86 protein-coding genes, 3 tRNA genes and 3 pseudogenes (1 of these 92 only partly in view) are annotated in these 96919 nt (G+C 47.1%); 49 read left to right on the top strand and 43 right to left on the bottom strand.

Annotation, left to right across the window (positions count from 1 at the left end; genetic code table 11):
* From ABF86_RS06475 to ABF86_RS06465, 3 genes are all read right to left on the bottom strand, one after another.
* Nucleotides 1-234, bottom strand: a 234-nt coding sequence (locus tag ABF86_RS06475) for a transposase (RefSeq protein ID WP_160803495.1), incomplete at its 3' end; no start/stop codon positions are given.
* A gap of 107 nt (nucleotides 235-341) precedes the next feature.
* Nucleotides 342-692 carry a YraN family protein gene (locus ABF86_RS06470; RefSeq protein ID WP_074685142.1) on the bottom strand — a complete coding sequence of 117 codons (351 nt, stop codon included), beginning with the start codon at nucleotides 690-692 and terminating at the stop codon, nucleotides 342-344.
* Between the two features lie 104 nt (nucleotides 693-796).
* A complete protein-coding gene (locus ABF86_RS06465) occupies nucleotides 797-2587 on the bottom strand; it encodes an ABC transporter ATP-binding protein (RefSeq protein ID WP_011634709.1) in 1791 nt (596 codons plus the stop codon).
* 143 nt (nucleotides 2588-2730) lie between these two features.
* Here ABF86_RS06465 and rsmI point away from each other — a divergent pair, with 143 nt between their 5' ends.
* From rsmI to ABF86_RS06440, 5 genes are all read left to right on the top strand, one after another.
* Complete coding sequence (rsmI, locus tag ABF86_RS06460) at nucleotides 2731-3627, top strand: 16S rRNA (cytidine(1402)-2'-O)-methyltransferase (RefSeq protein WP_074685140.1); 897 nt, start codon at nucleotides 2731-2733, stop codon at nucleotides 3625-3627.
* Nucleotides 3628-3724: 97 nt separating this feature from the next.
* A complete protein-coding gene (gene pyrC, locus ABF86_RS06455) occupies nucleotides 3725-4762 on the top strand; it encodes a dihydroorotase (protein ID WP_074685138.1) in 1038 nt (345 codons plus the stop codon).
* Nucleotides 4763-4923: 161 nt separating this feature from the next.
* On the top strand, nucleotides 4924-5382 hold the full coding sequence (locus tag ABF86_RS06450; protein ID WP_204987572.1) for a cytochrome c: 459 nt from the start codon (nucleotides 4924-4926) through the stop codon (nucleotides 5380-5382).
* Nucleotides 5383-5392: 10 nt separating this feature from the next.
* Nucleotides 5393-6118: a hypothetical protein gene (locus tag ABF86_RS06445; RefSeq protein WP_011634705.1), complete on the top strand. Its 726-nt coding sequence runs from the start codon at nucleotides 5393-5395 to the stop codon at nucleotides 6116-6118.
* Nucleotides 6115-7683 carry an FAD-binding oxidoreductase gene (locus tag ABF86_RS06440; RefSeq protein ID WP_011634704.1) on the top strand — a complete coding sequence of 523 codons (1569 nt, stop codon included), beginning with the start codon at nucleotides 6115-6117 and terminating at the stop codon, nucleotides 7681-7683. Before ABF86_RS06445 ends, ABF86_RS06440 begins: the two co-directional genes overlap by 4 nt.
* 348 nt (nucleotides 7684-8031) lie before the next feature.
* Here the strand turns inward: ABF86_RS06440 and mnmH are convergent, their stop codons facing one another.
* Together mnmH and selD are read right to left on the bottom strand one after the other, a co-directional pair.
* A complete protein-coding gene (gene mnmH / locus ABF86_RS06435) occupies nucleotides 8032-9198 on the bottom strand; it encodes a tRNA 2-selenouridine(34) synthase MnmH (protein ID WP_074685136.1) in 1167 nt (388 codons plus the stop codon).
* The gene (selD, locus tag ABF86_RS06430) at nucleotides 9191-10240 is read right to left on the bottom strand and encodes a selenide, water dikinase SelD (protein WP_011634702.1); all 1050 of its coding nucleotides are present in this window, start codon (nucleotides 10238-10240) and stop codon (nucleotides 9191-9193) included. The genes mnmH and selD overlap by 8 nt, the downstream gene beginning before the upstream one ends.
* Nucleotides 10241-10470: 230 nt before the next feature.
* Here selD and ABF86_RS06425 point away from each other — a divergent pair, with 230 nt between their 5' ends.
* The 3 genes from ABF86_RS06425 (at nucleotide 10471) to ABF86_RS06415 (ending at nucleotide 13215) form a co-directional block, all read left to right on the top strand.
* Nucleotides 10471-12417 carry an ATP-binding cassette domain-containing protein gene (locus ABF86_RS06425; protein ID WP_074685134.1) on the top strand — a complete coding sequence of 649 codons (1947 nt, stop codon included), beginning with the start codon at nucleotides 10471-10473 and terminating at the stop codon, nucleotides 12415-12417.
* A 154-nt stretch (nucleotides 12418-12571) separates the two neighbouring features.
* The gene (locus ABF86_RS06420) at nucleotides 12572-12856 is read left to right on the top strand and encodes a cytochrome c (protein WP_049753159.1); all 285 of its coding nucleotides are present in this window, start codon (nucleotides 12572-12574) and stop codon (nucleotides 12854-12856) included.
* 32 nt (nucleotides 12857-12888) lie between these two features.
* Nucleotides 12889-13215, top strand: coding sequence for a cytochrome c (locus ABF86_RS06415; RefSeq protein WP_011634699.1), 327 nt, complete (start codon nucleotides 12889-12891; stop codon nucleotides 13213-13215).
* Between the two features lie 73 nt (nucleotides 13216-13288).
* On the opposite strand, the gene ABF86_RS06410 is transcribed toward ABF86_RS06415, so the two are convergent.
* Together ABF86_RS06410 and ABF86_RS13085 are read right to left on the bottom strand one after the other, a co-directional pair.
* On the bottom strand, nucleotides 13289-13726 hold the full coding sequence (locus ABF86_RS06410; RefSeq protein ID WP_011634698.1) for a DUF1841 family protein: 438 nt from the start codon (nucleotides 13724-13726) through the stop codon (nucleotides 13289-13291).
* A 281-nt stretch (nucleotides 13727-14007) separates the two neighbouring features.
* Nucleotides 14008-14274: pseudogene (locus tag ABF86_RS13085) on the bottom strand (transposase); the annotation flags it as partial.
* Between the two features lie 435 nt (nucleotides 14275-14709).
* Between ABF86_RS13085 and rimP the strand changes: the two are divergent.
* From rimP to ABF86_RS06335, 15 genes are all read left to right on the top strand, one after another.
* Nucleotides 14710-15141 carry a ribosome maturation factor RimP gene (rimP, locus tag ABF86_RS06400; RefSeq protein ID WP_041353794.1) on the top strand — a complete coding sequence of 144 codons (432 nt, stop codon included), beginning with the start codon at nucleotides 14710-14712 and terminating at the stop codon, nucleotides 15139-15141.
* A gap of 52 nt (nucleotides 15142-15193) precedes the next feature.
* Nucleotides 15194-16666, top strand: a complete 1473-nt coding sequence (nusA, locus tag ABF86_RS06395) for a transcription termination factor NusA (protein WP_011634696.1) — start codon at nucleotides 15194-15196, stop codon at nucleotides 16664-16666.
* A gap of 118 nt (nucleotides 16667-16784) precedes the next feature.
* Entirely contained in the window at nucleotides 16785-19451 is a 2667-nt protein-coding gene (gene infB, locus ABF86_RS06390) for a translation initiation factor IF-2 (RefSeq protein WP_074685130.1), read from the top strand.
* Between the two features lie 52 nt (nucleotides 19452-19503).
* On the top strand, nucleotides 19504-19857 hold the full coding sequence (gene rbfA / locus ABF86_RS06385) for a 30S ribosome-binding factor RbfA (protein WP_011634694.1): 354 nt from the start codon (nucleotides 19504-19506) through the stop codon (nucleotides 19855-19857).
* A gap of 84 nt (nucleotides 19858-19941) precedes the next feature.
* Entirely contained in the window at nucleotides 19942-20931 is a 990-nt protein-coding gene (gene truB / locus ABF86_RS06380; protein ID WP_074685128.1) for a tRNA pseudouridine(55) synthase TruB, read from the top strand.
* Between the two features lie 110 nt (nucleotides 20932-21041).
* Entirely contained in the window at nucleotides 21042-21656 is a 615-nt protein-coding gene (ccmA, locus tag ABF86_RS12475; RefSeq protein ID WP_011634692.1) for a cytochrome c biogenesis heme-transporting ATPase CcmA, read from the top strand.
* Nucleotides 21657-21662: 6 nt separating this feature from the next.
* Entirely contained in the window at nucleotides 21663-22322 is a 660-nt protein-coding gene (gene ccmB, locus ABF86_RS12470) for a heme exporter protein CcmB (protein ID WP_074710107.1), read from the top strand.
* Between the two features lie 102 nt (nucleotides 22323-22424).
* Nucleotides 22425-23168 carry a heme ABC transporter permease CcmC gene (ccmC, locus tag ABF86_RS06370; RefSeq protein WP_011634690.1) on the top strand — a complete coding sequence of 248 codons (744 nt, stop codon included), beginning with the start codon at nucleotides 22425-22427 and terminating at the stop codon, nucleotides 23166-23168.
* Nucleotides 23132-23341: a heme exporter protein CcmD gene (gene ccmD / locus ABF86_RS12805; RefSeq protein WP_340626515.1), complete on the top strand. Its 210-nt coding sequence runs from the start codon at nucleotides 23132-23134 to the stop codon at nucleotides 23339-23341. The genes ccmC and ccmD overlap by 37 nt, the downstream gene beginning before the upstream one ends.
* Before the next feature lie 2 nt (nucleotides 23342-23343).
* Nucleotides 23344-23793, top strand: a complete 450-nt coding sequence (gene ccmE / locus ABF86_RS06360) for a cytochrome c maturation protein CcmE (RefSeq protein ID WP_074685126.1) — start codon at nucleotides 23344-23346, stop codon at nucleotides 23791-23793.
* A 40-nt stretch (nucleotides 23794-23833) separates the two neighbouring features.
* Nucleotides 23834-25879 carry a heme lyase CcmF/NrfE family subunit gene (locus tag ABF86_RS06355; protein WP_074685124.1) on the top strand — a complete coding sequence of 682 codons (2046 nt, stop codon included), beginning with the start codon at nucleotides 23834-23836 and terminating at the stop codon, nucleotides 25877-25879.
* A complete protein-coding gene (locus ABF86_RS06350) occupies nucleotides 25876-26400 on the top strand; it encodes a DsbE family thiol:disulfide interchange protein (RefSeq protein ID WP_011634686.1) in 525 nt (174 codons plus the stop codon). The genes ABF86_RS06355 and ABF86_RS06350 overlap by 4 nt, the downstream gene beginning before the upstream one ends.
* Nucleotides 26401-26407: 7 nt before the next feature.
* Complete coding sequence (locus ABF86_RS06345; RefSeq protein ID WP_074685122.1) at nucleotides 26408-26923, top strand: cytochrome c-type biogenesis protein; 516 nt, start codon at nucleotides 26408-26410, stop codon at nucleotides 26921-26923.
* Nucleotides 26920-28263 (top strand): c-type cytochrome biogenesis protein CcmI, encoded by a 1344-nt coding sequence (gene ccmI / locus ABF86_RS06340; RefSeq protein ID WP_074685120.1) that lies wholly within the window; start codon nucleotides 26920-26922, stop codon nucleotides 28261-28263. Before ABF86_RS06345 ends, ccmI begins: the two co-directional genes overlap by 4 nt.
* 32 nt (nucleotides 28264-28295) lie before the next feature.
* Entirely contained in the window at nucleotides 28296-28751 is a 456-nt protein-coding gene (locus ABF86_RS06335) for a peroxiredoxin (protein WP_074685118.1), read from the top strand.
* Nucleotides 28752-28802: 51 nt separating this feature from the next.
* Here ABF86_RS06335 and ABF86_RS06330 read toward each other — a convergent pair whose 3' ends face one another.
* Nucleotides 28803-29786, bottom strand: a complete 984-nt coding sequence (locus ABF86_RS06330; RefSeq protein ID WP_074685152.1) for a malate dehydrogenase — start codon at nucleotides 29784-29786, stop codon at nucleotides 28803-28805.
* A 231-nt stretch (nucleotides 29787-30017) separates the two neighbouring features.
* Here ABF86_RS06330 and ABF86_RS06325 point away from each other — a divergent pair, with 231 nt between their 5' ends.
* Entirely contained in the window at nucleotides 30018-31436 is a 1419-nt protein-coding gene (locus ABF86_RS06325) for a dihydrolipoyl dehydrogenase (protein ID WP_011634681.1), read from the top strand.
* 99 nt (nucleotides 31437-31535) lie between these two features.
* Here the strand turns inward: ABF86_RS06325 and ABF86_RS06320 are convergent.
* A tRNA-Met gene (locus ABF86_RS06320) sits at nucleotides 31536-31611 on the bottom strand.
* A 340-nt stretch (nucleotides 31612-31951) separates the two neighbouring features.
* On the opposite strand from ABF86_RS06320, the gene ABF86_RS06315 reads away from it, so the two are divergent.
* Nucleotides 31952-32770, top strand: a complete 819-nt coding sequence (locus ABF86_RS06315) for an RNA methyltransferase (RefSeq protein ID WP_074685150.1) — start codon at nucleotides 31952-31954, stop codon at nucleotides 32768-32770.
* 90 nt (nucleotides 32771-32860) lie between these two features.
* Here the strand turns inward: ABF86_RS06315 and lplT are convergent, their stop codons facing one another.
* The gene (lplT, locus tag ABF86_RS06310; RefSeq protein WP_074685116.1) at nucleotides 32861-34126 is read right to left on the bottom strand and encodes a lysophospholipid transporter LplT; all 1266 of its coding nucleotides are present in this window, start codon (nucleotides 34124-34126) and stop codon (nucleotides 32861-32863) included.
* A 595-nt stretch (nucleotides 34127-34721) separates the two neighbouring features.
* Between lplT and ABF86_RS06305 the strand changes: the two genes are divergently transcribed.
* Both ABF86_RS06305 and ABF86_RS06300 read left to right on the top strand, forming a co-directional pair.
* Nucleotides 34722-34964, top strand: a complete 243-nt coding sequence (locus ABF86_RS06305; RefSeq protein WP_074685114.1) for a hypothetical protein — start codon at nucleotides 34722-34724, stop codon at nucleotides 34962-34964.
* A gap of 29 nt (nucleotides 34965-34993) precedes the next feature.
* Nucleotides 34994-35791: a carbonic anhydrase family protein gene (locus ABF86_RS06300; RefSeq protein ID WP_074685112.1), complete on the top strand. Its 798-nt coding sequence runs from the start codon at nucleotides 34994-34996 to the stop codon at nucleotides 35789-35791.
* Between the two features lie 213 nt (nucleotides 35792-36004).
* Here the strand turns inward: ABF86_RS06300 and ABF86_RS06295 are convergent, their stop codons facing one another.
* Together ABF86_RS06295 and ABF86_RS13080 are read right to left on the bottom strand one after the other, a co-directional pair.
* On the bottom strand, nucleotides 36005-36628 hold the full coding sequence (locus ABF86_RS06295; RefSeq protein WP_074685110.1) for an alpha/beta family hydrolase: 624 nt from the start codon (nucleotides 36626-36628) through the stop codon (nucleotides 36005-36007).
* 320 nt (nucleotides 36629-36948) lie between these two features.
* Entirely contained in the window at nucleotides 36949-37083 is a 135-nt protein-coding gene (locus ABF86_RS13080; RefSeq protein WP_256201570.1) for a hypothetical protein, read from the bottom strand.
* Nucleotides 37084-37473: 390 nt separating this feature from the next.
* Here ABF86_RS13080 and ABF86_RS06285 point away from each other — a divergent pair, with 390 nt between their 5' ends.
* From ABF86_RS06285 to ABF86_RS06255, 7 genes are all read left to right on the top strand, one after another.
* The gene (locus ABF86_RS06285; RefSeq protein ID WP_204987571.1) at nucleotides 37474-38178 is read left to right on the top strand and encodes a hypothetical protein; all 705 of its coding nucleotides are present in this window, start codon (nucleotides 37474-37476) and stop codon (nucleotides 38176-38178) included.
* Between the two features lie 34 nt (nucleotides 38179-38212).
* The gene (locus tag ABF86_RS06280) at nucleotides 38213-38908 is read left to right on the top strand and encodes a hypothetical protein (protein ID WP_074685108.1); all 696 of its coding nucleotides are present in this window, start codon (nucleotides 38213-38215) and stop codon (nucleotides 38906-38908) included.
* Between the two features lie 6 nt (nucleotides 38909-38914).
* Complete coding sequence (locus ABF86_RS06275) at nucleotides 38915-40276, top strand: hypothetical protein (protein ID WP_074685106.1); 1362 nt, start codon at nucleotides 38915-38917, stop codon at nucleotides 40274-40276.
* Nucleotides 40273-42417: a hypothetical protein gene (locus tag ABF86_RS06270; RefSeq protein WP_074455269.1), complete on the top strand. Its 2145-nt coding sequence runs from the start codon at nucleotides 40273-40275 to the stop codon at nucleotides 42415-42417. Before ABF86_RS06275 ends, ABF86_RS06270 begins: the two co-directional genes overlap by 4 nt.
* A 5-nt stretch (nucleotides 42418-42422) precedes the next feature.
* Nucleotides 42423-43544, top strand: coding sequence for an aminotransferase class I/II-fold pyridoxal phosphate-dependent enzyme (locus ABF86_RS06265; RefSeq protein ID WP_074685104.1), 1122 nt, complete (start codon nucleotides 42423-42425; stop codon nucleotides 43542-43544).
* Nucleotides 43545-43567: 23 nt separating this feature from the next.
* A complete protein-coding gene (locus ABF86_RS06260; RefSeq protein WP_083341449.1) occupies nucleotides 43568-45739 on the top strand; it encodes an N-acetylmuramoyl-L-alanine amidase in 2172 nt (723 codons plus the stop codon).
* Nucleotides 45740-45822: 83 nt separating this feature from the next.
* Nucleotides 45823-46587: an amidohydrolase family protein gene (locus tag ABF86_RS06255; RefSeq protein WP_074685102.1), complete on the top strand. Its 765-nt coding sequence runs from the start codon at nucleotides 45823-45825 to the stop codon at nucleotides 46585-46587.
* A 29-nt stretch (nucleotides 46588-46616) separates the two neighbouring features.
* Here the strand turns inward: ABF86_RS06255 and ABF86_RS06250 are convergent, their stop codons facing one another.
* From ABF86_RS06250 to ABF86_RS06240, 3 genes are all read right to left on the bottom strand, one after another.
* A complete protein-coding gene (locus ABF86_RS06250; protein ID WP_083341448.1) occupies nucleotides 46617-47993 on the bottom strand; it encodes a sigma 54-interacting transcriptional regulator in 1377 nt (458 codons plus the stop codon).
* 335 nt (nucleotides 47994-48328) lie between these two features.
* A complete protein-coding gene (gene dinB, locus ABF86_RS06245; protein ID WP_160803494.1) occupies nucleotides 48329-49486 on the bottom strand; it encodes a DNA polymerase IV in 1158 nt (385 codons plus the stop codon).
* A gap of 430 nt (nucleotides 49487-49916) precedes the next feature.
* Nucleotides 49917-50001: transfer RNA gene (locus ABF86_RS06240), tRNA-Leu, on the bottom strand.
* 98 nt (nucleotides 50002-50099) lie between these two features.
* Between ABF86_RS06240 and rnr the strand changes: the two genes are divergently transcribed.
* Both rnr and rlmB read left to right on the top strand, forming a co-directional pair.
* Nucleotides 50100-52304: a ribonuclease R gene (rnr, locus tag ABF86_RS06235; RefSeq protein WP_074684759.1), complete on the top strand. Its 2205-nt coding sequence runs from the start codon at nucleotides 50100-50102 to the stop codon at nucleotides 52302-52304.
* A 27-nt stretch (nucleotides 52305-52331) separates the two neighbouring features.
* Nucleotides 52332-53114, top strand: coding sequence for a 23S rRNA (guanosine(2251)-2'-O)-methyltransferase RlmB (rlmB, locus tag ABF86_RS06230; RefSeq protein ID WP_011634667.1), 783 nt, complete (start codon nucleotides 52332-52334; stop codon nucleotides 53112-53114).
* A gap of 69 nt (nucleotides 53115-53183) precedes the next feature.
* Here rlmB and ABF86_RS06225 read toward each other — a convergent pair whose 3' ends face one another.
* The 12 genes from ABF86_RS06225 to ABF86_RS06170 all read right to left on the bottom strand — a co-directional run bounded on the left by ABF86_RS06225 (nucleotide 53184) and on the right by ABF86_RS06170 (nucleotide 65026).
* Complete coding sequence (locus ABF86_RS06225) at nucleotides 53184-53609, bottom strand: biopolymer transporter ExbD (protein WP_074455276.1); 426 nt, start codon at nucleotides 53607-53609, stop codon at nucleotides 53184-53186.
* Complete coding sequence (locus ABF86_RS06220; protein ID WP_074455277.1) at nucleotides 53609-54406, bottom strand: MotA/TolQ/ExbB proton channel family protein; 798 nt, start codon at nucleotides 54404-54406, stop codon at nucleotides 53609-53611. The genes ABF86_RS06225 and ABF86_RS06220 overlap by 1 nt, the downstream gene beginning before the upstream one ends.
* A 3-nt stretch (nucleotides 54407-54409) precedes the next feature.
* A complete protein-coding gene (locus tag ABF86_RS06215) occupies nucleotides 54410-55138 on the bottom strand; it encodes an energy transducer TonB (protein WP_074455278.1) in 729 nt (242 codons plus the stop codon).
* A 223-nt stretch (nucleotides 55139-55361) separates the two neighbouring features.
* The gene (gene rng / locus ABF86_RS06210) at nucleotides 55362-56813 is read right to left on the bottom strand and encodes a ribonuclease G (protein ID WP_074455279.1); all 1452 of its coding nucleotides are present in this window, start codon (nucleotides 56811-56813) and stop codon (nucleotides 55362-55364) included.
* 32 nt (nucleotides 56814-56845) lie between these two features.
* On the bottom strand, nucleotides 56846-57469 hold the full coding sequence (locus ABF86_RS06205; protein ID WP_074684760.1) for a nucleoside triphosphate pyrophosphatase: 624 nt from the start codon (nucleotides 57467-57469) through the stop codon (nucleotides 56846-56848).
* A gap of 81 nt (nucleotides 57470-57550) precedes the next feature.
* Nucleotides 57551-58018, bottom strand: a complete 468-nt coding sequence (gene rlmH / locus ABF86_RS06200; protein WP_074455281.1) for a 23S rRNA (pseudouridine(1915)-N(3))-methyltransferase RlmH — start codon at nucleotides 58016-58018, stop codon at nucleotides 57551-57553.
* 91 nt (nucleotides 58019-58109) lie between these two features.
* The gene (gene rsfS, locus ABF86_RS06195) at nucleotides 58110-58475 is read right to left on the bottom strand and encodes a ribosome silencing factor (RefSeq protein WP_074455282.1); all 366 of its coding nucleotides are present in this window, start codon (nucleotides 58473-58475) and stop codon (nucleotides 58110-58112) included.
* Nucleotides 58472-59167 (bottom strand): nicotinate-nucleotide adenylyltransferase, encoded by a 696-nt coding sequence (gene nadD, locus ABF86_RS06190; RefSeq protein WP_011634659.1) that lies wholly within the window; start codon nucleotides 59165-59167, stop codon nucleotides 58472-58474. Before nadD ends, rsfS begins: the two co-directional genes overlap by 4 nt.
* 53 nt (nucleotides 59168-59220) lie before the next feature.
* Entirely contained in the window at nucleotides 59221-60597 is a 1377-nt protein-coding gene (aceF, locus tag ABF86_RS06185) for a dihydrolipoyllysine-residue acetyltransferase (protein WP_074684761.1), read from the bottom strand.
* Between the two features lie 42 nt (nucleotides 60598-60639).
* Nucleotides 60640-63300 carry a pyruvate dehydrogenase (acetyl-transferring), homodimeric type gene (gene aceE / locus ABF86_RS06180; protein WP_074455284.1) on the bottom strand — a complete coding sequence of 887 codons (2661 nt, stop codon included), beginning with the start codon at nucleotides 63298-63300 and terminating at the stop codon, nucleotides 60640-60642.
* Nucleotides 63301-63341: 41 nt separating this feature from the next.
* Nucleotides 63342-64229: a bifunctional methylenetetrahydrofolate dehydrogenase/methenyltetrahydrofolate cyclohydrolase FolD gene (folD, locus tag ABF86_RS06175; RefSeq protein ID WP_011634656.1), complete on the bottom strand. Its 888-nt coding sequence runs from the start codon at nucleotides 64227-64229 to the stop codon at nucleotides 63342-63344.
* A gap of 137 nt (nucleotides 64230-64366) precedes the next feature.
* Nucleotides 64367-65026, bottom strand: coding sequence for a hypothetical protein (locus tag ABF86_RS06170; RefSeq protein ID WP_074455286.1), 660 nt, complete (start codon nucleotides 65024-65026; stop codon nucleotides 64367-64369).
* Between the two features lie 248 nt (nucleotides 65027-65274).
* Here ABF86_RS06170 and argS point away from each other — a divergent pair, with 248 nt between their 5' ends.
* The 3 genes from argS to ABF86_RS06155 all read left to right on the top strand — a co-directional run bounded on the left by argS (nucleotide 65275) and on the right by ABF86_RS06155 (nucleotide 68493).
* A complete protein-coding gene (gene argS / locus ABF86_RS06165; protein ID WP_074684762.1) occupies nucleotides 65275-67035 on the top strand; it encodes an arginine--tRNA ligase in 1761 nt (586 codons plus the stop codon).
* A gap of 23 nt (nucleotides 67036-67058) precedes the next feature.
* Nucleotides 67059-67724, top strand: a complete 666-nt coding sequence (locus ABF86_RS06160) for an SPOR domain-containing protein (protein WP_011634653.1) — start codon at nucleotides 67059-67061, stop codon at nucleotides 67722-67724.
* Between the two features lie 115 nt (nucleotides 67725-67839).
* Nucleotides 67840-68493 carry a thiol:disulfide interchange protein DsbA/DsbL gene (locus ABF86_RS06155; RefSeq protein ID WP_074455288.1) on the top strand — a complete coding sequence of 218 codons (654 nt, stop codon included), beginning with the start codon at nucleotides 67840-67842 and terminating at the stop codon, nucleotides 68491-68493.
* A gap of 9 nt (nucleotides 68494-68502) precedes the next feature.
* Here ABF86_RS06155 and ABF86_RS06150 read toward each other — a convergent pair whose 3' ends face one another.
* Nucleotides 68503-69186: a hypothetical protein gene (locus ABF86_RS06150; RefSeq protein ID WP_011634651.1), complete on the bottom strand. Its 684-nt coding sequence runs from the start codon at nucleotides 69184-69186 to the stop codon at nucleotides 68503-68505.
* A gap of 18 nt (nucleotides 69187-69204) precedes the next feature.
* Complete coding sequence (locus ABF86_RS06145) at nucleotides 69205-71373, bottom strand: bifunctional (p)ppGpp synthetase/guanosine-3',5'-bis(diphosphate) 3'-pyrophosphohydrolase (RefSeq protein WP_011634650.1); 2169 nt, start codon at nucleotides 71371-71373, stop codon at nucleotides 69205-69207.
* Nucleotides 71374-71728: 355 nt separating this feature from the next.
* Between ABF86_RS06145 and ABF86_RS06140 the strand changes: the two are divergent.
* Together ABF86_RS06140 and ABF86_RS06135 are read left to right on the top strand one after the other, a co-directional pair.
* Nucleotides 71729-72429, top strand: a pseudogene (locus ABF86_RS06140) (IS5 family transposase).
* Nucleotides 72430-72678: 249 nt separating this feature from the next.
* Nucleotides 72679-72765: transfer RNA gene (locus ABF86_RS06135), tRNA-Leu, on the top strand.
* A gap of 278 nt (nucleotides 72766-73043) precedes the next feature.
* Here the strand turns inward: ABF86_RS06135 and ABF86_RS06130 are convergent.
* Nucleotides 73044-73420, bottom strand: a pseudogene (locus ABF86_RS06130) (transposase); the annotation flags it as partial.
* A 541-nt stretch (nucleotides 73421-73961) separates the two neighbouring features.
* Between ABF86_RS06130 and ABF86_RS06125 the strand changes: the two are divergent.
* Both ABF86_RS06125 and trbK read left to right on the top strand, forming a co-directional pair.
* Entirely contained in the window at nucleotides 73962-74399 is a 438-nt protein-coding gene (locus ABF86_RS06125; RefSeq protein ID WP_011634646.1) for an Hsp20/alpha crystallin family protein, read from the top strand.
* Between the two features lie 382 nt (nucleotides 74400-74781).
* The gene (gene trbK / locus ABF86_RS06120) at nucleotides 74782-74973 is read left to right on the top strand and encodes an entry exclusion lipoprotein TrbK (protein ID WP_041353518.1); all 192 of its coding nucleotides are present in this window, start codon (nucleotides 74782-74784) and stop codon (nucleotides 74971-74973) included.
* Between the two features lie 104 nt (nucleotides 74974-75077).
* On the opposite strand, the gene gatB is transcribed toward trbK, so the two are convergent.
* From gatB to gatC, 3 genes are all read right to left on the bottom strand, one after another.
* Entirely contained in the window at nucleotides 75078-76514 is a 1437-nt protein-coding gene (gene gatB, locus ABF86_RS06115; protein ID WP_074455289.1) for an Asp-tRNA(Asn)/Glu-tRNA(Gln) amidotransferase subunit GatB, read from the bottom strand.
* Between the two features lie 64 nt (nucleotides 76515-76578).
* Nucleotides 76579-78039, bottom strand: a complete 1461-nt coding sequence (gatA, locus tag ABF86_RS06110; protein WP_011634644.1) for an Asp-tRNA(Asn)/Glu-tRNA(Gln) amidotransferase subunit GatA — start codon at nucleotides 78037-78039, stop codon at nucleotides 76579-76581.
* A gap of 64 nt (nucleotides 78040-78103) precedes the next feature.
* Entirely contained in the window at nucleotides 78104-78391 is a 288-nt protein-coding gene (gatC, locus tag ABF86_RS06105; RefSeq protein ID WP_011634643.1) for an Asp-tRNA(Asn)/Glu-tRNA(Gln) amidotransferase subunit GatC, read from the bottom strand.
* Nucleotides 78392-78553: 162 nt separating this feature from the next.
* Here gatC and ABF86_RS06100 point away from each other — a divergent pair, with 162 nt between their 5' ends.
* From ABF86_RS06100 to ABF86_RS06075, 6 genes are all read left to right on the top strand, one after another.
* Nucleotides 78554-79615: a rod shape-determining protein gene (locus ABF86_RS06100; protein WP_011634642.1), complete on the top strand. Its 1062-nt coding sequence runs from the start codon at nucleotides 78554-78556 to the stop codon at nucleotides 79613-79615.
* 362 nt (nucleotides 79616-79977) lie between these two features.
* On the top strand, nucleotides 79978-80868 hold the full coding sequence (mreC, locus tag ABF86_RS06095) for a rod shape-determining protein MreC (protein WP_074684763.1): 891 nt from the start codon (nucleotides 79978-79980) through the stop codon (nucleotides 80866-80868).
* Nucleotides 80840-81391 (top strand): rod shape-determining protein MreD, encoded by a 552-nt coding sequence (gene mreD / locus ABF86_RS06090; RefSeq protein WP_083331285.1) that lies wholly within the window; start codon nucleotides 80840-80842, stop codon nucleotides 81389-81391. The genes mreC and mreD overlap by 29 nt, the downstream gene beginning before the upstream one ends.
* On the top strand, nucleotides 81388-83265 hold the full coding sequence (mrdA, locus tag ABF86_RS06085) for a penicillin-binding protein 2 (RefSeq protein WP_074684764.1): 1878 nt from the start codon (nucleotides 81388-81390) through the stop codon (nucleotides 83263-83265). Before mreD ends, mrdA begins: the two co-directional genes overlap by 4 nt.
* Before the next feature lie 22 nt (nucleotides 83266-83287).
* The gene (gene rodA / locus ABF86_RS06080) at nucleotides 83288-84397 is read left to right on the top strand and encodes a rod shape-determining protein RodA (RefSeq protein WP_011634638.1); all 1110 of its coding nucleotides are present in this window, start codon (nucleotides 83288-83290) and stop codon (nucleotides 84395-84397) included.
* 4 nt (nucleotides 84398-84401) lie between these two features.
* Nucleotides 84402-85355, top strand: coding sequence for a septal ring lytic transglycosylase RlpA family protein (locus ABF86_RS06075; RefSeq protein ID WP_074455295.1), 954 nt, complete (start codon nucleotides 84402-84404; stop codon nucleotides 85353-85355).
* Nucleotides 85356-85457: 102 nt separating this feature from the next.
* Here ABF86_RS06075 and ABF86_RS06070 read toward each other — a convergent pair whose 3' ends face one another.
* The 10 genes from ABF86_RS06070 to tkt all read right to left on the bottom strand — a co-directional run.
* Nucleotides 85458-86048 carry a hypothetical protein gene (locus tag ABF86_RS06070; protein WP_074455296.1) on the bottom strand — a complete coding sequence of 197 codons (591 nt, stop codon included), beginning with the start codon at nucleotides 86046-86048 and terminating at the stop codon, nucleotides 85458-85460.
* A complete protein-coding gene (locus tag ABF86_RS06065) occupies nucleotides 86045-86695 on the bottom strand; it encodes an SCO family protein (protein WP_074455297.1) in 651 nt (216 codons plus the stop codon). The genes ABF86_RS06070 and ABF86_RS06065 overlap by 4 nt, the downstream gene beginning before the upstream one ends.
* A 40-nt stretch (nucleotides 86696-86735) precedes the next feature.
* Nucleotides 86736-87347, bottom strand: coding sequence for a cytochrome c (locus ABF86_RS06060; protein ID WP_011634634.1), 612 nt, complete (start codon nucleotides 87345-87347; stop codon nucleotides 86736-86738).
* A gap of 64 nt (nucleotides 87348-87411) precedes the next feature.
* The gene (locus ABF86_RS06055) at nucleotides 87412-88020 is read right to left on the bottom strand and encodes a cbb3-type cytochrome c oxidase subunit II (protein WP_011634633.1); all 609 of its coding nucleotides are present in this window, start codon (nucleotides 88018-88020) and stop codon (nucleotides 87412-87414) included.
* On the bottom strand, nucleotides 88010-89668 hold the full coding sequence (locus tag ABF86_RS06050) for a cbb3-type cytochrome c oxidase subunit I (RefSeq protein WP_011634632.1): 1659 nt from the start codon (nucleotides 89666-89668) through the stop codon (nucleotides 88010-88012). Before ABF86_RS06050 ends, ABF86_RS06055 begins: the two co-directional genes overlap by 11 nt.
* A gap of 657 nt (nucleotides 89669-90325) precedes the next feature.
* Nucleotides 90326-91390, bottom strand: a complete 1065-nt coding sequence (gene fba / locus ABF86_RS06045) for a class II fructose-bisphosphate aldolase (RefSeq protein WP_011634631.1) — start codon at nucleotides 91388-91390, stop codon at nucleotides 90326-90328.
* Between the two features lie 107 nt (nucleotides 91391-91497).
* Nucleotides 91498-92988: a pyruvate kinase gene (pyk, locus tag ABF86_RS06040; protein ID WP_074455298.1), complete on the bottom strand. Its 1491-nt coding sequence runs from the start codon at nucleotides 92986-92988 to the stop codon at nucleotides 91498-91500.
* A 34-nt stretch (nucleotides 92989-93022) separates the two neighbouring features.
* A complete protein-coding gene (locus ABF86_RS06035; protein ID WP_074684765.1) occupies nucleotides 93023-94201 on the bottom strand; it encodes a phosphoglycerate kinase in 1179 nt (392 codons plus the stop codon).
* A gap of 318 nt (nucleotides 94202-94519) precedes the next feature.
* A complete protein-coding gene (gene gap, locus ABF86_RS06030; protein ID WP_011634628.1) occupies nucleotides 94520-95527 on the bottom strand; it encodes a type I glyceraldehyde-3-phosphate dehydrogenase in 1008 nt (335 codons plus the stop codon).
* 63 nt (nucleotides 95528-95590) lie between these two features.
* Nucleotides 95591-96919, bottom strand: partial view of a transketolase gene (tkt, locus tag ABF86_RS06025; protein WP_011634627.1) — the 3' portion only. 690 nt of this gene lie beyond the right edge of the window; only the last 1329 of its 2019 coding nucleotides appear in the window; its start codon lies beyond the right edge, outside the window; the stop codon is at nucleotides 95591-95593.

The raw sequence follows: 96919 nt of genomic DNA, 5'->3' as shown, positions 1-96919 counted from the left end.
TTGCTTGTTTTCTAGTTTAAGCCGCCGGATTTCTTCCTGCTCCGGTGTCAGTTTCCCATTACCGCGGAATGCCTGACCATTAGTATCCGCCTGGCTCTCCCTGATCCATCGCCCAAGCATGTTAGCCCTGATTTCCAGGCTTCTGGCAGCTTCTGCTATCGTTAATCCCTGATCCAGTACCAAGCTGATTGCATCCAGCTTGAATTCCTTTGTATAGTGTTTCCTAGGCTCCATTTCATCCTCCAATTAAGACTATTTTCTCTTAACTGGAGTGTCCGGGTCTATTAGACCATATCAACTACCTATGTTTAATGGCGCTGCATTGATTAGGCGGCCCGTCATCAGCCTTCGTCAAATGCATTTTGTATCCATTCAATTTCCCGGTTTCCGGAAATCAGAATCGCATCAAAACGGCAGGGAAAATCTTCATCACACTTTGCCAGATAATGCCGAGCGGCGCGTGTCAGCTTGAGCTGCTTGGCAGGCGTGATGCTGGCAGCTGCACCACCAAAGAGTTGATTAACGCGCATTCTGACCTCAACAAATACTACCGTGTCGCCATCCTGCATGATGAGATCAATTTCACCAAACCGGCAGCGATAATTTTTTTCCAGCAGAGTTAGTTGTTGTTGTTGGAGAAAAATGGCGGCCTGTTGTTCGGCATCACTGCCTTTGTTTTCAGTGGATGACATAGGAGTACCTGTAACTTATTGGGGAATTATTCCGGGTTGCTTCAGTACGCTACACTTGCGGCTAAAGGTCCATTGGCATTTGCAAAGGCAATTTTTACTGATTTTTAGAAATTCCCTTTTATCTTTTCACCGGTTTGTACCCGCCACAGGTTGGCATACAGGCCATTATGTGTCAGGAGTGCTTCGTGCGTACCTGTTTCCACTACTTCCCCCTTGTCCAGCACATAAATGCAATGGGCGTTACGGATAGTGGAGAGGCGGTGAGCAATAACAATAGTAGTGCGGCCGATGGTAATTCGTTCCAGTGAGCGCTGAATGGCGGCTTCTGTTTCATTATCTACTGCTGAAGTAGCTTCATCGAGTACCAGCACTGGCGGATCCTTGAGCACGGCGCGTGCAATGGAGATGCGTTGCCGCTGGCCGCCGGAGAGTTTTTGTCCCCGTTCTCCCACGATGGTCTGATAATCATCCGGTAGTTCTATGATGAAATCATGTGCCTCGGCTGCCTTGGCGGCAGCGATCACGTCTTCCATGCTGGCGCCAAAAGAACCATAGGCGATGTTTTCATACACCGTGCCGTGGAACAGGTAAACATCCTGGCTGACCAGGCCGATTGATTTGCGCAGATCGTGCAGGCGTAAATCCCGGATGTTATGACCATCCAGCAGGATACGGCCTTGTTGTGGTTCATAGAAACGCAGCAGCAGCTTGACAATCGTGCTTTTGCCACTGCCGGTAGCGCCGATCAGTGCAATAGTCTCGCCAGCGGGGATAGTCAGAGAAAGATGATTTAACGTGGAAATACGCCGCTCATAATGGAAGCTGATGTCATCAAAAACAATTTTCCCGCCAATCTGTGCAGTAGTCAGGGTTTGCGGCCCATCAGTAATGGTGGGTTGAGCCTGGAGCAAATCCAGCACACGGTGGGTAGAAGCCATTGCCCGCTGGAACAAATCAAGTGTTTCTCCCAGGCGGGTGAGCGGCCACAGCAGGCGCTGGGTCATGAATACCAGAATACTGTATGCGCCAACATTGAGGTCTCCACCGGCAGCCATTAATCCCGCCGCCACTAGAATGGCACTGAAGCCCAGTGCAATCACCATACGGATGATTGGTACAAAAGCGGCGCTGAGGGCAATTGCATGCTGGTTTTTTTCCTGATAGACATGACTTTCACGCTCGATCCGGCGCAATTCGTGCTGCTCCGCCGTATAGCTTTTGATGGTGGCAATGCCGCTAAGATTATTGGACAGATAGCTGTTCAAAATGCTGACCTGCTCGCGGATAGCCATATAGCGCGGAGCAATCCGCTTCTGGAACAAATAAGAACCGGCCACGACGAACGGCATTGGTAATAACGCCATCCACGCCACACCAGGAGTCAGATAAATAAACATGCCGCCTACCGTAATCACAGTAGTTAGCAGCTGGATGAGATCATTTGCTCCGACATCCAGAAACCGCTCCAGCTGGTTGATGTCATCGTTCAGAATCGCCATCATTCCCCCGGTACTGCGTTCCTCAAAATAAGCCAGCTCCAGTTTCTGGATATGACTGTAGGCATCCAGACGCAAGGTATGCTGGATATCCTGTGCCAGATTGCGCCAACACAGCTTGAGCAGGTACTCCCAGATGGATTCAAATCCCCAGACGATCAACGTGAGGATGGCCAGTATCCACAGCTGGGCGGAGACATCCGGAAATCCCAGATGGGCGAAAATGGAAGTTTGCTGATTGACGACAATATCCACTGCCATACCGATCAGCACGGGTGGCGCCAGATCAAACAGCTTATTGAGAATCGAATAAAGCGTGGCGAGCCAGATGCGGCCACGAAACAGATGGCCATAGCGCAGCAGACGAACCAGCGGGGCGGTTGTGTGATCAGGTGTCATATAAAATATCAGATTGGCTTGGATTTAAGCTGGTTAAACAGGCTGGAAGCTGGCTGACTGTAAATGGAAAAAGCAGAGGAACTGCCGTATAGTGCGATTACGCCCGTAGAAAATCATAGGAACAGACGTTTTATAACCAGAATATGCCAACTGCAGCAGGAGTATCTAAAGGAACATTATATGTGGTTGGCACACCCATCGGGAACTTGCGTGATATTTCCCTGCGTGCGCTGGAGGTACTATCTGCTGTCGATTGCATCGCAGCCGAGCATGTCCAGAGCGCACAAAAACTGCTGGCAGCGCATACTGTACACATCGCTGTGCACAACAACACTACACATACTCGAATCACGCCGTTGCATCAGCATAACGAAGGTAACGCAGCGCAAAAAATCATTGAGCTGTTGATATCTGGTCAATCCGTCGCTCTGATTTCTGATGCAGGCACCCCGGCTATCTCTGATCCAGGTGCTTTGCTGGTGCAACAGGTGCGTGCGCGAAATTTTCCGGTAGTGCCGATTCCCGGTGCCAATGCGGCGCTGTGCGCCTTGTCTGCTTCCGGGTTGATTGCCCCACACTTCTTCTTTTATGGATTTTTACCAGCCAAAAGTGGGGAGCGTCAGCGCAAATTGGCGTCTCTCAAGACGTTGTACGCTTGCATTCCGGTTTTTTATGAAGCGCCACACCGCGTACTCGAATGTGTTGCAGATATGGTTGCCGTATTCGGCCCAACCCGTGAAATCACATTTGCCCGTGAACTTACCAAGATTTTCGAGACGATTCACACCTGCATGCTGGGCGAGGCCCTGGATTGGCTACGAGCAGATGAAAATCGGCTGCGAGGTGAATTCGTTTTGCTGCTAGCGCCGGAGGAAGAGCCAGATCAGGAAGATATCAGCCTGCAAGCCGTGCATACACTGGCCATTCTGCAAAGAGATCTGCCTCTGAAACAGGCCGTGCAACTGGCTGCAGAAATTACCGGAGAGAGCAGGAAAAAACTGTATACCCGGGCGCTGCTGGAACAAAAGACAGGGATGTGACAAATCCAGCCAGATTTGGAAATTTTTACTGCTGTGGAGTTCTAGAGGAGAATTTGTGTTTGTTTATTGATTTGTGAGGAAAACCGGATTGAACGATATGACAAACAAGCTGACGTTTACCCGCCCGGATGACTGGCATTTGCATCTGCGTGATGGCAAGGCTATGCAGTCAGTCCTACCTGATACTGCTCGGCGTTTTGCGCGCGCCATGATCATGCCGAATCTCAAACTGCCCGTGGTAACGACTGAACAGGCGGCTGCCTATCATGCCCGTATCTTGTCTGCCTTGCCACAGGAATTGGTAGGCCAGTTCGAGCCGCTAATGACACTATACCTGACCGATACCACTACACCTGAAGAAATTAGTCGAGCAAAGGCGAGCGGGATTGTACAGGCAGTTAAGCTGTATCCGGCCGGGGCGACCACACATTCCGATGCTGGTGTTACTGATATTGACCGCTGTAAGGCCACACTGGCGATGATGGAGAAGCTTGATATGCCTTTGCTTGTGCATGGAGAAGTGGTTGATCCTGCAGTGGATATTTTTGATCGTGAAAAAATTTTTATAGATCGGGTGCTGATCCCACTTTTACAGCGTTTCCCAGGGTTGAGGGTGGTATTTGAACATATCACCACTCGAGAGGCGGTTGAGTTTGTGCAGTCGATTTCCAACCGGATTGCTGCCACGATTACCGCGCATCATCTAATGCTGAACCGCAACGCTTTATTTACAGGTGGTTTACAACCACATCATTACTGCCTGCCGGTGCTAAAGCGGGAAATTCATCGCCAGGCGCTGGTAGCAGCAGCAACCAGCGGTCATTCTCGTTTCTTTCTCGGTACTGACAGTGCGCCACACCCACTAAAAGATAAGGAATCAGCCTGTGGTTGTGCGGGTATTTACAGCGCCCACGCAGCGATTGAATTTTATGCTGAAATATTTGAGCAGGCTGGAAGGCTTGATCGGCTAGAGGCATTCGCCAGTTTCTACGGCCCTGATTTTTATGGCTTGCCGCGCAACACGGATCAAATTTCATTAAGCAAAGAAAGCTGGCAAATACCTGGAGAGGTCGAGTTTGGTGGAGACAGGTTAGTGCCACTTAGGGCAGGAGAACAGGTCTGCTGGAGGTTATGATGGAGAGTGGATTTATTTTGATTCATCAGATAAGTGCGAATATACTGTATGGATGATTATTGTGATTGGTTCCTGAATCAAGCAACCTGAACAATCCGCTCTGCTGCTGTTTTAATGCGCATTTGATCGCCTATTGAACCTACCTTTTTGGAAAAGAGCAGGTGATTTTGTTTCTGCAACTAGACGATTTGCCAGATTATATGCAGGAACTATATTTTTCCTGCGGATTACTTTTTCCGTCAGCAATAAACGGAGGTGTTGAAATGTTCTTTCTAAAAGATGATCTGGTTGTAAAACGAATTTTTACGATCAGCATGACGCTGTCTATGGCCTTGTTTATCTTGCCAGCTTACGCTGCTGAAGAGGCTGTAGAGAGAGATCTCGGAAATAGTGGTCAGTGGTCAAGCGGTGAAAACGTTTATGCCAAGGTGTGTGGTTATTGTCATGACACCGGGATTGGCCCTTCTATCAAAGGCCGGCAATTACCGCCCGAGTATATTACCCATGTCGTGCGGCACGGGTTTCGAGCTATGCCTGCTTTTCCTGAGCCGTATATTAGCAACGAAGATTTGAAATCCCTCGGGCAATATATTCAACAAACCACTCCTGAAAAAAAGTGAGGGTAATTCCATGGATATCCAGCGTCGCCTACTACTCAAGGGTATCGTTCTGAGCGGTGTTTCAGGTTGTCTTGGATGGGCAAATCCAAGCGTTGCTCTGGCCGCCGCTACTAACCGCGCCCAATCTGCCAAGTTTTTCAACCCGGAAACGACTCTACTGCTGGTAAACGGGGAGACAGAACATTCAGCTTTTCTGCAGGGTGCCTGGATTGCTGGTGGTGCCAATATGGAAGTACATGACATCAACATAGAACGGGATTTTCTGCTGCTGTTGCAGCGCCGCATTAAGGAAATGTCGACAGAAGGGTGTGTTATCACTGGTTTGGTGGATGATGCCAGTGGCACACTTATTATTGATCTGGCTCGTTCCACAGGCGCTTGTATGCGCTGGCTGGGACAGCATACGGTGGAGCCAGAACAATCCCGCCATCTGTTGTACAGCAGCAGGGTTGCTGGTGATCAAGGTGGATTGTTCGGGCATCAGCTTGCTTTACGTGGCTTCAGCTGTATCCATGGAAGCCATCGAAAGAGAGAAGAACAAGTATTAGAACCCATTTTGTACACACGTGAAGGGGTTCGGGAAGATGCTCAGTGGAGCACAGATCTTGGATTTGCGCTGACTGGTGATGATCTGGTTGATTTTTCGGAGGCTCCACAGATTAACAGCGGGTCGGTAGCGCCGCTGAATGGACACTTCGTTTCCTTTGCCTTTAAGATTCAAGGAGTTTCAATATGAATGAGCAAAACCATGATGTGTTGCCTCGTGGTGTTTCCCAGCAGGAATTTCAGAAAGCTATTGAAGCATTCCAAAAATTGTTGGGTGATAAAAATGTATTGACCAGACCAGAACAGCTCATTGCCTACACAAAAATCATGATGCCGGTAGATGATGCCGAGCATGCGCCATCAGCTACTTTGGTCGCAACGACTGTGAAACAAGTTCAAGAGGTTGTCAAAATCTGCAACACATACAAGATCCCAATCTGGACCATTTCTACTGGTCGCAATTTCGGTTATGGCTCTGCTGCACCACACCATCGTGGCCAGGTGATACTTGATCTCAAAAAAATGAATAAAATCATTCATGTTGATCCAGAACTATGCACTGCGCTGGTCGAGCCTGGGGTGACCTATGGGCAGTTATATGACTACCTTCAGGAAAATAATTTGCCTCTGATGTTGTCATTTTCCGCACCATCGGCGATTGCCGGGCCAGTTGGCAATACCATGGATCGTGGTGTCGGCTATACGCCGTACGGTGAGCATTTTATGATGCAGTGTGGTATGGAATTGGTATTAGCTAACGGTGAAGTACTGAGAACTGGTATGGGGGGTGTCAAGGGGGATAACAGCTGGCAGGTATTCAAGTGGGGCTACGGCCCGACTCTGGATGGCATGTTTACCCAAGCCAATTATGGCATTTGTACCAAGATGGGCTTCTGGCTGATGCCTAGGCCCCCAGTAATCAAGCCATTCGAGATCAGGTACGAACATGAATCCGATATTGCTGATATTGTTGAACTACTGCGTCCATTGCGGATTACCCAGGTCATTCCAAACTCGGTGGTAATTGCTAATGTTTTGTGGGAGGCGGGAAGTGCCAACGTACGTCGCTCCGAATACATGACCGGGCGTGGAGCGACACCGGATTCAGTACTCAAGCAGATTCAGCATGATAAAAATCTGGGTGCCTGGAACGTTTATGCCGCATTGTACGGCACTCAGGAACAGGTTGACGTTAACTGGAAGATCGTCACCGAAACAATTAAAAAATCAGGTAAGGGCACGATCATTACTCAGGAGGAAGCAGGCGATACTCAGCCGTTCAAGTATCGTGCCGAGCTGATGTCCGGTGTGCCTAATCTGCAGGAATTCGGATTGTACAACTGGCGTGGAGGTGGCGGCTCCATGTGGTTTGCACCGGTTAGCCAGGCCCGTGGCAATGAATGTGACAAACAGAAGACGCTGGCCAAAAAAATCCTCAACAAACACGGTTTGGATTACGTGGGTGAATTCATTGTCGGTTGGCGCGATATGCATCATGTCATCGATGTGCTGTACGATCGCACCAGTAGGGAAGAAACCGAATCTGCTTATCGGTGTTTTCATGAACTGATCAATGAATTCGAAAAAGAGGGATATGCCGTCTACCGCGTCAATACTGCCTTTATGGAGCGTGTCGCACAAAGCTATGGTCCAGTAAAGCGTCGGGTCGAACACGCAATTAAACGAGCGCTCGATCCAAATAATATCTTGGCGCCGGGTAAATCTGGAATCGATCTCGATACTTTCGAAGAATGATGATTGCTGCCGCGCGGATTGCAATCTACGAAACAGGTGAAGCTGTTTTTTTGATCAGAGTGAACAGTAGTCGTATGAAAGAGATACGCAGGTTGTTTCTATTGTATATGCAGGCGGTAAGTATTGAGAAGGATATGGATTACGTAAGGTTTCTTACAGGTATTTGATTCCACATCATGTCAAGATAAAATTGGAGTATGACCAAGGCCACATTTTCGTTTATTTGTCTGGTTCTATCGATATTTTCCTACTGTTATCTGCGAGTATTCTGAACGATTTTGTGGCACTTTCTTCCGCCATGCTGGTAATCATCCATGGCATTTGGGGTGGCAAGCGGAAGGAGATACGTCAAGCGTGTTGTTTGCGAGCCCGCAGATAATCGATTGCTGCTTGCCTTGAGCCCTTGAAGCAGGGATTGACCTGGCGGCGTTGTAGTGAGCCGAGATACAGCGGGTCATAGTAATATCTCACCAGTTTTTCAATCCAGGTCTTGTTTGATTGAATTTCATTTCTGTTTACAAAGCTGGATCGGGCGTTTTCCAGATCCTGTGATACTTCCTGAAACCTAACTCCTCCCAGTTTTTTGCTGATTGCCTGCAAGGCACTTGCGTATTTGTCGAATAATAACAGCGCTTGTTGGCACAGTATTTCCTGAATTTCCGTAGCAGAAGACAATGGTTGTGTGTTGCGCCGAGCCTGCTGTGCTTGGCCGATAGGGGTAGCAACAATGTAATCTCCGAATATGTTATCTACCCTGGTATTCAATGGTTCATCCACCCAGATGATTTCAGAGCTGCGCATGTGTTCAAAGAAGCTGGCTGGTAAATATACCCTGCCGGTATGTCGGCTTTCGTCTTCCACAACGACTGGATCAAACAGATAGTTCTGTTTCAGTTTGAGCAAATTGACAGCCAACTGATTCTCAAAATCGATTTGTGTGGGCTGGGGGAGAGACATTCCTCCAAAAGCCGAGCCACGATGCCGGGCAAGGGCTTCGATGTCAAGTACCGGGTAACTGTTTCTGATCTCCTGGATTAGCTGGGTTTTGCCACTGCCCGTTGGTCCGGTAATGACCAGTAGCGTGTGGTTTTCACTGAACCGGTCAATTGTGTTGATCAAAAATTGGCGTGCCTGCTTATAACCACCGATGATCAATGGCCTGTCGACACCAGCATCTTTCAACCATTGCTGCGTGATCTGCGAGCGCTTTCCTCCTCGAAAGCAATACAGCACGGCTCGGGGATGTTGCCGGATAAAATCAAGCCATTGCTGCAGACGATCCTGTTTTGCCTGACCCGAAATCATCTCATGGCCAAGCATGACTGCTGCCTCGGAACCTTGCTGTTTGTAAGTAGTGCCGACCAGTGCACGTTCTTCGTTGTTGAGGATGGGCAGATTGACTGAGCCGGGCAGGGATCCCAGTATGAATTCAAGCGGTGCACGTACGTCAATCAGTGGCGTATCCGCTGTGAATAAAGCTGTTAGCTCATCGCTATCAATGTTTGGATTATTCAAATTGCACCGCTTTATCTTGACGAGGATGAACGGTTCCCACTATTGCTGCTGGCTTGAAGTATGTGCGCAGTGCCTGCAGCACGAGCTGGCTGGCTTCGGGCACCACGCTTAATAATAAACCACCACTGGTTTGCGGATCGTGAATTAGCAGTTTGTACAGCGCATCCAGTTTTGCATCGTCGATATGTGGCGTGGTGTACTCTGCATTGGTCCGGTGTGCTTTGGTCAGAAAACTATTTTTCAGACAGTAGAAAGCTTTGTCAAACCTGGGAAGATTACCAGTTGCAATGCTCAGGGTAACGTTGCTGGCGTTTGCTAGTTGCATGGCGTGGCCGGAAAAGCCGAAGCCGGTGATGTCGGTAGCGGCATGGATAGCTGCCAGCAAATCCGGTGATAGATAGTCGATGACGTTATTGATGGCCGCCATGCTTTCTAGCGCGTCCATGATGTCCTTCTCCTGCAATTGTTGCCGTTTTATTCCGGCTGTCAGGGTGCCTGTTCCCAGCGCCTTGGTCAAAACCAAATGATCTCCCGATTGTGCGTTGGCATTGGTCCATACCTGCTGCGGATTGACTAACCCGGTGACCGATAGGCCAAACTTCAAGGTGTCATCATCAATTGAATGGCCGCCGACAAAATTGGCACCTGCTTCAGCGATCTTATCGCTGGCACCTTGCAGGACATCAACGATGATGTGTTCGGATAAGGTGGCCAGCGGAAATGCCAGAATACCCATGGCGGTAACGGGCCTGCCACCCATGGCATACACATCGCTGATAGCATTGGCGGCAGCAATTTCACCAAACAGTCTTGGAGTATCAACAATCGGCGTGAAGAAATCCAGTGTTTGCACCAGAGCAGTTTGTTCATTGATTTTGTAGATGGCGGCATCGTCAAAATAGCGGCCATCCACCATCAACGCAGAGTGTGCAGCTGGAAATCTGACTTGCTGCAAAATCCGGTGTAATGTTGTGGCGGCAACCTTGGCGGCACACCCGCCTTTTTGTACCGTTTGTGTCAGTGCGATTTTTTCTGGATGCATAAATATTCAAAATAAAAAGTGTTCTGCTGTAACGAGTATCCAGTGAAATACTGGTTAGTGCCGAATTAAACGGGTTTTCAGGTTGTCAGCACAGCGATCTTCTGTCGCCAGTTTGAGGCAGTAGTATAATAATGTTATGGTTGTTAAGTTAGCCTGTCTTGATATTTTAGAGGACAGTAATATCTCTGCTTCAAAGACACTGTTTTTCCTCAGTTGATTAATAATTTTCCATGCCGCTTCTGACACTCGATAACGCCTGTTTAGCCTTTGGTCACCATGCTTTGCTCAATCAAGCCGTGTTGCAACTTGATCCGGGTGAACGGGTTGGATTGATCGGGCGCAACGGCACCGGTAAATCCAGTCTGTTGCGTGCGCTGGTAGGTGAGATCAAACTGGATGACGGGCAACTGTGGATGGCGCCTGGTGTAAACGTTGCTTATATCCCGCAGGAGCCGGTGCTAGATGAGAATGAATCAGTATTTGCAGAGGTTGCCCGAGGGCTTGGTACACTGGCACAGACCTTGCTAGATTATCATCAGGTATCTCATGCGCTGGGGGAGGAGGGAGCAGATACCGAGAAGCTGCTTGATCGTATGCAGCAGTTGCAGAGCGTGCTTGAATCCCAAAATGGCTGGAGTCTTCATCATAAGGTGGAAACGGCGATCAACCGACTTGATCTGCAGGAAGATACGATTGTAGGAACGTTATCGGGAGGAGGACGCAAGCGGGTGGCACTGGCGCGGGCGCTGGTTGTGTCACCGGATGTGCTGCTGCTGGATGAGCCAACTAACCACCTGGATTTTTCGTCGATAGAATGGCTTGAGGAAATGCTGCAGGGGTTTTCCGGCAGCGTGATATTCATTACTCATGACCGACGTTTTCTGGATAACGTAGCGACCCGCATCATTGAGCTGGATCGTGGGGAGCTGAAAAGTTTTCCCGGTAATTTTTCGGCATATCAGCAAAAGAAAGCTGAGCTGCTGGAAATCGAAGCGGTTCATAACCGGAAATTCGATAAGGCGCTGGATCAGGAGGAAATCTGGATACGTAAGGGAGTTCAAGCCAGACGGACGCGTAATGAAGGCCGAGTTAGAAGACTGGAAGCGCTGAGGTTGGAGCGTGCGGCCCGGCGGGACCGGATTGGGAATGTCAGTTTCCGGGTGGATGCAGGGCAGCATTCCGGGCAGCTGGTCGCGGAACTGGAACATGTGACCAAGCGCTACGGAGATAAAATGATTATTCGAGATTTCTCTTGTCGTATCATGCGGGGTGATCGTGTCGGGTTGCTTGGCCCTAATGGTTCCGGTAAGTCCACTTTGCTGAAACTAATACTAGGTGAGTTGCAACCAGATTCTGGGACGATACGACTGGGCACCAAGTTATCCATAGCCTATTTTGACCAACTGCGGGAGCAATTGGATGAAGATAAAACTTTGGTTGATTCCATCAGCCAGGGTTCAGAGTTTGTTGAAATTGATGGTGCGCGCAGGCATGTCATCAGTTACCTGGAGGATTTCCTGTTCCCACCGCAGCGTGCCCGCTCGCCCGTAAAATCTTTGTCTGGCGGTGAACGTAACCGGTTGTTGCTTGCTCGCTTATTTACACGCCCGGCTAATGTGCTGGTTCTGGATGAGCCGACCAATGATCTCGATATTGAGACACTTGAATTGCTGGAGGCCTTGTTGCAGGAATATAGCGGTACGCTTTTTCTGGTGAGCCACGATCGTGCCTTTATTGATAATGTGGTGACCCAGGCCATTGTGTTTGAAGGAGATGGGTATCTGCGTGAATATGCAGGCGGCTATCAGGAATGGTTGCAATCCAAATCAAATGTAAAAACGCCACAGCAGGAAAGTAGTGACTCTCTCAGATCGATAATCAAATCGCCCCAGGTGGTCAAAAAAGATAAATCACCTGGCCCTGCCGGATTAAGTTATCAGGAAACTAAAGAGCTGGAAGCATTGCCGGAGAAAATCGATATCCTTGAAAAAGAACAAATAATAGTTGGCCAGAAATTGAGTACCCCTGTTATTTATAAAAACAACCCTTATGATGCAATGGTATTGCAGGCGCGTGCGGCCGAGCTGGAAAAAGAGCTTGCGGCATACTATTCCCGCTGGGAGATGCTGGAAAACAAGCAGATCGTTGTGGAAACAATTTGTAAAAAGAAAGGGTAAAAAGTGCTGAAGAAATAATTTCCTTATACACAACAGGGACATAGCTACAACCTTCATTGACTAAACAACACCCATCGTTTAAAGTTCGCTTTTTTGAGAGGAGGATGCAAAAGTGAAAAAGGCAGCTGCCGTTAAACTACTTATCGCTTCTGGCATGATTCTGTCGTTTTCCGGCGTGGCAGATGCAGCTGGAAACACTGATTCAGTTAAGAGCAAGATCGCCATGTGCCAGGGCTGCCATGGTATTGAAGGATATCGCACCGCATATCCGTTTGTTTATCATGTACCGAAACTGGGCGGACAACACCTGCCTTACCTGGTTAAGGCGCTGAAAGATTACAGATCTGGAGAGCGTAACCACCCGACAATGGTTGGTATTGCAGGAACTCTTTCCGATGAGGATATTGATGCCTTGGCTGCTTATTACGCTGGCAATTGATCATTCTTCTTAATCCAAGGGATATAAATAACATGAAAAGCTATTTGGTGGCCGCTGTTAGCGGAGTAATATTTCTTCTGTCGGGGCAGCTGATCGCAGCAGATATTGATGCTGGCAAAAAGAAGGCTGAGGAAGTTTGTGCATCCTGTCATGGTGTGGATGGTAACAGTCCGGTGCCGATGTTCCCGAAAATTGGTGGCCAACCTAGAACCTATATCGTAAAAGCATTGAAAGATTATAAATCAGGCGCACGTAAAGACCCGGTGATGGCCGGAATGGCGGCTGCCCTGAGTGCAGATGATATCGAAAATCTGGCATTTTATTATTCCAGTCAATCAGGCCTGCAAGTTAAGAGATAGTACACCTCCGTATACCCCGTATACGGAGGCTGTGAGCGGAATGCATCCGATACCCCGAGGTGCATTTCGTTTTTTATTTGTTTCCGATCTGCTTATCCATGCATTCCAGATAAATACTGGCATCAGGGGATGATTGATTGCGCTGTGACTGCCAGAGCATTTCTGCAAGACAATCCATCGTGTGATGCATCGCCTCATGCTCGTCCCCTTGTAGCTTGATTTTCAATTGCTCGAAGCGCTGAAGGATACCGGTTGGCTGATTGATGGTAAGTTGCTCCCGGATGGCGATGTGCATACTCATATGTAGAAAGGGATTTATTTTGCCCTGCTCAGGTGGATAATCCTTGTCAAGATACCGTTCGGTATCCTGTAGTATGGAATGATATTCCGGGTGCTGTAGGATAACTTCCACTGCTATGGTTTCCATGCCGGATAGTGGTTCTCTTTGCTGGTATTTGTGCCACGTATCAAAGAATAGCTGCCGTGCCTGGTTTCTTGTTGGATTGAACATTACCGTAAATCCTGCAAAAATTCTGATAAGTGATGGTGGATTTGTCTTGATACCTGGTTATTCAACATAATAAAGCTGGCGAAGCTTTAATGACTGAGGTAATCGCCCCGGGGAAGGGCTGTTATTGTTCGGGATAAAATAACATGAAATATTGATAGCTCGTGAATTTTCTGACTTTATTGATCGAGCTACAATACAGCGTCCCTGCTTCCTGATAACGCAGTTATTCGTGGCAGATTTTTCTTTACGAATTTCTTGTGAGGTTGTATTTTGGCTAGACGCTATTGAGATTTACTTGGAGCTGAGATAACAGATAGCAGGTAAATGACTGACGAGAAGCTGTAGTCGGTTTTGTTGCAGCGCAAAGTAATACGCTTGAATACACCAAACCTTGCTCCAGTCCTGCAAGCGCTTGAAGAGATTGTGTTCCATTTGCCAAATGCGGCTGGTAAGTCGCGCCAGAGGCTGCCACAGTGCGTTATCCAGAAACAAGCTTCTACAAATTGACGATTGCTCGTGCCGCTGCGTCCTGGATCGTCTGCCTTGCCCAAATAATAGGATTCCATCCTTTGCCTACCTACTGTGTCTCTATTCATGCGTGAATTGAATCTCAGTAATCTATTGGAAATATATAGAAGAAGATACACAGAATTTAGCCCGATGGACAAATTCAGGATGAGACACAATCCGTATACATCAGGCACAGACTCTGACCTCGACGGTTATCTGGCGAGGATTGGAATCCAGTAGTTTTTGCATCTGCAAGTGCAGAAGGTATTAATCCTGAATTGGGGTATTTGAGGCCGATATTTATGTCGACGGGATCGATTGCTTTGATGTGTGCTTTAGATGTAACTCGTGATAACCTATTGGAAACATTGGTGTAAAATAAATTTCTGTTTTTATGGACTGTAATCCTTGCTATAATACAAATGTGTTTTGAAGGTGGGCTGGTTGGCCCATTTTTTATTTGTGGTGAGGCTATGTCATTGTTTGAGCTGCTCGAACCAACGATTGCTGGTATGGGGTATGAGCTTGTTGATATTGAACAATCTGCTCCAGGCAGATTGTTGCGGGTGTTTGTGGATAAAAAGGATGGGGCGATAACGCTTGCTGATTGCGTTGCTGTCAGCAATCATTTAGGTCAGCTGCTGGCTGTAGAAAATATTGATTACAACCGGCTTGAGGTTTCATCACCGGGCTTGGATAGGCCTTTGAAGAAAAGAGCTGATTTTGTCCGTTTTGTGGGGGAATCTATCCGGATTAGGTTGCGAATTGCTTTACAAGGGCAAAGAAATTTTGTGGGGACACTGACCGAAGTGGGGGATGATGCCCTGATGTTGAATGTTGACGGAAAGTTGTTGCAGTTTGAATTGAAAAATCTGGAAAAGGCCCGGCTGATTCCAAAATTGTAATTCGGGTAAATCTGTCGATGGATGTAAGGTTGAAAAATAGGGCTGGAGGAATATGAGCCGCGAGATTTTACTGTTGGTCAATGCTTTGGCGCATGAGAAGAATGTGGATAAAAACATTGTTTTTACCGCACTCGAAATGGCTCTGGCTTCTGCTGCCAAGAAGCATGCCCGGGATGATATTGATGTACGTGTCTCTATCGACCGAGATACGGGTGAATTTCAATGCTTTCGCAGATGGTTGATTGTTGCCGATGATGTAGTGGAGCATCCTGAACGGCAAATTGCACTGGTTGAGGCTGTAAAGCAGAATCCGCAATCCGTTCCGGGTGAATATACGGAAGAGCTAATGGAGGATGTTACATTTGACCGGATCGGGGCACAGGCCGCGAAGCAGGTTATCTTTCAGAAAATACGAGATGCCGAACGCGAACAGAATTTGAATGATTTTCTTGAGCGCGGGGAGTATCTAGTAAGTGGTGTGATCAAGCGTATGGATCGCGGGAATGCGATCATTGAATTCGGCAAGATCGAAGCAGTTTTGCCGCGTGATCAAATGATCTCGCATGAGAATCTGAGAATGGGGGATCGCGTTCGCGCTTATCTGCTCAAAATTGATCGTGCTGTCAGAGGACCACAACTGGTGTTATCCAGAACTTCAGCAGATTTTCTGGTCAAATTGTTCGAACTTGAGGTGCCGGAGATAGAGGAGGGTATTCTGGAAATCAGGGCGGCAGCTAGAGATCCGGGTTCCAGGGCAAAAATCGCGGTTAAATCAAATGATGCGCGTGTTGACCCAATTGGTACTTGTGTTGGCATGCGTGGTTCTAGGGTACAGGCGGTTACCGGTGAGCTGGCGGGTGAGCGGGTGGATATTATTCAATGGTCAGATGATCAGGCTACATTTGTCGTGAATGCGCTGGCGCCTGCTGTGATTAGCAGTATAGTAATGGATGAAGATAAGCATAGTATGGATGTTGTAGTGGATGAGGAAAATCTGGCTCAGGCTATCGGGCGAGGCGGGCAGAATGTTCGGCTGGCATCAGAGTTGACGGGCTGGCAGCTCAATATCATGACAGTGGAAGAATCTCACGAAAAGAGTGAGGAGGAAGCTGCTTCCATCTGTGAATTATTTATGGAAAAGCTTGATGTGGATGAAGAGGTCGGGCGTATCCTGGTAGATGAGGGTTTTTCTACACTGGAAGAAATTGCGTATATTCCAATTGAAGAAATGCTGGAAATCCAGGAATTTGATCATGAGACAATTGAAGAGTTACGTAATCGTGCCCGCAATGTTTTGTTGACGGCTGCGATTGTAACAGAAGAAAAAATCGGACATGCGTCTGAAGCATTACTTGCGTTGGAAGGAATGGATATTGATCTTGTGCGTGAGTTGGCTGCTAAAGGGATCAGCACTCAGGAAGAGCTTGCTGATCTGGCGGCGGATGATCTGGTCGAGTTGACGGGTGTGGATCTTGATCGGGCAAGCAAAATTATTATTAAGGCACGCGAACCCTGGTTTACTTGAATTTCGATATAAAGCGGACAAATCCCGTATCTGTTTCCGGAGCGGGATATGAGTTGGTTAAGGAAATATTGATTTTGTTTTTTATGATTTTTGTTGGATTTGGGGTAAAGGGTTGCTGATGACTCAAATGACTGTAGAGCAATTTGCACATGATCTGGGTATGCTGCCCAATTTGTTGCTGGAACAACTTCAAGCTGCCGGAGTTGCTAAACGTTCCGCAGCAGATTTTGTGACAGAGCAGGATAAGACGCAGCTTCTTGATTATCTGCGCAAATCACATGGTAGTAGTGGATCAAGAACCAAGATCACTCTGGCGCGTAGGCAAACAACAGAGATAAGGCAATCAGATAGTGCGGGAAGACCTAGAACTATCGAGGTCAAGGTCAGAAAAAAACGGGTGTTGACTACCAAACAGGATGAATCTGATGCGGCTGGCAAAAGAGCAGCTGAAGATGTCTCTCTGAGAACAGCTGAAGCACCGGAAGCGCCGGAAGCTGTTCCGGTAAAATCTGTACTTGATGCTGAACAAATCGCTTTGCGTGCTGAAGAAGCCAGAAAAAGATCGGAATTAATGGCGCGCCAGGCTGCGGAACTGAAAGAGAAACAGGAAAAACGAAGACAGCAAGTAACAGCTCAGACTGAGGTGAAAAAAGAATCCACCCAGGTTCAAGAGCCTGGGTCGGAAACGGCGGCTGTGTCAGGATCTGTAGCTGCAACTCAACCAGAATCTACTGAAACAGCTGCTGTAACTCCCTCTGCTACGATTACAGTAACTACTCAAACGACTCCGGCGGCCAAGGAACGTGCTCCGCAGAAGCCAGCTGTAAAACCGGAAGAAAAGGGCGAGAAGAAAAAGAAACAGGCCAGACAGCAGGAAGCATGGAAGGATGAGCCAGTTAAGCGTCGTGAATCAAAAGCACGTGGAGATGTATCTGGTGGGCAGGAATGGCGCATGCGCAAAGATAAACACGGCAGGAGCAGGTCGGATGAGTCGCAATCCCAGCATGCATTTTCAGCGCCAACTGAGCCGGTTGTGCATGAGGTATTGATCCCTGAAACGATTTCGGTTGCTGTACTGGCACAAAAAATGGCGGTCAAGGCAGCCGAAGTTATCAAGGTATTGATGAAAATGGGCAACATGGTGACAATCAATCAAATGCTGGATCAGGATACAGCTATGATTGTTGTTGAAGAGATGGGGCATGTAGCCAAGATCGCTGCACCGGATAACCCGGAAGCCTTCTTGGAAGAAGTTGATTTATCTCCTGACGAAGCCAGGATGGAGTCGCGTGCCCCGGTAGTGACGGTGATGGGACACGTTGATCATGGCAAAACCTCATTGCTGGACTATATTCGCAGAACGCGTGTTGCGGGTGGAGAGGCCGGCGGTATTACGCAACATATCGGGGCCTATCACGTCAAAACCTCGCGTGGCGTAGTTACCTTTCTGGATACCCCAGGGCATGAGGCGTTTACGGCCATGCGTGCCCGTGGTGCCAAAATTACCGATATAGTCATATTGGTAGTGGCAGCTGATGATGGTGTGATGCCGCAGACGATTGAGGCAGTTCATCACGCCAAGGCAGCAAGTATACCCATTGTTGTGGCTGTTAATAAAATGGACAAGCCAGAAGCCAATCTTGAACGTATTAAACAAGAGCTCGTCAATCATGGCGTTGTGCCTGAAGATTGGGGAGGGGATGCCATGTTTATTGGTGTTTCAGCAAAAACTGGTCAGGGAATTGATGAGTTGCTGGAAGCTGTTTTATTGCAGGCAGAGGTGCTGGAGCTGAAGGCTGTGCGGGATGCGCCGGCGAAAGGAGTGATTATTGAATCACGTTTGGACAAGGGCCGTGGCCCGGTTGCAACAGTTCTGGTACAGTCCGGAACTTTGAGACGAGGTGACGTTGTCCTTACTGGAGCTGTATTCGGTAAGATCAGAGCAATGCTGGATGAGCGAGGCAAATCCGTCAGTGAAGCGGGCACCTCGATTCCTGTTGAGATTCAGGGATTGTCTGAAGTTGCTGCGGCGGGTGAAGTGTTTATAGCACTTAGTGATGAACGCAAAGCCAGGGAAATTGCTCTTTTCCGCCAAGGTAAATTCCGCGATGTCCGACTGGACAAACTTCATGTGGCAAAAATGGAAGATGTATTCGGCCATCAGGAGGACATCAGTACACTTAATCTGATTATTAAGGCCGATGTGCAGGGATCATGCGAGGCACTGGCTTACGCATTGAAGAAGCTGGAAACCGATGAGGTGAAGATCAATATCGTGCATAGCGGGGTCGGAGCAATTATTGAATCTGATATTAATCTGGCTCTTGCGTCCAAAGCAGTTGTCATCGGGTTCAACTGTCGTGCTGACCTGGGGGCACGCAAGCTGATTGCTTCAACCGGGGTGGATGTGCGCTATTACAACATCATCTATGAAGCAGTTGATGAAGTTAAAAAGGCCTTGTCGGGAATGATGACGCCAGATCGCAAGGAAAAAATCCTGGGTTTGGTCGATATTCGCGAGATTTACCGGATATCCAAAGTTGGTGTCGTGGCTGGTTGTTATGTGCTTGAAGGATTAATTCGACGCGATGCGCCGGTAAGAGTACTGCGTGACGGTGTTGTTATACATAGTGGCAGTCTGGATTCTCTGAAGCGATTCAAGGATGATGTCAAGGAAGTTAAATCTGGTTTCGAATGCGGACTTTCATTGAAGAACTTTAATGACATTCAACAGGGTGATCAGATTGAAGTGTATGAGATCGTTGAAACCGCCCGTGTATTGTGATGCTGTACATCAGGCGCGATGAATAACTCGCCTGATTGAAGAGGAGGTAATCATGCCGAAGGATTTTTCCCGTACCTTACGAGTGGCTGACCAGGTTCAGCGTGAATTGGCTTCGTTGATCCAGAATGAAATAATGGATCCGCGAATCGGGATGATAACGTTAACCGGGGTGGAGGTGACGCGGGATTATACTTATGCCAAGGTTTTCTATACTACGCTGGGAGGTAATGAAAATGCTCAGCTTGCGGAGGAAGGATTGAAGCGGGCCGCAGGATTTCTGCGCAGTCAGCTGGCTGGTAAAATCAGGTTGAGAATTATTCCGAAGTTACAATTTGTTTATGATGAATCTATCGAGCGCGGAATAAAACTCTCCAGATTGATCGATGAGGCTGTAGGTAAAACCTGATCCTGATTGGTGATATCTACAGAATTGGCGTTTTATGCGATATGGCGATATAACCTAGAATTACATTTAGCTAGCTAAAATTTTTTGGTCAAACTCTTATCATCAGCAAGATCTGTTCAGCTTAAATCAGTTAACTGTAATGGGGTTTTGTTACTCAACAAGCCTGTTGGCATCTCATCTAACCGGGCTCTTCAAATCAGTAAGCGTTTGTTGTCAGCAACAAAGGCCGGTCATACTGGCACGTTGGATCCGATGGCACAAGGCTTGCTGCCAATTTGTCTTGGTGAAGCCACCAAGTTTTCTTCAGCTTTGCTGAGCGCGGATAAAACCTACAAAGCCTCTCTTCAGCTTGGTTATATCAGTAGTACAGGGGATGCTGAGGGTGAAATCAGGCGGGTAGCTAAATCTGATGCGTGTCCACCTGATTCTCGGCAAGTAACTGCAATCCTGCAAACCTTTCTTGGCCGATCAAATCAGATTCCGCCCATGTTCAGCGCGCTGAAGCTGTATGGCAAACCACTTTATCGATATGCACGAGAGGGAATTACAATTGAGCGCAAGGTGCGTGAAATTGTAATTCACAGTATATCTCTCAATGCTTTGTCGGGTTTTGAGATGATGATTGCGGTCCGTTGTAGTTCAGGCACCTATATTCGTACACTGGCAGAAGATATTGGAAAGGCGCTTGGCTATGGCGGCGCTTATCTCACCGCGCTTTCCCGTACTGGTGTCGGCCATTTCGATTTATCGCAAGCTTGCAATCTGGATCAGCTCGAATCCGAGCAGCCTTCTGACCGCTTGAAATTTTTGTATCCAATTGATAGCCTTTTAAGCGACATTCCTTCTATGGTGTTTGATGACGATGAAGTGGTGCGTTTGCAGCAAGGGCAGAAAATCAGGAAGGACAGATCGCACCCCCTGTTCCTGGCCAGTCCCAAATTGAAGCTATACGATAGGGAGAATATTTTTCTTGGTCTCGGAGAGTGGGTTGATTCCGAGGTCATCGCACCCAGAAGAATGGTTGTGTTGGCCGCTGTTACAGCAGCAGGCGGGTTAGCTGATTCAATAGGCTAGAAAAAAGAGCAGAATGATTTTTATATATCCAAGCACTGGCAGCACCACTAAGAAATCAGCAATACGCTATAATCTCCAACTTTTATGATTGCGGCTCAATTATTATTTAGATGTTGACGGCCAGGAACCTGGAGTGTATACGAGGGGAGCATAAACTCTTCAGTAACATTTTCTTCTCAGTAAATCCCGGTGAGCTGATGTTTGTTGGCGGACCTAACGGTAGCGGTAAAACCAGCTTGCTAAGATTGTTGTGTGGATTATCGTCACCTGATAGTGGTGAGATTCTCTGGAATGGAATGGATATTCGGGATCTGGACGGAGATTATCGTGGCATGATGACCTATCTAGGGCATCTGGGTGGTATCAAGGATGATCTGACTGCTCTCGAGAATTTACGGATATCCTGTGCATTGGCTGATTGTGAGATTGATGAAAATCAAGCAGCAGATGCGTTAGGGCAGATTGGGCTGGCGGGGCGTGAGATGCTGCCGGCCAAAGTATTATCACAAGGACAACGCAGACGGGTGGCTTTGGCGCGTCTGCTGGTGGTGCAGACTAGGTTGTGGATATTGGATGAGCCTTTGACCGCGCTGGATACTGCAGCGGTGAAGCTGATTAAAGAGATACTGGAGCATAATCTATCGAAAGGAGGCATGGTCATTATGACCACTCATCAGGAAATTGTCATGACTGCTGCAGCTGTTCATCATTTGACTTTATCCTGATTCGATATGATCTGGTGGATAGTTAAACGGGATTTATTGCTGGCAATGCGCCGACGCTCTGATGTGTTGACAACGCTATTTTTTTTCATAATAGTTGTCAGCTTGTTTCCATTGGGTGTGGGGCCTGAACCCAGCATACTGCGGACAATGGCCTCGGGTGTGGTCTGGGTGGCAGCTTTGCTGGCTTCGATGTTATCACTTGGACGTATGTTCTCCAGTGATTATGCAGATGGCACCTTGGAGCAAATGCTGCTTTCCCCTGTTTCCCTGGCGACGCTGGTCACCGGGAAAGCAATATCACACTGGTTGGTAACAGGGGTTCCTCTGGTATTGATGGCCCCGGTATTGGGGATTCAGTATGACTTAGCCGGAGATGCATTGCTTGTGCTGACGCTTTCATTGCTGCTGGGAACTCCTGTACTAAGTTTGATCGGTGCAATCGGTGCTGCGTTAACACTGGGATTAAGAGGAGGGGGGGTATTAGTGTCGATACTGGTTTTGCCGCTCTACATTCCGGTATTAATTTTTGGTACAGGCGCGGTTGAAGCGAGTAGCGCCGGGATGGAGTTTGGGGCCCATTTTTCGATACTGGGTGCATTTTTGCTGGTTTCTATCGTTTTTTCACCTTGGGCAACAGCTGCCTCTCTCCGGATATCCATGAGCTGATAGAAAGGATGTGCCCAGAAATAATAGTGATGTTGCGTTTGTTGGTATGGTAGTAGAGCGTAATTTTATCTACTGGATCAATTCAGAGAGAATATTCAGAACATGACAATCAATTGGTTTAAATATGCCTCTCCCGCAAGTTTTTACTTTCTGGCGGGCCGGATGCTTCCCTATTTTACGGCTTTAGCGATTACTTTACTGATCGTGGGCTTGTATATTGGTTTTTTTGTAGCTCCGACAGATTTTCAACAGGGTGAGGCCTACCGAATTATTTTTATCCATGTCCCGGCTGCCTGGATGTCAATGTTTCTGTATGTGGTTATGGCATTCTGGGCCGGAGTGGGGCTGGCATTTAACACTCGACTTTCATCTATGGTGGCCAGTGCCATAGCGCCGACAGGTGCTATGTTTGCTTTCCTTGCTTTGTGGACAGGAGCATGGTGGGGGAAACCAATGTGGGGAACATGGTGGGTCTGGGATGCTCGCCTAACATCAGAGTTAATACTGTTCTTTTTGTATATCGGCTTTATGTCGCTGCAGGCAGCTATTGATGATCCAAAGCGTGCGGATAAGGCTGGAGCGGTCATTGCTCTGGTGGGTGTTGTCAATGTCCCGATTATTTATTTCTCGGTGCAGTGGTGGAATACCCTCCATCAGGGTGCTTCCGTTAGCCTGGTTCAATCTCCCAAGATGGCAACTGCCATGTTATCCGGCATGCTGATCATGACCTTGGCAGCATGGATGTATTCAATTGTAATAATTCTTATCCGTACTCGTCTCATTATTCTGGAGCGTGAGCGCCACACGGCATGGGTATCGGAGTTGAAGGAAGGAGTATTAGAATGAAATGGGAGAGCTTGTCTGATTTTTTTGCTATGGGCGGTTATGGCCTTTATGTATGGGGGTCTTATCTTGTTGCAATGATATGCGTAATTGGTGAAGTTGTATTGATTCGTGGTCGCAAACGAACTTTATACAAGCACCTTGGTCAGAGTAGAAGATCAATTTTGCGAGGATAGAAATGAAGCCACGTCATAAAAAAATGGCTGTTATTACATTGAGTGTTAGTGCATTGGCAGTCTCTGTTGTACTGGTACTGAATGCGTTTCAGAGTAATTTGGTTTTTTTCTTTAGCCCCAGTCAGGTAGCTGCAAAAGAAGCGCCTGTTGGAAAAAGCTTCAGAGTGGGTGGACTAGTAGAAGAAGGTTCACTCAAGCGACATGGAGACGGTACAACCATGAAGTTTGCCATAACGGATACTGCAGAGGTGATTCGAGTGGTTTATACAGGGATTCTTCCTGATCTGTTTAAAGAAGGGAAGGGTGTCGTAGCACAGGGGAAAATGGCAGATGATGGTGTTTTTTATGCTGATGAAGTGCTCGCCAAACACGATGAAAATTACATGCCACCTGAAGCTGCTGCTGCATTGGAACAAGCTGCCAAAGCACAGAAAACCTCTTTTACACAGTGAGTTTTATCCCGTAATTTAAAACAAGGAATAATTTTAAACCATGATTCCGGAACTTGGTAACTTCGCCCTCATACTTGCAATGTTGCTGGCCTTGATTCAGGGAACTTTGCCCCTTATTGGTGCGACACGTGGAATACCTTCGTGGGTAGCCTTGGCGCGCCCAGTCACGCAGGGTCAGTTTGTATTTACTACCATTGCTTTTGGCTGTCTTGCCTATTCATTCTTGAACAATGATTTTTCTGTATTGAATGTGGCGTCTCATTCAAATTCAGATTTACCTTTACATTTTCGTTTTGCTGCCACGTGGGGATCTCACGAAGGTTCTCTATTGCTATGGGTAACCATACTTGCCGGCTGGTCGGTTGCTGTGAGTGTTTTCAGTCGCCAATTACCGGATGACATGGTGGCTCGTGTTTTGGCTGTTTTAGGATTGGTTAGTGCTGGTTTTCTGTTGTTTCTTCTGTTTACTTCTAATCCATTTGATCGATTATTACCTGCCGCAATCGAAGGGAATGATCTGAACCCATTGTTGCAAGATCCTGGAATGGTTATGCATCCACCCATGTTGTATATGGGGTATGTTGGCTTTTCAGTTGCATTTGCATTTGCAATTGCAGCACTGCTTAGTGGGCAGTTGGATGCGGCTTGGGCAAGATGGTCACGTCCCTGGACGATTGTTGCCTGGATTTTCCTGACTATTGGCATCATGTTTGGTAGCTGGTGGGCATATTATGAGCTTGGCTGGGGTGGCTGGTGGTTCTGGGATCCAGTTGAGAATGCATCATTTATGCCTTGGTTGGTGGGTACAGCATTGATTCATTCACTGGCGGTAACTGAGAAACGTGGAAGTTTTAAGAGCTGGACGATATTATTGGCAATCACTGCCTTTTCATTAAGTTTGTTAGGAACCTTCCTGGTACGTTCCGGGGTTCTGACTTCTGTGCATGCTTTTGCGACTGATCCGGCACGTGGGATATTTATCCTGATCTATCTATCGCTGGTAGTAGGATGTTCATTAACACTGTTTGCATGGCGCGCTTCCAAAGTGGGTTTGGGGGGTAACTTTGAGATTGTCTCACGTGAAACTACCTTACTTGCTAATAATGTATTGCTGCTAGTTGCGGCGGGCAGCGTGGTATTAGGCACGCTTTATCCTCTTCTTATTGATGCGCTTAATTTAGGGAAAATTTCTGTTGGCCCTCCCTATTTTGAGGCAGTTTTTGTGCCTTTAATGGCACCAGCCATTTTTCTGATGGGGCTGGGGCCAGTTGCTCGTTGGAAGAAAGCTAGCCTGCCCGCCCTGACGGTGCTGTTGAGATGGGCATTTGTGGTGAGCGTGGTGGCTGCAGGAATTATGCCGTTCATTATGGGTGAATGGAAACCTATGGTCAGTTTTGGGTTGCTACTGGCTTTCTGGGTTGTGACCAGTATATTTGTCGGTATTAGGCACCGACTCCAGAATAGTGGGGAAGGCGGGTTGATCACTAAGTTGGTGAAACAACCAAGGAGCTATTATGGTATGCATTGCGCACACTTCGGTATCGCAGTATTTATCATTGGTGTTACGCTGGTTAACGGCTATGAAACTGAAAAAGATGTGCGTATGGAAGTAGGTAGTACCGTAACACTTAAAGATTACACATTTCAATTTAATGGAACGAAATCGCTTCCTGGCCCTAACTACAATGCATCTCAAGGACAGATTGAGGTGTTCAGAGAGGGCAAGAAAATAAGTGAGCTTTTCCCTGAGAAAAGAACTTACACCGCTTCAGGTATGCCGATGACCGAGGCTGATGTTGATATGGGGTTTCTGCGTGATCTGTATGTGGCACTGGGTGAACCATTGGAGAATGATGCCTGGATAGTACGGGTTTATCACAAACCTTTTGTTAACTGGATCTGGTTTGGTTGCATATTGATGGCTCTGGGAGGAGCTCTATCTGTCAGTGATCGGCGTTACCGCCTTGCTATTAATAAAAAATATCGCCGCAAAGCAGCTGAAACACCTGGTGCTGCAGATATACCTGCCAAAGATATTATGGTGACCAATTCTGTTACTCTTTCGGAGGAAGGTGGTAAAGCATGATGCGTTTCCTGCTGCCTCTCGCGATATTTGTAATATTAGTAATCTTTCTAGGAATTGGTTTGACCTTGAATCCGCGTCAAGTGCCATCTCCATTAATAGATAAACCCGCACCCATTTTTCATCTGCAACAACTCTATGATTCCAGTAAGACGCTTTCGTCTGAGGATAATCTTGGAAAAGTATGGATGTTGAATGTTTGGGCTTCCTGGTGTGTGGCTTGTCGTGATGAGCACCCTGTGCTGGTAGAACTCTCAAAGCTGGGTATTGTTCCAATTTATGGTCTGAATTACAAAGATCAGCGTGATACTGCCATGCAGTGGCTTAGACAATATGGTAACCCTTATGAAACCAGTATCGTTGATGCGGATGGGAAAGTCGGTATTGATTATGGCGTTTATGGCGTGCCAGAAACTTATGTAATCGATAAGCAAGGCATTATCAGGTATAAGCATATTGGCCCGGTAACGGTTGAATCACTGAAAGATAAAATTCTTCCTTTAATCAAGGAACTGAAGAGTTGAGTTGGTAATGATGAAACAACTGATCTGTATGAGAGTGGACTCGTTAAAGCGTTGCTTAATGGTGATTATTCTGTCTCTTATAGCTTTCCAGGGCTATGCAAATGAAGCCCCACCTGTCGCCGATGATCCTGAACTTGAGAGTCGGTTGAATAAGCTGGCAGAGAATCTACGCTGTTTGGTATGTCAGAATGAAACACTAGCTGCATCACATGCTGATTTTGCTAAGGATATGAGGCGTGAAATCAGAGAACAGATGCGAATGAATAAAAGTGATGAGGAAATTGTAGATTTTTTGGTAGCTCGCTACGGAGATTTCATTCTTTTCAACCCTCCCTTTAAATCAATAACATGGTTGTTGTGGCTCGGTCCGTTCACTTTGTTTTTGGGGGGTGGCTCTGCGCTCATTTTTTATTTGAGGCGTCGTCGTATTCGAATAAAGGAAAACGAGGTACCGCTGACAGAAAATCAGCGTTTACAGGCTGAATCTCTTATTAAAGAAATAGACAAGGATCAAAGTATATGACGACGGTATTTTGGGTTATAGTCGGTATATTTATCATGGCAGCATTGCTGTTTGTTATACCTGTATTGCTGAGAAATAAAAAAAACGAGCTTCAAGATCAAGTTGAACGTCAGGTTGCAAATATTACTATTTACCGTGATCAGCTTGCGGAGCTGGATCGTGACCTACTTGACGATGTTCTTTCCAAGGAGCAGCATGAACTCAGCAAGCAGGAATTACAAAAGCGAATGTTGCAGGATTTATCTGAAGATGATGAAGCTGTTCGCGTAACTCCTGTCAATCGTCATGGCGCTATTGTGAGTATTATTGTTGCTCTGGCAGTTCCACTTGCTGCCATCTACCTTTATCTGGTAATTGGAGATACTCGCGGGCTGCTTCCGCAATCTCAACTGGCTAATGCTACGCAGTTTCAGGGGGGTGATGCGGAAGGAATGCCGCCGGATCATGCTGAGATCAAGGCAATGGTTGACAGTCTTGCTGCCCGTCTTAAGGATAATCCGGACGATATAGAAGGCTGGGTGATGCTTGGACGTTCTTACATAATTATGGAACGTTTTGATGAAGCTGGCGCAGTCTATGCCAAACTGGTTCAAATGGCTCCGGATAACCCCCAATTCTTGAGTGATTATGCCGATATGCTGGCCATAACGAATAATGGCAACTTACAGGGTAAACCTGCCGAGTTGATCAGCAAGGCACTTGATATCGATCCGGATTATCCTAAGGCACTGGCTTTAGCCGGTACACTTGAATTTGAGCGGGAAAAGTTTGATCAGGCAGTTACTTACTGGGAGCGCCTGCTGAATGTTATACCCGCCGACGCAAAAGATTCAAAATTTTATAAATCTGTGAGTGACAGTATCGTCCAGGCTAAATCTCTGGCCATGAAAGGTAGAAATGAATCTATTCCTATACAGCTGGCGCAGAATTCAAATGTGGAGAGTGATGTGCCTGTGACATTGCCTTCTGGTGAGAAGCAGGAAGCTGCTACGGGCATACCAAGCGTTTCTGGCTCGGTTACTCTGGATACCTCATTGGCAGCAAAAGTTTCGCCTGATGATACACTTTTCGTTTTTGCAAGGGCCAGCCAAGGGCCAAAAATGCCATTGGCTATTTTGAGGCTGCATGCTCAGGATCTTCCAGTTTCGTTTAAACTTGATGACAACATGGCTATGACCCCCGCGATGAAGCTCTCAAGCTTTCCAGAGGTGGTGGTGGGGGCGAGAATCAGCAAAACCGGACAGGCTATTCCCTCCAGTGGAGATCTTGAGGGTTACAGCATTCCTGTGAAAATTGGTGAAGAAAATATTTCTATCACAATTGATCATATTGTCCCGTAAATTTAATTTGTTGATGAGGGGTATATATTTGTATGCCGGTTGATTTGATCCCTGATTTTGAGTTGGCTTCCACAGGTAACAAACAGTTTCGTCTGTCAGGTATAAAGAGCAAATACCTGGTTATTTTCTTTTATCCGAAAGATGATACACCTGGCTGTACTAATGAGGGCCAGCAATTCGGGGATCTATATCCAGAGTTTGTGCAGGAAGATTGTGAAATCATTGGTATTTCTCGTGACAGCCTGAAGTCACACGAGAAGTTTAGAGAAAAATATAATTTTCCCTATAATTTGCTGAGTGATGCCGATGAGGTAGTGTGCGAGCTGTTTGGTGTCATCAAGATGAAGAATATGTATGGTAAGCAGGTACGCGGGATAGAGCGCAGCACATTTATACTTGACCGGGAAGGCAAGCTATATAAAGCGTGGCGAGGTGTTAAGGTTCCAGGGCATGCTGAGGAAGTTTTAGCATTTATCAAGAAAATATAATGTGATAAGCACTTGAGAGGCTTGGAAACTATAGAATCTAGTTTCGTAATCTCAGGGTAGCAAGTGTCTGATTGAATCCAGTTCCTGAGTTAGCTCGTTGTAGGCAGCATCTAATCTGGTACGTGAGAATGGGTTGATTTCAAGTCCCTGTACAATTTCCCTCATACCATTTTTGCAGATGACCGGGAAGCCATAAATTACCCCCTCCGGTATTTCATAACTACCATCGGATAAGATTCCCATCGTAGTCCAGTCACCGTCTTCCGTTCCAAAAAACCAGTTACGCAGATGATCAATAATAGCATTAGCTGCACTGGCTGCACTGGATAAGCCACGTGCCTCGATTACCACAGCACCCCGTTTTTGTACCGTAGGGATAAAGTAGTTTTCGATCCAAATCGGATCTTTGATGAGATTAATAACTTTGGTATCACCGATCTCAGCATGATACAAATCAGGAAATTGAGTGGATGAATGGTTTCCCCATACAATCATCTTTTTGATATTGCTGACCGGCTGGTTTAACTTCATAGCAACTTGTGATAATGCCCGGTTATGATCGAGCCGGAGCATTCCTGAAAAATTTTCTGCTGGTAAATCTGGAGCATTTTTCATGGTGATAAGGGTATTGGTGTTCGCTGGATTTCCCACCACCAGTATTTTTGCATCACGTTTGGCCACTTGATTCAGGATCTTGCCCTGATTTCTGAATATTTCGCCATTGGTCTGCAGTAAATCCTTACGTTCCATCCCTTTGCGGCGGGGGCGGGCCCCAACTAGTATTGCTATATCTGTCTGATCAAATGCCATCATCGGGTCGTGAGTGGCAATAATGCCAGCCAGTAGCGGAAATGCGCAATCCTGAAGTTCCATAACCACTCCATCCAGTATTTTCCTGGATTCCGGGATGTCGAGGAGTTGAAGAATAACGGGTTGATTGCTGCCCAGCATGTCTCCCGCAGCAATTCGGAATAACAGGCTGTAGCTGATTTGTCCTGCTGCGCCGGTGACGGTAATACGAACGGGTGAAAGCACCAAATTCTGCTCCTTGGTATTTGATATATTTCCTGACAGGAAAAGAGAATTGGTAAAAACGATTGGTAGGAATTATACCGATAAACTCAATTGACAAGAAAGGTAAGTATCGTCCAGACTGCAGCTTTCCAGATTTTTATATTAAGGATTAGAATAACAAACTGATTGGACCCATAAATCGTAATGTGTTTACTTATTTATTATACAAATTGACTGGGGACTCGAATACTGATGCATAAATTTGATGTGATAATCATTGGTGCGGGAAGTGCTGGTTTATCTGCCTTGCGTGAGGTAAGAAAACGAACTGATAATTTTGTACTGATCAACGATGGTCCGTGGGGTACTACCTGTGCACGGGTCGGGTGTATGCCTTCTAAGTTATTGATTGAAGCAGCCAATGCTTTTCATCGACGGTTCAATTTTGGTGAGTTCGGGATTATGGGCGCAGATCAACTGGAACTGGATGGCAAAAAGGTTCTGCAACGTCTACGCAGGCTACGTGATGATTTTGTTACCAGCACCCTTAAAATAACCAATGATTTGGGTGAACGTGCAATATCGGGGCGTGCCCGTATTCTGTCGCCAGATCAAGTAATGGTCAATGGAGAGAAACTCAGCGCTCATAAAATCATTATTGCAACGGGTTCCCGGCCTGTTGTGCCCAAGAACTGGCTGAATCTTGGCAAACGTTTGCTGACGACGGATACTTTGTTTGAGCTGGATACGTTGCCAAAAAGTATTGCTGTCATCGGCATGGGTCCAGTTGGTCTGGAAATGATCCAGGCATTATCCAGGCTTGGTGTACATGTAACAGGCTTTGGATTTCGCAGCTCAGTAGGGGGGATAAGTGATCCATTCATTAATCAGACAGCAGTGAAGCTGTTGTCAGAAGAATTTCCACTCTATCTTGGTAGCAAAGCGAGTGTCGCCATAAATCCGGATAATAATGTGCTTACTGTCCGTGCAGAGAATATCGAAATTGAGGTAGACAGTGTACTAGCCGCATTGGGGAGGCAACCAAATATCGATGATATTGGTCTCGATACATTGGATGTGCCGCTTGATGAAAAAGGGCTACCATCAGTAAATCCAATTACCCTGCAGATTGCAGATTTACCAGTATTTCTGGCAGGAGATGCAAATCAGCGTCTTCCTCTGCTGCATGAGGCTGCAGATGATGGGCATATTGCCGGTTTAAATACAACAAGTGAAGAATTAATTTACTTTAAGCGCCGAGTACCACTAGCTATCGTATTTGCTGATCCTAATATTGCCGTAGTTGGTCAATCCTTTCATTCACTCGAACACGAAAATATTCAAATAGGTGAAGTCTCTTTCTCTAACCAGGGAAGGGCACGTTCGGCCCAGTCTAATCGTGGTGCCTTACGTGTGTATGCTGCGGCAAATGATGGCCGATTGCTAGGTGCAGAAATGTGTGCACCAGCTGGGGAGCATTTCGCACATTTGCTTGCTTTGGCAATCGATCAATCTCTAAGTGTGTGGGATTTATTGCGAATACCGTTTTATCATCCGGTGCTGGAAGAAGGTTTGCGTACAGCATTACGTAATCTGGCATCCAAGCTTCCAGCGTGCAGTAAGTCAGATCTAGCGGCTTGCGACTCTTTTAATTCCGAGGCGCTTGACTGAGCGTAACCTGGAACTTCTATCTCATCAGATAAATCAGGATGATCACAACTGGCTGTGTTGTATATTACGAAAGCAAGTCATTAAGCAGATGATTTTTAATGGTGGCGAATCAGGGATTTGAACCCCGGACCAACGGATTATGATTCCGCTGCTCTAACCACTGAGCTAATTCGCCAGCTATCTAAACGACATAGCGCGTATTCTGCCTTTTGTGGGGGAGGTAGTCAAGACCGATTACTTTTCCTTTGCTTCAGAATTGAAACAGGCACAGGTCGCCGACTCCGGTATTATTGGTTCTCAATTGAAAATTATCCAGATTAGTATATTCAATACTTTTTTGAATTTATATTCTTTATGTGGTTTTTGCAGAGCTTGTTCGTAAATTCCGATAATAAGAAGGTGGTTTTGAGGATGAGGGGAGAACAGCAATCCTGAAACGTTTGTTTCTCTCGTTATGTTCTTGACAGTATTCCGTATCAATCCGTAGCCAAAGTAACATGCAGATCACAAGCAACATGCGCCGTATAACCTCTCGCGAGCATCCCGTATTTAAAAAGCTGTTCAAGCTGCAACGTTCGTCACGGCAGCGCCGTGACGATGGACTTGCTTTGCTTGATGGCATCCATTTGTTGCAGTCTTATCTTGCTTCAGGAAGAATTCCGGAATTGCTGATCGTTAGCGAATCAGGAGGCCAACATGCTGAAATTAATCAGCTGCTAGGTAGTATTGGTAAAGATTTTGGAAGAGCTGATTGTCTAATGTTGAGTGATGCGCTATTCAACCAGATATCGTTAGTCAAAACACCGGTTGGTATTATGACACTCGTTCGTATTCCCCGGCATACCCGGTCTGTTGACTCCTATGAAGATTCTTTTTGCATCGCGCTGGAAGCTATTCAGGATCCAGGTAATCTGGGTTCGATTCTGCGTTCTGCGGTTGCTGTGGGTGTTAAAGATGCGTTCCTGTCTAGTGATTGTGCTGATAGCTGGTCGCCCAAAACATTAAGAGCCGGTATGGGGGCGCATTTTTCTTTGAGAATTCATGAAGATTCCGATCTGATCCAGATTGCTTGTCAATTTAATGGAAATGTTATAGCGACGGCACTGGCTGGCGCTGACAATATTTATCATACAGACCTGCGAGGGCCGGTCATGTTTGCTTTCGGTAATGAGGGGTGCGGTGTATCAGAAGAGCTGCTAGAAGTTGTGCGTGAACGTGTGGCAATACCCATGCCAGGGTGTGCCGAATCACTCAACGTTGCTGCGGCTGCTGCAATCTGTTTATTCGAGAAAATCCGGCAGGAGAATTCTGGTGAGAGTTACTCGCAAGAGTGATAAATGCTATTCCGCTTATTGCCTGTGATACGTCAGTAATACTTCTTATTTTCTCGCGGAATTGGAAATTCAGGGTGACAAAGTAAAAACTCAGAATTGTCGTTTCTGTGTTCCTATCAGGTGTAATGAATCTTGCTTGCTCTGGTTACTCAGGTGCCATTTGCGAACCATGATCATGGTGGTAGATACAAATAACCCGAACAGAGCGATTACAGTATAAATATGCACATCGAACCAGATTAGCAGTGCATACAATGACAACATGGTAAGAATGCCAAGATTTTCATTGAAATTCTGTACTGCGATAGAGTGTCCAGCGCCCATCAGAATATGTCCGCGATGTTGCAGCAAAGCGTTCATAGGTACTACGAAAAATCCGGCTAATCCACCAATTATGACCAGCAAAACAACAGCTAGCCAGATATTCTGAGCCGTAATGATGAGAATTACCACGATTCCCATGGCAATCCCCAGAGGAATGACATCCAACGATCGGCGTAATGAAACCAGCTTCGCTGCCAGAACAGAGCCCAATGCAATACCAATAGCGACGACACCCTGCAGTAGCGCTGCTTTGTTTAACGCATAACCAAGCGCCACTTCAGCCCACTTTAATACAATAAACTGCAGCGTTGCTCCCGCTCCCCAAAACAAGGTGGTAACCGCCAGCGAGATCTGGCCAAGCTTGTCAAACCACAATAGCTTTACACAGCGCACAAAGTCGTGAAACAGGAAAACCGGATTTTTTTTGAGTATCCGGTGATCAATTCCGGTATCAGGTATAAACAAATTGGTAATGGCAGCAATAATGTAAAACAGCATGATGACTATGATACTGGCATCTACAGCAGTATTGATCAGAGAGAGATTTGCAGTAAGTAGAATGGAAGCAACAGAAGGGGTAATAAGCAGGCCGCCAATAACTGTACCAAGAATGATCGATGCAACCGTCAGTCCTTCCATCCAGCCATTGGCAATCACCAGCTTCTCTGGGGGCAGCAATTCTGTAAGGATGCCATATTTTGCTGGGGAATAAGCTGCTGCTCCTAATCCAACAACCGCGTATGCACCCAGCGCAGAAAACTGATGCGCAGCAAAAAACAGCAATGCGCAACCGATAATTTTGATTGAGTTGCTGATAAACATGACCCAGCCTTTAGCCATGGAATCTGCAAACGCGCCGACAAGCGGGGCGAGCAATACATAAAATAATACGAATACGAATTTGAGCATGGGGGTGAGGTACTCGGGAGCATGCAGATCAATTAGCAGAGCAATGGCCACAACCAGCAGAGCATTGTCTGCCAGAGATGAAAAAAATTGTGCCGCCATGATGGTATAAAATCCGCGTCCCAAATTGTTCTCCTTACCTGCTTGTTCAATAACCTGAAAGCCTGATGCTGGCTTTTCTGCTACGGGCTGTTTTAACACTGGAGCTTTATATCATGAAAATTGTACTGAGCGTATTCTGGCTTTCAAAGTTTTCAGATTCTATTCAGAAAGATGTGCTACCAGTGCAACATTAAGCCACTATATAAATTGATGGCGAGAGTAGTTTTTCCACTAAACTTTGCAAGCATCAGGGTCTGTATTTTTGAGCGATATGCATCTGATATTACGAGGCGTTGCAATTGGAAGATCGGTTTTAGTGTGCTTGGAGCGCAGCAGAGACGGGAGCATGATATTGTGGATATAAGAGCCTTTGTGCGTAGCCGATAATAACTCGATCATCGATGGAATCAGGGAATGTGATGAAGTGAATCTTGCTGAAATTGTCGAGACCCTGGCTAAAAGATTTACCGGAGAGTATGGTTCGAACTCCACACATTTCTCGATGCAAGCCATATTGTTTGAAATAGAGAAATTTTGAATCATCATATCTTGTTGTTTTTTCTATTGAAGGACCAGAACAAAATTTTGCAATTTGCATATTTGCAAAAGGAGGAAAATAATGCGTATTAAGCTTTTTCTGACTGCTGTGCTGAGTTTAGGTGTTTCTTGCTTTGCTGAATCAGGGGAGAGTCAGCCTCAATCGTTGTCAGTTACTAATCAGGCCGAGCCTATTTCGACCGAAAATAGGCAACCAGCCCAGATTAAGGTAAAAAAGAAAAAAACTAAATCACAGCCTCTACAAGAGATCGGCTTAGATAAAAAATCTTTAATGATCGACTATTGCAGGAAACATACCTGCTAATTTAATAACTATTATGATAGGAATTACTCGTGAGAACTAAAATACTGGCAAATCTAGTTTCTATAATCTTTATAAGTTACACAGCAGTTGCAGTTTCTGCTCCACCTCATTGGTCTTATGAAGAGGAGCCTAACTGGGGAGCGATTGAAGACGCTACTCAATCGATACCATTGCGTTATCCCTATGCAGAGTGTGGTATTGGTAAACATCAGTCGCCGGTAGATCTGGCAGATGAAAAGATTGTGAAATCCAGGCCGCTAAATAAACTTGCGGCACAGTATGGTACAGATACGCCATCTTTCTTCAATACAGGGCATGCCATACAAGTTAATACTTCCCAGAATTTTACGGGTGGATTAAAAGTCGGGAAGGAATTGCTGCCGCTGGTTCAACTACATTTCCATGAGCCTAGCGAACATGTTGTTGAGGGCAAAAAATTTCCTGCGGAATTACATTTTGTACATATCAATAAGGATGGAAGAATTGCGGTACTGGCCGTGACCATAAATATCGGGAAAGAGAATGCGATGTTCCAGACTATTCTGGATAATATGCCGTATGAAAGCGGCAAAGAAAATTCGACTTCCGGGGTTAAGTTCAAACTAGCGAAGTTATTACCATCAGGTATGAATGCGGCCAATCTGGAATATTTAACGCTAGCTGGTTCATTGACGACTCCGCCTTGTAGTGAAGGCGTGCAATGGTATATTTTGACAAAATCAATCACGATTTCAGCAGCTCAATTAGAGCAAATGAAAACTTTCTACAGCAACAATGCCAGATCAGCACAGGATCTGAATGAAAGGTCAATTCTTTCAAGCCACTAATCTGGTGAGCTGTAAATAATTCTTCCCCGGTATGGCTCTGGCATCCGGGGAAGCTCCTTATTTGTTCGAATTTTTCTCGGTCCCATTACATATTTTGGTTCTTACCTGTTTGGCAGGTTGTCAAATCGCAGATTAAGCGCTAATTTTTTCGTGTGCGCCGCAGCAGGTGGTGTGTAGCTCGGCCAGGAAAATTGACCGCCCCTGCCCCGATAGCTACGCGCAATTCTGCAGGATGATGTCTTTCAGAACGTTCAGCTTGCCATGGAAAAAATGTTCGGCACCGGGGATGATGGTCACAGGCAATGTTTGCGGTGTGGCCCAATCCAATATACTTTGCAGCGGCACGACGGTATCCTGATCCCCTTGGATGACCAGAATACGCTCAGCGCAATCAGTTACGGGTGGTGCTTGCAGACGCTCAACAGCAGGCGCGATCAGTATCAGCTTGTGAGGCCGCAGTTGCTGTGCAACATATGCCTGAACAGCGCCACCGAATGAAAATCCGGCCAGTATTAGTGGCAATGGGGTTGATCCGGTGTCATACCGCTCCCGGATAGATTGCGTGACAGCAAGCACATCCTCGATTTCTCCTTTCCCTTCCGCATAGTTGCCTTCACTTTCGCCCACTCCGCGAAAATTGAATTTCACCGTGATGTACTGCTGCTCGATGAATGCCCTGGCAAGAATATAGACGATCTTGTTATCCATGCTGCCATGGTAAAGCGGATGCGGGTGAGCTACGACTGCAATGCCATGTGGCGCATCATTCGGCAGTGTGACAACTGTCTCCAGCTTCCCGGCAGGGCCGGTAACAAAGAATCTTTGCTCATTTGGCATAAATACGGAATCCTGTGGTGTAGATTAGTTGGCATGACAAATAATTATAGGATGCTTTATCTAAAAACTACTGATAATTTATCCCTGCTGCGAATAATCGGCACATCCAATCTACCTTGAACAAAACTGTACTGGTACTGAAAAAACCGACTGATACCTGCCGCAGTGCGGTTGTTACTAAACATAGAAAAGGTATTTGCTTTGAAGAACTGATTTTATGTTACCAGAAGAACTGCACGGGACTTTGAGGAGACTTCAACTTTAAATACTGGCAAAAATTGTCATCTGCTTATTTGACTCCTCTGCTAAATCAATATGGACTAAATATATTGCTCCAGCCCCCGTAGTCCGGTGGTAAATCCCTCCATGGGGTTCCTGTTCGTATCATCCAGAAAAAACACATTAATTACGCCACCCCATGCTCCTTCACGTCCTGTCTGGAATTGCTGAGTCACTACAGTTATCTCTCCCAACAACTAATAGCAAATCAAAGTAGTTTCTAGCATCTCCGAAACAATTTTCATATTGCAAAGTGTTTTTGCGCCATTAACCGAAATATGTTTCGCCAGTCCTTATATTTTTACTTCTCAATCATATTTGTTATGACTGGTAATTTATTGGACATCTAATTTATTTTCAGCATGTTAAGTGCGTAGTGAGTCAAAAATAAGAGTTGTATTTTTATTTTGGCGTGCTATTTGCTTTTATCTGTTGTGAGGACAACCTGAGTTGAGCTGGTTGGCCTGACGGTGATGAGCCCCAAAAAGTGCTAACACCAAACTTGGTGAGAAACTTGGTTATTGATCAAGGTGTGATGAGGAATCTGAGAATTGGAGGAATTAACCATGTATGAAAGTGAAAATATATTCGAATTCAATCCGGAAATGAGTGGTTTTGAAGCTGAGCAATATGAAGGTGAGGGCGAACAATATGAAGGTGAAGGCGAACAGTTTGAGCAATTCGAATATGGTGAGGCGGAGTGGGGGGAGGTATTTAACGAAGGTGAGGTGATGGAACTTGCCGCCGAACTTCTGGAAGTTACTAATGAAGCAGAGCTTGACCGTTTTCTGGGTTCATTGATCAAGAAAGCCGGTAGCGCCTTAGGCAAGGTAGTGAAATCTCCAATTGGCCGAGCAGTGGGCGGCATACTAAAAGGGGTTGCCAAAAAGGCACTGCCGATTGCCGGTGGCGCGCTGGGTGCTTATTTCGGCGGACCTTTAGGTGCCAAAATCGGCAGCGGCCTGGCTTCTGCAGCAGGAAGCGCGCTTGGACTCGAACTTGAAGCACTCAGCCAGGAAGATCGCGAATTTGAGGGAGGTAAACAATTTGTACGATTTGCTGCCAATACCGTTAAAAATTCTCTGTCGGCCCCTCCTTCTAATGATCCACGCAGTACCGCACAAATAGCTGCAAATAAAGCTGCACAAATATATGCACCCAATCTGACAGCAGCAAGAGCAAGGATGGCCATGCCTGCCACCATGCCGGGAAAAGGGCAGGGAGGCAGATGGTTCCGGCGTGGCCGCAACATCGTCATCGTTAATTGTTAAGCAATTTTTTAACCCTGTGGTAAGGAGAATAAACATGCACGATATCGATCGTACTACCCTGGAAACCAACACTGATCTGGAAAATTACGAACATGACCAGTATGAATATGGTGAATTTGGTGAAGCAGAGTGGGGTGGTGAAACGGGTGTTTTTAGCGAGACTGAAACCATGGAACTTGCGGCCGAGCTTCTGGAAATCAGTGATGAGGCGGAGCTGGATCAGTTTTTAGGGAATCTCATCAAAAAAGCTGGCCAGGTGGCCGGAAAATTCATTAGATCGCCAGTAGGGCAGCAACTTGGCGGTTTATTGAAAAGTGCAGCCAAGAAAGCGCTGCCCATGGTAGGCAGTGCCATTGGCGGTTATTTTGGTGGCACCAGCGGTGCCAGGGTTGGCGGTCAGGTGGCTTCTAACGCCGGGAGGATTTTTGGTCTTGAACTGGAAGGATTGAGTCATGAAGACCAGGAATATGAAGTTGCCAAAAGGTTTGTGCAACTCGCCGGAGCTGCGGCAAAAAATGCTGCGTTAGCACCACGGGCAGCAAATCCTGTAACTACCGCGCAATCCGCGATAGCAGCCGCCGCACGGCAACTTGCCCCGGGCCTGATTCGCGGTACTCCACCAACAGCCGTCGCCGGTGCAGCTGGCAGCCCATGCCCTTCCTGTGGACGGGGTGCTATGAGCGGTCGCTGGATACGGCGTGGAAACAGAATCATTCTGTTCGGAGCATAACCCGCCATGGTTACCGCTTCATACGCAGCATGGATGCTTGAGCAGGAGGCTCGTGCATTGCTGACCAGGCTGAAACGGGTCAAACCTTTTGCCTTGCACGAAACCATGTTGCCTGCAGCGTCGTTGTTACCGGCAGCACAAACCAGTATTGAACGCTATCTGATAGAAGGGAGGCACGAACTCAAAGGGTTGATTCAACGTTACATTGCATGGCTGCGCGGTCCATCTGGCCGGAGGGCAACACCTGCCCATGCACAACGGCTGTTTTCCCTGTTGCGGTTGAGATTCAATGCCGTGCTGACACAATTTGATTTATTCAACGATGCGATCACACAGCGCAGCGAAAATGAAATCGGTGTGTGGCTTTCCGGCCTGGAAGTGGTCTCGGCGGATGCGCTCGCTATTCCGGGACATTATTACGAAGTACCTCCCGTCATCTGCTATCTCGATCGTGGTATTGGTGCGGCGATCCGCCGCGCTAGAACACGTTTGCCAGGTGGTGGTGAAAATCCGGTGGCAGTGATTCGTATTCCCCGGGAACGCATGGTTGGCAGCGGCGTTGCTTCTTCCCTGATTCATGAAGTAGGCCACCAGTCTGCTGCGCTGCTTAACCTGGTCAATTCCTTACGGCCTGTTTTGCAGGGAATGGAACGGGGCAGTGGCGTGTACAACATGGCCTGGTTACTATGGGAACGGTGGATTTCAGAGATCGTTGCGGATTTCTGGTCGATCGCCCGCATTGGTATTGCTGCCACACTCGGATTGATGGGTGTGGTCAGCCTGCCACGTGCCTTTGTATTCCGCCTGAGTCGGGATGACCCTCATCCGTCACCCTGGATTCGCGTCAAACTGGGTTGTGCGATCGGGCAGGCACTTTATCCTCATCCGCAATGGCAGCGTCTGGCGCAATTATGGGAAACCTACTACCCGCTGACCGGGTTGGATGTTGCCCAACGGCACAATTATGAAATGCTTCAGGCGACATTGCCTGGATTTGTGACGCTGCTGATCAATCATCGACCGCAAAGTCTGCGCGGAGCGAGTCTGGCCGAGGCTTTACAGGTACAGAGTCGCTCGCCATGGCAGCTTCAGACACTGTTCTCCATCTGGCGGCAACAGCCTGCGAGGATGTATCAGGCCTCGCCGGTTCTAACCTTTGCTGTGATCGGCCAGGCACGTGCCGACGGACGCATGAGCCCGGAACAGGAAAGCGCCCTGTTGGGGAAATTGCTCATCCACTGGGCGCTGCGCAGCACGTTGAGGACATCGGTTGATTATTCAGCAAGGCCGGGGCAGCTTGAATTTTTGCCGGCAAGCTCCTACCAACAGAATCGTTCTATTAATTATTCATTTAGGAGAATGACATGAATACAAAATCTAAAAAAATAGAGAGCGGTGAAGCTCAATGTAATGGCATGCTGAGAGTGCATTTATATGATTCGGGCGGCAATAAAATACCGATCAAAGGAGCGAGTATTGAAGTTCTGGAATGGAAATCCAACGAATGGCAGCATATCGAAACACGAACTACTGATGAAAACGGGTATGCGGTTTTTGAGCTTCTCGGAGGTGATTCACATCGGTATGGCTTAGTCTATAAGAATGCCTTTGGTTTTCATGAAGAACCGGCAGCATATTCAGGTGATGAACCACAAAAATTATTTTCGATCGATTGTAATTGCACCAAACAGATTGGTCTTGGAGTACCGGTAAATTTTACGCAACAACTGGTAATGTGCGGCCCGCGATCTGAAGAGCTGTTATGTCAAGATATTGTAGCGGGTCAGCCGGCTAAGCTGCGTATTTCACATAGTGTTGCCTTGGGAAATCCAGATATTAGATTGTCTTCTAATCAAGGCGGTTTGTCTCAACCTTCCATCTTTGTAGATGGCATAGATCGAGTATACGAAATAGCCGTCGATACGACAGGAATGCAAGGTGGTTACTTCTTTAATACATTTCTGAAGCATCCTGACGGCTCATCAATCGCCACAAACTTGACTGGCACGGCGGTACGTAACATACAGCATGTTGATGCCAGAACAACGACCAGCCTCACTCGAACGGAAACATCTTTCACTGAAGATACCGCATTCTGGACAGGTATTCGTAATAGCGCTGAGGCGCTTTCATTCAATAATTATCTGAGTTTCATGGATTGGATTTTCTGTGGTAAGCAGAAGCCGCGGGAATTAAGTCAATTTGAGAGTGATCGCTACGATGAAAAGCATGTGATGTGGCGGGATAAATTATTGAAGAATCGTTTTTTACCTTTTACAGATTCTGATGCTTATCGTGTGGTCAAAGCGGCTACAGAAGCTTTTGTGATGGTAAATTGTGGCGTTCATCACAATGATTTGCAACCTTTTGATCCGGCTCGGGATGAAGCATACTTGAACCGTCGTGATCTCCCAATACCACCCAGTGGCTTGAATCGTGCTTTCAACAAAGATTATCTAGTAGGTATCGATGGGAATGGTGATGTATTGCCCTATCTCTCCGTTATTCGCCGCAAATTACCTGATATCCCAATCAAGATCAAGCCGTTTGAAGAAGCGGCGAGTAAAAGTAGGGAGGGGGTTATTGACGCAGATGAATGCTACGGGTTGTTACAGGAAAAACTTGCCAATCCCTGTCTGCTGGAGTTGATTTGGTCGTATTGGCATGAGGAAGGTATGCTGGTGCAAACATCCAATGCCATTACCCGGCGGTTTCAGAATGTGCGTTCATCCAGTCGGGATCCACTTGCTAGCATGGAAATGGACCCGCTCCGCCCGCTCAATAACCTGCTATGGGGTTACATCCAGGATGAACAGCACCGCCTGACTGTTAACCGCCGTAATTACGAATACGATCATCATTACGGGTTGCGGCTGGAAGGCAAGGCAGTACAGAATTTCCGGCCCGCTGATACGCGCTCCAAGTTCCTTGAAGCTTTCCATCATTTGCTGAGACTGTGTACCGTGTTCTACAAACAGGATGACGATACCACTGTCAAGGCCGATGCTTTCCCGGTACTCAATGCCCTGAAGGAAGTGCATCTGATCCTGTCCCAGGGAGCACACAATCAGTTTGGTGACCTGCCATCGACTGCCCGTATCGAAATGCTGATGCAGCAATGGATACTGGCCAGGCCTGAGTTCCGTGAATTGTTGCCGACACGGGTCATGGTGGCTTACCCCGAACCCTGGATGGATCGTGTTGACGCTATGAAGAAACTGCAAGGCTGGACAGATACCAGCGTGTTGCATTTCCGCAATCTGGGAATGTTTGGCGAACAGCTGTTACTTTCCATCCGCTGGGGCCATTGGAGTGATGAGTTCGAGCCTGTTAAGGCACTCAATTGGGCACGATTCTTCCGTCCACAGGTACAGGGCTATATCCACGCCTACCGCGCAACAACGGGTGTTGACTTATCAGCCGATCCGACTGTCAGTGCCCGGGTTGATTCGACTCTGCCATCAGCGCTATTGCAGAAACGTTTGGCCAGTCAGCAACGAACTATCTGAGATGCATGGCCATGATCAACTTCACCTCGGCACTCTACTTGGGGTTGCATCATCCCAGCCGGCTTTTGCAGCCGTGGCAGCAACTCTCATTGGGGGTTCCGGCAGCACTTACTGAACCGCCCGGTGCCGGTGAAGTTGCACAACAACTGGCGCAGTTGCAGGGTTGTGAACAGGGGGTGTTGCTGCCTTCCACATTGCACTTGTTCTGGGATTTGTTTGGCATGCTGTTTCAGCAGCGGGCGGCATTGTTTCTGGATGAAGGGACTTATGCAGTTGTTCGTTGGGGAGTGGAGCAATTCCGTGCAAAAGGGGGAGAAGTTCATACTTTCCGTCATCATGATCCTGATGCATTGCTGGCACAAATCAAGCGGCTTGCGTATGGCAGAAGAAAATATCCGGTGGCAATTGCCGATGGTTTTTGCCCGGCGTGCGGTCGTGCTGCGCCAGTTGGGGAGTATCTGGAAATCGTCAGGCATTTTGGCGGCGTACTGGTGCTGGATGATACCCAGGCTTTGGGAATTCTGGGAGAAATGCCGGCATTACACAGCCCCTATGGGAAAGGAGGCGGTGGTGTATTGCGCTGGAGTGGAAACTCCGGGCCGGACATTATAGTGGGTTCATCTCTAGCAAAAGGTTTGGGCGTTCCGGTTGCGGTTCTTACCGGGAGTAGAAAGCTGATCAAACGATTTAAAACGGCAAGTGACACCCGGGTGCACGGCAGCCCGCCGTCTGTGGCTGTCATTCAGGCTGCCCGGCATGCGCTGATTGTGAATCGATCACAGGGTGATTGGCTGCGGCAGAGACTGGCGCAACGGGTTACCCGGTTCCGTAGTGGTCTGGCAGCGATGGGGTTGAATACGATTGGTGGCTGGTTTCCCGTTCAAATTTTGAGAGGGATCGATGGAAACGAGGCAGTACGGGTACATCAGTTTCTTTCCCGGCAGGGTATTCAAACCGTATTGTCTCGTCCCCGTGGCAGCAGTGTAGTTCATCTGAGTTTTTTAATGACAGCACGCCATACTGCCGGAGAAATTGATCACTGCATTGATGTGCTGGCTACAGCGATACATGGTTTTGAAGAAACGCTCATCGTAAAGGAAACCAAATACTCTGACTTTATAAAGTGATCACTATATACAAGAGGTAAATCATGAATCAGGGATTAAGATTTAAAACCATACCGCTGGAGGTGATTCCGGAAGTTGCGGGAGAAGAGTTTGAAGTGGAAAGAGAGCGAGGAATCCGCCGTCCACCAACAAGACCCAGAGGCTATAGTGCGCGGCCCGGTTTTCACTCCGGTTTGAGAGCAACGGGAAGTAAACGTCCATTGTTTCCGATTTCCAGGCCACGCTCTCCCTTCAAGGGGTTGCGGCGGCCTTTCGGGGGTGCCCCCCTTTATGAACCTTATCCGGTCGTGAGCGAGCCTTATCCCGCTGAACCGGACAGTTCGTCCGGCTCGGAGCGCGTGCGCTGGCTGCAGGATTGTCTGAATCAGGCGGCCGGAATGCGACTTCCAGTGACCGGAGTTATGGGGGCAGATACACGCAGCGCAGTGCGGAGTTTTCAGCGGCAGCAAGGGTTGAGGGTGAGTGGTATTGCCGGGCCGGATACGGAAGAGGCATTGAGGTCTGCTTGTGAGAGCCGGAATATTCAGCCTTCAGTGAAGGAAATGGAATCGGGTTATGAGATGCTTGCTGCATTCCGGGACAACTACAGCAAACTTCTGCGTCACATGTCACCGGCAGATCAGAAACTCTGGGCTACCAGACGATGTTACCGGCTTTCGCAATATCGCCGTGTGCCCCGGCAGCAGGGGGTATATCTGCTTGTTTTCCGTAATCGCTCATCCAGCGGACATATCGGTTATGTTGGCGAGACCGGGAACCTTTATGACCGGATGCAGGGGTATCACCGGGATGTAATATCCTTTGGCCTTAATCCTGATAATTATTCCTTCTGCTGGGTACTGACTCCTCAACATAAAGCAATCGAAGCAAATCTCCGGACTGCTCTGAATCCGACCGGCTTGATCACCAATCAGCGGGAGCTTGAACTCGCATTCGAAAGCCCTTTCAGCGAAGCTGAGGAACTTGAGCTTGCCGCCGAATTACTGGCCATTTCTAGTGAAGAAGAACTGGATCTGTTTCTTGGCAAGTTATTCAAGGGGATCGGCCGGGGATTGAAGAAATTTGGCCGTTTCGTTGGCAAAAAAGTATTGCCTGCATTGGGTAGGGGTTTAAAAGCGATTGGCAAGGTTGCACTGCCAATTGTTGGCAAGGCGCTGGGATCTTTTATTCCGATACCGGGTGTCGGTACGGCTATCGGCGGTGCCATCGGAACGGCTGTCAGTAAAGCGCTTGAGCTTGAATTCAGTGGTTTGCCTTCGGAAGAAGCCGAACTGGAAATGGCACGGCGGTTTGTGCGTATTGCTGCGACAGCAGCCAGGCAGGCAGCTTTGGCTGACCCGCGTACTGATCCTGAAACAATCGCCAATGCTGCTTTGACGGCCGCAGCCCGGATGCATGTGCCAAATCTTTCTGCAGTAGTTCGAGGAGGAAATTTAGAGGTAGGCGATACAACTCATCGTGAATGGCACGTCAATAGCATTCAACCGAGGCAATCCGATCAGGAAGCATTTCTCGGTGATGCATGGAACTCAATTAGCACGGGAGCTCGCAGGCTCTCCGGTGGGGTGATCAATATGCTGCATGATTGTACGCCTATCGAAGACCGCACAAGTTTTACGCCTAAAGACAAGCGCAAAGGAAAACCGCGCGATATGAGTAAGGTATACGCACTAGTGTTGCATCAGACTGCCGGCAATCAGAGGAATACGCCACCCGACCGGTACGATGGTGTCACGGCACATTTTGTAATCAAGCCGAATGGACAAACACTACAATTGCATCCATTGACAGCTCGCCTCAATGCTTCAAATGGATTTAATGCTGGCAGTGTAGCCGTTGAATTTGCGGGTAATTTTCCTGATACAAGGGGTAAACGCTATGTTTATCCGAACGGCGCATCACCTCAAGGGGTTCTGACTGCCGAACAGATCAAGGCCGGGCGTTGTTTGATTCGTTATCTTGTTAAAAACATGGGCCTTACCCATATTCTGGCACATCGACAATCCAGTGCAAGTCGTGAAAACGATCCTGGTCCGGATATTTGGTATCACGTTGGTCAATGGGCAATCAATAATCTGGGTTTACGGGATGGTGGGCAAAATTTCAAAATTGGTAGCGGCAATCCTATCCCCGATAGTTGGCGAACATGGGGAAAAGCCAAACAGCCTGAGCTTGGTGAGGAGCTCTTCGTTTGAAACCAGTAGCGGAAATCAGTCGGTGGGGCACATTGATCCCGCGTACCGGGCAATCAAAATAATATAGCAGCAAGGAGGTTGTGATGATCATTGATTGCCATTGTCATGCCGGAAGCGGCGATGGACTGACCGGACCGTGGGATACACGGGCGCCCTTGCAGGATTATTTGCGCCGGGCAACGGTAGCAGGGATTCGGCGCACGGTACTGTTTTCTGCGTTTCATTCAGACTATGCCGCTGCCAATCAGCAGGTGGCACGCATTGTAGCGAGCAGGCCTGATCGCTTCTACGGTTTTGCTTTTATACATGCAGAGCGTGATCGAGGACGCGTGCATAAGCTGGTCGAGATAGCTGTCAAGCGCTACGGATTTGTTGGCATCAAGATACATCGTCATGATGCTGCCATTACACGCGATATTTGTGTGGCTGCCCGGGCTTATACCTTGCCGGTACTGTACGATGTGGCGGGTGAAGTATCTGTCTGTGAGCTGTTGGCGCAGGAATATCCGGATGTCAATTTCATTATTCCGCACCTGGGTAGCTTTGCTGATGACTGGCGGGCGCAATTGGCCCTGATTGATCATCTGGTTCGTCATCCGAATATATATGCTGATACCTCTGGCGTGCGGCGCTTTGATTTACTACAACAAGCAGTCAAACGAGCTGGAGCAGCCAAGCTGCTGTTTGGTTCTGACGGCCCGTGGCTACACCCTGGAGTTGAGCTTGCCAAGATCAGGGCGTTACGTCTGTCGTCTTCTCAAGAAGCCTTGATTCTGGGAGGGAATTTCCGGAATCTGATCAGTACAGTCAAGCGTCCCCGAACGCTGTCATTGGTAAGTGGGTGGTGAAGCGGCCGCTGATTAGCCTGACCAAACGATTACAAAGGATTTCCAGCCTTACCGGTCGATGATCTATCTTTCTTCCAGTTCTGAATAGTACGGTCGGTTACTCCCAAAAGTTGCGCTGCCTGTTGGGTGTTGCCGTTTACTTGCTTCAGCACGATGCGAAATACCGCCTCCTCAGTGTTTCGGCTGATAGTTTTCAGGCCGATACCCCGGTTTAGCGCTACTCGGATTGCCCGTTCAAAGCCTGAGTCGCACCATTCTTTCCAGCCTTCTGCTTTTGTCGGTCGATCATCTGGCGGAATGCAGCCCACTGTAATAGCGCCTTTTCCTGTATAGCGGCATAGCATGCGTGCAACTACTTGCCTGAGATCCCGTACATTGCCAGGATATTCACGGCGCAGCAAATATTCCTGAACCGGTGTATCTAGCTCAGGTGGATCCTGAGCAGGATGATCTGTCTTCAGAAAGTACCTGGCCAGCGGGAGGATATCTTCAGTGCGTTCCCGCAAGGGGGGTAAATGGCAGATATAGCTGGCGATACGATAATAGAGATCTGTCCGAAATTCACCTTTTTGGACTTGAGCCCGGAGATCACGATTGGTCGCGCAAACCAGGCGAAATGAGGTGCGCTGCCAGGCATTACCACCGACACGTTTGAAAGTATGTTCCTGAATAACGCGCAGCAGCTGAGTTTGTAGAGTGAGAGTCAACTCGCCTATTTCATCAAGGAATAATGTACCACCGTTTGCGAGTGCGAATACGCCATCCCGTGAGGATACCGCACCTGTGAACGCGCCCCGTTCATGCCCGAAAAATTCGCTACCGGATAATTCCGGCACGATAGTGCTGCAATCCAGTATTACCAGATCACCTTTGTCGGGGCGAGCGTCCAGGGTATGAATGAGATTGGCTAGCAATTCCTTGCCGGTACCGCTTTCACCCAGGATCAGCACTGAAGAATCAGTAAAATGAGCTACTTCAACAACCTGGCGCAGAATTGCTTTCAGGGCCGAACTTTCTCCTACTAGCGTATTCTGTACGGCAGGTGAATTTACCATGCAATCTATTATTTCCCAGCGCTGCAGGCGGGTAATGATTTCATGGATGATTACCCTGTACTCTGTACACGTCAAGATATCGCAGGCACCTGCTTCCAGAAGCTGCCAGATAGTATTTCCCGAAATGGCACAATCGCAACAGAAAAGAGTCGGTATCTGCCCGCTATGACTAAGCTCACGTAACTGTTCACAAGTTTCCGATGTAATTTCCTTGCTGAAAACTACGCCAGGATGACCAGAAAGATAATCATCATGGTCTTTTATTTCGATTCCTTGTTCAATCAGGAAAGTAATAATGTCGTGAGTAGCTTGTCTCTGATACTTGCTCATCCAATGAACCCAGACTTTCATAGCTATTTCAACCTCCATCACTGGTATTTTCAAACGAAAAAGTAGTGTTTTAATGAAGTGAAAATTGAAGAGGGCGTGTGTCAGCCAGGCTCCCGATGGGCCATAATAAGGAAAGAGAATGAAAAACCTCTTTGTATCATTCTGATGGCTGTGATATTCATGGCTTTCCTTTTGACCGACTGCGGATAAAAGATTTTACTGGATTGCCGGGTTATGCCAAGTGCTTATTTCATAAATATGGCGGGTGAGAATCAATAGTGTGTTCTAGATGTTTAGTGAACTCACAGGGATTTTCAGGGGATATTCTGCAGATAAATTTACGGAATAAGGACTTTCTATCGGCTACAAAACAGTTCTTCCTGGAAAAGATGGCTTTCTTTCATGAGTTTATCAGCTCGGGACAGGTTGCTGGCACGAACGCCGAGCAATCTCAGTTTTTGTTCGAGGGGAACGCGCCGAAGGCAGTTTCCAGCAGCCTTGCGAATGGTGGTTGCATCAGCGGTGGGGGTACATAAAGTTTGATCGCGTGTGACGGTTTGAAAATCTTCATATCGTAGCTTGATGCCGATAGTTCGCCCGACATAGCCTTTGTGATGCAAATCTTCCGCAATATGTGTGCATAATTCGGTAAAAATAGCGGATAGTTTTTCCCGATCCTGGCGTGCGTGCAAATCTCGTTCAAAGGTAGTTTCGCGGCTGATTGATTTAGGTTCCGAGCTGGTTACCACCGGACGATTGTCGTTGCCAAGTGCTGCGTGATGCAACTGCAGTGCGTAACGCTGACCAAAGTGAATCTGGAGCAAACCGGGCTCAGCATTGGCTAACTCTCCAATTTTATGGATACCCAGATCTGCGAGTTTCGCTTGCGTTTTGGGGCCAATGCCATTGATTTTATGAACGGGTAAAGGCCAGATTCGATGTGGGATATCAGCATGTGTCAGGATAGTCAATCCATTCGGTTTTTCGAGATCAGAGCAGATTTTTGCCAGCAGTTTGTTGGGAGCTACTCCAATCGAGCAGGATAACCCAGTGGTTTCATGTACCGCCTGTTTGATACGCAGTGCAAGTGGAGTTGTTTCATCGGGATGTTTGCTCAGGTCGATATAAATTTCATCGATACCACGATCTTCTATATGCGGAGCGATGTTAGCGACTGCATTTTTAAATAACCGCGAATAATGATGATAAGTATCGAAATCTGCTGGTAACAATATGGCGTCGGGTGCCAGCTTTGCCGCCTGCATGATCCCCATCGCTGAAAAAATTCCGTATGCACGCGCTTCGTAAGTTGAAGTTGTTACTACGCTACGACCGGAATATTCGCGCAGCTTTGCATATAAACAAGTTCCATTCTGTTGCATGATTGGTTGGTGAACGGATCGGCCACCAATGACGACAGGCAACCCTCGTAATTCCGGATAACGCAGCAGTTCTACCGAAGCATAAAAAGCATCCATATCCAGATGAGCGATGCGGCGATTTTTCATGTTCATGAAGCAAGAATATCTTTGAGTAGATTCTGGTGTATAAAAAAGCTGTAATCACTGGCTGTGAAAATAATCGAGCCGGCTGCCCAAGCTGTACTGGCGAAATTTGACGGTATGATATTGTAAGAGGAAGTAGTTTAATGGTATTCGTTTGAGGCCTGATGTATTTCCAGGTATCCGTACATTTGATGATACGATGTGTTTTTGCCTTTACATCGATGCTGTTGTCGTGGCTGATAAAATGATTGTCATCTTGCAAAAATTACGGAGTAATCCGGGCGATCAGCCGGGTAGAACTGAAGATATGGAAGTCGAGGGTTTGCCAGATATTGATTGCGTGTATCGGGAGTACTGCCTAATTAAATTACACTGGCTTCACTAGAGAATCTATACAATACAAGTTAATGCCATGTGCTATTTTTCGAGGAAAGTACAATGGTGCCCAGAAGAGGACTCGAACCTCCACACCCGAAGGCACATGGACCTGAACCATGCGCGTCTACCAATTCCGCCATCTGGGCATTATTTTGATTATTGCTGTGTTGCTGGTTGGTTTTGTGAAAACCAGGCAGGTATAAACAACACATGAAGATCGCAAATTCTATAGGAAACCTTCGATTTGTCAATCAAGAGAAAAAGAAATAAGAAAAATCAGCTTCGCGAGCTTGATCCTTTTCTTAAGCGTGAGCAGACACGTTACGGGTTAGCGCTTCCCAGTCGAGAATTTATCCTGGAAATATTGGATAAACAGGGAGTGCCAATCAGCGAGCCCAAGTTACTTGAGTTGTTGGATATTACTGCTGAAGAATCTGAATTTTTTCATCGCAGGCTGTCTGCGATGATACGTGACGGGCAGATTATCTGTAATCGCAAGGGTGATATTTGTGTAACAGACAAGCTGGAACTCGTAAAAGGAACCGTGCAGGGACATAGTGATGGTTTCGGTTTTTTGATTCCAGATGATGGCAGTACTGATCTGTTCCTGACCCCAAAAGAGATGCATAAAGTGCTGCATGGTGATCGCGTAATTGCCAGGCTTACCAATGACGTGGATCGGCGGGGGCGGCGGGAATGCAGAATCGTCAGAGTGCTGGAAAGTGTTAATACGCACTTGGTTGGCAGGTTATATGAAGATCACGGTATTTTTTTTATTGTGGCTGAAGATAAACGTATTAACCAGGATATTCTTGTCCCAAAGGAAAATATCATGAATGCGCATGCTGGGCAGGTGGTGATGGCGAACATTATTCAGCAGCCAGGCCAACACGCTCAGCCTATTGGCCATATCGTTGAGATTCTGGGGGATTATGCAGCTCCAGGAATGGAGATTGAAATTGCATTGCGCAAATTCGATTTGCCCCATGAATTTTCGCCAGAAATCATTTCCACCAAGTTTCCCAAGAAGGTTCTGAAGAAAGAGTTTGCCAAGCGAGAAGATATTCGCCATTTACCGCTGGTAACAATAGACAGTGAAACGGCCAAAGACTTTGACGATGCTGTTTATTGTCGCCAGGAAGGCAAGGATTTCAGATTGTTTGTTGCCATCGCCGATGTCAGCCATTATGTGCGCGATCAGGATGCGCTGGATAAAGAAGCATTTGATCGCGGCAACTCGGTTTATTTCCCGAGACGAGTTATTCCAATGTTGCCGGAAGTGCTTTCAAATGGGTTGTGCTCGCTCAATCCGCAGGTCGATCGGCTGTGCATGGTGTGTGAAATGCTGTGGACTGCCAAGGGGGAGCTGAGCGAATATCGTTTTTATCCAGCGGTGATGCTTTCCCATGCGCGCTTGACTTATAACATTGTTGCCGAGTTGCTGGATCAGCCCAAAGGGAATACCGCAACAGAATATACACAACTGCTACCGCATATTCAATTATTGTACCGGTTGTTCAAGGTGTTGCATAAATCCCGCAGAAAACGGGGAGCGATTGATTTTGAGACCATTGAAACAGAAATGGTTTTCAATAATCAGGGCAAGATTGAAAGAATATGCCCAGTAGAGCGTAATGATGCTCATCGCTTGATTGAGGAGTGTATGCTGGCGGCCAATGTGTGTGCTGCTGATTTTCTGGAGAAACACCAACAGCCCGTTTTATACCGGATTCATGAAGGGCCGTCCGATGAAAAACTGGTGGCATTGCGAGATTTCCTGAAAGAATTCGGCTTGCAGTTACGTGGTGGCGATAAGCCCAGCGCTAAGGATTATGCCAGGACACTTGACCATATCCGGGAACGGACTGACGCACAATTGCTGCAAACAGTGATGCTAAGGTCTCTTAGTCAGGCAATGTACAGTCCGGATAATGCCGGGCACTTTGGTCTGGCCTATGAAATGTATACCCATTTTACTTCACCCATTCGGCGTTACCCGGATCTGCTGGTACATCGTGCCATCAAGGCAGTGCTTGCCGGCAAGCACTATGACCCTGGCGACTGGCATGAGATTGGAAAACATTGCTCACAAACTGAGCGCCGTGCTGATGAAGCTACGCGGGAAGTTGAATCTTGGCTCAAGTGTTTTTATATGCAGGATAAAATTAATGATTGCTTTGATGGCGTTATCACCGGGGTAACTGCATTCGGGTTGTTTGTTACCCTGAACACTATTTATGTTGAAGGTCTGGTTTATATTTCAGAATTACCCAGTGATTATTTTCGGCATGATTCGGTCAAGCATGTATTACGTGGTGAACGTAGCGGAATTAGTTTCCGGTTAGGTGACAGCTTGCGAGTAAAACTTGTCCGGGTCGATCTGGCCACCCGCAAGATAGATTTTGTCCTTGCAGACAATAACAACGCACGCAAGAAATCAAGCAAATAATATTCTTCTTCATTTCTCATCGCCATCATGTCTCATTCCCAGTATATTTTTGGCTTCCATGCCATTACCAGCCGTTTACGGCAACATCCGGACAGCATCAAGGAAATTTATCTGGATACCAATCGACAGGATCAGCGTGCGCGTGATTTGATGAATCTGGCTGAGACCACTTCCTCACGTCTGATTCTCTGTAATCAGGATCGACTTTGTAAAATGACCGGTACGACTCGTCACCAGGGTGTGGCAGCCCATGTGATGAAGTTGCAGCAGTACACTGCACTTGAAGATTTACTGGATGGATTGACCGAGCCGGCATTTCTGCTGGTGCTGGATGGCGTGAAGGATCCGCACAATCTGGGGGCGTGTTTGCGTGTTGCCGATGCGTTTGGTGTGCATGCGGTGATAGTCCCCAAGGATAGGGCAGTCGGTTTATCGGCAACGGTTCATAAAGTTGCCAGTGGTGCAGTGGATACTGTACCCTTTTTTGCTGTGACCAATCTGGCCAGAACCTTGCGTGAACTGAAGGAGGAGGGCATCTGGATTGTAGGTACAACTGCTGATGCATCCGATACACTTGATTCAATTACGCTGACAAGACCTATTGCCTGGGTACTGGGTGCCGAGGGTGAGGGAATGCGTCGCCTGACTCGGGAAACCTGCGATCAGCTTGTAAGTATCCCGATGAGCGGCAGTATCGAAAGTTTGAATGTATCAGTCAGTGCCGGCATATGCCTGTTTGAAACCTGCCGCCAGCATGTTCAAAAGGCAAAAACTGGGTTGAACTCACTTTCTGCGAAAGAAGTTGTTTGAACTACGGGTGTGGTGGTTTGAGGTTAACTGCATATCCGATTCCTGTTCTATGGATGAGTCCAGTCCTTGTCAGGGTTGATTCTCGGTTGGGTCAGTCACAAAACCAATGCGTGCCAGCCCTGCCGTAGCAGCAATACTCATGACCTTGGTTACCAATTCATAATGTGTGTCACGGTCAGCACGAATATGTAACTCAGTTTTATCGGATTGTTTAACTGCCTCGGCAAAGCGTGCAGGTAGCTGATCCAGCGTAACAGGTTCTCCGCCCCAGTAAAAACTACCATCTGCATGTATAGCAAATTCAATATGTTCCGGTTTGGTTTGATTGAGGGTGCTAGATGCCTTGGGTAAATCAACTTTTACCGAGTGTGTGAGCAAAGGGGCTGTGATCATAAAAATAATCAGCAATACCAGCATTACATCCACTAGCGGTACCACGTTGATTTCAGTCATGGCCGCCTTGCTCTGATAACGGGTTGAATCACCGAAAGCCATTAGTGGTGCCCCTCTCCGCTGATAACGTCTGCTGATAGATTGGTCGGTTCTGTTACCCGGGTATGCTGTGAGATGGTTGATGCTTCTTTTTGAGGTATTTTTTGATTATTTTCTTCGCTGGACTTGCTGCCTGTTGTCATGATGGTGTAGAGATCATGAGCGAAGTCATCCAGTTGGGCCATCCACAGGCGGTTGCGTCGTATGAAGGCGTTGTAGGCCAGTACAGCAGGTATGGCAACCGCCAGGCCCAGGGCTGTCATGATCAATGCCTCGCCCACCGGACCAGCCACTTTATCCAGCGTACCCTGACCAGACAAGCCAATCTGGATCAGGGCATGATAAATCCCCCAGACTGTGCCGAACAATCCAATATAGGGTGCAGAAGAGCCTGCTGAAGCAATGATGGTGAGACCATATTCAATACGGGCCGCTTCCTGATCCAGACTATTGCGCAGCGAACGGGTGAGCAGCTCGTTTGTACCACCAGCTGCCGCCAGTTTCTCCAGTCCGTGCTTTTGTGAATCTGCAGTGGCAGCCAATGCTGTTTTAGCCAGCTGAACAAACGCATGTCTATCAGTCATCGCACTGATCTCTGTTTTAAGCTGGGGCACAGAATCAATATGCCAGAAATGCTTGAGAAAATCTTTTGCGCGACGAGAGGCAATCATATTGCTGATACTTTTGGTCACAATCAGGTACCAGCTTGCGACTGACAAGGCAAGTAGAAGTATCAGCACACTCATTCCAACAGAGTCAACCTGTGTCAGAAAATTAGAGAACCCCAGTGTTTTTTCCATCTATTAACTTCCTTCGATGACAAAATTAAAAGGCTGCAGGGCAATTGCTGGTACTGCTTGTCCACCGCGCATTGCTGGCCGGCAACGCCAGGTTTTGACAGCAGACAGGGCGGCATTGTCCAATCTTGAATATCCGCTGCTTTCGACAACTTTGGCGCTGCTTATTCGACCTGTTTCATCCAGCTTCACCTGGAGTATCAGCTTCCCTTCCTCGCCCAGGCGACGGGATAGAGCAGGGTAGGCGGGGCTGGCCAGATCCGGACAGGATACAGACAATTCGGAAGACAGGGTAACCGGACCTGCTGGCATCTGTGCAGGTTTGGCTGCAGCGACCGTTTCATTGACGATTTTCTTTTCCGGTTCTGGTTCCGGTTCCGGTTTGTGTTCTTCAATGGGTGGCTCGGGCACAACCTTTTCCTGCTGGGTAACAGCAGGTGCCTTGGCTACCAGCTGGCGTTTAGGTTGAGGTTGTACCTTCCTGATAGGTGGCTTGGGTTTTACCTGAGGAGGCACATGTTCTGCTTTCAGCTCCGCTTTGGGCGCTTCGGCAACTTCTTCCTGTTTTTCAGGTGGCGCAATGAACTGCGCGTAAAGTGTGATCGTTTCTGGAGCTGTAGCGCTGAAGCGATATTGCCACATACCGTAAAGTACGGTGGCGTGCGCTGCTACCACTACCAGGAAGCTGATGAGAGATATACCAGTAAGGACCGGTTTATGATAGATTTTAGCCATACCATGTATGTAATGTATGTTTTCCGTTTACGCGATTTTAGAGTTAGCTGTTTGGTGTTGCGAAAACTAAAACGCTTAAGCTAGTCAAGTTGAACATGCTTGTATATTAATTTCGGATGCTATCAGAATTGATAACGATTATCAATCTCCTCATCGCTTTGTCTGAAAATTTTAGACCAGCCTAGTGCGGGTTGCAATGCGACATATTGTCGCAGGAGAAAGGTTAAATGAGGATGACGTCATATTGTTCTTGCGTATAGGTTGTACCTACCTGCAGGCCTATGGGTTTGGCAATGAAATCACCCAGTTGGGCGAGGCTCTGGGATTCTTCATCCAGAAAGAGATCAATTACTTGTTGTGAAGCCAGAATACGATATTCTTTGGCGTTGAACTGCCGAGATTCCCGTAACAATTCACGCAGAATTTCATAGCAGATCGTTTGTGCTGTCCGGATTTCTCCGCGTCCCTGGCAAGTCGGGCAGGTTTCGCAAAGGATTTGCGCCAGGCTTTCACGTGTGCGTTTACGGGTCATCTCGATCAGCCCCAGCGCGGTGAAGTCGTTGACAGTCATTTTAGTCCGATCCTTTTGCAAGGCTTTATTAAACTCAGCCAGAACTGCAGCCCGGTGTTCTTCGCGATCCATATCGATAAAATCGATGATGATGATACCGCCCAGATTACGTAGTCGTAGTTGTCGTGCAATCACCTGAGCAGCTTCAAGGTTAGTTTTGAATATGGTGTCATCAAAATTTCGTACCCCAACAAAGCCGCCAGTGTTGACATCCATGGTGGTCAGCGCCTCGGTCTGGTCGATGATTACATATCCGCCAGATTTCAGATCGACACGTCTGGCCAGTGATTTTTCGATTTCCTGCTCAACACCGTATAAATCGAATAATGGTCGCTCCCCAGTATAGTGACTGATTTTTTCCATGTCACTCATCATGTATTCCTGGGCGAAGGTGGTCAGCTTTTGGTGAGTTTCGCGTGAATCTATCCGAACCCGGTAGGTGTCGGCATTGACAAAATCGCGCAATACCCGATGGCTCAGATCCAGATCCTGATAAAGCAGGGAAGGCGGAGAAATGGTTAATGATTTTTTCTGGATGTCCTGCCAGAGTTTGTGAAGATAATCGATATCAGCCTGTAACTCTGATTCATCAGCGGTTTCGGCCATGGTCCGGATAATGTAGCCGCCGGAAGAATCAGGTGGAAGAATGCTCTGTAATTTCTGGCGTAACGATTCGCGCTCATTGTTATCTTCGATGCGCTGGGATACACCAATATAGGATTCTTGCGGTAAATAGACCAGCAAACGTCCCGCAAGACTGATCTGGGTGGAGAGTCTGGCACCTTTCACACCAATTGCATCCTTGACGACCTGTACGAGGATGTTGCTGCCTTCAGACAGGAGTTGCTCTATCGGCTTATTGTGCTCAGTCTGGCCGGATTCATGGATATCTGCCACATGCAGGAAAGCTGCCCGTTCAAGACCAATATCAATAAAAGCTGACTGCATACCAGGCAATACACGGCTGACGCGTCCATTATAAATATTGCCTACAATGCCAAGGCTGCTGGTGCGTTCAATGTGCAGTTCCTGTGTGATTCCTTGTTCTATGATGGCAACACGCGTTTCTTGCGGGGTGACATTAATGAGAATCTCGCTGCTCATATAAACTGGGATCCGATTATATTTATTCTTGTTCAGAAAATGGGGATTCCTGTTTCTTCCAGTAGCTGGGAGGTTTCAAATAGTGGCAATCCAACTACCCCACTATAACTCCCGCTGATGTTGATGATGAAAGCAGCTGCTTTTCCCTGAATAGCGTAGGCACCTGCCTTGTCATACGGCTCGTTGCTGGCAATATAAGCCCGGATTTCGTGCGGGCTGATATCCCGGAATCGAACGATCGTTGTTGATAAACGTAACCTGATCTGCCCCTGGAATGCCAGCCCTACTGCTGTATGCACCTGGTGTTCTTGCCCAGAGAGTGCGCGCAACATTTCCTCCGCATGTCCGGTATCTTTTGGTTTTCCCAGGATACGACCGTCCAGAACAACAATAGTATCTGCAGCCAGTACAGGCAAAACGGGCAGGCGCCGCTGTTTCAGGCGTAGCCAGCCAGCTTCTGCTTTGGTATGGGTAATTCTGTAGACATAATCGGCTGGAGATTCTTCTGGAACAGGCGTTTCATCCACGTCAACCGGGCGGGATAAGGTTTCCCGCATGAGCAATATGGTGTGCCTGATGCCAATCTGCTTGAGCAGATCGCGTCTGCGAGCACTGCGTGATACCAGATAAATATAACTGCCAGCTGTAGTAATCATTCCCGGATCAAGCCTTAAGGTATGTTTCCATAAGCAAAATATTGTGCACTTGTAGCTGGAACTCTACAGCAGGATTACAAATTATGCACGGTGGTAGGGGTGATTCCGGGTGATGGAAAATGCCCGATAAAGTTGTTCTGCCAGCAATACTCTCGCCAGCCCGTGCGGCAATGTCATAGTAGAAAGCGCCAGTTTTTCGTGAGCTATTTGTTTAATATCCCGGTGCAGTCCATCTACTCCGCCAATGATGAACGTTACATCCCGGCCAGATTCTCTCCAATTGGTCATCAGTTCAGCCAGCCTGACAGTGGTGGCTTGTTTGCCTGATTCATCCAGAACAACAATATGGCACCCGGGCGGTAAAGCGATACGGATACGTGCACTTTCGGCTTGCAATAGTTGCTCGGTCTTTTTACCGATCCGCTTTTCCGGTTTTATTTCTACCAGCTGCATCTCGGCTTCTTTAGGCATGCGCTGGCTGTATTCTGTGTATCCTTTTTTAATCCAGTCCGGCATTTTATTGCCAACCGCCAGGATATGGAGCTTCATGATGCAGAATAATAAGCGTGCAAAATTTATAGGAATGAACAGGTTTAGGAAGAGGCTATGTTATTTTAAAACCAATTTTCGCAGCCATGAGTTAACTGTATACAGCGGAATTTTCCTGTGGTAACTGCCAGGATGATTCCGCCCAGAGTCCTTCCAGGTCGTAGTAACTACGGATAGCGGGTTGCATGATGTGGACAACGATATCGCCCAGGTCAACTAGCATCCATTCTCCTGTTTGTTCGCCTTCCATTCCGTAAACGATCCTTCCAGCTGCCTTTACCTTTTCTTGTACGTGGCCTGCCAGTGCCTTGGTCTGACGTGTGGAATCGGCGCTGGCTATGACCATGGTATTGAATAATGCAGTCAGCTTGCTGACATTTATGACATGGATATCGCTGGCCTTGAGGTCTTCCAGAGCCATTATGACTGTTTTAAGTTGTTCGTTAGGTAATTTCATTTTTCTCCGGCATAAAAATTATGCTTGTCAATATAGTCGAGGACTGCTTCAGGCAGCAGATAGCGTGCACTTTTTCCTGAAGCAATGAGGCTTCTGATCTTGGTGGATGAAATATCCAGTAAGGTTGTGGGTGTAGTAAAGATGTGGCCACAGGGCAAATTTTTCAACTCTTCGACCGTAACTGCCTGGTGAGTCTGGCAAGCAGCTTTCAATTCATCGGGTAGATCGGACAGATTGTTGAGCAAAGCCGACCCAGGTCGATTGACAATAATAAGATGACACAATTCAAACAATTCACGCCAACGGTGCCAGTGTGGCAGCCTGATAAAGGCATCGGCTCCAATAATGAAACAAAGTGCAATATGCTTGCCTGCTTTGTATTTCGCTTGATATTCCTGTCGGATTTCTTGCAGTGATTCGACGCTGTAGGTTTCACCAGATCGTTTGATTTCACGGTCATCCACTGAAAACATAGCATTTCCACGAATGGCTTCGTGCAACATGGCAACGCGATGTGCTCCGGGTACAATGGGCGTATCGCGCAACCGGGGCTGGCCTGCGGGTAAAAAAAACAGATGGCTTAGCCGTAAAATTCCTGTCAATTCCTCCGCTATTCTCAGATGCCCATAATGAACGGGGTCAAATGTTCCACCGTAAATTCCGATGAGTGAGTATGCTGTTACTTCAGCCATTTGCCGATAAATAGACAATCAGGCACCGCATTGCCTGATTGGTTGTGCATCACTCAGAACAGCGCAAGTCGCATGTCTGTCAGAATGCTGGCCAAATGTGTAGTGAAACGTGCGGCCGCTGCACCATCAATTACCCGGTGATCATAGGATATCGAGAACGGGAGTATCAGGCGTGGAACAAATTTTTCATTCTGATAAACTGGTTTCAGACCTGCACGGGATATCCCTAGAATGGCTACTTCCGGCGCATTGATAATGGGTGTAAAGCCGGTTCCACCGATACCTCCCAGGCTCGATATAGTGAAGCTTGCACCTTGCATGTCACTGGGCATTAATTTACCTTTACGGGCAAGTGAGGACAGCCTGGCAAGTTCCTGAGCGATATCGATTACTCCTTTCTGATCGGCGTCCCGAATAACTGGAACCACCAGCCCGTTGGGTGTATCGACTGCAAATCCCAAATGGTAGTAATATTTTATGATGAGTTGACTTTCCTCCGTACTGTTGTCTAGGGAGGCGTTAAATTCCGGGAATTTTTTTAGAGCTGCTGTAACCGCCTTGATAAGAAAAGCCAGTATGGTTAGTTTGGTGCCATTATTCTGCCGGGTTTCATTATGAGTTTTTCTGAGTGCTTCCAGATCGGTGATATCTGCCTCGTCGAACTGCGTGACATGCGGAATTATGACCCAGTTGCGATGAAGGTTAGCACCTGAAATTTGTCGGATACGTGACAATGATTTCAGTTTGATTGGCCCGAATTTCGCAAAATCTACATATGGCCAGGGCAGCAGGTTAAGCACACTTCCAGTATTGTGTTCGCTAGCTAATACCTGTTTCACAAAAGCCAGTACATCTTCCTTGAGAATACGCAGCTTGGGGCCGGTTCCAACTACCTTGGTCAGATCCACTCCCAATTCCCGGGCAAATCGTCTTATCGAGGGACTTGCATGAGGCATTGTCTTACCATGCGCCCCGACTTCCTGATCAAGTTTCGGCAATGAAGAAGGAGGGGTCGCTGGTTTCGCTGCTGTGGTGGGTGTAGATTTGACCACCGGTATAGTTTCAGGCTGATTTGATTCGGTTGCTGCTTCTGTTCGTGCGGGTTGCGCAGGTTGTGGCTCGGATGGCTGAGGTTTGGAGACCTTTTCTTCAGCACTTGATACCACTTCCATAGTCAGGATTTCTGAATCCTTAGAGACTTTAGTACCTGGTTGAAGCATAATTTCTCGGATTATTCCGGAGTAAGGCGAGGGCACCTCAACCGTGGCCTTGTCCGATTCCAATACGATTAAAGGATCTTCAGCCTGTACGCTATCGCCAGGCTTGACCACGATTTCGATAACCGGGACATCTTCAAAACTCCCGATATCCGGGACCAGAATTTTCTTGACTTCAGCCACATGTGCTCCTTGATTCGCTGCAACAAATATCGTCAGGGTGAGACAAAATTATTCTACCAATTGTGAACGGGCTTAAACCTTGACCGGTTCGGGTTTTTCCGGATCGATCGCAAAGGCCCGGATTGCCTTGGTTACCTCTGATACCGAAATTTTTTCTTCATCCGCCAATGCCTTGAGCGCCGCAACTACGACGTAATGACGATCCACTTCAAAGAAGTGTCTTAGTTTCTCGCGTGTATCCGAGCGACCGAATCCATCCGTACCTAGTACGCGGTAACGATTCGGAATGAATTCCCGGATCTGATCGGCAACTATTTTCATGTAATCGGTCGAGGCAATAACAGGCCCTTCACGATCTTTCAGACAGGTTTCTACATACGATAGTCTGGCTGGCTCGTCTGGATGAAGCAGATTCCAGCGTGAAACGCTAAGTGCTTCCCGCCGTAACTGGTTAAAGCTGGTGACACTCCAGATATCCGCTGAGATTTTGTAATCTTTTTCCAGAATATCTGCCGCAGCGATTACTTCTCGTAAAATCGTTCCGGAGCCTAGTAATTGCACATGCAATTTGCTGTTATGTTTATTCCCGTTACGGAACAGGTACATACCCTTCAGAATGCCTTGCTCGGCACCCTTGGGCATTTCCGGGTGCGAGTAATTTTCGTTCATCACGGTGATGTAGTAATAGACGTCTTCCTGCTCCTGGTACATGCGGCGTAGGCCATCCTGAATGATAACCGTAAGTTCGTAAGAAAAAGTAGGGTCGTAGGATACACAGTTTGGAATGGTGGAGGCGGCCAGGTGACTGTGGCCATCCGCATGCTGCAATCCTTCACCATTCAGCGTGGTACGACCGGCAGTCCCCCCCAGCAGGAAGCCGCGACAGCGCATGTCGCCCGCCGCCCAGGCAAGATCACCCACACGCTGGAAACCGAACATCGAGTAGAAAATATAGCACGGGATCATTTGCACACCATGTGTACTATAGGCAGTCGCCGCAGCCATCCATGATGCCATTGCCCCTGCTTCATTGATTCCTTCCTGCAGGATTTGCCCGCTTCTGTCTTCTTTGTAGTACATCAGTTGATCGGCATCTTCCGGAGTATAAAGCTGACCTACTGATGACCAAATGCCCAGCTGCCGAAACATGCCTTCCATACCGAATGTACGCGATTCGTCCGCTACGATCGGCACCACGTGCTTACCGATGTTTTTATCTTTTACCAGGATGTTGAGTATGCGCACAAATACCATTGTGGTGGAGGATTCACGCCCCTCACCACTTGCTTTGAGTAATGTCTCGAATGCGGATAACGGTGGTACTTGTAGAGCTTCGGCCTTGCGGCGTCGACGATGAATGAACCCCCCCATTGCTTGCTGCCGCTCACGCATATAGTTGTATTCAGGCGAACCTTCTTCAAACTTGAGATAGGGTATCTCGTCAATTTTGTCATCCGGTACTGGCAGTCCAAAACGATCTCGAAACGCCTTCAGCGAGGTCGTACCCATTTTTTTCTGTTGGTGAGTGATATTTTGCGCCTCGCCGGCCTCGCCCATACCGTAACCCTTGATCGTTTTGGTCAGTATCACGGTTGGTTGGCCGGTGTGTTTCATTGCTTCACTGTAGGCAGCGTACACCTTGTGAGGATCATGGCCCCCCCGATTTAATCGCCAGATATCGTCGTCAGACATGCTGGCGACCATCTCCAGCAGTTCCGGATATTTTCCGAAGAAGTGCTGGCGCACGTAAGCACCGTCACGTGATTTGAAAGTCTGGTATTCACCATCGACGCATTCCATCATGCGTTGTTGCAGTAATCCCTTGGTGTCTTTTGCCAGCAGAGGATCCCAGTAGGAACCCCATATAACCTTGATTACGTGCCAGCCAGCGCCACGAAAGGTACTTTCCAGCTCCTGGATAATCTTGCCATTTCCTCGCACCGGCCCATCAAGACGCTGCAGATTACAGTTGATAATAAAAATTAGATTGTCAAGCTTTTCACGAGCCCCCAAGGAAACTGCCCCCAGAGATTCCGGTTCATCCATTTCGCCGTCACCCATGAGCGCCCAGACCTTACGGTCATCGGTTTTAACCAGGTTGCGCGCCCCAAGGTATTTCATGAAGCGTGCCTGATAGATCGCCATAAGTGGCCCTAGGCCCATCGAGACAGTGGGAAATTGCCAGAAATCCGGCATGAGCCATGGATGAGGATAAGAAGAAAGACTGTTGCTGTCGTCTACTTCCTGGCGAAAATTATCCATTTGCTCGAGAGTTAGTTCATCTAACAGAAAAGCGCGAGCATAAATACCAGGGGAAGAGTGGCCCTGTACGTAAACCAGATCTCCTTCTTTCTGTTCACTGGCAGCGCGCCAGAAATGGTTGTAGCCGACATCATAGAGCGTAGCTGCTGAGGCAAAGCTCGCAATATGGCCGCCAACGTTGGTATGGCGGTTGGCGCGTAATACCATTGCTGCTGCATTCCAGCGAATGTAGGAGCGGATACGATGCTCTAGCGCGTGGTTACCGGGTGAACGTTCTTCTCTACCAGTTGGAATAGTGTTGATGTAAGCGGTGTTAGCGCTATAGGGCAGGTAGGCGCCGGTGCGGCGCGTTTTTTCCACCAATTTTTCCAGTAGAAAATGAGCGCGCTCAGCCCCTTCGTTAATTAGCACCGTTTCCAGGGCATCCAGCCATTCCTGTGTTTCCTGGGGGTCGATATCCAGTGGATCCATATTGGGGTCTGCTCCCTGTTTACAAGTCTACAAGTTCAAGATTACTGCATAGAACCGCACCGAGCTTCAATCTGAGCTTTTGCTTTCGCGTGTTCCGCAGCTTCGATAGTATTATTCATCAGCATTGTGATAGTCATCGGTCCCACTCCACCTGGAACCGGTGTGATATATCCTGCTTTTTCTTTTACGCCTGAGAATTCGACATCACCACAAAGCTGTCCATCTGCCAGACGATTAATACCGACATCGATTACAGTTGCACCTGTCCTGATCATATCACTTGTCAGTAAATTTGCTTTGCCTGTGGCCATTACGATAATGTCGGCGCTGCGGGTGTGGCTGGCTAGTTCCCGAGTTTGTGAGGTGCAAATTGTGACAGTTGCGCCCTGTTCCAGCAGCATGAGCGCCATCGGTTTTCCGACAATATTGCTGCGCCCGACAACAACTGCGTGTTGCCCCTGAAGCGGGATGCCATATTCCGCCAGCATTTTCATGACGCCAAAGGGAGTGCACGGACGAAACAAGGCGTGTCCTGTTGCCAATGCGCCTACATTACAGGGGTGAAATCCGTCTACATCCTTTTCAATTGCTATGGCGGCAATGACTTCATTCATCTGGATATGGCTGGGTAAAGGCAATTGCACCAGAATACCGTGAATTTCGGGGTTAGCGTTCAAATCCTGTATCTGCCGTAATATAATTTTCTGGGGAGTATCAGCAGAGAAATTAAAAACCTTGGAGTGGATACCCAATTCTCCACAGGTTCTTGCCTTGTTGCGAACATATACGGAAGATGCCGGATTGTCTCCTGCCAGAATAACTGCCAGGCCGGGTTGCATCCATGTTTCCGAGAGGATTCGGATACGTTGTTTCAGTTCTTCGCGTAGTTTGCTTGCGATAAAATTACCGCTGATAATCGTTGCACTCATAAAATTCAGGAGATATCGAATAGAGCAGGTAAATAGCCTGCTTAAATCAGTAGGGCTGATTTAGGAAATTTTCGCCAAAATGTTTTTTTCCTGGCAAATTTTTTTTACGTTTCTGCTCTTCTCCAAGGGCTACTCAGTTAAAGAGGCGGAGTTTTGGAGCGTTTGCCTCTTTTTGTTTTGTAGCGATAAATCAAGAGGCCAATCAGGAACACGGGCGTTATGAACAGAAATGCCGTCAGTAACCCGATCGCCAGAATGGTGACGCCATCGCTTTCCGGAAGATAGATTGTTACGAACCATACACCAGCCATGGCAAAGAGCAAACCACCCAGCAATAAAATGATTTTTCCTTGATCATAGGAGTGCCAGAGTCCTTTTGATACTCTGGCTTCACCGACATAATGATCAAAGACCTCAGCCAGGCTATGATCACCGGGTTTTGATTCATAGCCCAATGCGAGTGCCAGCGCTTCATCACCATCCTCCAGTACAGACATTTTTCTGACGAATACAGCCTGCTTTTTGGCGCGGTTGGATTTGACACCATCCTTGACCATCATATGGTACAGCGCTTGAAATGCCTTTTCTTGTGCATCTGCTGTGGTTGCTTCGTATTGATCATAAAACTGCTGCATGACACCAACGAGATAAAGCTGAATAGTCAAATCCTTGAATTGCGGTGCAAAATCATATTTTTTATCTTTAACAAGCGGCAGTTGCTCTGCTAAAATTTCTTTTGTGTGCTTGATGCAGGCATCAAGTATCTCTTCCTCGAATTTTTCTTCTGTATTTTCCATTGTGAGCCGATCAGGATTTTCGTCCTTTGCGATAACAGTTTTAATTTCTCATTATATACTGGCTGGATAACACATGAAATCCACAAATCCTGAAAAGTAAAAGTAAGTCCAAGGAAGGTTCGAGCAAATGGGGAGCCTTTGCCAAGGCTCTCCGGGCAGGTTTTCGGATTCAATCTGTTCATCAAAACACGCAAACAAGTTTGCAGGCAAGCCGTTATAATGCGGACTTACCGAAATACTTTCCTGTCATGGCTACAACAATTCCCTTCGATTTTAGATCTCATTGTGTACAGCTGCTTGCTCAAGCAGTGAAACAAGTTCTTCCAGAAGAAACAGAGATACAAATCGAGTTGCAGCGCCCCAAACAGATGGATCATGGCGATTATTCCACTAATCTGGCCATGAAACTGGCTAAACGTTTACGCCGGAATCCACTTGAGCTGGCAAAGGTGCTGATTGGAGCCTTGCCAGATTCTCCTTATGTGGGAAAAACAGTTGTTGCTGGTGGCGGGTTTGTTAACTTTTTTCTGAAGAAAACAGCGAAACAGCAATTTTTACTTACAGTGTTGCAGGCGGCTGATTCATTCGGACATAGTAAACTGGGGGCAGGAAAAACCATCCAGATTGAGTTTGTATCCGCTAATCCGACCGGGCCGTTGCATGTTGGCCATGGTCGTGGGGCAGCGTTTGGTGCCAGCCTGGCCAATATTATGGCTGCGGCAGGATATGCTGTTACACGCGAGTTTTATGTTAACGATGCCGGTCGCCAAATGGATATTCTGGCTTTGTCAACATGGCTGCGTTACCTTGATTTATGTGGTATCGCTCTTCCGTTTCCCAGCAATGCTTATCAAGGGCGATATGTTGTTGATATGGCGCTGGAAATACATAGGATACACGGCGATCGCTATGCTCATTACTCTGATTCTCCGACGCAACAGCTGGCTGAAATCAATGCTAAAGCGGCTGCTGACGGAGAAGACGAATACCTGGACAATCTTATCACCGCGGCAAAGTCTATTCTTGGTGAGGATTATGCCTATCTCCACAATTTTGTTCTGACGGAGCAGTTGAATGATTGCCGAAATGACTTGATGGAATTTGGTGTCGAGTTTGAAAACTGGTTTTCAGAACAATCATTGTTCGATAGCGGGATGGTAGCGCGTGCTGTACAGTTGCTGGATGATAAAAAGCTGCTGTATCGGCAAGACGGTGCGCTTTGGTTCCAATCTACCGGATTTGGTGATGAGAAAGATCGGGTTGTGCAGCGGGAGAATGGTCAGTATACATACTTTGCATCTGATATTGCCTACCACCTCAGCAAATATGAACGTGGTTTTGATTACATGCTGAATATTTGGGGTGCGGATCATCATGGCTATATTTCCCGGGTAAAAGGCGCTATTGAAGCACTGTCTCTTGATTCAGATAAACTTGAAATAGCGCTGGTTCAGTTTGCTGTCCTGTATCGGGATGGCAATAAAATTTCCATGTCCACCCGGTCGGGGGAATTTGTTACATTAAGACAATTACGCCAGGAAGTGGGTAACGACGCAGCCCGTTTTTTTTATGTGCTGCGTAAAAGTGACCAGCATCTGGATTTTGATCTTGATCTGGCCAAATCACAAAGTAACGATAATCCTGTCTACTATGTGCAATATGCGCATGCTCGTATCTGCAGCGTACTTGAGCAGTGGGGAGGGGCAGTGGATATACTTGGCAGGGCAGAAACGGAATTGCTAACTAATCCAGCCGAGTTGGTGCTTCTACAGAAAATAATTGATTTTCCGGATACTATCGAAGCAGCAGCAAAGGAACGCGCTCCTCATCTTATTGCATTTTTTTTGCGAGAATTGGCAAGCGAATTTCATAGTTACTACAATTCGACGCGTTTCCTCATTCCGGATGAAGCGCTTAAAATAGCGAGATTGGCGCTGATTTCAGCCGTTTGCCAAGTGTTATCAAAAGGGTTGTCGTTGCTGGGGGTAACTTCGCCCCGCAAGATGTAGCTGAATGGAATACGGAAAGATTGATGAGTCGGGATTATAAATCCAGAAATTCGGTAAAAACACGAAAGAACGGTAGTTCTTTATGGCTTGGTTTATTTGTTGGCTATACCTTGGGCCTGGTAAGCGCTATCGGGGTGTGGCTATACATTAGCCAGGCTCCCAGCCCATTCCTTACCCAGGGGAAAGAGACTCAGAGCCAGTCATCCGGGAAGTCCGCACGGCAATCGTCGCCGCCGTTATCAGCAGAAAAAAAGATCCCGCCCCAGACAAATCAGGCGGAAACGAGTGGATCACGCTTTGATTTCTATAAAATCTTGCCGGGGATTGAGGAGCCTCCAGCCGAGGATACATTCGATCTTGCGCCACTGCCGCCAACTGCTGCGGTAACCAAGAAAACTCCGGAGAAATTGCCCGAAAGAATACCTGAAAAAGCTGCTGTGACCAAGGACCAGTATTACTTGCAAGCGGGTTCCTTCAAAAACGCTGGGGATGCTGAGAGAATGAAGGCTGAACTCGCTATGCTGGGCATTATTGCTTCGGTTCAGCTCGGAAGATCTGATAGTAATGTGCTTGTACACCGCGTACGGGTTGGCCCATTTACTAAAATGGAAGAGCTGGACAGGGTTCGTGCCTCACTACAATCAAACGGGATAACGACAAGTCTTGTTCGCGCAGCGGGCAACAACTAGGCACTGAATAACAAAGGTCTCCAGCTGATGTCGTTGTGTTGTTTGAAATAAGCTGGCTTTCTAGTATAAATTCCGTGAATATTCTTTCTGTCACTTTGAAAACGAGGAAAATTGGATGAACGTAAGAAAAATTATCTGCTTTCTCTTGGGTTTTGTCGCTATAAACCTGGCAGGAATTCTAACTGTTCATGCGGAAATCATTGAAGGTAAGGATTACAAGGTGCTTTCAACGCCTCAGCTAACGGAAACCGAATCACAACAAATTGAAGTTATCGAATTCTTCTGGTATGGCTGTCCTCATTGCAGTGATCTGAATCCCTATCTCGGCCGCTGGCTGGAAAGCAAGCCGGCTGATGTTGAATTTCGGTATGTTCCAGCAATTTTCCGTAATAACTGGGCACCTGCAGCCAGGCTTTTTTACGCAATAGAAAGTCTGGGTCTTGGTGAGATACTTCATGACAAGATCTATCATGCCGTCCATCATGAAAAAACAGATTTGTCAAAAGAGGAGACTCTGTTTAACTGGATTGAACAGCAGGGGGTTGAGCGCGATAAATTCATAGGTGCTTACAATTCATTTACTGTACAGAATCAGGCAAACAGAGCTGCTCAAATAACACGGCAATACCAGCTTACTGGTGTGCCGGCTCTGGTGATTGATGGCAAATATCTGACCAGCGGGAAAGCAGGTGGTCTTCCACAGGATACAATTTCGGTTCTCAATCAGTTGATTGAAAAGGTTCGTGAAGAAAGGAAAACTCGGCAGTAATACCGGCTTTTATTCCCAGGATGGAGGTGAGATTCCGTAAAGAATCGCAAATTGGATTGCTTTTTCTTCAAAAGCTTTTCTGTTGTCTTGGAGGCGTTCATAGGCAAACAACACGTCCCATATCGCACGTGTGTTGGTGCTTGCCTCTGCTTTATTTTGCAGACTGGCGATAAAGTGATTTATCTGTTTCAGCTCAAGTTTGATACTTTCCCGGGTCATGGAGGAAAAAAGTTTTGCAAGCTTTCTGAGCCCGTCGTTATCAATTTCCTGTACGTTGGAAAAATCAAGCAATATGTCGCCAGGAGAGCTGCGGCTACACTGGATAATCATATTAGCAGGTAATGTTTCTGCAGTAATTTTTTTCGGTATCTCAAATACAATTGGATTACTGGCTGCTTCTTCATTAAACCATCGAGTGTATTTCTGTTTCAAACCAGCAGATAGAGATACACCTGCTATATTTTTATATAATCTTTCTATTTTAGCCAAGTCATTTACCCGGTCAGTTGCCAGATAAAACATCGCCAGTAATTTCCACCCTGCTACATCTTCTACTTGTTCATTCTCCAGTAGTGATTCAAGTGCTTGCATCTTTATTTGTGTTTCATTAACTATTCGCTGAATCTCCTCGACAGGATCGGGGGGGATTGCCCCGGGTGAGGTGAAATCAAGCAACAGGTTATCAGCACTCATTTTTATAGAGTAATTAATTTATTGGTTTCTGATGCGCCCCATTTTGACTATTTCACCGATATGCTTCAGTCTGCGGAAAATTTGTGCAAGATGTTGACGATCCCTGGCCTGCAGGATAAAGCGCATCGTGGTGTAATCTTTGTCATTTTCCAACGTTATATCGTCAATATTTGAGTCAGCTTTAGCAATCTCTGCGGTTACTCTGGCCAATACCCCGCTTTTATTTACTACCGTCATGAATATATTGACCGGAAAGGTTCTGTCAATATTCGTTCCCCAGATAACGTCCAGTTGATTGTCTATGTTTTTATGATCCTTGATTCTGATTACTGCAGAGCAATCTTGTGTATGAATCACCAGCCCCTGATCTTTTTTAATCAATCCAACGATGCCGTCACCGGGTATAGGGTAGCAGCATCGTGCGAATTTGACTGCCATTCCCTCGGTTCCGAGTATGGTGATAGAGTTGTTGCCTTCAATATTTGATATAGATTCACCTGACGGGGTAGCGAGACGTTTAGCTATAACTGCAGCAAGCTGTTTTCCCAGAGCAATATCTGCCAAAAGTGCTTCCTTGGATTTAGCCCCGCTCTCTCTTGCCAGTTTTTCCCATTGTGAAGGCTCGATAGCTTCCGCGCTCGTACCAAAGGAATGCAATGCCTGATTCAACAGGCGTTCTCCAAGCCTGATCGATTCATCGTATTGAATGGTTCTCAGAAAATAGCGAATACTGGAACGTGCTCTGCCAGTTGCAACATAGGATAGCCAAACAGGATTTGGTTTGGCTGCAGGTGCAGTAATAATTTCCACGCGATCTCCACTTCTCAGGCGGGTGCGAAGCGGTGTGATTTCACCGTTGATTCTGGCTGCTACGCAGCAATTCCCGATATCAGTATGCACAGCATAAGCAAAATCTACTATGGTTGCGCCTCGTGGTAACGTTAATATCTTGCCTTGCGGAGTAAAAACATATATTTCTCCTGGGAATAGATCAACTTTGAGATGCTCCAGAAATTCCAGCGAATCGGATGAGTCATTCAAGGTCTCCAGCAAACCTTTCATCCACTGATTGGCTTTCATGTACAAATCATCCATTGCAGTGTCACTGCCCTTGTTCTTGTAAAGCCAGTGTGAAGCAACTCCGGCCTCAGCAATATGGTGCATTTCTTGGGTGCGGATCTGGATTTCTATCGGCAATCCATAAGGCCCAAGTAATGTGCTGTGTAATGATTGATAGCCGTTTGGTTTGGGGATGGCAATGTAATCTTTGAACTTTCCAGGGATGGGTTTGTATAGGCTGTGGAGGGCTCCAAGCGCCACGTAGCAAGATGAAACATCTTTAACAACCACTCGAAAACCATAAATATCCAGTACATCCGAGAAACGAAGATGTTTCCCTGCCATTTTCTTGTAGATACTGTACAAATGTTTCTCGCGGCCGGTTACCATGGCATCCAGCCCGGCTTCCTGTAAGCGCTGTTTGGTTGCTTCCAGGATTTTTCCAACTACCTCCCGGCGATTGCCTCTTGCTGCCTTGATTGCCTTGAGCAGAACCTTATAGCGGGTTGGATAAGAAAAACAAAACCCCAGCTCCTGCAGTTCCTGATAGATATTCTCCAGGCCAAGGCGATGTGCAATCGGCGCGTAGATCTCAAGCGTTTCTCGTGCAATACGGAGCTGTTTCTCTTGTGGCATTACCTCAAGTGTGCGCATGTTGTGCAGACGATCGGCCAGCTTGATCAATATGACTCGTATATCTTGTGCCATGGCCAGCAACATCTTGCGGAAATTTTCCACTTGCATATCTGCTTGAGTTTGGAACTTGATCCGATCGAGCTTGGAAACGCCATCTACAAGCTCAGCTACGGAAGAACCAAATCGTTTGCTGATTGCTTCCTTCAGGATACCGGTATCCTCCACCACATCGTGCAGCAGAGCGGCAGCGAGCGTTGTCGTATCCAGATGGAGTTCACCCAGTATTCTGGCGACTGCAACAGGATGAGAAATATAAGGTTCGCCGGATTTTCTGAATTGGCCGGAGTGTGCTTCCTGACTGAAGAAATAAGCATTTTTAAGTAAAACCATATCTTCAGACTTGAGATATTGAGATACCTCGTCAAAAAGCAGCCCCGCTTTTGATGTAATAACAGCGGAGTCATTTAAGTCATACAAAATAGCTTCTGACATGAAATTTTAAAATTTTTATGTATGAAATGATTTTTGTCGGCCGTGAACCGCTGTGCTGTGAGGACTATTTCTAATCCAAAGGATTAATTTCAAGCCCGCAGGTCACCTCTCTGTCTATGTGCGGCTATATCAGCCATGCATTAAGCTAACTAACTACATTGAGTGCGAAGAATCTTTACATAGGTTGATCTCATCGCCCAGCCATAATCTTAATTTTTAACATGCCCTTTATAAAAACGCTATTAATTTAACTACTTGGGGAAATTTTAGGGCCTGTTCCTGTTTGATCCCAAGCTATTAATTTAAAGAAGCAAGTTCGTATCGTTATAGCTCTCACCAGCAACACGAGCTTGCAATGCTCCGATTATTGCTCAATGCTGAGCTCTGGTCGAAGCTACTGGCCATTTTGCTTCACAACCACCTCTACAACAAGCAAGATTTGCTGTATAACTGTCGAAGGCATACTGTACCGCAGGTACCGGTTCATTCGGGAGCTGGAACAAGGTTTATAAACGATTCACCGCCTGGCCTGCCAGTGGAAAATGGCTCAAGGTATTTCAGGCTCAGGTGGTTGAGCCGGACATGGAGCAGACTCTCATCAATGCTAGCTATATCAAGGCTCACCAGAGCAGCAAGGATAAGGCAGTCGGGAAAAGCCGGGGCGGTGCAAAATTCACATGGCGGTAGATACCCACGGACTTCCCCCATCGCATTCGATATTACCGGTGGTCAGATCAATGATTGCACACACGCATCGGCTTTGATCCGGGCTGGGCGCAGCTCAATCCATTGTTGTAGACAAAGACTATGACAATCAGGCCATACGTGATCAAATCGAACAAAAAGGTGCCAAGGCAGTCATTCCAGGGAAGGGGTAACTCCAAAACAGATAATTCAGATCTGGATCGAGGACTATACCGATACCGACACCTGGTAGAAAATATTTTCGTATGGTTGAAACAATCCTGAGCGGTGGCCCTGCGCTTTGATAAACTCAAACAAAACTACGAAAGCCTCGTGGCTACGGCCTGTGCCTTTCTGTGGTTACTAATGTGAAATGGGCGCAGATCTTGCTATTTTTCTCGTGTTTATTGCAAATAGAGCTTTTTTGATTAGATCTAAAATAAATAGATTCCCATGGCTCGCCAGAATACAGGTTGTTGAAGAAGGCGTGATCAGGATATGCTCTAGATGAGCTGGTTTAAGTTTTTTTGCTCTTGATTTTTTTTGTTATGACAGAGAATCTGGTATTGGTTGCTGTGCAAGGTAATTTCAGTGATAATTACCCTCTTGCCACAAACTAAAGCCGGGATGGCGGAATTGGTAGACGCACGGGACTCAAAATCCCGCGAGGGCGACTTCATGGGGGTTCGATTCCCCCTCCCGGCACCAAAGAATCAAAGACTTATCGGGCTGGTTAATCTTTAATCATTTCCGAAATTCCTACTTTGTTGGCTTCACTTTCTCACCTTTCCTGGTGCAAATATAGTGCTCTGTCATAGTGACGCTTGCATGTCCAAGTGACTCTTGAGCTTGTCTGATACCCCCACTTGATTCCGTTTTATCTGTTCCTGCTTGTGCTCTTAGATGTTTAGTCCCACGGTGTGCTGGTGTAAAATATAACCAACTACGGAGGGATGATTTATGGGGCAGATATTACATGGAAGCGCCCGCACGCCTTCGGTAAATGGTTCTCCGATATAGCCGCTGTCGCACAGCAGACTTTGGACCTGCCCCAAGCTCGGCCTGCAGTGCTCCAAGGCTTGCAACACACCTTTGTGGTCAGTCACTTCCGCCGCCGTCACCGCAATGGCATACGGCAAGCCCTGAGTATCGACCGCGATGTGACGCTTGATATCCAGAGACCTTCTTGCCTGCGTCATAGCCCTTCTGGCCCGCCGTGTCCGTGTTTTTAACACTCTCCGCGTCCATGATCAAGAACGTGCTGCAAGCGTTGCGCCCCTGTCTGGTACGAACCTCGCCAACGGATTGTTTTTAACGCCCGCTCCAGCAGGCTCACTCCCTGCGCATCTGGCTCGCTCCATTTGCACCAGTTTTATTGGGACTGGATAATCTTCACTGAGTCTGCTGCGCGAATTACCGCTGGATACCCTGAAAATAGATAAATATTTTATTCAAAGCATAGAACAGGATCATACGAGAGATGGTCTGATTTTGCGATTTCCCGAGCCATTATCGCGCTGGGGATAATCTTGGATTGAGTGTGATCGCGGAAGGCATGAAAACAGAGAGGTACGTGGAGTTTTTACGCAAACATCATTACTATTTACTAAAGGGTTATTATTTCAGTTGTCCATTATCAGCAACGAGGCTTATGCATTTTATAGAAGATATAGAAGAATTTGGCTCGGATCAAGCTTGGGGCAAATCAGTCGAGGGATATGACTTGAAAATACTGAAGACATACTTATATTAATGTCTGTATGTTTCATAGAGTAGAAGAAATCATCCAGGCTGGTGTTTTAGAATGATTGGAGGTATCCAGATGGATGTTTGGGTCGGGATGTCATGCGGATTAAATGACAACCTGTTTTGGTAAATGTTTTTGACTTGGTATGGAGGTTATTATGGCAATTACGCGTTATGAACCGTGGGGATTACTATCTCAATTGCAACGAGAACTGGGGCGGGTGCGTGATGATATGGCGACCGAGGAGGGTGCTTTTGCTGTTGCGGAATGGGCGCCTGCTGTTGATATCAAGGAGGAGGAAGATAAGTTTGTTTTGCATGCGGATTTACCTGGCGTAAAGCCTGAAGCAATAGAGATAACTACAGATAACGGCATGCTTACCATCAAAGGCGAGAAACAGACTGAAGCCAAGGTAGAGAAGGAAGGATATAAACGGGTGGAGCGGACGCATGGTTCTTTCTTCCGGCGCTTCAGCCTTCCAGATACGGCTGATCTGGGCGCCATTACAGCGGTAGCTAAAGATGGTGTGCTGGTTGTTACCATTCCCAAACGGGAAGCTGTTCGACCCAAGAAAATCGCTGTGTCTGCAGAATAAGTCGGATGACAAACGGGGCCCACGGGTCCCGTTTGTCTAATCAGCTGGTTCCAGTTTTTCCCTCAACCCTATGTGCCAAGATATTGAATGGATTTCTGTTTGGTTGCTGAAACTAGCTTCTATGTTACTGCAATTAATATGGTTTTTCCGGGGACTGCATTGTGGATATTTTCCGGGAAAAGAGGGTGAAACTGTTTTAAGCCACGAGAACTCAGGTAAAATGATTTGACTTGTGGTTATTAGCTGCGAGTGTTTGGCGGTCGCAGGCGTTAACGATTGAATGTCTGATTCGGGATATTGGATAGTTGGCAGCTAGTTTAACAAGCGAAAACGGTGACGTGTGCGCCAGGTTTTAACGGATTTTTATAGAGGAAACCTTTAAATGAAATTTACATACTACATCATCTGTACTCTTGGCCTTGGTGTCGCTTTAGTTGGCTGTGGTAACGCTGCTCCTGAAGTATCTCCTGAAAATTGTGCAGGAAGAGGGATGGAAAGAGCGTTGGATTATTACAAAAACAATGAAGCCGAGCGGCAGAAGTTTATTGATGGATGCGATGCGCTGAAAAAATAAGTATTAGTAAAACAGAGTTTATGCATAAAATTCAGGCTCGATCTGGAGCAGCTATCGAACCTGAATTTTTTGTTTTGAGCGGTATGCTGAATTCATCCAGGGTTTTATTCTATCAAGTGTTTTTTAAGCAGTGTATTGACCTGGACGGGATTGGCCTTGCCTCTTGACATTTTCATTACCTGGCCGACCAGGGAATTAAACGCTTTTTCTTTTCCAGCGCGATAATCGGCTACTTGTTGTTGATTTGCTGCAAGCACCTCATTAACCCATTTCTCAATTTCGCTGTTATCTGAAATCTGCCTGAGGTTTTTTGCATCGATAATTGTATCGGCACTGTTATCGTTGCTTTGCCACATACTATCAAATACATCCTTGGCTATTTTTCCTGATACGGTGCCATCCGTGATCCGTAGCAGCAATCCTGCCAGTTGTTCAGGACTGACGGGACACTGGTCAATTTCGAGTCCTTCCTTGTTCAGTCTTCCACTGACTTCTCCTATAATCCAGTTAGCACAAAGTTTAATTTGTTCCGGGAGAAATTTGACGGTTTGCTCAAAATAGTCAGCCAGTTCACGTGCCGCGGTTAGTATATTGGCATCGTAGGCGGATAGACTGAAGTCCCGAATATAGCGATTGTGTCTATCTTCCGGTAATTCCGGCAATTTCTCTCTGATCTGTTTTATCCATTCCTGGGGGATAACAACTGGCAACAGGTCGGGATCCGGGAAATAACGGTAGTCATGTGCATCTTCCTTGCTGCGCATGGTGCGGGTTTCATCCCGGTCTGCATCATATAGTCGTGTTTGCTGGACTATGCTGCCGCCACTTTCCAGAATATCAATTTGTCTTGCCACTTCATAATCGATTGCTCTTTCAAGAAAACGGAATGAATTGAGGTTTTTGATTTCACAGCGTGTCCCCAGTACGTCCGAGCCAGCAGGTCGTACTGAAACATTGGCATCGCAACGGAAGGATCCTTCCTGCATATTGCCGTCACAAATACCGATCCAGCGCACTAGTGAATGAAGTACTCTTGCGTAGGCCACAGCCTCGGCACTGCTGCGCATCTCTGGTTCCGAGACAATTTCTAGTAAGCCGGTTCCGGCACGATTCAGGTCGATTCCTGTCTTGTCGTGAAAACCTTCGTGTGTTGATTTACCTGCGTCTTCTTCCAGATGGGCGCGTGTCAGGTGTATGGTTTTTTCTTTATCCCCTGTCCGGATGGTAACATGCCCACCTTCAACGATTGGATGTGCCAGCTGACTGATTTGGTAGCCTTTGGGTAAATCAGGATAAAAATAGTTTTTTCGGGCAAAGATTGAGGGTGAGTTAATGGTTGCATTAATTGCCAGACCAAAGCGGATAGCATATTCAACCACTTGCTGGTTTAATACTGGCAATACCCCGGGTAGGGCAATATCCACTGCGCAGGCTTGTGAGTTCGGCCGGGCGCCATACGCAACGGATGCACCAGAAAAAATTTTGGATCGGGTCAATAGCTGCACATGTATCTCAAGGCCGATGACAGTTTCCCATTGCATGATCAGGTAATCCTTTTTCTTTTAGTTGCTTGATATTAACCAGAGAGCAGAGGCCTGAAGATTTTTAGCGATTCATTTCCGGTGGAGTAAGCTCATGCCAGTTTGTCGCCAGCTGGTAGCGGTGAGCCGCATTCAGCATTTGTGCTTCCCTGAAGTAGTTCCCAATAATATGTAAGCCTACCGGCCTGTTTTTACTGCCAAATCCAACAGGTATCGACATACCCGGCAATCCTGCAAGGCTGGCTGCGCTGGTGTAGATATCGGAGAGATACATCTGGATAGGATCGTTGCATCTCTCGCCAATATTAAAGGCTACGGTAGGTGAAGTCGGCCCCATGATCAGGTCGCATTGTTCAAAAGCTTTTTTGAAATCCTCGGCAATCAGACGGCGTAATTTTTGAGCCTGAAGATAGTAGGCATCGTAATAGCCATGGGATAACACGTACGTGCCAATAAGAATACGGCGCTTTACTTCATCGCCAAATCCTTCTGCGCGTGTTTTTGCGTATAAATCTTCCAGATTGGCATATTGCGCGGCACGATGGCCATATCGTACTCCATCAAAACGCGATAAGTTACTAGATGCTTCGGCGGGTGCGAGCACGTAATAGACTGGAACGGCAAGCTTGCTGTTTGGCAGGGATACCTCGACAAATGTGGCGCCCAGTTTGCGGTACTCTGCCAGAGCCGCTTCTACCGCACTGGAAACGTCACTGCTCATACCTTCTGCAAAAAATTCCTTGGGTAAGCCAATGCGCAGCCCGCTCACCGGTTTCTCCAGGTCTTGCGTATAGTCTTCTTTTTCCCGCTGCAGACTGGTTGAATCACGTTCATCAAATCCGACCATGACATTCAGCAGCAGTGCAAGATCTTCGGCAGATCTGGCCATTGGTCCAGCCTGATCGAGGCTGGAAGCAAATGCGATCATACCGTACCGAGAAACCAGTCCGTAAGTAGGTTTGATTCCACTAATTCCACATAATGCAGCTGGTTGACGAATGGAGCCACCTGTATCGGTGCCCGTTGCTGCTGGAGCCAGTCTGGCTGCTACCGCACAGGCCGAGCCGCCTGAGCTGCCGCCAGGAACGGCGAGCCTGTCCCAGGGATTTTTCACTGGCCCGTAATAGGAAGTTTCGTTACTGGAGCCCATGGCGAATTCATCCATGTTGGTTTTGCCCAGATTGACCATCCCCACCTGATCAAACTGTTTCACCACGGTGGCATCATAGGGTGAAATAAAATTTGAAAGCATTTTCGATCCGCAAGTTGTCAGCCACCCGTTGGCACAGAAAATATCTTTTTGGGCGATGGGTATTCCTGTGAGCAGTGTGGATTGTCCCGTGGCAATCATCTCGTCAGCGGTTCTGGCCTGATCCAGACTTTTTTCTTCATCCATTGTAATAAAGGCATTCAAGTCAGGATTGAGGGCCTTGATCCGGGCTAGAAATTCCCCGGTGAGTTCTGTGCTGGATATTTTTTTTTCTGAGAGCAGCGAAGAGAGCTGCCTGAGACTGGCATTTAGCATGATCTGTCAGTGCGGTGGAATATTTGGAAAATTGATAAGCAGAGATACGGTTTTATTGCCGGTGTTATTCGATTACCTTGGGAACCAGATAGTATCCATCTTCAACCTGGGGTGCGATGGATTGGAATTGTATGTGCTGATCAGATTCCGTGACAATATCCTCGCGCAGTCTTTGTGTCATGTCCTGGGAATGGCTCATTGGCTTGATCCCTTGTGTATCAACAGCTTGCATTTGTTCGATGAGGCTGAATATTCCGGATAACTGGATTAGGCTTTGTTGGGCGTCTGTCTCGCTAATTTCGATACGGGCCAACTTTGCAACGCGCTTGATATCGCTCAGTGATAGTGTCATTTTTGTAGCTTTCTGTTTAAACCAAAACAGGTAATAGAGTATCATGCACACCTGTCAAACACATGTTTTTATACATTTGCGGCGTTTGCTCCAAGAGCGAAATAATGAAATACCTGCAGTGCGTGTAACATACCGGATCTGTCATACTGGAATATCGTCATTATGTTTAATTTCCTGAGCAATAACTTTCTGGGCGGCTATTTTTCGACGGATATGGCTGTTGATTTAGGCACTGCCAATACATTGATCTATGTGCGTGGCCAGGGCATTGTGCTGAATGAGCCTTCGGTGGTTGCCATACGCCACGAAGGGGGGCCGGGCGGCAAGCGCATGATTCAGCAGGTTGGACAGGCTGCAAAACAAATGCTGGGCCGTACCCCGGGCAACATTACGGCAATCCGGCCAATGAAGGACGGTGTTATTGCAGACTTCACAGTCACCGAGCAGATGCTTAAACAATTCATCCGAAAAGCCCATCCTCCCCGTTTATTTTCAGCAAATCCCCGTATTGTTATTTCTGTGCCTTGTGGTTCCACCCAGGTGGAACGGCGTGCAATCCGGGAGGCGGCTTACGGCGCAGGGGCGCGTAAGGTCGAGCTGATTGAAGAACCTATGGCGGCAGCGCTGGGCGCGGATTTGCCGGTTGAAACTCCAATTGGCTGCATGGTAGTTGATATTGGCGGAGGGACGACAGAAGTCGCAGTGATTTCGCTGGGAGGAGTTGTTTATTCCAATTCGGTACGAGTTGGTGGTGACAGGTTTGATGAGGCAATTATCAATTACATCCGTCGTAATTACGGAATTATGATTGGTGAAGTAACGGCTGAGATTATCAAATCAGAAATTGGATCGGCTTATCCGGGCTCGGAAGTCCGGGAAATAGAAGTCAAAGGACGAAATCTGGCTGAAGGTATTCCTCGCAGCTTTACAATCTCCAGTAATGAGATTCTGGAAGCTTTGGCAGAGCCGCTTAATAGTATTGTTAGTGCAGTTAAAACCGCATTGGAGCAAACGCCTCCTGAACTCGGTTCCGATATTGCAGAAATGGGAATGGTGATGACAGGGGGGGGGGCGCTGTTGCGAGATATAGACCGTCTGATTATGGAAGAGACAGGGTTGTCGGTTATTATTGCGGATGATCCGCTTACCTGTGTTGTGCGGGGTGCGGGAATGGCCCTGGATAGCATTGATCATTCGGTTGGAATTTTTGTTAGAGATTATTAATTTATTTGTCTTTCCCGCCTTCTTCCATGGTGCAAGTTGTCATATAACGTAAGGGCGCGTCGGATTTCTGGGGTCTGTTTATGTGCTGCCAATTAGCCTGCTTATATCGAATACGTAATAACCACGCCACAAATCTTGACGATTAATTTGCTAAAATGGCAAGTCTGGATAGATCGGATTGGCCTTCGTCGAATTCTTACCCTTCTCAAGCGGTCTTCAGGTACAGAATCTGTGCCTCAAGCGCGTTGGTATAGTGCTTTATTGCATATCATTTATTCAAGTTTTCGGGCTGTTATTAGTATTTTTAGCAAGTGGCATGTTCCAATCTATGGGTTTGGGATACGGAAATACTGAGAGGCGCTATGCAAACTTCTCCACAATTCTTCAAGCCAGGCTCAAATCCTCTGACGCGGATGTTTTTCTTTGTGTTGCTATCTGTCTTTATGATGATTGCAGATGCTCGTTCTGATGCAATTTCTGAAGTACGGCGTGTAATTGCGATTGTCATTTTCCCGTTACAAAAATTGGCATATTTGCCTTTTTCCTTGCAAGAAAGAGTGGAACAATATATTTCAGACTTTAAACTCATTGAAGAAATTGATCACCTCAGGCATGAATATCTGAGCAGCCGCTATGATTTTTTCCGGTTACAGGCATTAACTAGCGAGAATGAGCGCCTGCGTGCTTTACTTGGGGCTGCTAAACAAACTGAGATTCAAACTATTCTGGCGGAGATACTTTATGTACCACGTGATCCTTTCAGCCGCAAGATAACAGTAGGTAAGGGGAGCTCAAGTGGTGTCAAGGCTGGGCAAATTGTGATTGATGATCTTGGTGTGATCGGGCAGGTGACACAGATTTATCCGTGGACGGCAGAAATCACGTTGATTACGGATAAGAATCATCTGGTGCCTGTACAAATTGAGCGCAATAGCTTGCGAACAGTAATTTCAGGTACAGGTAGAAATGGCGAACTGGAGTTGCGGTTTTTATCCATTAGCACGGATATCCAGGAAGGCGACCTGCTGATCACTTCGGGGATCGGGGGGGTTTATCCACCAGGATTACCTGTAGGACGGGTGACTCATATCGAGTACGATCGTTCACATAAATTTGCACGTATTATATGTACTCCCGTGGCGGGCGTAGATCGGCACAGACAAGTTCTCATCCTGACCAGTTCGCCACCGCCTGTTATGGAAATACCAGATAACCCTGAATCCCATGCATCCCAGACAAAACGGAAAATCTAGAATCAGGCGTTATGATTACGAAATCCAGGAATTTTTATTTCCTGCAAGAAAATCACTGATTTATATCAGTTTGATAACGGCAGTTTTAATTAATCTGATGCCGTTTGATAAAGTGATACTGGTTTTGCGCCCGGATTTTGTTGCGCTGACATTACTCTACTGGAATATCTATCAACCACAGCAAGCGGGCATGAGTATCGCTTTCATAAGTGGTCTGTTCATGGATGTCATCGATGTCAGTATCATGGGACAGCATGCCATTGCATATTGCCTGATCACGTTTTTTGCCTTGATCCTGTATCGACGTTTGCGTTTGTTCAATGCCTTTCAGCAAATTCCCGCAGTTTTATGGATACTGTTATCAGGGCAAGGAGTGGTATTTTTGACCGGGATTCTGGCAGGATCATATATTCCTGAGTGGTATATTTTCCTGGCGAGTGTAACCGGGGCGTTATGTTGGCCCTTATTGGCTTTTCTGCTGGGAATATTTCGTAAGCAGCGAATTGATCGCGATGAAGTATGAGTGATATTGTAGAGTTACGTAATCATATACGTGAAACTCGGCATTTTCGCATCAGGTTGGTGATCAGTGCGATTGGTGTCGTGGTTTTGTTCAGTTTGCTCTTTGGTCGTTTTTTTTATCTGCAGGTATTGCAAGAAGAGCACTACACGACTCTCGCGGAGGCGAATCGCATTGCTATCCAGCCGCTGACCCCTAACCGGGGGCTCATATTTGATCGTAATGGAGATATTCTGGCTCAAAATTACACGGCCTACACTTTGGAGATAATCCCCGATCAAGTTAAAAATCTTGATGCAGCTATCAATGAACTGGCAACGATCATTGAGATTACTCCCGAGGATCGGAGACGCTTTAACAAGCTGAAACTTGAAAATACAAGATTTAAGAGCCTGCCCATACGTTCCCGTCTGACAGATTTTGAAGTAGCTCGTTTTGCGGAAAATCAGTATCGCTTTTCCGGGATGGATATCAAGGCGCATCCCCTCAGGCATTACCCGAAAGGAGAGCTGGTTTCTCATGTGATAGGCTACATTGGACGTATCAGCGACAAGGATCTGGAACAGCTCGAAGCGGATAAGCGGCTAAAGAATTACTACGGCTCCACGCATATCGGGCGGATTGGTATCGAAAAAAGCTACGAAAGTGTGCTACATGGGCAGACTGGCTTTGAGCAGGTTGAGACTGATGCTGTTGGCCGTCCTGTACGTACTTTGTCCCGTGTTGCGCCAACCGCCGGGAACGATCTTACGCTTTCTCTCGATATTGGGTTGCAGCAGGCAGCTGTACAGGCTTTTGGGGATTATCGAGGTGCTTTGGTTGCGCTGGATCCATCTAATGGAGAAATTTTGGCTTTTGTCAGTAAACCGGGTTTTGATCCCAATTTGTTTGTAGACGGCATTGACCACCTTAATTGGCGTCTGCTTAATGAATCCATAGACAGACCCTTGAACAATCGTGCTTTACGAGGTGTATACCCCCCTGGTTCCACCTTTAAGCCATTTATGGCGCTGGCCGGGTTGGAGCTGGGTAAACGCTCTCTTCGTTATGCATTTAATGATCCAGGTTTTTTCAGTTTACCTGGAAGCTCACACCGTTTTCGTGACTGGAAGCCGGGAGGGCATGGCTGGGTCGATTTGCGCAAATCTCTGGTAATTTCGTGTGACACTTACTATTACATGCTCGCACATGATTTGGGTATTACCAACATTCATGATTTCATCGGGCAGTTTGGTTTTGGTAAAGAAACTGGAATAGATATTCCAGGAGAAGCTGCTGGATTATTGCCTTCTCCAGAGTGGAAAAAGAGGCGATTTAATCAAAACTGGCTGCCAGGGGATACCATTTCGGTTGGTATCGGGCAGGGGTTTAATTTGTCCACGCCACTTCAGCTGACGTTTGCAATGATGTTACTGGCTAACGATGGTAGGGCCTACAGGCCGCATTTTGTTAGACAGCAGGTGGATCATTATAAGAATTTTGTGAAAGATAATTTTGTAGAGGAAATTTACAGACTGAATCTGAGGCAGGAATATCTGGATTCTGTCAGACAGGCATTAGCAGATGTTACCCGCCCTGGTGGTACAGCATCCCGTGCCGGTGCTAATACTGCTTATACCTTTGCCGGGAAAACCGGTACTTCTCAGGTAATCAATATCAAGCAGGGTGAACGCTACAATGCCAGTAAAATTGACGAGCGGCATCGCGACCATGCGCTGTTTACAGCTTTTGCGCCTGTAGAAAATCCCAGGATAGTGCTAACAGTACTGATCGAGAACGGTGGCTCGGGCGGATCAACCGCTGCCCCTATCGCTCGCAAAGTACTGGATTATTTTTTCCTGGGAACAATGCCAGAATCGGCTGAGAAAGCAGGGTAGCGGATGAATTCCTGATCGCGAGATGATTACTCCGGATATCAAGCAAGCATGGCATTATTGTACGCGCTATATTGATAATTTTCTGCTTGCCGGGATTTTTCTGCTAATGCTGACCGGGTTGATCGTGCTATACAGCGCTACCGGTGGGAGCTCTGCCCGGGTAATCAGTCAGTTAATTAACATGGTTGTTGCATATGTAGTGATGTGGGTAGTTGCGAACATTCCTCCGCAAAGGATTATGCGCATGGCCTTTCCGCTGTATGTACTGGGTATTGTCTTGCTGATTGCTGTAGCGTTATTTGGTGAAGTGCAGAATGGTGCCCGCCGCTGGTTAAATCTGGGAATTGTTCATATCCAGCCTTCAGAACTGCTGAAAATTGCTGTTCCTCTTATGATGGCGTGGTATTTTGACAAAGCTCACATTACTCTGCGTTGGCGGGATTATGTTATTGCTGCGCTTATTCTGCTGCTGCCGGTTGCGCTTATCGTGCGACAACCTGATCTTGGGACTGCCTTGCTGATCCTGATTAGCGGATTTTATGTTATTTTTTTGGCAGGTCTGTCATGGCGTCTCATGACTGGCTTGGCTGTGGCAGTGACAGTGAGTCTACCTTTACTCTGGTCTTTTGGTATGCATGATTACCAGCGCAAGCGAATTATGACTATGCTTGATCCTTCACAAGACGCACTAGGCGCCGGGTATCATACGATACAATCCAGTATTGCTATTGGATCTGGCGGAATTGCAGGAAAGGGGTGGTTGAAAGGTACCCAGTCTCAACTTGATTTCTTGCCTGAACCGAGTACGGATTTTATTTTTTCAGTATTCTCAGAAGAATTCGGGCTGATTGGTAACAGTTTGTTATTGTCGCTGTATCTGATCGTAATCGGGCGCTGCATGGTTATTACGGCCAGTGCGCCGACACGGTTTGCACGGCTGGTTGCGGGATCAATCACCTTAACTTTTTTTACTTATGTGTTCGTCAATATGGGTATGGTAAGTGGTATCTTGCCCGTTGTCGGCATACCTCTTCCACTCATCAGCTATGGAGGCACTTCTATGGTCACCATACTGCTGGGATTTGGAATTTTAATGAGCATACATACTCATCCAAAACTTGTTAAGACCTGAAAATATGAAACCAAATTCTTATTTCCATTCTGATATTCCAAGCAGAAGTGCACTATTTGTTTTTTCTGCTGTTGTCATATTATTTATGCTCTCAGCTTGCAGTAATACTCCCAGAGTAGGGCAATCATCCGTACAAGCACACACGAAGAGCTCATCTATTGCGGGAAGTGGAGGAGGGGGCTACTATCTCGATGATGGGCCGGAAGAAAATCCCCCTGCTAATCTTGATGCTGTTCCTGATGCAGTTCCCCGGGTTGAGCCTTTAAAAACAGCAACGATGCGCCCTTATGTTGCTCTTGGTAAAACCTACACACCGATGACCACACTCAAGCCTTACAAGGAACGCGGACAGGCTTCCTGGTACGGCAAGCGCTATCACGGTCAACGTACAGCCTCAGGTGATGTTTACGATATGTATTCCATGACGGCCGCCCACCCAACCTTGCCCATACCCAGCTATGTTCGTGTTACAAACTTGCAGAATGGAAGCTCAGTAATTGTTCGTATTAATGATAGAGGACCTTTCCTGGAAAGTCGCCTGATTGATCTGTCTTATGTTGCGGCTCATAAGCTGGGTGTCCTGGCAAATGGCAGTGCCCGGGTAGAGGTGGAAAGTATTATTCCGGATCGTTTCAGCGGTCCTTATTCTGTGACAACACAACCCCAACCAGATATGGCTCCAAAGAGGGTGTCCAGTAACGATACTGGTAAATTTTATTTACAGCTTGCCGCGTTTGGCTCTGCCCATAATGCTCAATCTTATCTAATACAATTAAGATCCAATTTCCCCTCAATCACTCAACAGGCCTATATCAATCAAACAAGTGGTTTGTACAAAATATTTGTAGGGCCGTTCCCTGATTTGGAGGCTGCTACCCGAACAGCGAATACCATAAGCGCTTCGGGTTCTCCGAAGCCGATATTGGTTCCTCATACCTATATGGCCGGCTCGGAATAAGTATCCCGGATACTGTAGAAAGGCTGTCAGGAAAGAAATAGTGTTTGAGTCTATCACTGAGTGGTAGTAATGGTAAAAGGAGAGAGTTAGGGTGTAAAGAAGTTACATCTCACGATGTGATGTCTGCCGGATTTCCTGATAGGTTATGCGCCATGTAATCCATGATAGCCACACTGTAGCGATTATGGCAGCCAGCCCAATCAACCAGTTGCCAAGCTGTATCTGGTCATCAAGCAGATAGGCATTGCACAGGCGCAGCGGTGATTCAGTATACAACCACCCAACCACTCCCATCATGGGCAGCATATTGCCCAGAAAGAAAAATTGCAGAATCAAACCAGCTGGACGCCATGACAGACGTAGCGCCATGCCTGCCAGAACCAATGCGGTTAATTTAGCCAACTCCATTTTTGGGTGCAGTAATGCTTGATCAAGCACACGTGGTATCATTAGTACAGCGAGCGTAACACCTGTTATGAGTAATCCGCTGATTCCATACATATTCCAGCGAGCAATAACCTTACATATTCGTGCCGGCATTCCTCCGGCAAGCAAGGCAGCTGCCCCTATCCAGAGTGGAAACTGCACCAACATGTGACACCACATGCTTTTTTCCATTGCATGACGTACGCCAGGTGTGGCTATAAACAGCAGTAAGCCTATGCCTAAAACAGCTTGCCAACACTTGTTCACAACGAAGTTTCCTGTATCTGCTTGCGTGCCAGATGGCGCGCATAATCAAGTGCCAGCTGGTGCTCCTCAATATCGAATACACGCACCATGCGTCCAGCACCATCAAATACCAACAGAGCGGCGTTGTGCTCGTAATCGCCACGGCCATCAGGTATCACCACTACTCCAAGCTGTTGCAGCAAAGCTTGTTCCTGTTTTGCCTGTAGTACTCGAACAAAACGCCAGAGTTCTGGCCTGGCACTCAAGTTATCGGCATAAGCTCGAAGTGCGGGTGGATCGTCATGTTTGCGATCAAAGCTGATGGAAAGCAAGCGAACATTTCTCGGACGCTCGTTACCCGCATCGTTGAGCAAGGCGGTTTGTATCTGCTGAAAAATACTACCCAATGAGGGGCATACGGCCTGGCAACGGGTGTAGATAAAGTCTGCGATCGTTACAACATTCTCTTGACGTAACAGGGTCGTAAGATCCGTTTCAGCAAGATCCGGCCCTTCGATTCGTACAGGGGAGATTTCGACAGGATGCAAAGCGACTTCCAGACGGCGCGCGTCTTCATCAGTCCAGATCTGGAAATCATAAGTTAGCCAGGATGCGGCACTCCGGCCGAGCAGAATGATTAATATACTTGTAATTACAGTGCGTATCATCTCTGGTTATTAGTGCAGGTGCGCCCTTGGCAGCTTACTACTAGTGATTCTTTTCACTTAGTGCCTTCAGTGCCGCCCCACCTTCAAATGGTGTAGTGCGTCCAGCACTGGATTGCCGTTCTGTCTCGAACAGATCGGCTGAAACTGCATCTGCTTTATTACTCCAGGCGCTGCGGATGTAAGTTGCCACCCTAGCCAGCTCCGCGTCACTTAATTGCGAGAAGGCTGGCATTAAACCCTGGTATTTTTGTCCAGCGATTTCTATTTCACCACTAACACCATGTAACAGGATATTGGCTAGAATACGTGGTTCACCCTGTACCCATTCTGAGTTGTCCAGTGGCGGGAAAACGCCTGGTACACCCAGTCCTGTGACTTGATGGCAAGCTGCACATTGTGCAGCGTACAAGGTCTTGCCATCGATAACCGTATTATCACTATCGGCTGTTTGCAGTGGTCTGGAAAGATCGGCCAATGTGCGCTGATCACCATAGCGAGACGTCGTCAGTGGTTCTGACATAAATAAATATACCACACCGAAAATAACCATTCCCAACGTGACTAATGTTGTCGTCATCGGAATTGGGCGAATGATTTCTTTGGGGTCAATGTTTTCACGGACTTGGGCGCGATGGTCATCATTATCGGCCATGGAGTGTACCTCTTTGGTTGAAAAGATCATGCCTGTATGTGGCAGAGCAATTTATTGATGTCATTTAGCGATCCTTTTTACCTGCGTTTTGTGGATCCGGCGGTAATATCGGGTAACTTCGGTCGAGGGATCGTAAATATTTCACCAGATCTACCGCTTCCGGGCGAGCAACTACTACTTTCCCTGATGGTACAAATTTTGGTGGCAGCTTGACGATTATCTCGTCATCTTCGGCTTGATCTTTAACTTCAAACATATAAGGATAAGAAGGCATGGTAGAATCTGGCACATACGCACGCGGCTGATACAAATGACCTAGATGCCAGTCCATGCTTGGCTGGCGCACACCGATATTCATTAGATCTGGGCCGGTACGCATGCTGCCTAGCAAGTGTGGTTTGTCGTAATAATAGTCACCAGGCGTGGTGACCCGTCCCCAGCCGCGATCAAAATCCGGAGCGAAGCTGCGATCGCGTGGCTGTTGGGTATGGCAATACAGACAACCGTTGGCGACGTAAATTTCTCGCCCACGTAATTCTGCGCTGGTGTAAGGTTTGAGTCCTTCAGGCGGCTGAATATCACGCACCTGGATATATGGAAGCACCACCAGTGCTGCGACGGCAATTCCAAAAGTCGTTATTGCGCCAGCAGTCAGCTTAGCTTCATTTTCCATGCATCATCTCCAGTTTCATTTTCTCCGGTGCAAACAGTGCTTCCCCGGTACGATTGGGGCCGAATCGCAGTATCATGACCAGTAAATGTCCGACAAAAATCACATGGCTAAGCCACATCAGCCCACCTCCTACACTGCGCCATTCCAGGTACGGAATAGTTAGTCGTACTGAATCCATAAATTCACGTGTGGTATCGAGCATTGCAAGGCCCTGTAGCCAGCCGCCCCAAGACAGGAAAACGAAATAGATTAGGATACCGATGCTGGCTAGCCAAAAATGCAGCGAAATTAGTTTTGGGTAGGGCCATTCCCAATGTAGTACACGCGGCATCATAAAGTAGATCGCACCGAAGAGTACCATTGAGACGAAACCGTAGGCGCCAAGGTGAGCATGAGCTACTGTGAAGTGTGTAAAGTGCGCAACTTGTTGAATGCTGCGTAAGGCCTCAAATGACCCTTGCACCGATGACAGCAGATACATAAAGCCGCCAAACATCATGAATCGTAGCGTTGGCGAATAAAGTGCCAGACGCATTCTCCCCCACATGGTTCCTGCCATATTGACTGAGAATGCAACTACGGGGATGATCATCATCATACTCTGCACGATGGATAGCGTAATCAGCCATCCAGGTACCGGCCCGCCAACTAGATGGTGCCCGCCCACCTGTGCGTAGAAAAACGCCAGTGTCCAGAAACCCAACAATGAAAGATTATAGGAACGCACTCGCCGCCCGATTGTTTTGGGTAGAAAATAGTAGATGGCGCCCAAGGCGATCGGAGTAAACCAGAGGCCTAGAACGTTGTGCCCATACCACCAGTTGGTCATCGCCTGTTGTACGCCAAAATGAACACCCGGAAGTTTTCCGACGGTAAACAGCAGCGAAATCCATAATAAGGCAGCGATGTGATACCACACGCTTACATAGAGTTCATGTGCTTTGCGGTGGAACAATGTATAAAATACCGAACCAATGATACAAACCATACCTGCCTGAATGAACAAGCCGATCTGCCATGGGATTTCCAGGTATTCCATACCATCGCTCCAGCCGGAACCGATTGCGCCAATGGAGCTGGCAATTCCGATGTTGATAAATGTCCCCCCCAGCATGACCCACATTGGTCCTTTCAGTGGTGTGCGCAACAAGCGTGGCAGCAGCCAGATGATAATGCCCAGCCCAACGTTGGTGATCCAGCCATAAAGTACTGCGATCAGGTGTACTGTTCGCATGCGCCCAAAGGTCATCCAAGCCTCGGATACCAGAAAGTCTGGCCAGTGTAATTTCAGTGATGAAATGAGACCAGCTGTCGCGCCCAGTATCAGCCACATACAGCCAAAGGAAATGAACATAAAGACCGGGAAGGCAGATGAACGGTCAGCAGCGATGCGATCCTTGATCTCATCCGGGTCTTCGGCTTGCGGCTCACTGCCGTGGGAAGCGGTTATCGCCTCTTGAAGGCGTTTTGCAGCCTGATCATCCAGAGCTGGATCATCTGCTTTGCCAATTTCTCCAGGTGCAAAAATTGTGGCGGCCGCTCGTGGGTTTTCAAACAGCAATCCTTTACGCAGCGACCAGATGAATACAAGCAAACCAATGAGTGATAATAAAAAGGCTGCCAGCAAGCTCAGTAATGCACTATCCATATTGCACTCTCTCTTGATTGTGTTGCAGTTTAACTAGCAACACTGTATTAACTTGCTTGTCCTCGACACGATAGCTGCTTGCTGAGGGATTTGCAGCCTAGAAGAATATTTGGATTCTAAGCTGACTCAACTATTTTCTTTACAAATATTAGAAGCTGTCAAGTTGTTTATCGCTTATCAGGATATCCAAAGCATTGAGACTCCTGCTCAACTTATTTTTTGATCGCATAAACATTCAAGCTGTTGTTTATTTATGACTCGCATATGGAAAAAGGGTAGCTGTGCAGGGGCCTCGTGTTTGTTTGAATGCTATTTTCTGGCTTCTTGGTGATATTTCATTTTTTAGATGGAGCAGATAAGTCACATCGATTCTGATTCGGGCCTGTAGTGGTTAAATGATTCTGTAAAGGATGTTAAGTTATACTATTGATTTGAATGAACAGAAGACAATCTTCACCAGAATTTAAAATTGAAGCTCCTGTGAAAGTTGAGGCAGTTTAGCCTGGAGAGGGAGAGGGGTGATAGGCTGCAGAGGCTGTGCCTTTGTTATAAACAGACTCACTGATTAGTGATGTGAATAAAAAGTGCCCCACATCCCCGATTTGAATATCTTTCCAGGAATTTGTGGGGCACTTTGGGGATTAGCCCGTTTTTAGATTACTTTACAATTGCTTTTAGTTCGCCGCTCAGGTAACGGTTTGCCATAGTTTCCAGCGAGATTGGCTTGATCTTGCCAGCTTGACCCGCGGAGCCAAATGCTTCGAAACGTGCTTTGCAGATATCTTTAGCAGCAACAGTGGCATCTTTCAGGAATTTACGCGGATCAAACTCGCTTTTGTTTCTGGCCAGATGACGACGAATTGCACCAGTCATGGCCAAACGGATATCCGTATCGATATTGACTTTACGCACACCATACTTGATACCCTGCTGAATTTCTTCTACAGGTACACCATAGGTTTCTTTCATTTCACCACCATATTCACGGATGATTTCTAGCCATTCCTGAGGAACGGAACTGGATCCGTGCATAACCAGATGGGTATTGGGAATTCTCTGGTGAATTTCTTTGATCCGCTCAATGGCGAGGATATCACCTGTGGGTTTTCGGGTAAATTTATACGCACCGTGAGAAGTACCGATGGCAATTGCTAGCGCATCCACACCGGTTCTTCTGACGAACTCGGCAGCTTCTTCAGGATCAGTCAGCAACTGATCATGTGAAAGTTGTCCTTCAGCACCGTGGCCATCCTCAGCTTCGCCCTGACCAGATTCCAGAGATCCCAGGCAACCTAGCTCGCCCTCCACGGAAACGCCTACAGCATGTGCCATAGCGACTACTCTGGCAGTGACATCCACGTTATATTCAAATGATGAAGGCGTTTTTCCGTCCTCTTCAAGCGATCCATCCATCATCACGCTGGAGAAACCGCTGCGAATGGCATTAATACACACAGAAGGTGAGGCGCCATGATCCTGGTGCATTACAACCGGAATATGGGGATAGGCTTCAACTGCTGCGGCAATCAGATGGCGCAGGAATGCTTCACCAGCATACTTGCGGGCGCCAGCCGATCCTTGCATGATTACCGGGCTATCACATTCATCAGCCGCCTGCATAATTGCATGAATTTGTTCAAGGTTGTTTACATTAAAAGCCGGAAGCCCATATCCGTTTTCAGCTGCATGATCCAGTAACTGGCGTAAAGATACAAGTGCCATTCAAGTCTCCTTTATATAAAATTAATATGTTTATTTTCTGATGAAACCAAACTTCATGTTCTTACGGGTGTATAAGCCGATACGCTAATCTGTTTGTAGGGTTAATTTTATAAATTAAGTGGATCAGAAAAGGTCTGCTGAGTCACTTCTTTCGTTATCTGTGTCGTTCCCCTGGAACCACCTACTCTGACAAGTTTCATAGTATTTGTTCCGCCAGCCTTGCCAACCGGTTCGCCAATTGTCATGATGATTAAATCTTCGTTTCGTACCGCGCCGCGTCTGAGCAACTCATCTTCCGCCATGCTGAGGATAATCTCAGGATCACACAATCCCTGTCCAAATTTTATAGGATAAACACCACGAAAAAGAGTGACCTTGCTCAGAGTATCCTCTTGTGGACTTAAAGCGAAGATTGGAACTTTCGAGCTTCTACGAGACATGAACAATGCTGTTACGCCGCTTTGTGTCAATGCAGCGATTGCTCGAATCTTGAGCGAACCGGCGGTGTACATGGTAGCTCGCGCAATAGCGTCTTCGATACTGACTGGTTGTGTATCCGGAGAACGGCGAAAACTCAGATTAACCGTATACTCCTTTTCAGCCTCCAGACAAACTCTTGCCATGGCTGCTACGGCTTCTACCGGGTATTGTCCTGCAGCTGATTCAGCAGACAGCATGACAGCATCCGTACCATCCAGCACTGCATTTGCAACGTCTGATACCTCTGCACGTGTTGGGATGGGATTGGATATCATCGATTCCATCATTTGCGTGGCTGTAATCACCAATTTATTGGCTTCACGTGCTGATCGTATCATGCGTTTTTGCAAGGCAGGAACTGCTGCATCACCTACTTCAACTGCCAGATCGCCCCGCGCGACCATAATTGCATCGGAAGCACTTAGAATATCATCCAACGCCAGAATAGCTTCCGAGCGCTCAATTTTTGCCATGAGCAAACTATGCCCCTGAGCCTCCTGCATTAATGCACGCGCTCGCCTGATATCTTCTCCCGAGCGAGGAAATGACACCGCAAGATAATCTGCCCGTAAAATTGTGGCAGTTTTGATATCCTGCAGATCCTTTGCTGTCAGAGCGGGAGCACTCAGACCTCCACCTTTCCGGTTTATGCCTTTATTATTGGAAAGTATCCCGCCTTGTAAAACTTCGCAATAGATTTCACTTTCCCTGACTTTGGTCACAGTCAGAACGATTCGGCCGTCATCCAGCAAGAGGACAGTACCTGCTTCAACATCGTTGGGCAGCTCCCGGTAATCCAGCCCGACCCGCTCCTGGTTACCCAGCTCGCACTCTGCATCAAGAATAAATTCATCCCCGGCTTTGAGTGTGATCTTTCCCTGAGCAAACTTGCCGATACGAATTTTTGGTCCTTGCAGATCGGCCAGCACACCTACCGTACGGCCAAGTGAATGGGCAAGTGAGCGTACCTGCTCCGCGGAAGCAATATGCTCGTCCTTTGTTCCATGTGAAAAATTGATACGGACGACATCGACACCGGCCTCAATCATTTGTCTCAGGATATCAGGGTTGCTGGAAGCTGGTCCCAGCGTTGCTACAATTTTTGTTCTTCGCATCATTTCCGAAATTCCTGGAAGAAAATCTTCTCAGGCCTCACTGTGCACGTAATTCCAGGATCTCGACAGCGGGTAGTTTTTTTCCTTCTAAGAATTCCAGGAATGCACCTCCGGCAGTGGATATGTATGAAACCTTATCGTAAATATCATACTTCTGAATGGCGGCAATCGTGTCACCACCGCCTGCCAGGGTGAAAGCATCAGTTTCAGCAATTGCCTTGGCGATTGCGTGTGTCCCTTCTCCAAACTGATCAAATTCAAACACGCCAACGGGGCCATTCCAGACAACTGTGCCGGCCTTCATGATGATGTTAACCAGTTCTTGAGTGCTCTTGGGGCCGATATCAAAAATCATGTCATCATCGGAAACAGCATTTGCTTCTTTTAGAACAGCAGGTTCATCTGCAGCAAATTTTTTTCCGACAACGACATCAATCGCGATGGGAATCGTTGCATTACGCTGATTCATTTTATCCATCAGGGATTTCGCTATAGGTACCAGTTCATCCTCACACAGAGACTTTCCAACATTGTTCCCAGCAGCCTTGAGGAAAGTATTAGCAATTCCTCCACCAACCACAAGTTGATCAACTTTCTCAGTAAGTGATTCCAGAACAGTCAATTTGGTGGAAACTTTGGATCCTCCTACAATTGCTACCAGTGGGCGTGCTGGCTGGTGCAAGGCTTTGGTTAAAGCATCCAATTCCTCGGTAAGTAAAATGCCAGCACAGGCAACTGGTGCATATTTGGCTACACCGTGTGTTGAGGCTTCTGCACGATGCGCTGTACCAAAAGCATCCATAACAAAGACATCACACAAATTGGCATATTTTTTTGCTGTTTCTTCAAGATTTTTTTTCTCACCTTTATTAATTCGGCAATTTTCCAAAATTACCAGCTCTCCGGGCGCAACTTCGAATCCACCATCAACCCAATCCTTGATCAATCGGACAGTTGTTCCCAGTCTCCGGCTAATATCATTGGCAACTGGCTGAAGAGAATTTTCCATGGTCCACACGCCTTCTTCCGGACGCCCCAGATGGGAAGTTACCATTACTCTTGCTCCCTGCTTCAGGCAATGATTTATAGTTGCCATGGATGCAGTAATGCGTGCATCTGAAGTCACCTTACCTTCTTTCACAGGAACATTCAGATCAGAGCGGATAAAAACACGTTTATTCTTCAGATCTAGATCGACAAGTTTAATAACTGACACATTGGCTCCATATTTTAGATAACTTGCTGATTTTATAAGATAATCAGATGGAAATTAATTAGTTGTTGAATTGAGAAGGACGATAAAAATATAGATGCATCTGTTCATAGAAGCGGCAATATCAAGATTAATTTCTTCTATAGATCATCAACTGATTTATCTGCAATTTCTTGCCCGGATTGGGATGAAAAATAGCTTTCTTGTTTATTGAAGCAACAAAGCTGTAACCAGTAGGGAACTGGTTACAGCACAATTTCCAGGGTAAGAAATAAACAACCAACCCCAGTGGTTTATTCCATGAAAAATATATCTTTAGCTTTAATTATTACGGCCAGCGATAACTCGTACCATTTCCAGTACCTTGCAGGAATAACCCCATTCGTTGTCATACCAGGCAACAACTTTCACAAAATTCTTATCCAGCTGAATGCCGGCTTCTGCATCAAACACTGATGTATGGGTTTCTCCACGAAAATCAGTGGAAACCACTTTTTGATCAGTGTAGCCTAATACACCTTTCATGGAGCCTTCAGAAGCTGTTTTCATTGCCTTACGAATTTCGTCGTAAGATGCATCTTTTTCCAGTTCCACTGTTAAATCTACAACCGAGACGTCAGAAGTGGGTACGCGAAAGGCCATGCCGGTTAACTTCTTATTTAATTCAGGAATAACCACACCAACTGCTTTGGCTGCGCCCGTAGAGGAAGGAATAATATTTTCGAGAATTCCGCGTCCACCACGCCAATCTTTATTGGAAGGGCCATCAACTGTTTTTTGTGTTGCCGTGGCAGCATGAACAGTCGTCATCAAACCACGCTTGATACCCCAAGTATCATTCAATACTTTTGCGATCGGGGCCAGGCAGTTGGTAGTACATGATGCATTGGAAATGATTGCTTCACCCTGATATGTTTTATCGTTGACACCATAAACATACATTGGCGTATCATCCTTGGATGGCGCAGTCATGACGACTTTAGGAGCGCCTGCCTTGATATGTTTTTCACAGAGTTCTTTGGTCAGGAACAATCCGGTGGATTCCACCACGACATCAACCTTGACTTCACCCCAGTTCAGTTCTTCTGGATCCTTGGTGGCAGTTAAGCGAATTTTCTTGCCATTAACTATCAAATTATTACCGTCAACAGATACATCTCCTTTGAAACGACCATGAACGGAATCATGTAATAACATATAGGCGAGATAATCCGGTTCCAGTAAATCGTTGATTGCGACAACTTCTATGTCATCAAACTCTTCTATAGAAGCACGAAAAACCATCCGTCCGATACGACCAAAACCATTAATGCCAACTCTAATTGCCATCCCTTTATCTCCGTATTTTTTACTAAAAACCTGTTTTGCAGACAAGAAAAGAACTTTCCGCGTTTATATAATTCTTTTTACCGCGTTTACGACATTTTCAACAGTAAAGCCAAAATATTCGAATAATTCTTCTGCAGGAGCTGATTCACCGAATTTATCGATTCCAACCACTTCTCCTTCAAGTCCGACGTATTTACGCCAGAAATCGGTTACACCGGCCTCTACAGCCACGCGTCTAATTCCCTTTGGCAAGACACTATCCCGGTACGCCAGATCCTGTTTATCAAAAATATTGGTACAGGGCATTGATACAACACGTACTGCAACACCGTTTTCAGCTAGAACCTTCTGTGCGCCCATTGCAAGTCCAACTTCTGAGCCAGTTGCTATGATAATTACTCGCGGGTTTCCATTTGCTGCTTCAGAAAGAATGTATCCTCCTTTCTTAATCAGGCTGATCGTTGCTGCATCTCGTTTCTGGAAAGGCAGATTCTGGCGGCTGAATATGAGAGACGTGGGGCCTTCTCTGCGTTCTATAGCAGCCACCCATGAAACGATAGATTCAACTGTATCACATGGGCGCCATACATCCATATTGGGGGCCATGCGTAATGTGGCGGTTTGTTCAACCGGTTGATGAGTTGGTCCATCCTCACCCAGCCCGATTGAATCATGGGTAAATACAAAAATATTGCGAATTTTCATTAATGCTGCCATACGTAAGGCATTTCTGGCATATTCTGAAAACATCAGGAAGGTTCCACCGTAGGGGATAATTCCGCCATGCAGTGACAGGCCGTTCATGATTGCACTCATACCGAATTCCCGTACACCGTAGTGAATATAATTTCCAGTAGTATTGCCGCTGGTTACTTTGGATCCTGACCACATGGTGAGATTGGAGCCAGTGAGATCGGCTGATCCACCGATCAGCTCGGGCAGTACCGGCGCTAGCGCCTCAATTGAATTTTGTGATGCTTTTCTGGTAGCGATACTTTCTTCTCTGGCGTTAATCTGACTGATAATTCCCTCAACATGATCAACCCATTTGATAGGTAACTCACCGGCCATTCTGCGAGTAAATTCGACAGCTTCGGCAGGGTATTTTTTGCTGTATTCCGCGAACATGGTGTTCCAGGCGGACTCCAACGCCTGGCCTTTGGTACGGGCATCCCATGCATCATAAACTTCTTGTGGAATTTCAAACGGCAGATAATTCCAGCCAATATGAGGACGGGCAGCAGCAATTTCATCTTTTCCGAGTGCCGCTCCGTGAATGGAGCTGGTGTTGGCCTTATTGGGTGAACCCATCCCGATTACTGTTTTGCAGCAGATCAGTGTGGGCTTGTCCTGTACTTTCTTGGCTGTTTCAATGGCTGCTTGTATTGCCAC

The sequence above is a fragment of the Nitrosomonas sp. GH22 genome (assembly GCF_009833115.1).
Lineage (GTDB): Bacteria > Pseudomonadota > Gammaproteobacteria > Burkholderiales > Nitrosomonadaceae > Nitrosomonas > Nitrosomonas eutropha.
Note: the sequence above shows the minus strand (reverse complement) of the source record. Positions and strands in the feature narration are given on the sequence as shown.

Excerpts from the sequence above, each read along its gene's own strand:
- ABF86_RS06470 (WP_074685142.1), bottom strand. The coding sequence starts at position 692 with ATGTCATCCACTGAAAACAAAGGCAGTGATGCCGAACAACAGGCCGCC.
- ABF86_RS06465 (WP_011634709.1), bottom strand. The coding sequence starts at position 2,587 with ATGACACCTGATCACACAACCGCCCCGCTGGTTCGTCTGCTGCGCTAT.
- rsmI (WP_074685140.1), top strand. The coding sequence starts at position 2,731 with ATGCCAACTGCAGCAGGAGTATCTAAAGGAACATTATATGTGGTTGGC.
- pyrC (WP_074685138.1), top strand. The coding sequence starts at position 3,725 with ATGACAAACAAGCTGACGTTTACCCGCCCGGATGACTGGCATTTGCAT.
- ABF86_RS06445 (WP_011634705.1), top strand. The coding sequence starts at position 5,393 with ATGGATATCCAGCGTCGCCTACTACTCAAGGGTATCGTTCTGAGCGGT.
- ABF86_RS06440 (WP_011634704.1), top strand. The coding sequence starts at position 6,115 with ATGAATGAGCAAAACCATGATGTGTTGCCTCGTGGTGTTTCCCAGCAG.
- selD (WP_011634702.1), bottom strand. The coding sequence starts at position 10,240 with ATGCATCCAGAAAAAATCGCACTGACACAAACGGTACAAAAAGGCGGG.
- ABF86_RS06425 (WP_074685134.1), top strand. The coding sequence starts at position 10,471 with ATGCCGCTTCTGACACTCGATAACGCCTGTTTAGCCTTTGGTCACCAT.
- ABF86_RS06420 (WP_049753159.1), top strand. The coding sequence starts at position 12,572 with ATGATTCTGTCGTTTTCCGGCGTGGCAGATGCAGCTGGAAACACTGAT.
- ABF86_RS06415 (WP_011634699.1), top strand. The coding sequence starts at position 12,889 with ATGAAAAGCTATTTGGTGGCCGCTGTTAGCGGAGTAATATTTCTTCTG.
- ABF86_RS06410 (WP_011634698.1), bottom strand. The coding sequence starts at position 13,726 with ATGTTCAATCCAACAAGAAACCAGGCACGGCAGCTATTCTTTGATACG.
- rimP (WP_041353794.1), top strand. The coding sequence starts at position 14,710 with ATGTCATTGTTTGAGCTGCTCGAACCAACGATTGCTGGTATGGGGTAT.
- nusA (WP_011634696.1), top strand. The coding sequence starts at position 15,194 with ATGAGCCGCGAGATTTTACTGTTGGTCAATGCTTTGGCGCATGAGAAG.
- infB (WP_074685130.1), top strand. The coding sequence starts at position 16,785 with ATGACTCAAATGACTGTAGAGCAATTTGCACATGATCTGGGTATGCTG.
- rbfA (WP_011634694.1), top strand. The coding sequence starts at position 19,504 with ATGCCGAAGGATTTTTCCCGTACCTTACGAGTGGCTGACCAGGTTCAG.
- ccmA (WP_011634692.1), top strand. The coding sequence starts at position 21,042 with ATGTTGACGGCCAGGAACCTGGAGTGTATACGAGGGGAGCATAAACTC.
- ccmB (WP_074710107.1), top strand. The coding sequence starts at position 21,663 with ATGATCTGGTGGATAGTTAAACGGGATTTATTGCTGGCAATGCGCCGA.
- ccmC (WP_011634690.1), top strand. The coding sequence starts at position 22,425 with ATGACAATCAATTGGTTTAAATATGCCTCTCCCGCAAGTTTTTACTTT.
- ccmD (WP_340626515.1), top strand. The coding sequence starts at position 23,132 with ATGGGTATCGGAGTTGAAGGAAGGAGTATTAGAATGAAATGGGAGAGC.
- ccmE (WP_074685126.1), top strand. The coding sequence starts at position 23,344 with ATGAAGCCACGTCATAAAAAAATGGCTGTTATTACATTGAGTGTTAGT.
- ABF86_RS06355 (WP_074685124.1), top strand. The coding sequence starts at position 23,834 with ATGATTCCGGAACTTGGTAACTTCGCCCTCATACTTGCAATGTTGCTG.
- ABF86_RS06350 (WP_011634686.1), top strand. The coding sequence starts at position 25,876 with ATGATGCGTTTCCTGCTGCCTCTCGCGATATTTGTAATATTAGTAATC.
- ABF86_RS06345 (WP_074685122.1), top strand. The coding sequence starts at position 26,408 with ATGATGAAACAACTGATCTGTATGAGAGTGGACTCGTTAAAGCGTTGC.
- ccmI (WP_074685120.1), top strand. The coding sequence starts at position 26,920 with ATGACGACGGTATTTTGGGTTATAGTCGGTATATTTATCATGGCAGCA.
- ABF86_RS06335 (WP_074685118.1), top strand. The coding sequence starts at position 28,296 with ATGCCGGTTGATTTGATCCCTGATTTTGAGTTGGCTTCCACAGGTAAC.
- ABF86_RS06325 (WP_011634681.1), top strand. The coding sequence starts at position 30,018 with ATGCATAAATTTGATGTGATAATCATTGGTGCGGGAAGTGCTGGTTTA.
- ABF86_RS06315 (WP_074685150.1), top strand. The coding sequence starts at position 31,952 with ATGCGCCGTATAACCTCTCGCGAGCATCCCGTATTTAAAAAGCTGTTC.
- ABF86_RS06305 (WP_074685114.1), top strand. The coding sequence starts at position 34,722 with ATGCGTATTAAGCTTTTTCTGACTGCTGTGCTGAGTTTAGGTGTTTCT.
- ABF86_RS06295 (WP_074685110.1), bottom strand. The coding sequence starts at position 36,628 with ATGCCAAATGAGCAAAGATTCTTTGTTACCGGCCCTGCCGGGAAGCTG.
- ABF86_RS06285 (WP_204987571.1), top strand. The coding sequence starts at position 37,474 with ATGTATGAAAGTGAAAATATATTCGAATTCAATCCGGAAATGAGTGGT.
- ABF86_RS06280 (WP_074685108.1), top strand. The coding sequence starts at position 38,213 with ATGCACGATATCGATCGTACTACCCTGGAAACCAACACTGATCTGGAA.
- ABF86_RS06275 (WP_074685106.1), top strand. The coding sequence starts at position 38,915 with ATGGTTACCGCTTCATACGCAGCATGGATGCTTGAGCAGGAGGCTCGT.
- ABF86_RS06270 (WP_074455269.1), top strand. The coding sequence starts at position 40,273 with ATGAATACAAAATCTAAAAAAATAGAGAGCGGTGAAGCTCAATGTAAT.
- ABF86_RS06265 (WP_074685104.1), top strand. The coding sequence starts at position 42,423 with ATGGCCATGATCAACTTCACCTCGGCACTCTACTTGGGGTTGCATCAT.
- ABF86_RS06260 (WP_083341449.1), top strand. The coding sequence starts at position 43,568 with ATGAATCAGGGATTAAGATTTAAAACCATACCGCTGGAGGTGATTCCG.
- ABF86_RS06255 (WP_074685102.1), top strand. The coding sequence starts at position 45,823 with ATGATCATTGATTGCCATTGTCATGCCGGAAGCGGCGATGGACTGACC.
- ABF86_RS06250 (WP_083341448.1), bottom strand. The coding sequence starts at position 47,993 with ATGAAAGTCTGGGTTCATTGGATGAGCAAGTATCAGAGACAAGCTACT.
- dinB (WP_160803494.1), bottom strand. The coding sequence starts at position 49,486 with ATGAACATGAAAAATCGCCGCATCGCTCATCTGGATATGGATGCTTTT.
- rlmB (WP_011634667.1), top strand. The coding sequence starts at position 52,332 with ATGTCTCATTCCCAGTATATTTTTGGCTTCCATGCCATTACCAGCCGT.
- ABF86_RS06225 (WP_074455276.1), bottom strand. The coding sequence starts at position 53,609 with ATGGCTTTCGGTGATTCAACCCGTTATCAGAGCAAGGCGGCCATGACT.
- ABF86_RS06220 (WP_074455277.1), bottom strand. The coding sequence starts at position 54,406 with ATGGAAAAAACACTGGGGTTCTCTAATTTTCTGACACAGGTTGACTCT.
- ABF86_RS06215 (WP_074455278.1), bottom strand. The coding sequence starts at position 55,138 with ATGGCTAAAATCTATCATAAACCGGTCCTTACTGGTATATCTCTCATC.
- rng (WP_074455279.1), bottom strand. The coding sequence starts at position 56,813 with ATGAGCAGCGAGATTCTCATTAATGTCACCCCGCAAGAAACGCGTGTT.
- ABF86_RS06205 (WP_074684760.1), bottom strand. The coding sequence starts at position 57,469 with ATGATTACTACAGCTGGCAGTTATATTTATCTGGTATCACGCAGTGCT.
- rlmH (WP_074455281.1), bottom strand. The coding sequence starts at position 58,018 with ATGAAGCTCCATATCCTGGCGGTTGGCAATAAAATGCCGGACTGGATT.
- rsfS (WP_074455282.1), bottom strand. The coding sequence starts at position 58,475 with ATGAAATTACCTAACGAACAACTTAAAACAGTCATAATGGCTCTGGAA.
- nadD (WP_011634659.1), bottom strand. The coding sequence starts at position 59,167 with ATGGCTGAAGTAACAGCATACTCACTCATCGGAATTTACGGTGGAACA.
- aceE (WP_074455284.1), bottom strand. The coding sequence starts at position 63,300 with ATGGATCCACTGGATATCGACCCCCAGGAAACACAGGAATGGCTGGAT.
- folD (WP_011634656.1), bottom strand. The coding sequence starts at position 64,229 with ATGAGTGCAACGATTATCAGCGGTAATTTTATCGCAAGCAAACTACGC.
- ABF86_RS06170 (WP_074455286.1), bottom strand. The coding sequence starts at position 65,026 with ATGGAAAATACAGAAGAAAAATTCGAGGAAGAGATACTTGATGCCTGC.
- argS (WP_074684762.1), top strand. The coding sequence starts at position 65,275 with ATGGCTACAACAATTCCCTTCGATTTTAGATCTCATTGTGTACAGCTG.
- ABF86_RS06160 (WP_011634653.1), top strand. The coding sequence starts at position 67,059 with ATGAGTCGGGATTATAAATCCAGAAATTCGGTAAAAACACGAAAGAAC.
- ABF86_RS06155 (WP_074455288.1), top strand. The coding sequence starts at position 67,840 with ATGAACGTAAGAAAAATTATCTGCTTTCTCTTGGGTTTTGTCGCTATA.
- ABF86_RS06150 (WP_011634651.1), bottom strand. The coding sequence starts at position 69,186 with ATGAGTGCTGATAACCTGTTGCTTGATTTCACCTCACCCGGGGCAATC.
- ABF86_RS06145 (WP_011634650.1), bottom strand. The coding sequence starts at position 71,373 with ATGTCAGAAGCTATTTTGTATGACTTAAATGACTCCGCTGTTATTACA.
- ABF86_RS06125 (WP_011634646.1), top strand. The coding sequence starts at position 73,962 with ATGGCAATTACGCGTTATGAACCGTGGGGATTACTATCTCAATTGCAA.
- trbK (WP_041353518.1), top strand. The coding sequence starts at position 74,782 with ATGAAATTTACATACTACATCATCTGTACTCTTGGCCTTGGTGTCGCT.
- gatB (WP_074455289.1), bottom strand. The coding sequence starts at position 76,514 with ATGCAATGGGAAACTGTCATCGGCCTTGAGATACATGTGCAGCTATTG.
- gatA (WP_011634644.1), bottom strand. The coding sequence starts at position 78,039 with ATGCTAAATGCCAGTCTCAGGCAGCTCTCTTCGCTGCTCTCAGAAAAA.
- gatC (WP_011634643.1), bottom strand. The coding sequence starts at position 78,391 with ATGACACTATCACTGAGCGATATCAAGCGCGTTGCAAAGTTGGCCCGT.
- ABF86_RS06100 (WP_011634642.1), top strand. The coding sequence starts at position 78,554 with ATGTTTAATTTCCTGAGCAATAACTTTCTGGGCGGCTATTTTTCGACG.
- mreC (WP_074684763.1), top strand. The coding sequence starts at position 79,978 with ATGCAAACTTCTCCACAATTCTTCAAGCCAGGCTCAAATCCTCTGACG.
- mreD (WP_083331285.1), top strand. The coding sequence starts at position 80,840 with ATGCATCCCAGACAAAACGGAAAATCTAGAATCAGGCGTTATGATTAC.
- mrdA (WP_074684764.1), top strand. The coding sequence starts at position 81,388 with ATGAGTGATATTGTAGAGTTACGTAATCATATACGTGAAACTCGGCAT.
- rodA (WP_011634638.1), top strand. The coding sequence starts at position 83,288 with ATGATTACTCCGGATATCAAGCAAGCATGGCATTATTGTACGCGCTAT.
- ABF86_RS06075 (WP_074455295.1), top strand. The coding sequence starts at position 84,402 with ATGAAACCAAATTCTTATTTCCATTCTGATATTCCAAGCAGAAGTGCA.
- ABF86_RS06065 (WP_074455297.1), bottom strand. The coding sequence starts at position 86,695 with ATGATACGCACTGTAATTACAAGTATATTAATCATTCTGCTCGGCCGG.
- ABF86_RS06060 (WP_011634634.1), bottom strand. The coding sequence starts at position 87,347 with ATGGCCGATAATGATGACCATCGCGCCCAAGTCCGTGAAAACATTGAC.
- ABF86_RS06055 (WP_011634633.1), bottom strand. The coding sequence starts at position 88,020 with ATGGAAAATGAAGCTAAGCTGACTGCTGGCGCAATAACGACTTTTGGA.
- ABF86_RS06050 (WP_011634632.1), bottom strand. The coding sequence starts at position 89,668 with ATGGATAGTGCATTACTGAGCTTGCTGGCAGCCTTTTTATTATCACTC.
- fba (WP_011634631.1), bottom strand. The coding sequence starts at position 91,390 with ATGGCACTTGTATCTTTACGCCAGTTACTGGATCATGCAGCTGAAAAC.
- pyk (WP_074455298.1), bottom strand. The coding sequence starts at position 92,988 with ATGATGCGAAGAACAAAAATTGTAGCAACGCTGGGACCAGCTTCCAGC.
- gap (WP_011634628.1), bottom strand. The coding sequence starts at position 95,527 with ATGGCAATTAGAGTTGGCATTAATGGTTTTGGTCGTATCGGACGGATG.